We start from the raw sequence: 115343 nt of genomic DNA, 5'->3' as shown, positions 1-115343 counted from the left end.
CGCGCCACGAGCAGATAGAGCGGTACGACGCCGAGCTGCGGCGGGATCAGCATCGTCGCCCCCACCAGGAACAGCAGGGCGCCCCGGAAGCGGAAGCGCAGGTGCGCGAAGGCGAAGCCCGCCAGGGTCGAGAACAGCACCGTGCCGGCCGCCACGGCCCCGGCGACCACGGCCGTGTTGACGATCGCCTCACCGAGCCCGCCCTCGGTCCAGGCGATCCCCAGGTTCCGCAGCAGGTTCCGCCCGAACCACAGCGGCGGCGGCGCGGCGGCCAGCCGCGTGCTGGTCCGCGAAGCGGCCACCGCCGTCCACAGCAGCGGGAAGAGGGAGACGGCGGTGAGGACCCCGAGCAGCGCGTACGTCCCGGGCCCGGCCCGTTCCGGCCGGCTCACCGCGCCGCCTCCCGCCGCCGCCCGGCCCACCGGGCGGCCCCGAAGAGGACCACCAGGAGCAGCAGCATGGCCCAGGCGATGGCCGCCGCCCGCCCGAGGTGCAGGTTCACCCAGCCCTGCTCGTACAGATAGAGCCCCAGCGTCTGGTACTGCCGGTCGGCCCCGCCCGAGGCCCCGGCCCCGCTGTTGAACAGCAGCGGCTCGCCGAACAGCTGGGTCGCGCCGATCACCGACACGAGCACCGTGAAGAGGAGCGCGGGCCGCAGTCCCGGCAGGGTCACGTGCACGAACTGCCGCCACCGCGAGGCCCCGTCCAGCGCCGCCGCCTCGTACAGCTCGCGCGGGATCGTCCCCATCGCCGCCAGGTAGATGAGGGCGTTGTAGCCGGTCCACCGCCAGATCACGATCGACGCCACCGCGAACTTCGCGGCCCACGGCCCGTTCTGCCAGTCCACCGGTCCGGCACCGGCCAGGCCGAGGAGCCAGTTGACCATCCCCTGGTCCCGCCCGAAGAGGAGCGCGAAGACCAGGGTCGCCGCGGCCACCGAGGTGGCGTACGGGGCGAGCGCCACGACCCGGAAGAAGACCCGCCCGCGCATCCGGGCGTCGAGCAGGTGCGCCACGCCGAGCGCCAGGATCAGCTGGGGGACGGTGGCGAGGAGTCCGATGGCGGCGGTGTTGCCGAGGGCGTTCCAGAAGTACTCGTCCCCGAGGAGCCGGGTGTAGTTGTGCGCGCCCGCCCACCGGCCCTCGGCGGGCGCGGTCAGCTCGACCCGGTGCAGCGAGGTCCACCCGGTGGCGAGCAGGGGGAAGATCCCGAAGGCCCCGAAGAGGAGGAAGAAGGGCGCGACGAGGAGGTACGGCGCCCAGCCCGGGCGCGCGGTGGTCGCCCGGCGGCGCGCGGCCCGCACCCGGCCCGCCCGCCCGGCGCACGCCCGTACGGGCAGGGCCGGAGGGTCGGACTCCGGTACGGCTCGGGCCGCTCCCGTGCCCGCGGTCCCGTCCCCGGCCGGCGGCCCCGCCCACACCCCCGTCCCCGCCGTGGTCACCCCCGCCGGCGGGAGCGGCTTCACCTCGGTCACGGCCGCCTCACCGATCCAGGGCGTTGTCGATCGCCCGCAGCGCCGCGTCCCAGGCCGAGGCGGGGGACCGGCCGGTCTGGTCGACCTGGAGCATCCCGGTGTCGGCGAGGATCTGCGCGACCAGGGCGTCCTTCGGGCCGACGGGGGCGCGCGGCACCCCCCGGGCCGCCGCGGCGAAGATCGCGCCGACCGGAGCGTCCCCGAAGTACGGATGCCGGGCCCCGGCGACCTCCGGCAGGGCGTAGGCGGCCGAGGCGCTCGGGAAGCTGCCGCGCCGCGCGAAGAGACGGGCCTGCTGGGCGGGGGCGGTCAGCCAGGCCGCGAGCCGGGCGGCCTCCTTCCGGTGCTTCCCGGCGGAGGGGACGACGAGGAAGGAACCGCCCCAGCTGCCCGGCCGGGGCGCCGCCGCCACGTCCCAGCGGCCCCGCCCCGCCGGCCCCGCCTTGTCCTGGATGTAGCCGAGCATCCAGGCCGGGCAGGCGACCGTCGCGAACGCGCCCCGGGCGAAGGCCTGGTCCCAGTCGGGGGTGAACTGCTGGAGCCGGGCGGTCAGCCCCTCCCGGGCGAACACGGCCGCCAGGTCCCAGGCCTCGCGAACGGCCGGGTTGTCCGCCACCACCAGCCGGCCCCGCCCGTCGTAGAACCGCAGGGCCGCCCCGGCGGTGACCGCGGCCATCACCCCGGAGGCGGAGTCGGTGAACGCGACGCCCTCCGGGGCGCGGGCGGCGAAGCGGCGCCCGGCCGCCAGGTACTTGCCCCAGTCCCCGGCCCACATCCGCCCGACCTCGGCCCGCCCGGTGGGCAGTCCGGCCCGCGCGAAGTGGTCCTTGCGGTAGCACACGGCCTGCGGGCCGATGTCGGTGCCGAGGCCCAGCGTGCGGCCGTCGGGCCCGGTGGCCTGCGCCCACTTCCACGGCAGGAACGCGGCCCGGTCCACCCCCGGCGCCGTACCGAGCTCCTCCAGCCGCCCGCCCTGGGTGGCGACGACCTCGGCGATGTTGCCGACCTCGACGGCCTGGACGTCGGCGAGACCGGAACCGGCCGTGAGGTGGGTGAGCAGCTGCGGGTAGTAGACGTCGTTGCGGGCGAGGGAGGTCTGGCGGACGGCGACGTCCGGGTGGAGCCGCATGTACGTGTCGTAGAGCCCGGCCTCCTGGAGACCGAAGGTGCCGAACACCCCCACCGTGAGCGTGATCCGCCGCCCCTCCCCGGACACCGGCTGCCGCACCCCGGCCCTGGCCGGTCCTGGCGGGTCGGTGGCGCAGCCCGCCGCCAGGGCCGTGGCGACCAGCAGACCCACGGCCAGCCGGAACGTGCCGCTCCTCCTCCACATGAGGCCCGACCGTAACGGGCCGCGCGCCCGGGCCCGGGGAACCGGCCCGGGAGGGCCACCCGGCCGGTCGAATCCCGTCGAACGTCTTCGACGGCTCACGGACCTTGACCGTGTTCCGGCGCGCTGCCGATAGTGGGAGCGCTCCCACCGCTCCCACCCCCTTCCTCGACGGGATCCCCATGCGCAGAACACGACCCGGCCCCCGCCGGCTGCTCGCCGGCCTCGCCCTGGCCGCGGGCCTCCTCGCCGGCGCGCTCCCCGCGACCGCCGCACCCGAGGCCCCCGCCCGCGCCGCCGCCCCCGCACCCGTCACCACGGCGGCGACCCCGGCGTACACCTGGAAGAACGTCCGGATCGACGGCGGCGGCTTCGTCCCCGGCATCGTCTTCAACCGGGCCGAGAAGAACCTCGTCTACGCCCGCACCGACATCGGCGGCGCCTACCGCTGGAACCAGGCCGACTCCTCCTGGATCCCGCTCCTGGACCACGTCGGCTGGGACGACTGGGGCCACACCGGCGTCGTCGGTCTCGCCACCGACTCCGTCGACCCCGACCGCGTCTACGCCGCCGTCGGCACCTACACCAACGACTGGGACCCCGGGAACGGCGCCGTCCTGCGCTCCGCCGACCGCGGCGCCACCTGGCGGCGCGCCGACCTCCCCTTCAAGCTCGGCGGCAACATGCCCGGCCGCGGCATGGGCGAGCGCCTCGCGATCGACCCGCACCGCAACAGCGTCCTCTACCTCGGCGCGCCCAGCGGCCACGGTCTCTGGCGCTCCACCGACTCCGGCGCCACCTGGGCGAAGGTCACCTCCTTCACCAACCCCGGCGGCTTCCGGCAGGACCCCACCGACACCAGCGGCTACAACTCCGACCAGCAGGGCGTCGTCTGGATCACCTTCGACGAGTCCACCGGCACCCCCGGCACCGCCACGAGGACGATCTACGCGGGCGTCGGCGACAAGGACAACGCGGTCTACCGTTCCACCGACGCCGGCGCCACCTGGAGCCGGCTGCCCGGCCAGCCCACCGGACTCCTCGCCCACAAGGGCGTCCTCGACACCGCGACCGGCCACCTCTACCTCGCCTACAGCGACCGGGCCGGTCCGTACGACGGCGGCAAGGGCCAGGTCTGGCGGTACGCCACCGCCACCGGCACCTGGACCGACATCAGCCCCGTCGCCGAGGCCGACACCCACTACGGCTTCAGCGGCCTGACCGTCGACCGGAGCGACCCCGGCACCCTGATGACCGCCGCCTACAGCTCCTGGTGGCCCGACACCCAGATCTTCCGCTCCACCGACTCCGGCGCCACCTGGACCCGGGCCTGGGACTACAGCTCCTATCCCACCCGCGCCAACCGGTACACGATGGACGTGTCCTCCGTGCCCTGGCTCACCTGGGGCGCCGCCCCGGCCCCGCCCGAGCAGACGCCCAAGCTCGGCTGGATGACCGAGGCCCTGGAGATCGACCCCTTCGACCCCGACCGCATGATGTACGGCACCGGCGCCACGGTCTACGGCACCACCGAGCTCACGAAGTGGGACCGGAACACCCCCTTCACCATCCGGCCCATGGTCCGGGGCCTGGAGGAGACCGCCGTCCTCGACCTGATCGCGCCCGCGTCCGGTGCCCCCCTGATCAGCGCCCTCGGGGACGTCGGCGGCTTCCGCCACACCGACCTCGACCGGGTCCCGTCGATGATGTTCACCTCCCCCACCTTCACCTCCACCACGAGCCTCGACCACGCCGAGGCCGACCCGGACGTGGTCGTCCGCTCCGGCCACCTCGACGGCGGCCCCCGGATCGCCTTCTCCACCGACAACGGCGCGCACTGGGTCGCCGGACGCGAGCCCGCGGGCGTCACCGGCGGCGGCACGGTCGCCGCCTCCGCCGACGGCCGCCGCTTCGTCTGGAGCCCGGACGGCACCGCCGGTGTCCACACCACCACCGGCCAGGGCGCCTCCTGGACGGCGTCCACCGGCATCCCGGCCGGGGCCACCGTCGAATCGGACCGCGTGGACCCGAACACCTTCTACGGCTTCAAGGCCGGCACCTTCTACGTCTCCACCGACGGCGGCCTCACCTTCACCGCCCGCGCCACCGGCCTGCCCGCGAAGGGCGACGTCCGCTTCAAGGCCCTGCCGGGGAAGAAGGGCGACGTCTGGCTCGCCGGCGGCGCCCCCGACGCCGCGTACGGCCTCTGGCACTCCACCGACGGCGGCGCCACCTTCGCCAGGGTCGCCGGGGTCGGGCAGGCCGACGCGATCGGCTTCGGCAAGGCCGCCCCCGGGGCCTCCTACCCGGCCCTCTACACCAGCGCGGAGATCGGCGGGGTGCGCGGCATCTTCCGCTCCACCGACGCCGGCGCGCACTGGGTCCGGATCAACGACGACGCCCACCAGTGGGGCTGGACCGGCGCCACCATCACCGGTGACCCGCGCGTGTACGGCCGGGTGTACGTCGCCACCAACGGGCGCGGCATCATCCAGGGCGACACGAGCGGGACCCCTGGCCCCGGCCCCACGGACCCGCCCGCCCCGGCGGGCGCCTGCAAGGTCGCGTACACGGTGACGAACCAGTGGCAGGGCGGCTTCCAGGCCGACGTCACCCTGACCAACACCTCCACCACCCCCTGGACCGGCTGGACGCTCGGCTGGACCTTCGGCGCGGGCCAGACCGTCGGCCAGGCGTGGAACGCGACCGCCGCCCAGACCGGCACCGCCGTCACCGCGAGGAACGCCGGCTGGAACGGGACCGTCGCGGCCGGGGCCTCCGCCTCCTTCGGCTTCACCGGCTCCTGGACCGGCACCAACCCCGCGCCCACCGCCTTCACCCTGGGAGGCACGCGGTGCGCGACGGGCTGACCGCCCTTCACCTCCGCGGAGCGTGAACGCGGAAACGACCGAGGCCCCGGTTCTTCCGAACCGGGGCCTCGGCCCTGCAGGGTGAGTAACGGGACTCGAACCCGCGACATCCTGGACCACAACCAGGTGCTCTACCAGCTGAGCTATACCCACCACGACCGGCGGTTTTCCCGAAGGTTTCCCCGACCGGCCGAGAAGAAGTCTACAGGGTCCCGGAGGGTGCTCGCGCCCGCATTGACGACGGGCGCGAGCGAGGGGTCACGCGCCGGGTACGACGTGGCGGGCCGCGATCTCCTTCGCGGTCTCCGAGTCGGGTCCGGGCTGCGGCACGAAGACCGCCTCCCGGTAGTAGCGGAGCTCCGCGATGGACTCGCGGATGTCGGCGAGCGCGCGGTGGTTGCCGCTCTTCTCCGGACTGTTGAAGTACGCCCTCGGGTACCAGCGGCGGGCCAGCTCCTTGACCGAGGAGACATCGACGATCCGGTAGTGCAGATGGCTCTCCAGCGCCGGCATGTCCCGCGCGAGGAAGCCGCGGTCCGTGGAGACCGAGTTCCCGCAGAGCGGCGCCTTGCCGGGCTCCTTCACGTGCTCGCGGATGTACGCCAGCACCTGGGCCTCGGCGTCGGCGAGCGTGGTGCCGCCGGGCAGGGCGTCCAGCAGCCCCGAGGACGTGTGCATCCGGCGCACGATCTCGGGCATGGTCTCCAGGGCCGCGTCGGGCGGGCGGATCACGATGTCCACCCCTTCGCCGAGCACGTTCAGTTCCGAGTCGGTGACCAGCGCGGCCACCTCGATGAGTGCGTCGTCCGTCAGCGAGAGCCCGGTCATCTCGCAGTCGATCCACACCATGCGATCGTTCATGTGTCCCACCTTAGGGGGCGTGGCGTCTCACGGGGGGAGCAGGCCGACGGGCCCCCGGGGAGGTGTCCCCGGGGGCCCGTCGTTCCCTGCGGCGCGCGGCTTGTGGCCACGCCGGTCTCGGTGCCGCCGCCGCGGCGGTGTTACGGGGCGCTGCGCTGTCCCGGCAGGGCGGCCCGGCCGGGGGCGTAGACGTCCGACTGCGGCTTGCCCGGCTCCATCGGGCCGCCCGGGCGCCGGACGCCGGAGGCGACCTGCGCGGGCACCACCGGGTCGAGCACCGCCGTGGCGGGCTCACCCTGCGGACGCCTGGCCCGGTACGCGGCCCGGTAGGCGGCCGGCGAGGAGCCGAGCTGCCGCCGGAAGTGACCGCGCAGGGCCACCGGCGAACGGAAGCCGCACCGGCCCGCCACCTCGTCGACCGAGTAGTCGGAGGTCTCCAGGAGCCGCTGCGCCTGGAGCACCCGCTGGGTGATCAGCCACTGGAGCGGGGCGGACCCCGTCAGCGAGCGGAACCGGCGGTCGAAGGTCCGCCGGGACATGTACGCCCGCGCGGCGAGCGTCTCCACGTCGAACTGCTCGTGGAGGTGCTCCAGCGCCCAGGCGACGACCTCGGCCAGCGGGTCGGCGCCGATCTCCTCGGGTAAAGACCTGTCGAGGTAGCGCTCCTGCCCGCCGCTGCGCCGCGGCGGGACGACCAGCCGGCGCGCCAGGGCGCCCGCGGCCTCCGTGCCGTGGTCGGACCGCACGATGTGCAGACAGAGGTCGATCCCGGCCGCGGTCCCGGCGGAGGTGAGCACGTCACCGTCGTCGACGAAGAGCTCCCGCGGGTCCACGTGGACCGACGGATAGCGCTTGGCCAGCGTCGGCGCGTACATCCAGTGCGTGGTCGCCGGGCGGCCGTCGAGCAGACCGGCCGCGGCGAGCACGAACGCGCCGGTGCACAGGCCGACGATCCTGGCCCCTTCCTCATGGGCGCGGCGCAGCGCCTCCAGTGCCTCCGGCGGCGGCGGGGAGGTGATCGACCGCCAGGCCGGGACGACGACCGTCCCCGCCCGGGCGATGGCCTCCAGGCCGTACGGAGCGGTGAGTTCGAGCCCACCGGTGGTCCGCAGGGGGCCCTCCTCGCCGGCGCAGACGAGCAGCCGGTAGCGGGGGACTCCCGCGTCCTGTCGGTCGATGCCGAACACGGAGAGCGGGATGGAGCTCTCGAAGATGGGGCCGCCGCTGAACAGCAGCACCGCGACGACTTCGCGACGGCGGCGCCCGGACAGCTTCCGTGCGACCTCCGGTACGGCGGAGTCCTGGCTCATCAGGCTAAGCCCCCCTCGGTGTTGGCGTCTCCCTGGTCGTGTCGCACCTGCACGTTTCCCCTCGGTTTTGCGCGAGGCCCCAGTCTTCGGTACCCATGATCGAATCTACTGCGTCCCATGGCACCGCCGTGACAAGTTCTCCATCCGGCAGATTGTCGACAAGGCCACTTGGCGCGAAGCGATCGATGGCGAAGCGTTCCACCCGGCGGCCCCGGGCGGAAGGGCCGCGGCGGCGAACGCCCCGTACGCGGAGGGTGCGGGCCCCTGTGACGGGGCTTTCGGGCTCCTCGGGGCCCCCGGTGGAGGACCGTTCCGCCAAGGAATCGCCGAGAAGGGGAACTTGGCTGAAAACCGATGGGATCGGGTGTGCGAGCCTGTCAACTCGGTGGGTTCGTCCGTTTCCGCCGGCGGCTTCCGGCCCCCTCCGCGACCCCGTCACGGGCCCCCCGCCCGGCCCGCGGACCGCGCTCGGAGCGGCGCAGCAGCAGCCGGCAGACCGCGGTCACCGAGACGAGCCCCAGCGCCGCCCCGGCCGCCCCGCCGAGGGAGGTGCCGTAGACGACGAGGACCACCGGCACCAGGACACAGCAGAAGACGGCCCAGCGCACCAGCTCGTCGGCGGGACCGGCCGCCGCCGACCCCTCGGGAGCCCCGGCGGGCCCCTGCGCGCGGTCGGCGGGAGCGGGCCCGCGCGCCGCCCGGCGGCGCCCCCGGGGCGCGGCGGGACGGCCGGCCTCCGGCGTCCTGGCGGGGCTCGACGGTACGGGCACGGGCGGCACGGGCGGTCTCCCTGCGTCGGTGGGCTGGACCTGTGGCAACGAGGAGCGGAACGCTCCGGTCACTGTGAGCGACGTCCGTTTGGCCCCCGTACGGACGCTTGTAGAACCCACCCGGCATTGCCAGAAGCCGAACCGCTCGTGCATGCTCCCTGGAACGCCGTCCTCAAGCGGCGCGCAAGCCGGGCGTGCTACGGCGGGCCCTGTGCAGGAGAGGAGTGTCGCCGTACCCTTGGGGGTATGGGCTTGGGAAGATGATTCCCGGACACAGCTCCGCCGCCACCCGTTGTTCCTCCCCCCTTCACCGTCCCTTCCCACGAGGACCCTCTTCGCCGAGACATCGATGGCCGGTCACGAATTCTTCGAACCCGCGGACCGCAAGCGCGTCGCCGACTCCACGGTCGACCCCCTCGCGGTGGAACAGCCACGCCACTCCTGCGACCCGGCCTTCCGGCACGGGGTGGTCGTCGGCTTCGACGGCTCCACGTCCAGTGAGCGCGCTCTGGCCTACGCCATCGGCATGGCCCGGCGCTCCGGCTCCGGCCTGATCATCGTGCACGTGGCCAACCGGCTGCCGACCACGGTCTGGGCGGGCTGCGAGCCCCCCGTCTTCGTGGACGTCCCGGACCACCGCACCGAGGTGCTCGGTCTGGAGCTGGCCTGCGCCGACTATCTCTCCGAGGTCCCCTGGATCCTCGTCGAGCGCGGCGGGGACATCTGCCACGAGCTGGAGGAGGTCGGCCGCGAGTACTCGGCCGACGCGATCGTGGTCGGCTCGACGCACGGGATCGTCGGCCGGATCTTCGGCTCGGTGGCCGGCCGTCTGGCGCGGCGCGCGCAGCGGCCCGTGATCGTCATCCCGTAGCCCTCGCGCCTCTCCCAACTCCCTTGTTCAGGCCATTGTTTCGGCCTTCCTCAGGTGATTTGTGCCCTTGTGAAGGGTAGATAAAGGTCACGGGATCTCGGTGTCCCGAGCCCGACAACTGCACACCTGAAGGGAGCCCGCCGTGGACAACGACGTCGCCGCGGGGAACACCACCTCCACCCTCGGTCACCTCGCACTCGGTCTGACCCTCCTGGCCTTCGGCCTGGGCGGTACGGGTGTCATCGACAACGTCGCGGCAGCGGATGCCGCGGGCCTCGCCACCTGGGTCGGCGGGGTGGCTCTTTTCCTGGCCGGCCTACTCGCGCTGCGCGCGGGCGGCACCCGTGAGGGCACGGCCTTCGCGGCGCTGGGCGCCTTCTGGTTCACCTGGGGCACGGCCGTCGGCGGCGGTGTCCCGGCGGAGGCGGCGGGGGTCTTCATGCTGCTGTGGGCGCTGCTGGCCCTCTCGCTGACGGCGGCGGCCTCGGGCAGCGGCCCGTTCGGGCAGGGCGTGTACGGGCTGCTGTGCGTCTCGCTGCTGCTGTCGGGCGTGGCGGGCCTGGCGGGCAGCGGGGGTCTGGCGAAGGCGGGCGGCTGGGTGGCCGCGGTGGCGGGCCTGGCGGCCTGGTACGGCGCGACGGCGACCCTGGCCGGCTGGCCCACCACCCTCCGCCGCCCCTCCCGCGGCCCGGCCACGGCCTGACCCGTACGCCGTGAGCGGGCGCCCCGCCCCCGGGGCGCCCACCCCGGGGGGCGGTGCCTGCCACCCCCGGCACCTCGGCGAGTGAGCCGAAGGGGCGCGCGGCTGTCGAAAGGGAGAACGCGCGGAGGCCCGTGAGGTACGAGCGGGTCGAGCACGATCGACCGTCGACAGGCGCACGAAGCGCCCCGGAGGCGAACCGAGCCCAGAAAAGAAAGAGGAACCGGCCCTCGCGCTCCTGGGAAGCGCGGGGGCCGGTTCCGTGTCCGGTCGATCCGCCGGGGGACAGGCCCGGCGGGCGGGGCGGGGGGACAGGCCCCGCCCCGGCGACTACTCGACCGTGACGGACTTGGCGAGGTTCCGCGGCTTGTCGATGTCGCGGCCCATGGCGAGCGCCGTGTGGTAGGCGAACAGCTGGAGCGGGATGCCCATGAGGATGGGGTCGAGCTCGTCCTCGTTCTTGGGGACCACGATGGTGTGGTCGGCCTTCTCCTGGGGCTGGTGGGCCACGGCGAGGATGCGGCCGGAGCGGGCCTTGATCTCCTCGAGGGCGGCGCGGTTCTTCTCCAGCAGGTCGTCGTCGGGGACGATCGCGACGGTGGGCAGGGCGGGCTCGATGAGGGCGAGCGGGCCGTGCTTGAGCTCGGAGGCGGGGTAGGCCTCGGCGTGGATGTAGGAGATCTCCTTGAGCTTCAGGGAGGCCTCCAGGGCGACGGGGTAGCCCCGGACGCGGCCGATGAACATCATCGACTGGGCGCCGGCGTACTCCTTGGCGAGCTCCTTGATCTCGTCCTCGGTCTTGAGGATCTCCTCGATCTGGGCGGGGAGCTTGCGCAGGCCTTCGATGATCCGCTTGCCGTCGGTGACGGACAGGTCGCGGATGCGGCCGAGGTGGAGGGCGAGGAGCGCGAAGGCGACGACGGTGTTGGTGAAGCACTTGGTGGAGACGACGCAGACCTCGGGGCCGGCGTGGACGTAGACGCCGCCGTCGGCCTCGCGGGCGATGGCGGAGCCGACGACGTTGACGACGCCGAGGACGCGGGCGCCCTTGCGCTTGAGCTCCTGGACCGCGGCGAGCACGTCGTACGTCTCGCCGGACTGCGAGACGGCGATGTAGAGGGTGTCGGGGTCGACGACCGGGTTGCGGTAGCGGAACTCGGAGGCGGGCTCGGCGTCGGCGGGGATGCGGGCCATGCCTTCGATGAGGGAGGCGCCGATCATGCCGGCGTGGTACGAGGTGCCGCAGCCGAGGATCTTGATGCGGCGGATGGTGCGGGCCTCGCGCGGGTCGAGGTTGAGGCCGCCGAGGTGCACGGTGGAGAAGCGGTCGTCGATGCGGCCGCGCAGGACGCGGTCGACGGCGTCGGGCTGCTCGGAGATCTCCTTGTGCATGTACGTGTCGTGGCCGCCCATGTCGTAGGAGGCGGCTTCCCACTCGACGGTCTCGGGGGTGGCGGTGGTGGAGGCGCCGGCCACGGTGTAGGTGCGGAAGTCGTCGGCCTTGAGGGTGGCCATCTCGCCGTCGTCGAGGGTGACGACCTGGCGGGTGTGGGCGATGAGGGCGGCGACGTCGGAGGCGACGAGCATCTCCTTCTCGCCGATGCCGAGGATGACGGGGGAGCCGTTGCGGGCGACGACGATGCGGTCGTTGAAGTCGGCGTGCATGACGGCGATGCCGTAGGTGCCTTCGATGACCTTGAGCGCCTCGCGGACCTTCTCCTCGAGGGAGTCGGCCTGGGAGCGGGCGATGAGGTGGGTGATGACCTCGGTGTCGGTCTCGGAGGCGAAGACGACGCCGTCGGCCTCGAGCTTGGCGCGGAGTTCGGCGGCGTTGTCGACGATGCCGTTGTGGACGACGGCGACCTTGTTCTCGGGGTCGAGGTGGGGGTGCGAGTTGTGGTCGCTGGGGGCGCCGTGGGTGGCCCAGCGGGTGTGGGCGATGCCGGTGGTGCCGGTGAAGCGCTTGGGGACGCGGGCTTCGAGGTCCCGGACGCGGCCCTTGGCCTTGACCATCTTCAGGCCGTTGGACTTGGGGCTGGTGATGACGAGGCCCGCGGAGTCGTAGCCGCGGTACTCGAGGCGCTGGAGGCCTTCGAGCAGCAGCGGTGCCACGTCGCGCTTACCGATGTAACCGACAATTCCACACATAAAGGTGTAACCCCTCCGGTTGGTGATGGTGCTGTCCGCCCCGTGGACGACAGCCGGGTCCGGCCGGTCCGGCCGGTTCCGTTCGGCCGTCTCAGCCGTAGACGATCCGGCGCAGCTGCCGGAGCGAGAGCTCCGGTGGCGCCACGGCCCGGTGCGGCAGCTCCGCCGCGATCCGTTCGAAGATCTGGGCGTTCACGGCCCCGCCCGCCTGCAGTTCGCGGTGGCGGCGCCGGACGAACTCCTCGGTCGTCTCGTCGAAGTACGCCAGCACGTCGAGTACCACCCGGGTGGCCTCACCGCGCTGGAGCGCGGTGCTGCGCACCAGGTGGTCGATGAGGTCGTCATGCGACGGGCGGCGTTCGAGCACCTGGAAATACTGAGGGGTACCCCGGGGTCTCCGCAAGAATCCTGCCCGGAATCGGGCAGGACCCTCATGATCGGCGGTGAAAACGAGTGACTTGGTCCAGACCTTGACCGGGGGTGAGGGGAGCGGTACGCAAGGGTGGCAACCGGATATAGAGAACGACAGACGCGTTGATCACCTGAAGGGGAGCACGCCTGTGAGACAGCGCCGAAGGATTCCGCGCCTGATCGGTTCCCTGCTTCTGCTCGCCGTGGCCGCGGCCGCGGGCGGCGAGGCCTCCGCCGCCGGGAAACCCGCCCGGAAGGCCGCGCCCGCCCCGGGCCCGGCCGCGGGCGCCGCCGCCGAGCCCGAGGTCCGCCCGCTGGGCCGCATCATCCCCGTACCCGCCTCCGTCACCCCCGAGGGCGAGCCGTACACGCTCACCCGAACCACCCGCATCGGGGTGGACCAGAAGTCCCGGGAGGTCGGCCGCTACCTCGCCGGCCTCCTCCGCCCCTCCACCGGCTTCCCGCTGCCCGTCGTGGACGAGCGGGCCGCCCAGAGCGGCATCCGGCTCCGCGTCAGCCCCGGGGAGACCGCCCTGGGCGCGGAGGGTTACCGGCTCCGCTCCGAACCCGGCGGCATCACCCTGACCGCCCGCGAGCCCGCCGGGCTCTTCCGCGGGGTGCAGACGCTCCGCCAGCAGCTTCCGGCCGCCGTGGAGCGCCGGACCGTCCAGCCCGGCCCCTGGAAGATCGCGGGCGGCACCGTCACCGACACCCCGCGCTACGCCTACCGGGGAGCGATGCTCGACGTCTCCCGGCACTTCTTCACCGTGGACGAGGTGAAGCGGTACATCGACCAGCTCGCCCTCTACAAGGTCAACACGCTGCACCTGCACCTCACCGACGACCAGGGCTGGCGCATCGCCGTCGACTCCTGGCCCCGGCTCACCACGTACGGCGGCTCCACCGAGGTCGGCGGCGGACCCGGCGGCTACTACACCAAGGAGGAGTACCAGGAGATCGTCCGCTACGCGGCCTCCCGCCACCAGGAGGTGATCCCGGAGATCGACATGCCGGGCCACACCAACGCGGCCCTCGCCTCCTACGCGGAGCTCAACTGCGACGGCGTCGCCCCGCCCCTCTACACCGGCATCAAGGTCGGCTTCAGCTCCCTGTGCGTGCCCAAGCCCGTCACGTACGACTTCGTGGACGACGTGATCCGCGAGATCGCCGCGCTCACCCCGGGCCGCTATCTGCACATCGGCGGTGACGAGGCGCACTCCACCAGCCATGCCGACTACGTCGCCTTCATGGAGCGGGTCCAGCCCGTCGTCGCGAAGTACGGCAAGACGGTCGTGGGCTGGCACCAGCTGACCGGCGCCACGCCCGCCGAGGGCGCCCTCGTCCAGTACTGGGGCCTGGACCGCACCCCGGCCGCGGAGAAGGAGAGGGTCGCCGCCGCGGCGCGCAACGGCACCGGGCTGATCCTGTCGCCCGCCGACCGGGTGTACCTCGACATGAAGTACACGAAGGACACCCCGCTCGGCCTCGCCTGGGCCGGGTACGTGGAGGTCCGCCGCTCCTACGACTGGGATCCGGCGACGTATCTGCCGGGCGCCCCGGCCGGTGCCGTGCGCGGGGTCGAGGCCCCGCTGTGGACCGAGACGCTGGAGACCCCGGCCCACCTCGACGTCATGGCCTTCCCGCGCCTGCCGGGCGTGGCCGAGCTGGGCTGGTCGCCGGCCGCGAGCCACGACTGGGAGACGTACAAGGTGCGGCTCGCGGAGCAGGCCCCGCGCTTCGACGCGCTGGGCATCGGCTACCACCGCTCGCCGCAGGTGCCCTGGCCGACCGGCGGCTCCGGGGAGTGACACGGACGCGGGCCCCGGCGGAGGACCGTACTCCGCCGGGGCCCGCACCGGTTCGTCAGGCGTTTCCGAGCGCGCCGTCCTTGACGCCGCAGACGAAGGCCGAGAAGGCGTGGGGGGCGATGCTGAGGGCGGGGCCGGTCGGGCGCTTGGAGTCACGGACGGGAACGACGCCGTGCACATGGGCCAGGTTGGTCGCGACCTCGACGCAGTTGCCGCCGTTGTTGCTGTAGGAGGACGTGAACCAGCGGGGGGATTCGGTCGTCACAGGGTGCCCTTTCGTGCTTCGTGGATCACGGCCACGGATTCCGCCTGGGAGAGCGATTCGGCCTGGAGCTGATGGTAGGCCGTCAACATGGGCATGACCGTCTTCATTTCCCGGTCCAGGTGCCCCTGGGCCTGCGACTCCGCGTAGCAGACCACGGACCGGTCGGCGAGAGTGAGCAGATTGACCGGGAGGTCGAACGGGCGACGCTCTCCTATGGTGTACGGGGCGATCTGGAGCAGGCTGGTGGGGCGGTCCGCGAACTCGGCGAGATGTTCCAGTTGAGCGTTCATGATCTTGCTTCCTCCGACCGGCCGCCGAACGCAGCTCTCGTCCATCACCACGAAGATCATGGGCGGTTGCTCCCGCTCCAGCGCCGCCTGGCGCGCTGCCAGGAACGCGACGCGCTCGTCGGCCTGTCCGGGGGTGATGGCTCCCCGCTTCACGGCGCTGTTCGCCAGCACCCGCGCGTACTCGGGGGTCTGCAGCAGGCCGGGAACGATCCCGATCTCGAACAGCCGGATCTCCACCGCCCGCCCCTCGTACCCGACGTACTCCGGGAAGCCCTCCAGCAGGACGCCGTGCCGCATGTCCCGCCATTCGCGTTCGAGCGACTCGCTGCTCCCGGCGAGACCGAAGACCTGGTCGGCTTTCCGCGAGAACGGGAGGGTCGGCGGTTTGCGAGCAGTTTCCACCGCGGAGATGTGCTGACTGGTACAGCCCATGGGCCCGGCCAGGTCTTCCTGAGTCCAGCCCCGCTCCTCTCGCAGCCTGCGCAGATGAGCTCCGTAGGCGGCTTGCGGGCTGGACCCCGGGCGTAATTCCTTGCGGTTGACCACAACTCATCCTTCGAATCGGACTAGTTGAAGGGAAGTTGACTGTAGTCCACGCTGGGCACCCCTGGTAGTGATTCCGCTACGGAGAGGAGTGACCCGTGTCCACGCGCGCCGTCCCCCCGCCCCCGAACGAGCCCCCTCCCACCCCCGTCGGCGCGTTCGTCGCAGACGTCAGTCACGGCACGGCCCGGCTCGGCCGGGTGTCGCGCAGCCAGGCCGGGAAGGGCTACGTGCGTCCGCCCGGCGGCGGCGCCGAGTGGGTGGCGTCGCCCGAGAACCTGCGCGCGCCGACCGAGGGCGAGTGGTCCAGCATCCGTATCCTCACCACCCGCGTGCCCCCCGCGCTCGTCCTCTCCGCCGACCACGAGCTCCGCCCCCGGCCCGAGCCGGTTCCGGGCTGCACGCCCTGCTCGTACCTCGTCCGGTGGTTCGACCACTACATGCGCAGGGGCCCGCAGCACGACGAGTCCGCCGCCGTGGACTGTGTGGTGGAGATCCGGAACCACCCCCACGACCCGCCGAAGATGCGGATCACGAAGCCGTGACGGTGGCAGAGGCGGACGTCGCCGTCACGACCGGCTCGGTCCGCGCCCACTGCGACCCCCTGCCCTTACGGGGCATGGATGCGGGCCCCGGCGGAGGACCGTACTCCGCCGGGGCCCGCACCGGTTCGTCAGGCGAACCGCGCGATCGGGTTCACCAGGTCGCCGACGAGCTGGAGCGCCGCTGACGGGTCCGCCAGGTCCACCATCTGCTTGTTGTTGCGGAGCTGGAGGCGGTTGAGGGCCGAGAGGGCGAAGGTCTCGGCGAACATGTCGTACTGCGCGAAGCGGTCCGCCAGCTCCGGCTTCGACTCCTGGTAGCCCTTCACGCACTCGGCGACCGTCCGCCAGAAGCCGTCCTCGTCGAGGACGCCCTCCGCCGCGAGGGTCGCGCCGAGGAAGCGGAAGAAGCAGTCGAAGACGTCCGTGAAGACGGACAGCAGCTTCATGTCCTCCGGGACCTCGGCGCGGACCCGCTCCACCGCGGGCGGCAGCACCGCGTGCGGGTCCATGACGACGATCTCCTCGGCGATGTCCTTGAAGATCGCCCGCGCGACCGTGCCCCGCTCGTCCAGGACGAGGATGACGTTCTCGCCGTGCGGCATGTACGCCAGGTCGTAGGCGTAGAAGCTGTGCAGCACCGGCAGCAGGTAGGCGTCGAGGTAGCCGCGCAGCCAGGCCGTCGGCTCCAGGCCCGACTCCTTGATCAGCGCGCCCGCGAAGGAGGCGCCCGTGTGGTCGACGTGCAGCAGCGAGGCCATCGTCGCCAGGCGCTCGCCCTCGGCGAGGGACGGCACCGGCGACTCGCGCCAGAGTGCGGCGAGCATCTTGCGGTAGGGCGAGTAGCGGTCGGTGGCGGCCTCGTACTCCAGGTGCCGGTAGCCCACGGCCGCCCGCTCGCGGATGATCGAGAAGCGGGCCGCCTGGAGGACGGAGTCCGAGGCGATCAGGTTCGCCAGCCAGTCGTTGATGGCCGGGGTGGCCTCCATGTAGGCGGCCGACAGGCCCCGCATGAAGCCCATGTTGAGCACTGACAGGGCCGTCTTGACGTAGTGCTTGGCCGGGTCGGTGGTGTTGAAGAAGGTACGGATCGACTGCTGCGCCAGGTAGGCGTCGGAGCCCTCGCCCAGGTACACCAGGCGCTGCTGCGCGACCTCGGCGGCGAAGGTGACCGACAGCTTGTTCCACCACTGCCAGGGGTGGACCGGCATCAGGAGGTAGTCGGCCAGGTCGAGGCCCCGCTCGGCGAGGGTCGCGGCGAAGCCGTCCACGGTCGCGTCGCCGAGCTCGGCGCGGATGAACGCCTCGTACTCGATGCCCGCCCCGGCGGTGAAGGTGGTGCGGTCGCGGCGCGCGGCCAGCCAGATCAGGTGGATCGGGTTCGCGGCCTCGGGGGCGTAGGCCCGGTACTCGTCGACGCCGAAGCCGAGGCGGCCGTTGTTGGCGACGAAGCAGGGGTGGCCCTCGGTCATGCCGGTCTCGACGGCCTGGAAGCCGGCGTGGGCCAGCTCGGCGGAGGTCACCGGCGGTTTGGTCGACTTGAACGCCGTCCCGGCCAGGGTGGAGGAGATCTCCTCCAGGTAGACGGGGAGGATCTCGTCGCTCAGGCCGAGGGAGCCGCGCAGTTCGGTGACGAACTGCAGCGCGTCGAGCGGGAGCTGCTCGTCGCCCCGGTGGCGGCTGATCGACTCGGCGTAGACCTGCCAGTGGTCGAGGGCGAACCGGTCGGCGGTGAAGCGGTACTCGGTGGCGCCGTCGTCGCTGAGGACGCGGTAGCGGCCCTCGCCCAGCTCCTGCGGGTTCAGCAGGCGCTCGTGGGTGAACTCGGCGAGGCCCTTGCGGATCAGGGCCCGGTTGGCGTCGGCCCAGCGCTCGGGGGTGAGGTGGGCGACGGGGTTCGTGCGGTCGCGGTTCATACGGCGGCTCCCACGGCGGCCTCGAAGGCGGCCCGGGTGCAGAAGCTCAGCAGGGCCTTCTTCTCCGGCTTCTGGATCTCGCGGTCGGGCACGAAGCCGACGGCCTCGTTGAGGGCGTGCACGGCCTTGTTGCGCACGTCGGGCTCGACGACCACGCGGGCGGTCGCCGGGTCGGCGAACAGCTCGGCCATGACGGCGGTGATCACCCGGCGGGTGAAGCCGTGCACGGGCGTCTCGGTGGGGGCGACGAGGAAGTGCATGCCGACGTCACCGGGCTGCGGCTCGTAGAGCCCGACCAGCTCGGCCTTCGCGGGGTCGTAGCGCTCCATGAGGAAGGCGGGCTCCTCGTCCACGAGGCCGATGAAGGCGTCGTGGTGCGGGTTCGCGGCGATCGCCATGTAGTCGCGCTCGACGTCCTCCAGGCGGTGGTCCTGCATCATCCAGAACCCGGCCTTGGGGTGGGTGACCCACGGGTGGATCAGCTCCGCGTCCTTGAGCGGGTCGAGGGGGCGTATTCGGACGGTCATACCGCGAACTCCTGGAAGGCGATGGTCTTCTCGACGGGGTAGTACTCGGAGCCGAGCATGGCTCCGATGATGTACGCGTTGCGGTACGGCCCCATGCCGAGGTCGGGCGAGGTGATGGAGTGCGTGTGCACGCCGGCGTTCTGGAGGAAGACCCCGCGGCCCGTCGTGTCGATCGCGTAGTTGCGGGCCACGTCGAAGCGGCCCTGGGAGTCCCAGCGGAGCCGGTCCCGGATCGGCTCCAGGAAGGCGGGGACGGCGTACTTGTAGCCGGTGGCGAGGATGAGGCCCTCGGTCTCCAGGGTGAAGTCCTTCTCCTGCTCCTGCTGGCGGAAGCCGAGCGTGTACGTGCCCGAGGCCTCGTCGTACGCGGCCGTGTGCAGCGCCGAGTTGGTGAGGAGGCGGGTGGGGACCGGGCCGCCCAGGTTCTTCTGGTAGAGCAGGTCGAAGATGGCGTCGATGAGCTCGCCGTCGATGCCCTTGAAGAGGCCCTTCTGCTCCGTCTCCAGGCGGTAGCGGGTCCGCTCGGGGAGCGCGTGGAAGTAGTCCACGTACTCGGGCGAGGTCATCTCCAGGGTGAGCTTGGTGTACTCCAGCGGGAAGAAGCGCGGGGAGCGGGTCACCCAGTTCAGGCGGTAGCCGTGGACGTCGATCTCGGAGAGGAGGTCGTAGTAGATCTCGGCGGCGCTCTGGCCGCTGCCGATCAGGGTGATCGACTTCTTCTTCTGCAGTTCCGCCTTGTTCGGCAGGTAGCGGGAGTTGTGGATGAGGTCGCCGCCGAGGCCGTGGCAGGACTCGGGGATGTAGGGCGGGGTGCCGGTGCCGAGGACGAGCCGGCGGGCGCGGAACGTTTCTCCGGCCTCGGTGCGCACCACGTACTCCTCACCGGCCTCGTCGAAGGTGACGGTGGCGACGGTGGTGGAGAAGCGGATGGAGGAGAGCTTTCCGGCGGCCCAGCGGCAGTAGTCGTTGTACTCGGTCCGCAGCGGGTAGAAGTTCTCGCGGATGTAGAACGAGTAGAGCCGGCCCTTCTCCTTCAGGTAGTTGAGGAAGGAGTACGGCGAGGTCGGGTCGGCGAGGGTCACCAGGTCCGACATGAACGGGGTCTGGAGGTGCGCGCCCTCCAGGAACATGCCGGAGTGCCACTCGAAGTCGGGCTTGGACTCCAGGAAGAGACCGTTCAGCTCACCGATGGGCTCGGTCAGGCAGGCGAGGCCGAGGTTGAAGGGACCGAGCCCGATGCCGATGAAGTCGTACGTCTCGGGCGTCTCAGGCGTGGACAAGGTTCTCTCCCAGGTACTGCTCGGCGTGGCCGGCGATCAGATCGAGCACGGCGGCGATGTCGGCCGCGGTGGTCTCGGGGTTGAGCAAGGTGAACTTGAGGTACTGGCGGCCGTCGACCTTGGTGCCGGCGACCACGGCCTCGCCGGAGGCGAACAGGGCCTTGCGGGCGTAGAGGTTCGCCCGGTCGATCTCGGCGGGCGAGGTGACGTTCTCGGGGATGTAGCGGTAGACGAGGGTGGAGAGCTGGGGCTCGACCACGACGTCGTAGCGCGGGTCGGCGGCGAGCAGGGCGAAGCCCTCGCGGGCCAGGTCGCAGACCTCGTCGAAGAGTTCGCCGATGCCGTCGGCGCCCATCACGCGCAGGGTCATCCACAGCTTGAGCGCGTCGAAGCGGCGGGTGGTCTGGAGCGACTTGTCGACCTGGTTGGGGATCGCCTCCGCGACCGTACGGCGCGGGTTGAGGTAGTCCGCGTGGTAGGTCGCGTGCCGCAGGGTGGCGCCGTCGCGGACAAGGACGGCGGAGGAACTGACCGGCTGGAAGAAGGACTTGTGGTAGTCGACGGTGACCGAGTCGGCGCGCTCGATGCCGTCCAGGAGGTGGCGGCGCTTGCGGGAGGCGAGCAGTCCGCAGCCGTAGGCCGCGTCCACGTGCATCCAGGCGCCGTACTCCTCGGCCAGCGCGGCGATCTCGGGCAGCGGGTCGATGGAGCCGAAGTCGGTGGTGCCGGCGGTGGCGACGATCGCCATGGGGACGAGGCCCTCGGCGCGGCAGGTCTCCAGCTCGGCGGCGAGGACGACGGACTGCATGCGCTTGTTCCGGTCGACGGGGACGGAGACCACCGCGTCGGGGCCGAGGCCGAGGAGGGTGGCCGACTTCTGGACGCTGAAGTGGCTGCACTCGGAGGAGAAGATCCGGAGCTTGGACAGGTCCCGGGTGCCGGCCTCCTCGCGGGCAAGCAGCAGCGCCTGGAGGTTGGACTGGGTGCCGCCGCTGGTGAAGACGCCGTCGGCGAGCGGGCCGAGGCCGATGCGGCCGGCGGTCCAGTCGATGAGCTTGCGCTCGATGAGGGTGCCGCCCGCGCTCTGGTCCCAGGTGTCGAGGGAGGAGTTGACCGCCGACAGGATCGCTTCGCCGAGGACCGCGGGGATGACGACCGGGCAGTTGAGGTGGCCCAGGTAGCGCGGGTGGTGGAAGTACACCGCGTCGCGGAGGTAGACGTCCTCCAGCTCGTCCAGGGCGGCGGAGGCGTCGCCGAGCGGCCGGTCGAGGTCGACGGCGTCGATGACGGGCGCGAGCTCGGCGGGGGTGACTCCGGTGAACGGGCCGCGGGTCGTGGCGAGTTTGTTCGCCACCCGCTCGACTCCTTCGGTGACGGAGCGCCGGTAGCTCTCCGCCGTGGCGTCGTTGAGCAGGTGCGAGCGCATGTGGGGGGCCTCCGGGACAGCAGAGAGGGGCGAGGGGGGCGATGCCTAAGTAAGGTTAGCCTAACCTAACTTTGACCCGCAACGACCCCTCGCCCCTCTCGGAACACGACAGTTGACGGGGTGAAACGCCAGGTACGGGACGTTACGACTCGTCCAGGGTCTCGTCCGGAACCTCGCGCAGCGCGTCCTCGGACAGACCCTTGCGCCAGTAGCCCACGAACGTGACCCGGCGGCGGTCCAGGCCCCGGTCGCGCACGAAGTGCCGCCGCAGCGCCTTGACCGAGCCGGACTCGCCCGCGATCCAGACGTACGGGGCCTCGCCGGGCAGCGCGGTGCCCTCGATCGCCGCCACGGCGGAGGGCGCCCCCTCCTCCCGGACGAGCCAGGTCACGGTGGCGTCCGCCTCCGTGGCCAGTTCCGTACGGTCACCGGAGTACGGGACCTCCAGGAAGACCTGGGCCCGGGTCTCGGCCGGCAGCCACTCCAGGATGGCCGAGGCGGCCGGCAGCGCCGTCTCGTCCGCCCAGATGACCACCGAGTCGGCGTCGTCCGGCAGCCGGAAACGGACACCGGTGTTGTCGGCGACCGCCGGGCCGAGCACGACCACCGGGTCTCCCGGCTTCGCGTGCTGCGCCCAGGTGCAGGCCGGACCGCCGTCCGTGTGGACGGCGAAGTCGATGTCGACCTCGGGCGCCGGCGCGGTGCGCTGCGCGCGCACCGTGTACGAGCGCATCACGGCCCGCTCGCCGGCGGGCATCGCCCGGTAGGCGCCGAGGATCGCGTACATGTCCGGGTTGTCCAGCGGCGGCAGGAGCGGAGCCTCCTGGCCGGGGTGCGGCAGGAAGAGGGAGAGCGACTGGTCGCGGCCCCCGGAGGCGAAGTCCTTCAGGTCCTCACCGGTGAAGGTGACCCGGATCAGCGACGGGCCGAGCCGCTTCGTCCGGTCGACGCGCAGGGAGAAGAACTGGAACGGGGCGGTCTCGGCGGTCGTCACGGTCAGGCCACCTTCTTCGCGTTCTCCAGGGCCTTGGCCAGGTCCTCCAGGAGCGGGGCGCACTTGGCGTAGGAGTAGATCGGCTCGGTGACGCGCGGGTACACCTGGCCGGCCTTGACGGCGGGCAGGGCGTTCCAGGTCGGCTTGGCCTTCAGCTGCTCCGGCTGCAGGGTGCCGGTGCGGTTGTCGAGCAGGATGACGTCCGCCTTGTACTTGTCGACCTGCTCCCAGCTCAGGCCCTCGAACCAGCCGCCCTCGTCCAGCTTGTCCGGGACGACGAGGGTGACGCCGAGCTCCTTGAAGTAGAGCGTGTCGGTCGGGCGGACCGGGGTGGAGACGTAGAAGAGGTCGGGGGAGCCGGAGCCGATCAGGACCTTGATGTCCTTCTTGCCCTGGGCGGCCTTGCGGACGCGCTCGGCGGCCGCCTCGAAACGGGCCTTGTCCGCCTTCACCTTGGCGCTCTGCACGTCGGCGCCGAGCGAGGCGGCCAGGTCGGCGTGGCGCTGGAGCACGGCGGGCATCGACCGGCCGGCGGCCCACAGGGCGACGCTCGGCGCGATGGAGAGGATCTTGTCCTTCTGCTCCGCCGGGACGTACCAGAGGTCGTTCTTCTCCCACATGTCCGTGATGAGGAGCTCCGGAGCGAGCTTCAGGTACTCCTCGATCTTGAACTCGCCCCAGACGTTGCCGATGACCTTGACCTTGGTGATGTCGAGGTCGCCCGCCTGGACGTCCGGCTTCTTCGCCTTGGTCTTCGGGTCCTCGACGTAGGTCGGGCCGAAGACGCCGGTGACCTCGACGCCGAAGTCCTTCAGGGCGGCGGCGGCACCGGTGAAGGCGACGATGTTCTTCGGGGTGGACTTCGCCTTGGCGACCTGGCCGCGGTCGTCCTTGAACTCCCAGGCGCCGGACTTGGCGGAGGCGGAGGCCGAGGCCCCGCCCTCCGTCTTCTTGTCCCCGCCGCCGCAGGCGGCGAGCGCGGCGCCGAGCCCGAGGGCGCCGCCGGCCGTGAGCAGGCCGCGACGGGTGAGATGGGTGGCTCGGGCGTTGCTGGGCATGGCGGTGTCGCTTTCGGTACGTGCCGGGATCGGCCTGGGCAAGTCGAGGGTAGGTTAGCCTAACCTCACGTCGGCCCGACAGGGTGGTCCACCCGGGGGAACGTGTGAGGCGCGCTACTCCTGACGAGGCGACGGGCGCGGCCCTCGCGGCGCGCCGCCCGGCGGCTCCCCCACGGCCCGCGCAGGGTTGACGGGGTGACCACCTCCGAAGCGACCGCGACACCCCGGGCCCCCGGCACCGCCGCCGCGCGCCCCGGCGGCCCCCGGTTCCGGTGGCCGGCCGTGTCGCCCGCCGTGCCCGCCGCCGTCTTCGTCCTCGTCCAACTCGCCCTGGTCGTCCCCGGATCCGGTCTCGGCTGGGACGAGGCGGTGTACGTCAGCCAGGTCGGCGGCAACGCCCCGCCCGCGTACTTCAGCGCGCCCCGCGCCCGTGGCATCAGCTACCTCGTCGCGCCGGTGGCGGCCGTCACCGCCTCCACGACCGCGATCCGCGTCTACCTCGCCGTGCTGTCCGGGGCCGCGCTCTGGGCGGCGCTGCGGGTGTGGCGCGGCATCCTGCCCGTGCCGGTCCTCACCACGGCGGGCGCCCTGTTCGCCGGGCTGTGGGTCACCCTCTTCTACGGACCCCGCGTGATGCCCAACCTCTGGTGCGCGTTCGGGGCGCTGGCCGCCGTCGGCTGTTTCCTGCGCGCGACGGGCGGGGTGGTGGCCCCGGGAACGGCCGCCGCCGGTGCGGCGCCCCCGGGTACCGCGCGCTCCGGAGACCGTGCGGCGGTCGGGGGCCGTGCGGCCCTGTGGGGGCTGGGGGCGGCCGTCGCCGCCGTCACCCTGCTGCGTCCCGCCGACGGTTTCTGGCTCGCCGTGCCGCTCCTCGCGGTGGCCCTGGCCGCGCCCGCCGTCCGGCGACGGCACCGGGCGGTGGTGGCCGCCGTCGTCGTCGCTCCGCTGCTCGGCGCGCTTCCCTGGATCGCCGAGGCCTACGCCCGCTACGGCGGCCTCGCCGCCCGGCTGCGGCGCGCCGGCGAGATCCAGGGCTCGCTGGGCTGGCACCTGGCCGTGGACGACCACGTCCGGGCCCTGGCCGGGCGCACCCTCTGCCGTCCCTGCGACGTGCCCTGGGAGCACCCCGTCACGGCGGTGTGGTGGTTCCTGCTGCCCCTGGCCGTCCTCGGCGGCGTCGTCGCGGCGCTGCGGGCCGACCCGGCCGGGCGGGGCGTCGCCGCCGTGCTGGCGACCGTGACGGCGGCCTCGCTGGCGGCGCCGTACCTCTTCACCCTCGGCTACGCCGCCCCCCGCTTCCTGCTGCCGGCCTACGCCCTGCTCGCGCTGCCCGCCGCCGAATGCGCCCTGTTCCTGCTCACCGCGTGGCGGCCGGCGGCCACGGCCCTGCTGGCCGCCGCCCTCCTCGCCCACTTCGCCGTCCAGTACGCCGTGCTCGGCCGTGCCGTCACCAACAGCCGTTCGGTCCGCGCCCAGTTCACCACCGTCGCGACCGCCCTGCACGGGCTCGGCGTCCGCCCGCCCTGTCTGGTCAGCGGGCGCGAGTACGTCCTGATCGGCTACTACGCGGGCTGTGCCTCCCGCCAGCCGGCCGGCCACGACGCGGCGATCACCCCGGCCGGCCTCACCGCCGCCGCCCGCCGCGTCCCGGTCGCCGTCGTCGTCCGCGCCGGCTCCCCGCCACCGCCCTACGCCCGCGCCTGGCGGCACGCGCCGCTGCCGTCCGCCCGGGGCTGGGAGCGCTACGACGCCTATGTCTCGCCCGCCACCGGACGCGACGGCGCCCGCCGCCCCTGAGGGAGGGGTCGGCGGGCGCGGTCACGCGACGGGCGGAACGGTCAGGCGGGCAGGCCCAGTTCGCGGGCGATCAGCATGCGCTGGACCTCGCTGGTGCCCTCGCCGATCTCCAGGATCTTCGAGTCGCGCCACATGCGGGCCACCGGGTACTCGTTCATGAAGCCGTAGCCGCCGTGGATCTGCGTCGCCTCACGGGCGTTGTCCACCGCCACCGTGGAGGAGTACAGCTTCGCGAGCGCCGCCTCCTTCTTGAACGGCTCGCCGAGCACCAGCCGCGAGGCCGCGTCCCGCCAGCCGACCCGCGCCATGTGCGCGCGCATCTCCATGTCGGCGATCTTGAACTGGATGGCCTGGTTCTCCGCGATGGGACGGCCGAAGGCCTGACGCTCCTTCGCGTACTTCACCGACTCGTCCACACAGCCCTGGGCGAGGCCCGTGGCGAGCGCCGCGATCGCGATCCGGCCCTCGTCCAGGATGCGGAGGAACTGCGCGTACCCGCGGCCCTCCTCGCCCAGCAGGTTCCCCACCGGGACCCGCACGTCGTCGAAGGAGAGCTCCCGGGTGTCCGAGGCGTTCCAGCCGACCTTCGAGTACGGCGCCGCGACCGTGAAGCCCGGCGTGCCCGCCGGGACGATGATCGAGGAGATCAGCGGGCGGCCGTCGGGCTTCCGGCCGGTGACCGCCGTGACCGTCACCAGGCCCGTGATGTCCGTACCGGAGTTGGTGATGAAGCACTTCGAACCGTTGATGACCCAGTGGTCACCGTCCCGGACGGCGGTGGTGCGGGTGCCGCCCGCGTCCGAACCGGCCCCCGGCTCGGTCAGGCCGAACGCGCCGAGCACCTCACCGGAGCACAGCTTCGGCAGCCACTCCCGCTTCTGCTCCTCCGTGCCGAAGCGGTAGACCGGCATCGCGCCGAGCGAGACGCCCGCCTCCAGGGTGATGGCCACGGAGGAGTCGACCCGGGCGAGCTCCTCCAGGGCGATCCCCAGCGCCAGGTAGTCGCCGCCCATGCCGCCGTACTCCTCGGGGAACGGCAGCCCGAACAGGCCCATGCGGCCCATCTCGCGGACGATCTCGTACGGGAAGGCGTGCCGCTCGTAGTAGTCGCCGATCTTGGGGGCGACGACGTCGTGGGCGAACTCCTCCACGGTGCGGCGGAGTTCCTCGTGCTCAGCGGAGAGCCGGTGGTCGAGGGACATGTCAGGACTCCTTGTGGGAGAGCGCGCGAACGGTACGGGACGGGCTCGGGCGGCCCAGTTGTTCGGCCATCCACCCGCTTGTGGCGGTGAGGGCGGCCAGGTCGACCCCGGTCTCGACGCCGAGGCCGTCGAGCATCCACACGAGGTCCTCGGTGGCGAGGTTGCCGGTGGCGGACTTCGCGTACGGGCAGCCGCCGAGACCGCCCGCCGACGCGTCGACGGTGGTCACCCCGTGCCGCAGCGCGGCCAGGGTGTTGGACAGGGCCTGCCCGTAGGTGTCGTGGAAGTGCACGGCGATGCGGGAGGTGGGCACCCCGGCCGCGTTCAGTGCCGTGAGCAGCGCCGCGACGTGACCGGGCGTGGCGACGCCGATGGTGTCGCCGAGGCTCAGCTCGTCGCAGCCCATGTCGGCGAGGGCCTTGGTGACGCGGACGACCTGCTCGATCGGGACGGCGCCCTCCCACGGGTCGCCGAAGCACATCGACAGATAGCCGCGGACCTTCAGTCCCGCCTCTATGGCGCGGGTGACGGTCGGCGCGAACATGGCCAGGGCCTCGTCGACGGTCCGGTTGAGGTTGGCCTTGGCGAAGGACTCGGTGGCCGAGGCGAAGACGGCGACCTCCCGTGCCCCGAGCGCGAGGGCCCGGTCGAGCCCCCGCTCGTTCGGCACGAGGACCGGCAGCCGTACGGGGAGGTCCCGCACCCGCGGGAAAAGCTCCTCCGCGTCCGCCAGCTGGGGGACCCACTTGGGGTGCACGAAGCTGGTCGCCTCCACCGTGGACAGCCCGGCGGCGGCGAGCCGGCTGATGAACTCGGCCTTCACGGCGGTCGGGACGGCCGTCTTCTCGTTCTGCAGGCCGTCGCGCGGCCCCACCTCGTGGATGCGGACCCGGGCCGGGAGCGCCGGATCGGACACGGTCATGGGCAGACCCGGGGTCATGCGTCCTCCTCGTCGCGGGGCGTCACCACGGCCAGGATCTGGTCCATGGCGACGGTGCTGCCGGGCGTCACGTCCAGTTCGGAGACCGTGCCGGCGTGCGGGGCGGAGATGACGTGCTCCATCTTCATCGCCTCGACGACGAGCAGGCTCTGCCCGGCCTCCACCTCGTCCCCGACCGCCACCTTGACGACGGTGACCGTGCCGGGCATGGGCGCGGCGAGCGTGTCCGCCCCGCCGTGCCGGGCGCCGGAGAGCGCGGCCGCCACCGGGTCGTGGTCCAGGACGTGCCAGGAGTCGCCGTCCCGGCCCAGCCACAGCCCCTCCGGGGAGGCCGCGACCGCGAACCGGTGGCCGGCGCCGTCGAGGTGCAGCGCGAACTCCCCGGGCGCGGCGGGCGCGAGCGCCGCCGTGACGGCCGGGCCCTCCCCGTCGAGCAGCAGCTCGGCGGACCGGGCCGTGCCGCGCACCCGTACGGGCACGGGCTCGTGCCCCGGCACCCGGAAGGGGCGGGCCGTCCAGGCGGGCGTGCCGCCGAGCCGCCAGCCCGTGCGCGCGTCGAACGGGTCGGTCCAGCCGGCCGGCTCCCCGGGGGACGGCGGGAACTGCCGCAGCAGCGCCGCCGCCGCGTACACCTCCTCCGGCACGCCGGACGGCACGAGGCTCTCCGCGTCCCGCTCCACCAGGCCGGTGTCCAGGTCGCCGGAGACGACGTCGGGGTGGGCGAGGAGACGGCGCAGGAAGCCCGCGTTGGTGGGCACGCCGAGCGTGACGAGCTCGCCGAGGGCCGCGCGGAGCTTGCGCAGGGCGGTGGGCCGGTCGGGCGCATGGACGATGACCTTCGACAGCATCGGGTCGTAGAGGCTGGAGACCTCCGTGCCCTCGCTGAGCCCGGAGTCCGTCCGCACCCCCGCCCCGGCCGGCTCGCGCAGCGCGAGGACCGTGCCGCCGGACGGCAGGAACCCGCGCGCCGGGTCCTCCGCGCAGATGCGGGCCTCGATCGCCCAGCCGTCGAGCCGGACGTCGTCCTGCGAAAAGGGCAGCGGCTCGCCGGCGGCCACCCGCAGCTGCCACTCCACCAGGTCCACGCCGGTGATCAGCTCGGTCACCGGGTGCTCGACCTGGAGGCGGGTGTTCATCTCCATGAAGTAGTACTGGGACGGGTCGCCGCCCGGGACGATGAACTCGACCGTGCCCGCGCCGACATAGCCGCAGGACCGGGCCGCCTCCACCGCCGCCGCGCCCATCGCGGCCCGGGTCTCCGGGTCGAGCAGGACGCTCGGCGCCTCCTCGATGATCTTCTGGTGGCGGCGCTGGAGCGAGCACTCGCGCTCACCGAGGTGGATCACGTTGCCGTGGGTGTCGGCCAGGACCTGGATCTCGATGTGCCGGGGGCGGTCGATCCACCGCTCCACGAGCAGCGTGTCGTCACCGAAGGAGGACCGGGCCTCGCGCCGGGCCGCCGCGATCTCCTCGTCCAGGACCGCCAGGTCCCGCACGAGCCGCATGCCCTTGCCGCCGCCGCCCGCGCTCGGCTTGAGCAGCACCGGCGGGCCCATCTCCCGGGCGGTCTCGGCCAGGTCGGGGTCGGCGGCACCGGGCACCACCGGCACCCCGGCCGCCCGCACGGTCTCCTTGGCGCGGATCTTGTCGCCCATGAGGGCGATGGCCTCGGCGGACGGGCCGATGAAGACCAGGCCGGCCTCGGCGCAGGCCCGCGCGAAGGCCGCGTTCTCCGCGAGGAAGCCGTAGCCGGGGTGGACGGCCTGCGCGCCGGTGCGCCGGGCCGCGTCGAGCAGGGCGGGCACGGACAGGTACGACTCGGCGGCCGGCGGCGGCCCGAGCCGTACCGCCGTGTCCGCCTCCCGCACGTGCCGGGCGTCGGCGTCCGCGTCGCTGTAGACGGCCACCGAGCGCACGCCGAGCGCCCGCAGGGTGCGGATGACGCGGACGGCGATCTCGCCCCGGTTGGCCACAAGGACGGTGTCGAACATCGTGTGGGGTCCCCTCACATCCGGAAGACGCCGAACTGGGGGTCACCCAGGGGCGCGTTGGCACAGGCGGTCAGGGCGAGGCCGAGGACCTGCCGGGTCTCCGTCGGGTCGATGATCCCGTCGTCCCACAGCCGGGCGGTCGCGTAGTAGGCGCTGCCCTGTGTCTCGTACTGCTCCCGGATCGGGGCCTTGAAGGCCTCTTCCTCCTCCGCGCTCCACTCGTCGCCGAGCTGGTCGCGCTTGACCGTCGCCAGCACGGACGCGGCCTGCTCGCCGCCCATGACCGAGATCTTGGCGTTGGGCCACATCCACAGGAAGCGGGGGGAGTAGGCCCGGCCGCACATCGAGTAGTTGCCCGCGCCGTAGGAGCCGCCGATGACGACGGTCAGTTTCGGCACCCGCGTGGTGGCCACGGCCGTCACCATCTTGGCGCCGTGCTTGGCGATGCCGCCGTGCTCGTACGCCTTGCCGACCATGAAGCCCGTGATGTTCTGGAGGAAGACGAGCGGGATGCCGCGCTGGTCGCACAGCTCGATGAAGTGCGCGCCCTTCTGGGCCGACTCGGCGAACAGGATGCCGTTGTTGGCGACGATGCCGACCGGGTGCCCGTGGATCCGGGCGAAGCCGGTGACGAGCGTCTGCCCGTACTCGGCCTTGAACTCCTGGAAACGGGAGCCGTCCACCACCCGGGCGATGACCTCGCGCACGTCGTAGGGGGTGCGGGAGTCCACCGGGACCGCCCCGTACAGCCCGTACGGGTCGACCTTCGGCTCCTCGGACGGCTCGACCGACCAGGGCAGCGGGCCGCGCCCGGGCAGGGTCGCCACGATGTTCCGCACGATCCTGAGGGCGTGGGCGTCGTCCTCGGCGAGGTGGTCGGTGACGCCGGAGGTGCGGGAGTGGACCTCGCCGCCGCCCAGCTCCTCCGCCGTCACGACCTCGCCGGTCGCCGCCTTCACCAGCGGCGGCCCGCCCAGGAAGATCGTGCCCTGGTTCCGGACGATCACGGCCTCGTCGCTCATCGCGGGCACGTACGCGCCGCCAGCCGTGCAGGAGCCCATCACCGCCGCGATCTGCGGGATGCCGGCGCCGGACATGCGGGCCTGGTTGTAGAAGATGCGGCCGAAGTGCTCCCGGTCGGGGAAGACCTCGTCCTGCATGGGGAGGAACGCGCCGCCGGAGTCCACCAGGTAGAGGCAGGGGAGACGATTCTCCAGGGCCACCTCCTGGGCGCGGAGGTGCTTCTTCACCGTCATCGGGTAATAGGTGCCGCCCTTGACCGTGGCGTCGTTGGCGACGATCACGCACTCGCGCCCGCTGACCCGGCCGATGCCCGCGATCACGCCGGCCGCCGGGGCCTGGTCGCCGTACATGCCGTTCGCCGCGAGGGGGGCCAGCTCCAGGAAGGGCGAGCCCGGGTCGAGCAGGGTGTCCACCCGCTCGCGCGGCAGCAGCTTCCCGCGTGCGGTGTGCCGGGCGCGGGCCTTCTCACCGCCGCCGAGGGCCGCCCCGGCGAGCTTGGCGCGCAGGGTCGCCGCCAGCTCGTGATGGGCCGCCTCATTGGCCTGCCAGGCCGCGGACGCGGGATCCGCCGCGCTCGTCAGCACAGGTGCCTGCTGCATCGACCGATCTCCCTTGTGTTCGGTTAATGAGCGTTAACGTATGACGCTCAGGTTAACGACCGCTAACCGGGTTGTCTAGAATCGAATCCATGACCACGAGCCCGGCCCGCACCGACGCCCCCACGCGACGCGAGCAGATCCTCAAGGAGGCCGCCCGCCTCTTCGCCGCGCGCGGCTTCCACGGCGTCGGCGTGGACGAGATAGGAGCCGCCGTCGGCATCAGCGGCCCCGGGCTCTACCGCCACTTCCCCGGCAAGGACGCGATGCTCGCCGAGCTGCTCGTCGGCATCAGCGAACGGCTCCTCGACGGCGGGCGCCTGCGGGTGCGCGGGGCGGAGGGCGACCCCGAGGCCGTCCTCGCCTCCCTCATCGACGGCCACATCGACTTCGCCCTCGACGACCGGCCGCTCATCACCCTCCACGACCGGGAGCTCGACCGGCTCAAGGACGCCGACCGCAAGCGGGTCCGGCAGCTCCAGCGGCAGTACGTCGAGCTCTGGGTGGCGGTCGTGCGGGAGCTGCACCCGGGCGTCCCCGAGAGCGAGGCGCGCACGGCCGTCCACGCGGTCTTCGGCCTGCTGAACTCGACCCCGCACCTCGCGGCCCTCGGGCGCGCGGACATGGAGGGCCTCCTGCGCCGTCTGGCCCACGGCGCCTTCGCCGCCCTGGCGCCCTGACCCGCGCCGCCCCCCTGAGGCCCCCACCCGGTCCGCCAGGTGGGACGCATGCCCCCGACGGCCCCGAGCGGCAGACCCGCGGGGCCGGCGCCCGGCAGAATGGCCGGCATGCCGATACTCAGCCGCCCCGCCCTCGTCGAGCACCTCGTCCGCACCCGCATCGCGGGTGACGTCGCCACGCCCCGCGACAACAACCTCTCCCACTACCGCAAGCTCGCCAACGGCGACCGGCACTACTGGCTCGGCCTGGAGCTCGGCGACCGGTGGGCGGACGAGCAGGACGTCCTCGCCGTGATGGCCGAGCGCTGCGGCGTCGTCGACGACCCCGCCCACCGCACCGGCCAGGACACCATCGACCCCGAACTCACCGTCGACGCCCTCGACCGCATGGCCGCCCGGCTCCGCAAGGCCGCCGCCGGCCGCGAGCGGGTCCTCTTCGCCACCGGCCACCCCGGCGCCCTGATCGACGCGCACAGCCGGGTCGCCGCCGCGCTCCGTGCCCAGGGCTGCGACATCGTGCGCATCCCCGGCGGCCTGATCGCCGACGAGGGGTACGTCGTGCAGTTCGCCGACGTCGCCGTCTTCGAGCGCGGCGCGAGCCTCTGGCACACCCACTCGCCCGAGCCGATGAACGCGATCCTGGACGGCCTGGAGGCCCTCGGCGAGCCCGCGCCCGACCTGGTCGTGGCCGACCACGGCTGGGCCGGCCGGGCCGGCCAGCGCGGCATCGACTCCGTCGGCTACGCCGACTGCAACGACCCGGCCCTGTTCATCGGCGAGGCCGAGGGGACCATGCAGGTCACGGTGCCGCTGGACGACCACGTGGTCGACCCCCGGTACTACGAGCCCCTGACCGCCTACCTGCTGCACGCGGCGGGCCTGCTCGACTGACGCCGGGCGGGCGCCCGGGCCGCCTCACCCCTGGTTCCGGCCGGGATCACGCGTCGGCGGCCGGTGTCGGGTCCAGGTAGACGCGGCGGATCGCGGGGAACCGCTCCCGCAGCCGCCGCTCCGCCGTCTCGCACGCCCGCTCCACCTCGGCCGCCGACACCACGTCCCGGAAGTCGACCTTCGCCGCGACCATCACCTCGCCCGGCCCCTGGATCAGCGTGATCAGGTCCAGGACACCCACCACGTGCGGCACGGAGAGCAGCTCCGCGCGGACCTCCGCGCGCATCGGACGGGGCAGCGGCCGGCCGATGAGGAGCTGCGCGTTGGAGCGGCCCAGCACCCAGGCCACGTACACGAGCAGGATCCCGATGAGGACCGAGGCGATCCCGTCCCAGACGCCGGACCCGGTGAGCTGCCCCCCGAGGAGGCCGCCGGCCGCCAGCATCAGCCCGGACAGGGCGGCGGAGTCCTCCAGGACGACCGCCTTGACGGTGGTGTCGGGGGTGAGCCGCAGATAGGTGGCGAAGGGCGTGTCCCGGCGGTCCGCCTCGGCCCGTACCTGCCGGATACCGGTCCGGAGCGAGAACGCCTCCAGGACGAAGGCGACGGCGAGGACGAGGTACGACAGCAGCGGGTCGCCCGGCTCCTCGCCGTGCAGGAGGGTGTGGATCCCGTCGTAGACGGAGAAGACGGCGCCGCCGACGAAGGTGGCGACGGCCGCCAGCATCGCCCACACGTACCGCTCGCCCGCGTGGCCGACGGGATGGTCCTCGTCGGCGGGCTTCGCGCTCCGCTTCAGCGCGGTCAGGAGCATGACCTCGGTGACGGTGTCGGCGAAGGAGTGCGCCGCCTCCGACAGCATCGCGCTCGACCCGCTGACGACGCCCGCGACGGCCTTCGCGGCGGCGATGCCGAGGTTGGCCGCCGCCGCCACGAGCACCGTGACGGTGCTCTCGCCGTTGCCCGTGTCCTTCCGTGCCCGCGTCTTCATGACATCGGACCGTATGTCCGGTCAGTCGCGCGGGACGCGAACGACACCCTCCTGGATGACCGAGATCGCCAGCCGGCCGTCCCGCGTGAAGATCCTGGCCTGGCCGAGACCGCGCCCGGCGGAGGAGGACGGCGACTCCTGGTCGTACAGCAGCCATTCGTCCGCGCGGAAGGGCCGGTGGAACCACATGGCGTGGTCCAGGGAGGCCCCGACCACGTCGCCGACGGCCCAGCCGCCGCGCCCGTGGGCGAGCAGGACGGAGTCGAGCAGCGTCATGTCGGAGACGTACGTGGCGAGCACGACGTGCAGCAGGGGGTCGTCGGACAGCTTGCCGTGGGTGCGGAACCACACCTGGGAGCGCGGCTCGCGCGGCTGCCCGACCGAGCCCCAGGGCGGGGTGTCGGCGTAGCGCAGGTCGACGGCGGCCCGGGCCTCGATCAGCCGGTCCGCGATCTCGGCCGGCAGGTGCCGGGGGAGCGTCTCGGCGGCCGTCGGCAGCGAGTCGGGGTCCGGCGCGGCCGGCATCTCCGCCTGGTGGTCGAGCCCCTCCTCGTACGCCTGGAAGGAGGCGGAGAGGTGGAAGACCGGCTGGCCGTGCTGGACGGCGACCACCCGGCGGGTGGTGAAGGAGCGGCCGTCACGGATGCGGTCGACGTTGTAGACGATCGGCGCGCCCGGGTCGCCGGGGCGGAGGAAGTACGCGTGGAGCGAGTGGGCGAGCCGGTCCTCCGGGACCGTCCGTCCGGCCGCCACCAGCGCCTGGGCGGCCACCTGGCCGCCGAAGACGCGGGGGACGAGGGCGGAGCGGGACTCGCCCCGGAAGATGTCCCGCTCGATCCGCTCCAGGTCGAGCAGATCGAGCAGGGCATCCAGTGCGTCGTGCGCCTCGGGCACTTACAGGCCCATCGACTTCGCGATGATCGTCTTCATGATCTCGCTGGTGCCGCCGTAGATGCGGTTGACGCGGTTGTCGGCGTACAGGCGGGCGATCGGGTACTCGTTCATGTAGCCGTAGCCGCCGTGCAGCTGGAGGCAGCGGTCGATCACGCGGTGGGCGACCTCGGTGCAGAACAGCTTGGCGGAGGCGGCCTCGGCGGGCGTCAGCTCGCCGGCGTCCAGGGCCTCCAGGGCGCGGTCAGCGACGGCCTCGGCCGCGTCCACCTCGGCCTGGCAGGCGGCCAGCTCGAACTTGGTGTTCTGGAAGGAGGCGACCGGCTTGCCGAAGACGGTGCGGTCGGTGACGTACTGCTGGGCGAACCGGATCGCGGCCTTGGCCTGGGCGTAGGCGCCGAAGGCGATGCCCCAGCGCTCGGAGGCCAGGTTGTGGCCGAGGTAGGAGAAGCCCTTGCCCTCCTCGCCGAGGAGGTCCTCGACCGGCACCTTCACGTCGACGAAGGCCAGCTCGGCGGTGTCGGAGGTGCGCAGGCCCAGCTTGTCCAGCTTGCGGCCGATGGAGTAGCCCTCGGACTTGGTGTCGACGGCGAAGAGGGAGATGCCGAAGCGGCGGTCCTCGGCGCTCGGGGCGGAGGTGCGGGCGCAGACGATCACGCGGTCGGCGTGGACGCCGCCGGTGATGAAGGTCTTGGCGCCGTTGAGGACGTAGTGGGTGCCGTCCTCGGAGAGCTTGGCGGTGGTCTTCATGCCCGCGACGTCGGAGCCGGTGCCCGGCTCGGTCATCGCGAGGGCCCACATCTCCTCGCCGCTGACGAACTTCGGCAGGTAGCGCTTCTTCTGGTCCTCGGTGGCCAGCATCTTCAGGTACGGCAGCGCGAGGAGGACGTGCACGCCGGAGCCGCCGAACTGGACGCCCGCGCGGGCGGTCTCCTCGTAGAGGACCGCCTCGAACTTGTGGGTGTCGAGGCCGGCGCCGCCGAACTCCTCCGGCACGTTGATGCCGAAGACGCCCAGCTCGCCCAGCTTGTAGTAGAAGTCGCGCGGTGCCTGGCCGGCCGCGAACCACTCGTCGTAGACGGGCACGACCTCGGCCTCGATGAAGGCGCGGATGGTCTCCCGGAACGCCTCGTGGTCCTCGTTGAATACGGTACGGCGCACGAGCCGCCTCCTTCGTCGCTGCCGATTTTCTAAGCGCTTGCTCAGCCTGTCTCGATCCGAAGTTACCCAGCGGTCACCCGCTCTGTCCAGACCGGCGGCGTCAGGAGCCCTCACCGGCGGTCCACCGGCGGCCCACGGAGTCGTACGTGTACGCGGACCGGCCCCCGGCCGCGCTCGTACGGAAGGGCTCCCCGCCCCGGTCGCCGATCCGCGCCGTGCCCGAGCGGCCCTGGGAACTCCACTCCAGCTCCAGGTACCAGCGGCAGTCGCAGCCCTCCGTCCGGGCGGTGATCAGCAGCTCCTCCGGGTCGGCGGCGCCGACCGTGTACGGGAGGGAGACGGCCGGGATCGTCCGGGGCTCGGCACCGGTGGCGTCGAGCCCCGCCACCGACCGGGCGAGCGGGCGGGGCGCGTCCAGGTCGACGGCGAAGTGGCGCGGGGCGGCACCGCCGCCGCAGCCCTCGTCCATCCGGTACGCCCGCCACGGCAGCGGCGCCGCCCGGCCGACCACCCGCACGTGCACGGCCTGCACGACGACGGCGGCGGAGCTCCGCCCCTGCAGGGAGACCCGCACCAGCGTCTCCCCGCCGTGCACGGCGCCGTGCGCACCCGCCCAGGCGGCCGCGTCCTGCGCGGGCGGCGGCGGGGCGACCCGCCCGGGAGCGCGGTCCGCCAGATACGTGTGGCCGCAGCCGTCCCGCCACACGTGCGAGGCGGCGGCCCACGTGAACGGCGCCGGCTCCACGGCCGCCGGCTCCACGGCCGCCGGTTCCTGCCTCCAGAGCAGGAGTACGGCTCCGAGGGCGAGCGCGACGCCCCCGGCCACCGACATTCCGACCCGCGCCACCCCCCGCGCCCACCTCCCGCGGGCCCGGGGGACGGCGGGGTCCGGCTGCGGGCGGGCCTCCGGAGGGGCCGCGACGGCCCGCGGCTGTTGGCGAGCCGCCGGGGTCTCGGGCACGCGCTCGGGCGGGGGCGGGGCCGGCGTCCCCGCCCGCTGCTGCGGCCGCCGGGTGCGGGCGGCCCGCCGCCAGGACTCCTCCAGGGCCCGCCGCTCCTCCTCGTCCGCCCCGCACAGCACGGCGAGGCGGTCGACCACGGCGAACTCCTCCGGGACGGTCGTCCCCGAGCAGTAGCGGTGGAGGGTGGAGGCGCTGACGCTCAGGCGCCGCCCCAGCGCCTCGTAACTCCTCCCGTCCCGCGCCTTCAGCGCGCGCACGAGCGCCGCGAACTCCTCCACGACGGCGTCCTTCGGCATTCCATCCCCTTCGGCCCTGCGTCCCACCCTCTACGTCCCTGCACGTCAGCGGGGGTGGAATGGTTCCGGGACGGACGGTGGGCGCGTCACCGTTGCGGGCGGCGGGCGGCGGCCCCGACGCTGGTCGAGCACTTGACCGAACCACCCGACGGGGGATCCACCAGCATGAACAGGCTCCGTGCCGCACTCGCCACCACCGCCACCGCCGCCCTGGGCCTCGCGGCCCTCGCCACGGCCCCGGCGCAGGCCGCCGCCCAGCCCGCCTTCCTCACCGCCTCCCAGATGCCGGCGTCGTCGACGCCGTGGACCGCCTCCAAGGTCTTCGCCGGCGTCCCGGAGAACGGTGGCACCCTCTGCGCCCCGTACAAGATCCCGGCGCAGAACAGCAGCTACCGCGATTTCAGCAACGATCTCGACGCCTACGGCGTCCAGATCACCAATGTCGCCCGCACCGAGGCCGACGCCGTGAAGCTGGTCGACACCCTGCGCAAGGCCCTCGCCGGCTGCGGCACCCAGCTGAAGCAGCAGAACCCGGGAATGCAGGCGCTCAGCGGCTACCACGGCAAGCTCGCCGTGGAGGAGGGCGCCTGGGTCTACAGCCTGGACACCGCCGACCCGCGAGTCGGCAACACCGACATCCACCTCTTCTCCGTCGGCCGCGACGGCCGCACCGTCACCCTCGTCCGCTGGGGCCAGATGGGCGACCTGAAGGACGCCCCGCTGACCGCCTTCCGCACCACGACGAAGACGGCCGTCAACAAGCTCTGGCCCTGACGGTCGCTACGCGGCGGGGCCGCCGCCGACCTTGAACGCGAGCCACAGCTCCATCCGCACGTCCGGGTCGTCCAGGTCCCGGTCCAGGAGCGCCGCGCAGCGGGCGACGCGCTGGCGGACGGTGTTGCGGTGGACGCCCAGGGCGACGGCGGTCCGGTCCCAGTTGCCGTGCAGGGACAGCCAGCCGCGCAGGGTCTCCCTGAGCGGTTCGTTCAGGGGGGCGAGGAGGGTCCGGGCGTGGGCGGCGGCCTCGCCCTGATCCATCAGCGCCGCGAACCCGCCCGGCCGGTGCCGCGCCACGGCCACCCGGGTGGCCTCGGCCCGGCGCAGCGCCCGCGCCGCCTGCGCGTCGGCGGCGGAGAGTCCGCCGGCCCCCGCCGGGGCGCTCACGCCGAGCGTCCACCCGGGCTGCGCGGTGACGGGCGCGGAGGCGGGCAGGAGAAGCCGTACGGACCCGGCGGGGGTGACCCCCGCCGGGTCCGCCGCGCCTTCCGGGTCCGCCGGCCGGGCTCCCGCGTCCACCAGGGGGGTCCCCAGCGCCGCCGCCAGGCTCGCCGCCGCGAAGGGCGTGCCGTCGCCGCCGTGGGCGTGGACCACGACCCAGGGGCCCGGGCCGAGCGCGGCCGCCGCCTCCGCCGGGGGCGCGCCGAGGAGGAGGCGGACCAGGGCGCCGTCCCGCACCGAGGCGTCCGCGCCCCGGTGGGGGGCCGTGAGGAGGGAGAGCAGGACCACAGCGACGCCCGCGATCGTGTGGTCGCCGGGGCCGAGCCGCTGCGTCGCGACGCCGAGCGTCAGGCCGTCGCCGCCGCCGAGCGCGTACGCGGCCAGCCGCAGCCCGCCGCCGTCGCCGCTCGCCGAGGCGGGGCCGCCCGGCCGGGGGCCCACCACACCGGCCAGCTCCGCCAGCGCCCGCGCCGCCTCCGCGGGGACCGGCCGCCCCGCCGCGACCGACTCGGTGCCGTCCCGTCCGAAGAGGACCGCCCGGCCGCCGAGCCGGGAGGCCAGCGCGCCGAGCACGGCGGGGACCGGGGCCGGGCGGGCGGCGGCCGCCGCGAGGGACTGCTGGGCCTCCGTCACCCGGCGCAGCTCGTGCAGCCGGGCCTCCGCCATCAGCCGCCACAGCGCCCGCGCCACCGCCGTGAACGGCGTCTCGGGCGGCACCTCGACCAGCGGCAGCCCGTACCGGGCGCAGGCCGCGACCAGCTCCGCCGGCACCGTGTCGTACACCGGCGTGACCCCGAAGCCGAGCGCCGCCGCGCCCGCTTCGACCACCCGTTCCACGAACCGCGCCGGATCCCGGAGCTGCACGCCCGCCGTCATGAGCAGCTCGCCGCCGAGCAGGTACGGGTAGGGGTCGGCCATCTCCGAGGTGTGCACCCAGTGCAGCGACACGCTCCCGGGCCCGGCCTCCGGGCCGGTCAGCAGCCGCAGGCCCAGCTCCTTGCGGGCGAGCAGCGCGGCCAACGACACCGGCGGCGCCGGGGGAGTGGAGGTGGTCTCCGCTGCGGACATGGCATGGACCCTTCGTACATTCCCCGCCCCGGTTGGTGGAGGAAACGTACACTTCTTCGCCGCTCTCCGGCCACCTACTGTCGTGACATCCGGAGGTCGCGGGTACGGGCGGAAGTCCCCGCGACCCGCCTCCGGTCGCATCCCCCGGACCGACCCCACCCCCCAGGAGGACCCCGACCATGAGCAGCAGCGACCAGAACACCCCGCGCGGCCCGATCGACTCGTCCCGCATCCCGCGGTACGCGGGCCCCGCGACGTTCGCCCGGCTGCCGCGGCTCGACGAGGTCGGCACCGCCGACGTCGCGGTGGTCGGCATCCCCTTCGACAGCGGCGTCTCCTACCGCCCCGGCGCCCGTTTCGGCGGCAACGCCATCCGCGAGGCCTCCCGCCTGCTGCGCCCCTACAACCCGGCGCAGGACGCCTCCCCGTTCGCCCTCGCCCAGGTCGCGGACGCCGGTGACATCGCCGCCAACCCGTTCAACATCAACGAGGCCGTCGAGACCATCGAGGCCGCCGCCGACGACCTGCTCGCCACCGGCGCCCGCATGATGACCCTCGGCGGCGACCACACCGTCGCGCTGCCGCTGCTCCGCTCGGTCGCCAAGAAGCACGGCCCGGTCGCCCTGCTCCACTTCGACGCCCACCTCGACACCTGGGACACCTACTTCGGCGCCGAGTACACCCACGGCACCCCGTTCCGCCGGGCCGTCGAGGAAGGCATCCTCGACACCTCCGCCCTCTCGCACGTCGGCACCCGCGGCCCGCTCTACGGCAAGCAGGACCTCACCGACGACGAGAAGATGGGCTTCGGCATCGTCACCTCCGCCGACATCTACCGGCGCGGCGCCGACGAGGTCGCCGACCAGCTCCGCCAGCGCATCGGCGACCGCCCGCTCTACATCTCCATCGACATCGACTGCCTCGACCCGGCCCACGCCCCCGGCACCGGCACCCCCGAGGCGGGCGGCATGACCTCCCGCGAGCTCCTGGAGATCCTGCGCGGCCTGTCCTCCTGCAACCTGGTCGGCGCCGACGTCGTCGAGGTCGCCCCCGCGTACGACCACGCCGAGATCACCGCGGTCGCCGCCTCGCACACCGCGTACGAGCTGACGACGATCATGTCCCGTCAGATCGCGGCGGCGCGCGAGGCGAAGTAACCGCGCGCGGGGCGTGCTCGCCGGGCTCCGCCCCGGCCCCGCACGCCCCGGCAGCGTGTCCGCCGGGCCCGCACACAGGCCCCCCGCGCCGCCCCCCGACCCGCGCCCGTGGCCACGCCGGCCCTCCCCGGCGGCCACGGGCGCGTCCCGAGGGCCCGCGTCCTCCGAGCGCCCGCGCGCCCGGGGGCGCGGGCCCGACCCGTACCCTCGACCGTCGGCCTCCGGCCGCACCCCGTCCACCCGCCGACCCGCAACCCGCCCGGAGGGGCCCGATGACCCACGACCACGACCTGGTCCTGCGACCGACGGCCGCGCAGCGCGAGGCCGCGCTCAACCCGCCGCCGGGACGCAACGGCGGCGACCTCGTCGTCGAGACCCTCGCCGGGCTCGGCGCCTCCACCGTGTTCGGACTGCCGGGACAGCACGCCCTCGGCATGTTCGACGCGCTGCGGCGCTCCTCCCTCCGATACGTCGGGCTGCGCGTCGAGAACAACGCGGGCTTCGCCGCCGACGCGTACGGCCGCATCACCGGCGAGGCCGCCCCGCTGCTGCTCTCCACCGGGCCCGGCGCGCTCATGTCCCTCGCCGCGCTCCAGGAGGCCGCCGCCGCCTCCGCGCCGGTCCTCGCCATCGGCAGCCAGGTCCCCGTGGCCGGGCTCGGCGGCGGGCGCCACGGCTACCTGCACGAGCTGCGCGACCAGCAGGCCTCCTTCCGGGACGTCGTGAAGTCCGTCCACACCGTCCGTACGCAGTCCCAGATCCCGTCCGCGATCGCGGCGGCCTGGGAGTCGGCGCTCACCGCCCCGCACGGGCCGGTGTGGGTCGAGATCCCGCAGGACGTCCTCCTCGCCCCCACCACCCTGCCCGTGGTCACCGCGATGGACGCCACGCCCGAGGAGGTCGTGCCCCGCCCCGAGCTGACGGCCGTCGCCGCCGACCTGCTGTCCCGGGCCGCCCGCCCCGCGATCATCGCGGGCGGCGGTGTCGTCCGCGCCGACGCCTCCGGCAAGCTCCTCGCCCTCGCCGAACGCCTCGACGCGCCCGTGGTCACCACCTTCGGCGGCAAGGGCGCCTTCCCCTGGCGGCACCCGCTCTCCCTCCAGTCCTGGCTGGAGGACCGGCACACCACCGACTTCCTGGAGGACGCCGACGTCCTCCTCGTCGTCGGCTCCGGCCTGGGCGAGCTGTCCTCGAACTACCACACCTTCGCCCCGCGCGGCCGGGTCGTGCAGATCGAGGCCGACGCCGGGAAGCTGGAGTCCAACCACCCGGCCCTCGGCATCCACGCCGACGCCCGGCTCGCCCTCCAGGCCCTCCTGGAGACCGTCGAGCCCCGCGAGGACGCCACCGCGCCCGAGCGGGTCCGTACGGTCCTGGCGAAGGTCGCGGACCGGATCGCCGCCCAGGACCTCGGCCTGGAACAGGGCGTCGTCGCCGCCGTGCGCGAAGCCCTGCCGGACCGCGCCCCGAGCTTCTGGGACATGACGATCCTCGCCTACTGGGCCTGGTCCGCCTTCGACGCCCGGCACCCCAACACCATGCACTCCGCCCAGGGCGCCGGCGGCCTCGGCTACGCCTTCCCCGCCGCCCTCGGCGCGGCGGTGGCCGAGCCCGGCCGGCCGGTCCTCGCGGTGTCCGGCGACGGCGGCGCGATGTACTCGCTCGCGGAGCTGGCGACGGCCCGGCAGTACGGCCTCGACGTGACCTGGCTGATCGTGGACGACGGCGGCTACGGCATCCTGCGCGAGTACATGACGGACGCCTTCGGCGAGGCCACCGGCACCGAACTCACCCGCCCGGACTTCGTGGCCCTCGCGGAGTCCTTCGGCGTCCCCGGCGTCCGCACGACTCCGGACACCCTCGCCGCCGACCTGGCGAAGGCGCTCGCCCAGCCGGGTCCCTCGGTGGTCGTCCTCCCGGCCCTCCTCCGCATGTTCGAGCCGACGCACCTCTGAGCGGGCGGCGTTCGTCGGGCCGCCCGCCACCGGGCCCGCCCGGCGCTCCACCCCCGGTGAACCCCGAGGGTCAGTCCACCAGTTCCGCCCAGCTCTCGCGGTAGGCCGCGAGCCTCGCCTCGTACCCCTGCCGGAAGTGCTGCGCCGCCGGCCCGCCGAGCCCGTCCCTGGGCTCGCGGCGCGCCGGGACCAGCCGGGCCACGTCCGCCATGACCACGACGGCCGCCTCGGCGACCGCCCCGCCCTTTTCACGGGCCGTGAACAGCCGGTGCCCCACGTCCCGCAGCAGCCGCACACTGTCGTTGTACGGGTTGTGCGTCGCCGCCCGCACCTCGCTCGGGGGCGCGGGGACGATCCGGCCGCCCTCCGCGAGCCCCCGCATCGCCACCAGCGCCGCGTACAGCTGACCCCACCGGTACCCCCGCCCGTCCTCGACCCGCACCACGCGCACCCCTCACCTTCGTCCCGGTTCCTCCGAGCCGGCGGCTCCGCCCATCCCTACCCATCCACCCCCGGCCGAAGGCCGCGCGGCCTTCTCCGCCGCCGGTGCGGAAGGGCCGCGACTGCCTCCGGGCCCCCCGGCATGGCCCCGCCGGTCCTAGGACCTTCGTCCCGTCTTCGGGAGCCGTTCGTGTCCGGGGGATGAAATCGCAGGCCGGGCATGTTGGAGCCTTCCGGTACACCAGGACGAACGGGAGGCGCCACGTGGCGGCGGTGGGGCAGAAACAGGCGGAGGAACGACACACGGAGGACCGGCCCGGGGAGCCGGGCGGCGGCTGGGCGCGGCGGCTGTGGGGGTACGCCTGGCGGTTCCGGACGGACGTCGTCCTCGCGCTCGGGTCCTCCCTCGCCGGCATGGCGGTCCTCGCCCTCGTCCCCCTGATCACCAAGGTGATCATCGACGACGTCATCGGCACCCGCACCCGCTCCCTCGCCGTCTGGACCGGCCTCCTCATCGGCGCCGCCGTCCTCGTCTACGCCTTCACCTACGTCCGCCGCTACTACGGCGGACGCCTCGCGCTCGACGTCCAGCGCGACCTGCGCACCGACATGTACGGCACGCTCACCCGGCTCGACGGACGGCGGCAGGACGAGCTGTCCACCGGCCAGGTCGTCGGCCGGGCCACCAGCGACCTCCAGCTCATCCAGGGCCTTCTCTTCATGCTCCCGATGACGATCGGGAACATCCTGCTGTTCGTCATCTCCCTGGCCGTCATGGCCTGGCTCTCCGTCCCCCTCACCCTCGTCGCGCTCGCCGTCGCCCCCGCCCTCTGGTTCATCGCCCAGCGCAGCCGCACCCGCCTCCACCCCGCCACCTGGGCGGCGCAGCAGGAGGCCGGGGCCGTCGCGGGCGTGGTCGACGGGGCCGTGACCGGCGTCCGGGTCGTCAAGGGCTTCGGACAGGAGGAGCAGGAGACCGGCAAGATCCGGGAGGCCGGCCGCCGCCTCTTCGCCACCCGGCTGCGCACCGTCCGCCTCAACTCGCTCTACACCCCCGCCCTCCAGGCCGTCCCCGCCCTCGGCCAGGTCGCCGTCCTCGCCCTCGGTGGCTGGCTCGCCTACCGGGGTCAGATCACCCTGGGCACCTTCGTCGCCTTCTCCGCCTACCTGGCGTCCCTCGTCGGCCCGGTCCGCATGCTCGCCATGGTCCTCACCGTCGGCCAGCAGGCCCGCGCGGGCGTCGAACGCGTCATCGACCTGATTGACACCGAGCCGGTGATCAAGGACGGCACGAAGGAACTGCCGGCCGACGCCCCCGCCACCGTCGAGTTCGACGCCGTGTCCTTCGCGTACGAGGACGGCCGCCCGGTCCTGGACGGCTTCTCGCTGGAGATCCGCCCCGGCGAGACCGTCGCCGTCGTCGGCGCCTCCGGCTCCGGCAAGTCCACCGTCTCCCTCCTCCTGCCGCGCTTCTACGACGCCGACCACGGCGCCGTCCTCGTCGGCGGCCACGACGTCCGCGAACTCACCCTCGACTCGCTGCGCGCGGCGATCGGCCTGGTCCCCGAGGACTCCTTCCTCTTCTCCGACACCGTCCGCGCCAACATCGCCTACGGCTTCCCCGACGCCACCCAGGAGCAGATCGAGGCCGCCGCGCGCGCCGCGCAGGCCGACCGCTTCATCGCCGAGCTGCCCGAGGGGTACGACACGAAGGTCGGCGAGCACGGCCTGACCCTCTCCGGCGGCCAGCGCCAGCGCATCGCCCTCGCCCGCGCCATCCTCACCGACCCCCGGCTGCTGCTCCTGGACGACGCCACCTCCGCCGTCGACGCCCGGGTCGAGCACGAGATCCACGAGGCCCTCCGGTCGGTGATGGCGGGCCGCACCACCCTGCTCATCGCCCACCGCCGCTCCACCCTCGGTCTCGCCGACCGCATCGCCGTCCTCGACGCGGGCCGGCTCTCCGACATCGGCACCCACGAGGAGCTCCAGGAGCGGTCCGCGCTCTACCGCAGGCTCCTCACCGACCCGGACGAGCTCGGCGCCGTCTCGCCCGGCCACGTCACCCCGGCCGAGGTGCCGGAGGACCGCACGCTGCGCGCCGAGCTGGACGCCGAGTTCGACGCCGAGCGCGGGATCACCCCGGCCCTGTGGGTGCGGGAGGAGTCCGCGGCGCCCGACGACGGCACGACCCGCATGACGAACAAGGCCGGCGCCACCCCCGAGCTGCTCGCCGCCGTCGAGGCCCTGCCGCCAGCCTCCGACATCCCCGACGTGGACGAGACCCGTGCCGTCTCGCCCGAGGACAGCTACGGCCTGCGCCGCCTCCTGCGCGGCTTCGGCCTGCCGCTGCTCGTCAGCCTCGGCCTGGTCGCCGCCGACGCGGGCGCCGGCCTGCTGCTGCCGGTGCTCATCCGGCACGGCATCGACGAGGGCGTCAACCGGCTCGCCCTCGGGGCCGTCTGGGCGGCCTCGGCGCTCGCGCTGCTCACCGTGCTTGTGCAGTGGGCCGCGCAGACGGCCGAGATCCGGATGACCGGCCGCACCGGCGAACGGGTCCTCTACGCGCTGCGCCTGAAGATCTTCGCCCAGCTCCAGCGGCTCGGCCTGGACTACTACGAGCGCGAGCTCACCGGCCGGATCATGACCCGGATGACCACGGACGTGGACGCCCTGTCCACGTTCCTCCAGACGGGCCTGGTCACCGCGTTCGTCTCCGTCGTCACCTTCTTCGGGATCATGGTCGCGCTGCTGGTGCTCGACCTCCAGCTCGCCCTGGTCGTCTTCGCGACCCTGCCGGTCCTCGCCGTCGCCACGTACTTCTTCCGCCGCTCCAGCGTGAAGGCGTACGAGCTGGCGCGCGAGCGGATCAGCGTCGTCAACGCCGACCTCCAGGAGTCCGTCGCCGGTCTCCGCATCGTTCAGGCCTTCCGCCGCGAGCGGTCGGGCGCCGCGCGCTTCCGCGCGCACAGCGACGAGTACCGCGACGCCCGCGTGCGCGGCCAGTGGCTGATCTCGGTCTACTTCCCGTTCGTGACGCTGCTGTCCTCGGTCGCCGCCGCGGCCGTGATGATCGTCGGCGCGCACCGGATCCAGGCCGGCACCCTCACCACCGGCGCGCTCGTCGCCTACCTGCTCTACATCGACCTCTTCTTCGCCCCGGTCCAGCAGCTCTCCCAGGTCTTCGACGGCTACCAGCAGGCGGCCGTCTCCCTGAAGCGGATGCAGGAGCTGCTCCAGGAGCCGGCCTCCACGGCCCCCGCCGCCTCCCCGCTCCCGGTGCCGAAGCTGCGGGGCGAGATCGCCTTCGAGAACGTGTCCTTCGCGTACGGGGCGGGCGACGGTGCCGGGGCGGGCGCGGGCCAGGACACCGCGCTCAGCGGGATCGACCTGCGCATCCCGGCCGGACAGACCGTCGCCTTCGTCGGTGAGACCGGCGCGGGCAAGTCGACGCTGGTCAAACTGGTCGCCCGGTTCTACGACCCCACGGCGGGCCGCGTCACCGCCGACGGCACCGACCTGCGGGACCTGGACCTCACCGCGTACCGGCACCGGCTGGGCGTCGTGCCCCAGGAGGCGTACCTCTTCCCCGGCACCGTCCGGGACGCCATCGCCTACGGGCGGCCGGACGCCACCGACGCCGAGGTGGAGGCGGCGGCGCGGGCGGTCGGCGCCCACGACATGATCGCCACACTGGAGGGCGGCTACCTGCACGAGGTCGCCGAGCGCGGCCGGAACCTGTCGGCCGGCCAGCGGCAGCTCATCGCCCTGGCCCGCGCCGAACTGGTCGACCCGGACGTGCTGCTCCTCGACGAGGCCACGGCCGCCCTGGACCTGGCCACCGAGGCCCAGGTCAACCAGGCCACCGACCGGCTCGCCGGCCGCCGTACGACCCTGGTGGTCGCCCACCGCCTCACCACGGCGGCCCGCGCGGACCGCGTGGTCGTCATGGACCACGGCCGGATCGCGGAGGACGGCACCCACGACGACCTCCTCGCCCGCGGCGGCCGCTACGCGCAGCTGTGGCGGACCTTCATCGGTGAGGAGACCGAGCAGCTCGGCGAGCGCGTCTGACACCGGGGATCCCGGGGCGGGGACCCGCCCCGGCCCCACGGTCCCCGCTCCGTGCCCGGCCTCCCCGGCCGGGTCCGCTTCCGCCCACCGGCCGGGCCTTCCTGCCGTCGGCCCGTGGCCGGGCGCTCCGGCCCTCGGCCCCGGGGCCGGCGCCCTCCGCCGACTCGGGGCCGTCCTTCCCGCCGCCCGCCGAGAGCCACGCTCACGCCCACCGGCCCGGGTCCGGCCTCGCGCCCACCGGCCCGGGTCCGGCCTCGCGCCCACCGGCCCGGGTCCGGCCTCGCGCCCACCGGCCCGGTCCGCCCACTCCGGCCTTCCGGCCATGAGGCCGGTCCGTCGCCGTCCGGTTTCCCGGCCCGGCCGCAGGCCCGGGTTCGCCCCCGGCCGCCCGCCCCGGCCCCTCCCTCCGGCCGCCGGTCCGGGCCCGCCGCCCGCCGGATCGCCCCAGGGAGGCGAGCCGGCGGCAAGCTCTGTGACAGGTGTGAGGCGGCTCACTCCCGGCGGCGCCGAGGGCCGGGGGAGTGGGCGGAGGCAACCATTCCGGGAGCTCGCGCGTCGTACGGCCGTACGAGGAGACTCCCGGGAGGGGAACGCATGATCACGGACCCGACCGCCCGGTGCGGCCGAACACGCCCGCCGCGCGCCCGCACGGCCTCCGAGGACGGCGCCGCCGGCGGGCCCGGCCGCATCGGGGCGCGTACGGGGCCGGGTGACCGGCCCGGCAGCCGCGGCCCCGCCCGTACCCCCGCTCCCTCCCGTACCGGAATCCGGGTCCTCGGTCGGGTTCTGGTCGCCGTCCTCGCCGCCGTCGCGCTGCTCGTGCTCCCGGGGCCCGGGACCGGCGGCGCCACCGCCGAGGCGCTGTCCGTGTGCCAGGGGCGTCCGACCAAGACCGTCTCCTTCGCCACCGGCGAGCTCCGCCTCTACCGGACCCGTCACTACGTCTGCGCCGTCACCGTCGCCAAACGCCCCGGCACCCGCCGCCCGATGAGCGTCTCGCTCCAGCCGCGCGGCGGCCGGCCCGCCGTCCGCGCGGGCCGGTTCGACCGGCAGGCCGGCCCCGTCACCGTCCACGCCCTCAACCGCTGCGTCCGCGCGAGCGGCTGGGTCGCCGGCCGGGGCGTGAACACCGGCTGGACCCTCTGCTGACCCCGCCCCGGCGGCGGAAAGTCCCGGAGATCGGCGAGTAAGGAGCAACTGGGTCTGGCGGTCCGCACGTTCGCCCCGCTAGGTTCGCGACACCGTTGTGAACCAAGGGGAGGGTGAATGCGCAAGTCGCTCGGATGGGCGCTGTCGCTTTCGGTGCTCATAGGCACCGTGGGTACGGCCGGCGTGGCTACCGCCGCGGACTCGGACACCGGCAGCAGGGCCGTCGCCGACTCGCAGAGCACGGACATCAAGGACCGCATCCTGGCCATTCCCGGGATGAGCCTGATCGAGGAGAAGCCGTACGCCGGCTACCGCTTCTTCGTCCTGGAGTACGTCCAGCCGGTCGACCACCGCCGCCCGTGGGCCGGCACCTTCAAGCAGCGGCTCTCCGTCCTGCACAAGGACACGGAGCGCCCGACCGTCTTCCGCACCAGCGGCTACGGACTGAGCACCACTCCCGGCCGGGCCGAGCCCACGCGGATCGTCGACGGCAACCAGGTCTCCATGGAGTACCGTTTCTTCACGCCGTCCCGCCCGCAGCCGGCCGACTGGTCCAAGCTCGACATCTGGCAGGCCGCCAGCGACCAGCACCGCATCTTCACCGCCCTGAAGAAGATCTACGGCAAGAACTGGATCTCCACCGGCGGCTCCAAGGGCGGCATGACGGCCACCTACTACGAGCGCTTCTACCCGCGCGACATGGACGGCGTCGTCGCCTACGTGGCCCCCAACGACGTGGTCAACAAGGAGGACTCGGCCTACGACCGGTTCTTCGAGAACGTCGGCACCAAGGAGTGCCGCGACCGGCTCAACTCCCTCCAGCGCGAAGCCCTGATCCGCCGCGCGCCGCTCCAGAAGAAGTACAAGGAGTGGGCCGAGACCGAGGGCGCCACCTTCAACACGGTCGGCTCGCTGGACAAGGCGTACGAGGCCGTCGTCCTCGACTTCGTGTGGGGCTTCTGGCAGTACCACGGCCTGGACGACTGCGACAGCGTCCCGGACGCGAAGACCGCGAGCGACGACGCCGTCTACGAGACCGTCGACACCTACTCGGGCTGGTCCGCCTACACCGACCAGGGCCTGGAGTACTACACGCCGTACTACTACCAGGCGGCCACCGAGCTCGGTTCGCCCACCATCCAGCAGCCCCACCTGGACGGCCTGAGCCGCTACGGCTACCAGCCGGCGAGCAGCTTCGTGCCGCGCGAGATCCCGATGCGGTTCAAGCCGTGGGTCATGCGGGACATCGACGACTGGGTCCGCAAGAACGCGAACCGGATGATGTTCGTCAACGGCCAGAACGACCCGTGGAGCGCCGAACCGTTCCGCCTCGGCAAGGGCACGCGGGACAGCTACGTGTTCACGGCGCCGGGCGCCAACCACGGCGCGAACGTCGCCGGCCTCACCGACGCCGAGCGCGAGCGGGCCACCGCCCGCATCCTCGCCTGGGCCGGCGTGCCCGCCCCCGCGGTCGAGGCCGCGCGGCCGCTGGCGCGCTTCGACGCCCGCCTCGACAAGGTGGTCGACGAGGACCAGACGCGCGAGCACGGCCTGCGCCCGTAACCCGCGGAGCCGAAGGACGGGGTGCGCCCGGCGGCCGTGACCGCCGGGCGCACCCCGTCGCCGTACCCGGGCCCTCCCCCGGAGGGGTGGCCCGGTTCGGGCTCAGCGGGTGTACGACAGGCCGTACCCGACCGGGTGGAGCACCTCCGCCGGGTTCCGCGCGCTCTGCACCGGCACGGGCAGCCGGCCCCGCGGCCGGGCGCGCCCCGCCATCACCCGTACGGCGGCGCGCAGTTCGACGTCGGTCCAGGAGTACGCGGCGAGGGTGGCCCGCTGTCCGGAGATCCGCGCGATGTCGTACGGGTTGCGGATCGCGATCGTCACCACGGGCACCCCGGTCGCGACCAGCCGGTCCACGAGGGTGCGCTGGGGGCTGCTCGCCGAGACGTTGTACGTCCCCACGACGACCACGTCCTTGCCCGCGGCCGCCGCCACCGCCTCCTCGATCCGTGCCGCCGTCGGGGTGATCCCGGTGGAGAGCGCGGTCGCGGCGAAGCCCAGCTCGCGCAGGGCCGCCGCCAGGACGGTGGTCGGCGGGCCCGTCGTACCGGAGGGGGAGGCCGGGTCGGCGCCGACGACCAGGACCGAACCGTGGGTGTCCGGGCTCAGCGGCAGGAATCCGCCCTCGTTGAGGAGCAGGGTGGTGGTCGCCTCCGCGATCCGGTCGGCGTGCGCGCGGTGCGCGGCCGTGCCGACCACCCGCTCGACGCCGGCCGGCGTGGCGTACGGCTGCCGGAACAGGCCCAGCTTCGCCTTCAACCGCAGGATCCGCAGGATCGATTCGTCCAGCCGGTCCTCCGTCAGCTCGCCGTCCCGCACGGCCCGCAGGACCGCGTTCCAGGCCACGTCCAGCTTCGGCGGGTTGAGCAGCTGGTCCACCCCCGCCTTCAGGGCGAGCACCGGCACCCGGTCGTCCCCGTACTTGGTGCGCACCCCCTCCATGCCCAGGGAGTCGGTCACCACCACGCCGTCGTAGCCGAGCCGTTCGCGCAGGATGCCGGTGAGGATCGGCCGGGAGAGGGTGGCCGGGTCCTCGCTCGGGTCGAGCGCGGGCACGACGATGTGCGCCGTCATGATCGAGTCGATGCCGGCGGCGATCGCCGCCTCGAAGGGCGGGGCGTCCAGCTCGGCCCACTGCGCCGGGGTGTGGGTGATGGTCGGCAGTCCGTAGTGGCTGTCGACGGCGGTGTCCCCGTGCCCGGGGAAGTGCTTGGAGGTCGCCGCGACCCCGGCGCGCTGGTAGCCCTTGACCTGGGCGGCGACCAGTCCGGCGACCGCCCGCGGGTCGGAGCCGAAGGAACGGACGCCGATGACCGGGTTGGCCGGGTTGACGTTGACGTCCGCGACCGGGGCGTAGTTCTGCCGGATGCCGACGGCGGCCAGTTCGGCCCCCGCGATCTGCGCGGCTTTACGGGCGTCCGCGAGCGAGCCGCCGGCCCCCAGGGCCATCGCCCCGGGCAGCAGGGTGGCGGGCTCCCCGACCCGGCAGACGATGCCGTGCTCCTGGTCGGTGGAGATGAGCACCGGCACCGGCGTGGGCCCGGCGAGCGCCGCTCGCTGGATGCCGTTGGACAGCTCGGCGATCTGCTGCGGGTCCCGGGTGTTGTGGGCCCAGCTGAAGTAGATGACGCCCCCGACGTGGTAGCGCTCGATCAGCTCGGCGGCGGTGCGGACGCCGATCTCCTTGAGGTTGGCGTCGATGTCGGCCTGGTCCGGGGCGGTCGCCGAGTGGCCGTACACGCGCATGACGAACAGCTGGCCGACCTTCTCCTCCAGGGACATGCGGGCGATGATCCGGCGCAGCCGGTCGTCGGTCCCGGCGTGGGCCACGGGGGCGGTGGCGCCGGTGACGGCGGCGGCCGCGGCGGCGGCCGTGACGGTCAGGAGGGTGCGCCGCGAGGGCGCGGCGGAGGGGGAGGAAGCGGCGGTGGGGGAGGGGGAGGCGGAAGTCGAGGGGGTGGGGGCGGGGGCGCGGTGGTGCACTGATGCTCCTTCCGGCCGTGCGAGATTGAAGGAAACTTCCAGGGTGTCACGGATAGCCCGAAAGTAACTGCCAGGTCAAGGATCCGCGCACGAATCGCCGTCGGGCGTCCCGGCGCGCCGCACTCCTCGCCGCCGCCTCCCCGGGCCCGCGTCCAGCCCGCGCCCGGCCGCCTCAGACCGGTGAGGCGACCGAGGGCCAGAGGTCCTGGAGGGTCCGCACCGTCTCCCGGATCGCGGGGCGCCGTGCCGCGCCCGTCCGCCACAGGGCACGCAGCCGGCGCCTCGGCATCGGGTCGAGTCCGACCGGCACCACCTCCGGCGGCAGCGCCCCGCGCCCCAGCCGTGGCACGAGCGCGATCCCGAGCCCGGCCGCCACCAGCGCCACCTGCGTGTGGTTCTCCTCCGCCTGGTGCGCGATCAGGGGCTCGTAGCCGGTGGCCCGCAGGGTGCGGATCAGCCAGCCGTGGCAGACGGTCCCCGGCGGCTGCGAGATCCACCGCTCGGCCGCCAGCTCCTCCCGCCGCACCGAGTCCCGCGCGGCCAGTGGATGGTCACGGTGCACCAGGATGTCGCACAGGTCGTCCCCGATGACGGCCTGTTCCACCCCCGGAGGGGCGGGCAGCGGCGCGATGTCCCAGTCGTGCGCCACGGCCAGGTCGATCACGCCCCGCGCCACCAGGTCGACCGAGAGATGCGGGTCCACCTCGGACAGGCGCGCGTCGAGATCCGGGTGGAGCCGGGCCAGTTCCGCCAGCGCCCGGGGCATCAGTCCCCGGGCCGCGCTCGCGAAGCAGCCGATCGCGAGACGCCCGGCGGGCCGACCGCGCCGCTCCTCCAGGCGTACCTCCGCCTCTTCGACGAGCGACAGCAACTCTCCTGCTGTGGACGCCAGTTGGTGGGCGTCGTCGGTGAGTCGCACGCCCCGCCCGCTGCGTTCCAGCAGGGTCGTACGGGTCTCGCGCTCCAGCTTGGCGATCTGCTGGGAGACGGCCGAGGGGGTGTAGCCGAGGGCGGCGGCAGCGGCGCCGACGCTGCCGTGGACGGCGACGGCGTGCAGGGCGCGCAGCCGGCCGAGATCGAGCACGGTGACTCCCGTCCGGGACCGGGGACATGGATGAAGTGCTGCTTCATCCAACCATGAAGAAACCCGCGCTGGTGCTACACGTTCCGGCCCACCATGCTCGATCGCATGCGCCCCGCCCACCTCGCCCTCGCCGCCCTGGTCACCGCCCTCTGGGGAGTCAATTTCGTCATCATCGACCTCGGCCTCGACCACTTCCCGCCGCTGCTCTTCTCCGCGCTCCGCTTCCTCGTGGCCGCCCTGCCCGCCGTCTTCTTCGTCGGCCGCCCCAAGGTCGCCTGGAAGTGGATCGTGGGAGTCGGACTGGCCCTCGGCGTCGCCAAGTTCGGTCTGCTCTTCACCGGCATGAGCATGGGCGCGCCGGCCGGTCTCTCCTCCCTGATCCTCCAGGTCCAGGCCGTCTTCACGGCCGTGTTCGCCTTCCTCGCGCTCGGCGAACGGCCCGGCCGCGTCAAGCTGACCGGCATGGCGGTCGCCCTCGCCGGCATCGGGGTCGCGGCGATCGACGAGGGGGCGTCGAGCTCGCTGACCGGCTTCCTGCTGGTGATCGCGGCCGCCGTCGCCTGGGGCGTGTCCAACGTCCTCACCCGCAAGGCGGCCCCGCCCGACGCGCTCAACTTCATGGTCTGGGTGAGCACCGTGCCCGTCCTGCCGCTGCTCGCGCTCTCCCTGCTCGTCGAGGGCCCCGAACGCGACCTGGCCGCGCTGCGGGACCTCGACCCGGTGGGCGTCGGCGTCATCGTCTTCATCGCCTGGGTCGCCACCGTCTTCGGCTTCGGCGCCTGGGGCTGGCTGCTCCGCCGCTACCCGGCCTCCTCCGTCGCCCCCTTCTCCCTCCTCGTCCCCGTCTTCGGGATGTCCTCGGCGGCCCTCTTCCTCGGCGAGGGCGTGAGCCCCCTCGGGTGGTGCGCGGCGGCCCTGCTGGTCGGCGGAGTGGCGCTGACCTCCCTCACCCCGAAGCGCGCCACCACGCCGGAGAAACCGCTGGCGCCGGAACCGGTCGCGCCGTAGCGTTCCCGGTCGTCCCGATGGTGTGGGTCGCCGGGCCCGTCACCCAGGCCCGTCCGTCAGGGCCCGCACCACCGGGCCCGTCCGGGAAGGGACCGTATGACCTTCGAGCACCTCACCGTCGACGCCGCCGAGCCCGCGCCCGGGGCCGTCCTCCTCGCCGGGATCCCCGGCAGCGGCAAGTCGACCGTCGCGGCCGCCCTCGCGGCCCGTTTCCCGCGCGCCGCGCACATCGAGGTGGACCACCTCCAGGAGCTGATCGTCAGCGGCGGGCACTGGCCGACCCCGGACGGCGACCCGGAGGCCGACCGGCAGATCCTGCTGCGCGCCCGCCACGCGTGCCTGCTCGCGGGCAGCTTCGCGGCGGCCGGCTTCCTGCCGGTCGTCGACGACGTGGTGGTACGCCGCTCCCACCTGGACTTCTACCGCGCCCACGCCGGGAAGCTCCGGCTCCACCCGGTGATCCTCGCCCCGGGACCCGGGACGGCCTGGGAGCGCAACAACGCCCGCCACAAGCGCCTCACCGCCAACTGGGCCTTCCTGGACGAGGCGATGCGCGCCGAACTGTCCGGCCAGGGCGTGTGGATCGACAACGCGGACCAGACCGTCGAGGAGACGGTCGACGCGGTCCTGGCGGCCACCGGCCTGGCGCCGTCCGGCAGGCGAGACGGCCGCGCCGCCACGGGGCCGCCGTGTGAGAATCCCCGGCATGCAGCGGCGGCTCATTATCGGCGCCCGCGTGCCGGCACCGGGGTGACCTGGGGGTGATCCCTCCCAGGCGGTCCACCGCCCGCACGCAGACCTCTCGCGTTCCGCGAGGGGTCTTTTCGTTTCCCCGGCCCTGACTCCGGGCCCCGGCACCCCTGACCCCCTGGCCCACCCGGCCGCACGACAAGGACAGGAAACCCCCATGGCAGACGACACCCTCACCGTCCCCGGCGCGACCCTCTCCGGGGACGTGTGCACGATGGTCGTGACCCTCAGGGACACGCCCGGCGCCCTGGCCCGTATCGCCGCGACGCTCGTCGGCACACCGGTGCTGGCCCTGGAGTACGCGGTCACGGGCGCGGCCCGCGCCGTCGCCGAGGTCACCCTGCCCCGCCCCCACGCCACGCGTGCCCGCCACCGGCTGAGCCGCATGGTGGACACCCTGACCGTCGCCGAACCCCCCGCGAGGGTCCGCCGTTAGCCCCGCGGCGCCCCCGTCGACCCCCGCAGCACCAGGTCGACGGGGACCGTCGCCAGGCCGCCCGGCGGGGGCTCCTCCGCGCCCGTGGCCAGCCGGCCCGCGCGGGCGCCCGCCGCGTGGAGGGGCAGGCGCACGGTGGTGAGGGCCGGGACCGCGTCCACCGAGAACGGCAGGTCGTCGAAGCCGGCCACCGACACGTCGCCCGGGACGGACAGGCCCCGTTCCCGCAGGGCCGCGCAGACGCCGAGGGCCACCGTGTCGTTGGCGGCCACCACCGCCGTGAGGTCCGGGTCGCGGGCCAGCAGCCCGGCCGTCGCCTCGTGGCCGGAGCGCCGGTCGTACGGCCCGTGCACCGTCGGCCCCTCGGGGACGCCCGCCGCGGCGAGGGCCTCGCGGTGCCCCTCCAGCCGGTGCCGGGTCGTCGTGCGGTCGGCCGGCCCCGCCACGTAACCGATCCGCCGGTGACCGAGCGCCAGCAGATGTTCCGTCAGGAGGCGGGCGCCGGACCGGTTGTCGAAGACGAGCGCCGCCGCCCCCGTGTCGCCGGGCACCGGCGGGCGCCCGCACAGCACCACCCGGGTCCCGGCCTCGGTGAGGCGGGCCAGTTTCCCGGCCGTGGCCGCCAAGTGCTCCGGGTCCTCCAGGGAGCCGCCCATGAGGATGACGGCGGCGGCCCGCTGGCGCTGGAGCAGGGTGAGGTAGGTGAGCTCCCGTTCGGGGGAGCCGCCCGTGTTGCAGACGACGGCCAGCTTCTCGGCGCCGCCCCGGCCCCCCGCGCCCTCGCCGATCGCGCTCTGCGCCGCGCTCGCCATGATCCCGAAGAACGGGTCGGCGATGTCGTTGACGAGGACCCCGACGAGGTCGGAGGTGGCGGCGGCGAGGGAGCTCGCGGGTCCGTTGGGCACGTAGTCGAGTTCCCGCACCGCCAGGAGGACCCGCTCGCGGGTCGAGGCGGCGACGGGGTAGTTGCCGTTGAGGACGCGGGAGACGGTGGCGGGGGAGACCCGGGCGCGGGCGGCCACGTCCGCCAGGGTGACGGTCATCGTGCACGTACCTCCAGGGCCCTTGTCCGGCGTGATGTCGGCAGGCTAGCGTCATCCGTGACAGAAAGCGCTTTCTATCGCAGCGCGGACCGCTCCGGAACCCGCACGCGAGCGCCGCACGCCGGGGGAGCGATCCCCGGGGAGAGGAATCCTTCGTGACACGCAGGACAGTCCGCATCGCCATGAACGGCGTCACCGGACGCATGGGATACCGCCAGCACCTCGTCCGCTCCGTCCTCGCCCTGCGCGAGCAGGGCGGACTCGACCTCGGCAACGGCGACGTCCTGTGGCCCGAGCCGGTCCTCGTGGGCCGTCGCGAGCCCGCCCTGCGCGCCCTCGCCGAGCGCCACGGCCTCGACCACTGGTCCACCGACCTCGACGCCGTCCTCGCCGACGACACCGTCGACATCTACTTCGACGCCCAGGTCACCTCCGCCCGCGCCGAGGCCCTGACGAAGGCCATCGCGGCGGGCAAGCACGTCTACACCGAGAAGCCCACCGCCGCCGACCTCGCCGGCGCCCTCCGGCTCGCCCGCCTCGCCGAGGCCGCCGGCATCCGCCACGGCGTCGTCCAGGACAAGCTGTTCCTGCCGGGCCTGCTCAAGCTGAAGCGGCTCATCGACGGCGGCTTCTTCGGCGAGATCCTCTCCGTGCGCGGCGAGTTCGGCTACTGGGTCTTCGAGGGCGACTGGCAGGACGCCCAGCGCCCCAGCTGGAACTACCGCGCCGAGGACGGCGGCGGCATCGTGGTCGACATGTTCCCGCACTGGGAGTACGTGCTCCACGAGCTGTTCGGCCGCGTCACCTCCGTCAGCGCCCACGTCGCCACCCACATCCCCCGCCGCTGGGACGAGCGGGGCAAGCCCTACGAGGCCACCGCCGACGACGCCGCCTATGGCGTCTTCGAGCTGGAGGGCGGCGCCGTCGCCCAGATCAACTCCTCCTGGGCGGTCCGCGTTCACCGCGACGAACTCGTGGAGTTCCAGGTGGACGGCACGCACGGCTCCGCCGTCGCCGGCCTACGAGGCTGCCGCGTCCAGCACCGCTCCGCCACCCCCAAGCCGGTCTGGAACCCGGACGTCCCGGCCACCGAGTCCTTCCGCGAGCAGTGGCAGGAGGTCCCCGACAACGCCGACTTCGACAACGGCTTCAAGGCCCAGTGGGAGCTGTTCCTGCGCCACGTCGTCCTCGGCGAGCCCTACCACTGGGACCTCCTCGCCGGTGCCCGCGGCGTCCAGCTCGCCGAGCTCGGCCTGAGGTCCGCCGCCGAGGGCCGCCGCCTGGCCGTGCCGGAGGTGTCGCTGTGACCCTCCGCCTCCCCGTGACCGGCGGCGGCGTACGGGAGTACGAGCCCCGCGCCGAACCGCTCGCGCTCCCCCCGGCCGGCCCGCTCACCTCCCGTACCGTCTTCTCCGCCGCCCACGTCGTCGCCGACCCGTACGCCGACACCACCCCCGACGGGCCCGCCGCGATCGACTGGGACGCCACCCTCGCCTTCCGCCGCCACCTGTGGGCGCACGGGCTCGGAGTCGCCGAGGCCATGGACACCGCGCAGCGCGGCATGGGCCTGGACTGGGCCGGGGCCGCCGAACTCATCCGCCGCTCCGCCGCCGAGGCGAAGGCCGCCGGCGGCCGGATCGCCTGCGGGGTCGGCACCGACCAGCTCACCGCCGGCGGCACCCTGCCGGAGATCCGCGCCGCCTACGAGGAACAGCTCGCCGTCGTCGAGGAGTCCGGCGCCCAGGCCGTCCTCATGGCCTCCCGCGCCCTCGCCGCCACGGCCGGCGGCGCCGACGACTACCTCGGCCTCTACGGCCACCTCCTGCGCCAGGCGAGCGAGCCGGTGATCCTCCACTGGCTCGGCCCGATGTTCGACCCGGCGCTCGACGGCTACTGGGGCTCCGCCGACCTCGACACCGCCACCGACACCTTCCTGGACGTCATCGCCGCCCACCCCGACAAGGTCGACGGCGTCAAGATCTCCCTCCTCGACGCGCGCCGCGAGGTGGAACTCCGCCGCCGCCTGCCGGAGGGCGTCCGCTGCTACACCGGCGACGACTTCCACTACCCCGAGCTGATCGCCGGCGAGGAGCCGCCGGCGGGCAACCGCTTCAGCCACGCCCTGCTCGGCGTCTTCGACCCGCTGGCCCCGCTCGCCGCCGAGGCCGTACGGCTCCTCGACACCGGCGACACCGAAGGGTTCCGCAAGGTCCTGGACCCGACCGTCGCCCTCTCCCGGCACCTCTTCGAGGCCCCGACCCGCTTCTACAAGACGGGCGTCGTCCTCCTCGCCTGGCTCGCCGGCCACCAGGAGCACTTCACCATGGTCGGCGGCCTGCAGTCCGCCCGCTCCCTGCCGCACCTCGCCCGGGCCTACGAACTCGCCGACGGGCTCGGCCTCTTCCCCGACCCGGCGCGGGCCGAGGCGCGGATGCGGTCCCTGCTCACCGTGTACGGAGTGCCGCAGTGAACCCCGACCGCTTCAGCATCAACCAGATGACGGTCAAGCAGCTGGCCCTGCCCGAGCTGGTCGCCGCCTGCGTCCGGCTCGGCGTCCCCGGCGTCGGCCTGTGGCGCGAACCCGTGCGGGAGTACGGGGTCGAGGCGGCGGCCGCGCTCGTGCGGGACGCGGGGCTCGCCGTCACCACCCTCTGCCGGGGCGGCTTCTTCACCACCGACGGCTGGGAAGAGGAGAACCGGGCGGCGATCGACGAGGCCGTGACCCTCGGCACCGACACCCTCGTCCTGGTCTCCGGCGGCCTCACCACGGCCTGCCCCGACCTGCCCTCGGCCCGCGCCCGGATCGCCGAGGCCATCGGCGCGCTCGCCCCGTACGCGGGGGAGCGCGGCGTCCGCCTCGCCATCGAACCGCTCCACCCGATGTACGCCGCCGACCGCTGCGCCGTCTCCACCCTGGACCAGGCCCTGGAGATCGCCGAACGGTTCCCGGCCGGGCAGGTGGGCGTCACGGTCGACACGTACCACCTGTGGTGGGACGACCGGGCCCCGGCGGCGGTGGCACGCGCGGGCGCGGCCGGCCGCATCCACTCCTACCAGCTCGCCGACTGGACCACCCCGCTCCCGGCCGGCGTCCTCACCGGCCGGGGCCAGCTCGGCACCGGCGCGATCGACCTGCGCGCCTGGTCGGACCTGGTGGAGAAGGCCGGCTACACGGGGCCGGTCGAGGTCGAACTCTTCAACGACGACCTGTGGGCGAGGGACGGCGAGCAGGTCCTGGAGGAGACGCTCACGGCGTTCCTGGCGGTGTGACGGCCCCGGGACCCCGCGGGGCCGGGCGGCTTTCCCGTCCGCCCCGCTCCGGCCCCGGAGAAGTCGTGCCTCGCCGGGGGTCGCGGACCTGCCCGGGGTTACTTGCCCCTGGCCTTCCGGGCGGCGGCCTTTCTGGTGATCACCGCCAGGGCCGCGGGGAGCGCGACCTGCAGCGCCCGGCTCACGGCGGGGGCGGGAAGGCCCGTCCTTCTCGCGATCGCCCGGGCCGCCGGCCCGGCGACCCGGTTGAGGACGACGCCGCCCATCAGCCCGCGGATCATCGCGCCTCCCCCCGCGTCCCCGTCCACGACGGGGCCCCGCCGTCCGCGCCCACCGGGCGCCGTCCGTGCGCGTTCCGCTCCCACGTTTCCTCAGCCATGCCTCCCACGCTAGGCGCCCGCCCCCGCCCCGGCACCTCGGGACCGCCCGCCGGGGCGCCCCAGCCGGCCCTCACCGGACCGCCGTCGGCGTGCCGGGGACCTGACGGGATCCCCTCCCGCTGTCCGACCCCTTCGCTACGGTCGGAGCATGGTCAATCCGGCGGTCATCGAAGGGGTCCTGGAACGGATCACCTACGCCAACGAGGAGAACGGGTACACGGTCGCCCGGGTCGACACCGGGCGCGGGTCGGGGGAGCTGCTGACCGTGGTGGGGGCGCTGCTCGGCGCGCAGCCGGGGGAGTCGCTGCGGATGGAGGGGCGGTGGGGGTCGCATCCCCAGTACGGCCGGCAGTTCACCGTCGACAACTACACGACGGTCCTGCCCGCGACCGTCCAGGGCATCCGCCGCTATCTGGGCTCCGGTCTCATCAAGGGCATCGGCCCCCGGATCGCCGAGCGGATCGTGGACCACTTCGGCACGGACACGCTCGACGTGATCGAGAACGAGCCGAAGCGGCTCATCGAGGTCCCGGGGCTCGGGCCCAAGCGGACCCGGCTGATCGGGGCCGCCTGGGAGGAGCAGAAGGCGATCAAGGAGGTCATGGTCTTCCTCCAGGGGGTCGGCGTGTCGACGTCCATCGCCGTGCGGATCTACAAGCAGTACGGCGACGCCTCGATCTCGGTGGTGCGCGGCCGGCCGTACCGGCTCGCCGCCGACGTGTGGGGCATCGGCTTCCTCACCGCCGACCGGATCGCCCGGGCCGTCGGCATCCCGCACGACAGCCCCGACCGCGTGAAGGCCGGCCTCCAGTACGCGCTGTCGCAGTCCACCGACCAGGGCCACTGCTTCCTGCCCGAGGAGCGGCTCATCACCGAGGCCGTGAAGCTCCTCCAGGTGGACACCGGCCTCGTCATCGAGTGCCTGGCCGAGCTCGCCGAGGACCCGGAGGGAGTCGTCCGGGAGACCGTGCCCGGCCCCGAGGGCGCCCCCGTGACCGCCGTCTACCTGATCCCCTTCCACCGGGCGGAGCTGTCGCTCGCCGGGCAGCTGCGGCGGCTGCTGCGGGCGGAGGAGGACCGGCTGCCGGCCTTCCGGGACGTGGCCTGGGACAAGGCCCTGGCGTGGCTGGCCGACCGCACCGGGGCGAGCCTGGCGGCGGAGCAGGAGCAGGCCGTACGGCTCGCCCTGACCGAGAAGGTCGCGGTCCTGACCGGCGGGCCTGGCTGCGGCAAGTCCTTCACCGTCCGGTCGATCGTGGAGCTGGCCCGGGCCAAGCGGGCCAAGGTCGTGCTCGCCGCTCCGACCGGCCGCGCGGCCAAGCGGCTCGCGGAGCTGACCGGCGCGGAGGCGTCCACCGTCCACCGCCTGCTGGAGCTCAAGCCGGGCGGGGACGCGGCCTACGACCGGGACCGGCCGCTCGACGCCGATCTGGTCGTCGTCGACGAGGCCTCCATGCTGGACCTCCTCCTCGCGAACAAGCTGGTCAAGGCGGTGGCACCGGGTGCCCACCTGCTCCTCGTGGGGGACGTGGACCAGTTGCCGTCGGTCGGTGCGGGCGAGGTCCTCGGCGACCTCCTCGCCCCGGACAGCCCCGTGCCCGCCGTCCGGCTGACCCGGATCTTCCGCCAGGCCCAGCAGTCCGGGGTGGTGACCAACGCGCACCGGATCAACTCCGGGGTCCCGCCGGTCACCGACGGCCTGCCGGACTTCTTCCTCTTCGTGGAGGAGGAGACGGAGGACGCCGCCCGGGTCGCCGTGGAGGTCGCCGCCCGCCGGATTCCGGCCAAGTTCGGCCTCGACCCGCGCCGTGACGTCCAGGTCCTGGCCCCCATGCACCGCGGCCCGGCGGGCGCCGGAGCCCTCAACGGTCTCCTCCAGCAGGCCATCACCCCGGGCCGGCCGGAGCTGCCGGAGAAGAGGGTCGGCGGGCGGGTCTTCCGCGTAGGTGACAAAGTCACACAGATCAGAAACAACTATGACAAGGGAGCCAACGGGGTCTTCAACGGCACGGTCGGCGTGGTGACCTCCCTGGACCCCGTCGAGCAGCGGCTCACCGTGCGGACGGACGAGGACGAGGAGGTGCCGTACGACTTCGACGAGCTGGACGAGCTCGCCCACGCGTACGCGGTCACCATCCACCGTTCGCAGGGCAGCGAGTATCCGGCCGTGGTGATCCCGGTCACCATGAGTGCCTGGATGATGCTCCAGCGGAACCTGCTCTACACCGCCGTGACCCGGGCCCGGAAGCTGGTCGTCCTGGTCGGGTCCCGCCGGGCTGTCGCCCAGGCGGTCCGCACGGTCTCGGCGGGCCGGCGCTTTACCGCACTCGCCCACCGGCTCACAGGGGGCACCCTCGTGTGAAAGATCACGGGGGACTTCCGGAACCGGGGCGAAGGGGGCAGGATGAGCAGGTTGGCGGCACTGAGTGCCGCCAATTGGCCCAATGGTCGACCCCGAGTGCACTCTCCTGAGCCAAATGGGGGATGGTAGAGACAGTCAGGGCACCTCGAAGAAGAGGCACTACGTCGGTGAGGGATGACGTGAGCGACAACTCTGTAGTACTGCGGTACGCGGACGGTGAATACACCTACCCGGTGGTCGAGAGCACCGTCGGCGACAAGGGCTTCGACATCGGCAAACTCCGAGCCCAGACCGGTCTGGTCACCCTGGACAGCGGATACGGCAACACCGCCGCCTATAAATCCGCGATCACCTACCTCGACGGTGAGCAGGGCATTCTGCGGTACCGCGGCTACCCCATCGAGCAGCTGGCCGAGCGCTCCACCTTCCTTGAGGTGGCGTACCTGCTGATCAACGGTGAGCTGCCGAAGGTCGACGAGCTCGCGACCTTCAAGAACGAGATCACCCAGCACACGCTGGTCCACGAGGACGTCAAGAACTTCTTCCGCGGCTTCCCGCGCGACGCCCACCCGATGGCGATGCTGTCCTCGGTGGTCTCGGCGCTGTCCACCTTCTACCAGGACAGCCACAACCCGTTCGACGAGAAGCAGCGTCACCTCTCCACGATCCGGCTGCTCGCCAAGCTGCCGACCATCGCGGCGTACGCGTACAAGAAGTCGATCGGTCACCCGTTCGTCTACCCGCGCAACGACCTCGGCTACGTCGAGAACTTCCTGCGCATGACCTTCTCCGTCCCGGCGCAGGAGTACGAGCTCGACCCGGTCGTCGTGTCGGCCCTCGACAAGCTCCTCATCCTGCACGCGGACCACGAGCAGAACTGTTCGACCTCCACCGTGCGCCTGGTCGGCTCCTCGCAGGCGAACATGTTCGCCTCGATCTCCGCCGGCATCTCCGCCCTCTGGGGTCCGCTGCACGGCGGCGCCAACCAGTCGGTCCTGGAGATGCTGGAGGGCATCCAGGCCAACGGCGGCGACGTCGACTCCTTCATCAACAAGGTGAAGAACAAGGAGGACGGCGTCCGCCTGATGGGCTTCGGCCACCGGGTGTACAAGTCCTTCGACCCGCGCGCCAAGATCATCAAGGCGGCGGCGCACGACGTCCTCTCGGCCCTCGGCAAGTCCGACGAACTGCTGGACATCGCGCTGAAGCTGGAGGAGCACGCGCTCTCCGACGACTACTTCGTCTCGCGCAACCTCTACCCGAACGTGGACTTCTACACGGGTCTGATCTACCGCGCGATGGGCTTCCCGACCGAGATGTTCACGGTCCTCTTCGCCCTCGGCCGCCTCCCGGGCTGGATCGCCCAGTGGCACGAGATGATCAAGGAGCCGGGTTCCCGCATCGGCCGCCCGCGCCAGATCTACACCGGCGAGGTCCTGCGCGACTTCGTTCCGGTCGAGGCCCGCTGACCTTCGCGTCGCGCCTGCGGCGAGTGAGCCGAAGGGGCGCGACGGTGTCGAGGAGGCGAACGCGCGGAGGCCCGACGAAGGAGGGCCGAGCACGATCGTCGCCTCGACACCGGCTCGAGCGCCCCGGAGGCGAACCGAGCCCCGAAAACAAGGAAAAGCGCCCCGCCGCCGATCCCCCCACGGGTCGGCGAGCGGGGCGCTTCCCATATCCCCGGTGCGGATTCCCCCCACGGGATCCGGGCCGGGCGTCTGCCGGGTTCAGCAGAGGCTACGGGGCCGCGCGGTATGCCGGGGTACGTACGGGAGGGCCGCTCAAAGCTCCCCGTGCACGTGCCCCGGCCAACGCTTGCCCGGGACGTCCCCCAAGACATCCCGTGAACGTCCCCCAAGACGTTCTTGGCATCGCCCACTTAGACCCGCGAGGGGCCCGGATGGTTACCCCCAAATATCTGTGATCTAGGTCTCCTTGTGAAGGTCCTGTGCGTCACGTGGAGGTCAATTCACGTGAAGCGCCGCAGCCGGAGACTGTGCGTGACGACGAACACGGACGAAAAGGCCATCGCCAGGCCGGCGATCATCGGGTTCAGCAGCCCGGCCGCCGCGAGCGGCAGCGCCGCCACGTTGTAGCCGAAGGCCCAGGCCAGATTCCCCTTGATCGTCGCCAGGGTCCGGCGGGAGAGCCGGATCGCGTCTGCCGCCACCCGCAGATCGCCCCGGACCAGGGTCAGGTCGCTCGCCTCGATGGCCGCGTCCGTCCCCGTCCCCATCGCGAGGCCCAGATCGGCGGTGGCCAGCGCGGCGGCGTCGTTCACCCCGTCGCCGACCATGGCGACCGTCCGGCCCTCGTCCCGGAGCCGCCGGATCACCCCGGCCTTCTCCTCCGGCAGCACCTCCGCGATCACCTCGTCGATGCCCACCTCGGCCGCCACGGCCTCCGCGGCCGCCCGGTGGTCCCCGGTGAGCAGCACCGGCCGCAGCCCGAGCGCGCGCAGCCGGGCGACCGCCTCCGCACTGGTCTCCTTGACCGTGTCCGCGACGGTCAGGGTGCCGCGCGCCCGTCCGTCCCAGGCCACGTGCACCACCCCGGGCCCGGCCGTCTCCGGCACCTCGATCTCCTCGGCGGCGAGCAGGGCCGCCCGCCCGACGACCACGAGATGTCCGTCGACCGAGCCGCGCACCCCGAGCCCGGGCACGTTCTCGAAGGTCTTCGGTACGGGCAGCTCGCCGAGCCGCGCGACGGCGCCGGCCGCGACGGCGCGGGCCACCGGGTGCTCGGAGGCGTGCTCCAGGGCGCCCGCGAGCCGCAGCAGCTCGGCCTCGTCCGTGCCGTCGGTGCCGTACCGGCCCCCGTACACGCGCACCCCGGTCAGTTCCATGCGCCCGGTGGTGACCGTGCCGGTCTTGTCCAGGACGACCGTGTCGACGCGGCGCGTGGACTCCAGCACCTCGGGGCCCTTGATGAGGATGCCGAGCTGCGCGCCGCGCCCGGTGCCGACGAGGAGCGCGGTGGGGGTGGCGAGGCCGAGCGCGCACGGGCAGGCGATGATCAGGACGGCGACGGCGGCGGTGAAGGCGGCCGCCGCGCCCTCGCCGGTGCCCAGCCAGAAGCCCAGGGTGCCGAGCGCGACGAGCAGCACCGCCGGCACGAAGACGGCGGAGATCCGGTCGGCGAGCCGCTGCACCCGCGCCTTGCCGCTCTGCGCCTCCTCCACCATGCGGGCCATCCGGGCGAGCCGGGTCCCGTCGCCGACCCCGGTGGCCTCGACCACCAGGCGGCCGGAGACGTTCACGCAGCCGCCGGTCACCGGGTCCCCGGCGGTCACGTCCACGGGCAGCGACTCGCCGGTGAGCAGGGAGGCGTCGACGGCGGAGGCACCCTCGGTGACGGTGCCGTCGGTGGCGACCTTCTCCCCGGGCCGTACGACGAAGAGGTCACCGGTCCGCAGGGCGGCGACCGGTACGCGGACCTCCGTGCCGTCCCGCAGGACGGCCACGTCCTTGGCGCCGAGGTCCATCAGGGCCCGCAGCGCGGCACCCGCCTTCCGCTTGGCGCGGGCCTCCAGCCAGCGGCCGAGGAGGAGGAAGGTGACGACTCCCGCCGCGACCTCCAGATAGATCGCGGAGGCCGCGTCCGCCCGGTCCGCCGTCAGGTCGAAGCCGTGCCGCATGCCGGTCGTGCCCGCGTCGCCCAGGAAGAGGGCCCACAGTGACCAGCCGAACGCGGCGAGCGTGCCGAGCGAGACGAGGGTGTCCATGGTGGCGGCGCCGTGCCGGAGGTTGGTCCAGGTGGCCCGGTGGAAGGGCAGCCCGCCCCACACGACCACCGGCGCGGCGAGCGTGAGCGAGAGCCACTGCCAGTGGTCGAACTGGAGGGCGGGGACCATCGCGAGGAGGACCACCGGGGCCGAGAGGACGGCGGAGACGGCCAGCCGCTGCCGCAGCGAGGCGAGCTCCGGGTCGGCCCCGCCGTCCGGGGCCTCCGCGTCCTGGCCGGGAGCGGGTTCGGGCTCCGGAGGCGGAGGCTCCTCGGCGGTGTAGCCGGTCTTCACGACGGTGGCGATCAGCGCGTCGACCCCCACCTCCGGCGCGTGTTCGACGCGCGCCTTCTCCGTGGCGTAGTTGACGGTGGCGGTCACGCCGTCCATCCGGTTGAGCTTCTTCTCGACGCGGGCCGCGCAGGACGCGCAGGTCATCCCGCCGATCCTCAGCTCGGTGACGGTGGTGCTGGGCATGTGCGGTTCCAAAAGGGGAGCAGGGCCGTACCAGGCAACGGTACGGCCCTGCGGTGCGCGGGGTGGCGTCAGACCAGCTCGTAGCCGGCCTCGTCCACGGCGGCGGCCACCGCCTCGCGGTCGAGCGGCGCGGCGGAGACGACGGTGACCTCGCCGGTCTTGGCGACGGCCGTGACGGAGGAGACGCCCGGCAGCGCGGAGATTTCACCGGCGACGGCCCCCTCGCAGTGGCCGCAGGTCATGCCCTTGACCTGGTAGACGGTGGTGAGTTCGGTCTTCGTCTCTGCGGACATGGGGCTCTCCTCCTGAGGCTCACGTTCGTACGGATCACAGATTATACCCCTAGGGGGTATCGCGCCACCTGGTACGGGCCCGCGCCGCGCCGACGGACGTGCCCCGGCGGGCGGAGGCGCCCGTCCAGTGTCACGCGCGCGCCGGCGGGACGGGCCGACGCCGGGCCCCGGAGTGTTCCGGGACCCGGCGTCGGGTCGGGGAGGGCGGCGGCCGGCCGCCGCGGGATCAGTCGCGCCGGGCCCGGTTGCCGGGCCGGCTGGCCACCCAGGCGCGGATGGTGTCCGCGTACCAGTAGGGCTTGCCCGACTCCACCTGATCGGGCGGCGGCAGCAGTCCGTGCTTCCGGTACGAGCGGACCGTGTCCGTCTGCACCCGGATGTGGGCCGCGATGTCCTTGTACGACCAGAGCCTTCTGTCCGTCATGCCTGGCACCTCCCTGCTCGCCGCGCAGCGTGGCGGGGGTGCCGTTCGGGGGCGCTGCGGGCGGGCGTAGACGATCACTGAGCCTGTGCCCGTTGAACGACCCCTCCCGACAGGAGGAGAGCGGCTGTCGAACTCCTGTGACGTACATCCCGCGTAACCGGGACATGTGTGACGCCGGGGCGACGCGTGTGACACGAGTGACGCACGCGCCCCACGGCGTGTCCCCGTGCGCCGCCGCCCGCCGGGCGGCTCAGTACCCGCGGGAGGTGCGGGACGGACGGCTCAGTACCCGCAGGAGCGCAGGAAACGGCGGGTGCGCAGGGCGATCGGGTACGGGGTGTCCGGCTCGCACGGGTACATGTCCTGCTCCACGATCGCGAACAGCTCCGCGTCGAGCCTCCGGGCCGCCGCCAGCACCGGCTCCAGGGCCGGCACCCCCGCCGGCGGCTCGCACATCACGCCCCGCGCCACCGCGGGCCCGAACGGCAGCCCCTCCGCCACCACCCCGGCCAGCACCTCCGGGTCCACCTGCTTCAGGTGCAGATAGCCGATCCGCTCCCCGTACGTCTCGATCAGCTTCACGCTGTCCCCGCCCGCGTAGGCGTAGTGCCCCGTGTCCAGGCACAGCGCCACCGCCTCCGGATCGGTGGCGTCGAGGAAGCGGGTCACGCTCTCCTCCCCGTCCAGGTGCGTGTCGGCGTGGGGATGGACCACGATCCGCAGCCCGTACCGCTCGCGCACCTCCCGCCCCAGCCGCTCCGTCAGCCCCGTCAGGTTCCGCCACTGCTCGGCGGTGAGCGTCGGGTCCTCCAGGACCTCGCCCGTCCGGTCGTCCCGCCAGAAGGACGGGATGACCACCAGGTGACCGGCGCCCATGGCCTGCGCCAGCGCGGCGTTCTCGGCGACGTGCGCCCAGGTCCGCTCCCACACGCCGGGACCGTGGTGCAGCCCGGTGAAGACCGTCCCGGCCGACACCCGCAGCCCGCGCCGCCCGGTCTCCTCCGCGAGCACCGCCGGATCGGTGGGCAGATAGCCGTACGGGCCGAGCTCGATCCACTCGTACCCGGCACCGGCCACCTCGTCCAGGAACCGCTGCCACGGCACCTGCCGGGGATCGTCGGGGAACCACACCCCCCAGGAGTCCGGCGCGGAACCGACGCGGATACGGGACGGCGACGGCGGGGGCGGCGACGGCTTCGTCATGCCTGCCACCTTGACCGGGGCCCGAGAGCACCGTCAAGACGGTCGTCCGAATGTCCGGACATATCGTTGACACGCCTCCCGACGGACCGTTAGACCTGGGGACGGGTCCGGAGGCGAGAGGTGGCACGGGTGGAGACGGAGCCGTACGACCTGATCGCCCTGGGGCGGGTCGGCGTGGACCTGTACCCCCTGCGGACCGGCGTCGGGCTCGACCGGGTGGAGACCTTCGGCAGGTTCCTCGGCGGCTCCCCGGCCAACGTGGCCGTCGCCGCCGCCCGGCTCGGCCGCCGCACCGCGCTCGTCAGCCGCACCGGGGCCGACCCGTTCGGGGCGTACCTGCGCCGGGAGCTCGCCGCGTTCGGGGTGGACGCCCGCTGGGTGACCGAGGTCGGCGGACTCCCCACCCCGATCACGTTCTGCGAGATCTTCCCGCCCGACGACTTCCCGCTCCACTTCTACCGGCTCCCCAAGGCACCCGACCTGGAGATCCACCCGCACGAGCTGGACCTCGCCGCGATCCGCGCCGCCCGCGTCCTGTGGACCACCGGCACCGGCCTGTGCGAGGAACCCAGCCGCAGCGCCACCCTGGAGGCGCTCGCCGCCCGCTCCGGCCGCGAGGTGACCGTCCTCGACCTGGACTGGCGGCCCGCCTTCTGGCCGGACCCGGCCGCCGCCCGCCCGTACTACGCCGAGGCCCTGCGCCACGCCACCGTCGCCGTCGGCAACCTCGACGAGTGCGAGGTCGCCACCGGTGAGCGGGACCCCCGCGCCGCCGCCCGGGCGCTGCTCGCCTCCGGCGGCGGGGACGGTGCCGGCGTCCGGCTCGCGGTGGTCAAACAGGGCCCCCGGGGCGTCCTCGCCGTCGCCGCCGACGGCACCTCCGTGGAGGTGGAGCCGCTCCCGGTGGAGGTGGTCAACGGGCTCGGCGCGGGCGACGCCTTCGGCGGCGCGCTCGTCCACGGGCTCCTCGCCGGCTGGGACCTGGAACGGATCCTGCGCCACGCGAACGCGGCCGGCGCCATCGTCGCGGGCCGCCTCGCCTGCTCCCCGGCCATGCCGTACCCGGAGGAGATCGCGCAGGCCCTCGCGAAGGGCACCGGCACGATCCCGGAACGGGACCCGGGTCCGCCGGCCGCCGGGGGCCCGTCCCGTACCTCAGGAACCTCACCGGGGACTTCCCGAACCGCAGTGGGGGATTCCGGTGCGGGGACTTCCCGAACCTCGCCCGGCGCGATCCCGGAGCGGGGGTAGGGATCCGTCATGCGATCCGATCGAACCGGCACCACCGCCCGCACGCTCCACCTGCCCGCCGGGACCGCCGCACGCGGCCCGTACGCCGTGCGCGTGGACCCCGAGGACGCCGGATGGGAGCACGCCGCCCTCCGGATCCTCGACCTCCCGCCCGGCGGAACGCACGACTTCGGCAGCGGGGACGCCGAATGGGCCGTGCTTCCCCTCTCCGGTGCCTGTACCGTGCGCGTCGACGGCGAGATCTTCGAACTCCTGGGCCGCGACAGCGTGTTCGACGGCGTCACGGACTTCGCCTACGTACCCCGCGACGCCCACGCCCAGATCGCCTCCGGTGCGGGAGGCCGCTTCGCTTTGGCAGGAGCGAAGTGCGAGCGACGACTCCCCGCCCGCTATGGCCCCGCGCCGGAGGTTCCCGTCGAGACCCGCGGCACCGGCAACCGCACCCGCCGGGTACGGAACTTCGCCTCGGCCGACGCCTTCGCCTGCGACCGGCTCATCGCCGTCGAGGTCGTCACCCCCGGCGGCAACTGGTCCTCCTACCCGCCCCACAAGCACGACGAGCACCACCCCGGTACCGAGTCGGTCCTGGAGGAGATCTACCACTACGAGATCCAGGGCCCAGGCGGCTACGCCTACCAGCGGATCTCCCCCTCCCGCCCCGACGGCGCCGACCTCCTCGCCGAGGTCCGCGGCGGCGACACCGTCCTCGTCCCCGACGGCTGGCACGGCCCCTCGATCGCCCAGCCCGGCCACGACCTCTACTACCTCAACGTCATGGCGGGCCCCGGCCCCGAACGGGAGTGGCGGATCCGCTTCCACCCCGACCACACGGAGGGATACCGGTGACCCGCCACCCCGCCCCCACGGAGGCTCCCCGGTGACCCGCCACACCGTCGCCCAGGCGCTCGTCCGCTTCCTCGCCGCCCAGTACACCGAACGCGACGGCGTCCGGCACCGGCTCATCGCCGCCACCTGGGGCATCTTCGGCCACGGCAACGTCGCCGGCATCGGCCAGGCGCTCGTCGAACACCGCGACCGCATGCCCTTCCACCAGGGCCGCAACGAACAGGCCATGGTCCACGCGGCCGTCGGGTACGCCCGCCAGAGCGACCGCCTCTCCGCGCACGCCGTCACCACCTCCATCGGCCCCGGCGCCACCAACCTCGTCACCGGCGCCGCCCTCGCGACCGTCAACCACCTGCCCGTCCTGCTCCTGCCCGGCGACACCTTCGCCACCCGCCCCGCCGACCCCGTCCTCCAGCAGCTCCAGCTCCCCACCGCCGGCGAGGTGTCCGTCAACGACTGCCTCCGCCCGGTCTCCCGCTACTTCGACCGCGTCGACCGGCCCGAGGCGCTGATCCCGGCCGCCCTCGCCGCCGTCCGCGTCCTCGCCGACCCCGCCGAGACCGGCGCCGTCACCCTCGCCCTCCCGCAGGACGTCCAGGCCGAGGCGTACGACTGGCCGGAGGAGTTCTTCGCCGAGCGGGTCTGGCGCGTCCGCCGGCCCCGGCCCGACACCGCCGAACTCGACGCGGCCGTCCGGGCGGTACGGGAGGCCGAGCGGCCCCTCGTCGTCGCCGGCGGCGGCGTCCGCTACAGCGGCGCCGAGGACGCCCTGCGGACCTTCGCCGAACGGGCCGGCCTGCCCGTCGCCACCACCCAGGCCGGCAAGGGCGCCCTCCCGTACGACCACCCCTGCGAGGTCGGCGGCATCGGCCACACCGGCAGCGCCACCGCCGACGACCTCGCCCGGAGCAGCGACCTCGTCATCGGCGTCGGCACCCGCTACACCGACTTCACCACCGCCTCCGGCACCCTCTTCGGGCCGGGCACCCGCTTCCTCAACCTCAACATCACCGGCTTCGACGCCCACAAGCAGGCCGCGCTGCCGCTCGTCGCCGACGCCCGCGAGGGGCTCACCGCGCTCACCGAGGCGCTCGGCGGCCCCCGCCCGCCCGCCCCCGCCGGCCCGTACCCCTGGACCGCCGCCAAGGACGACTGGCAGCGGCGGATCGACGCCGCCTACGCCGCCCCCGACCCCTCCGCCCGGCCCACCCAGGCCCAGGTCCTCGGCGTCCTCGACACCCTGGCCGACGCCACCGACATCCTGATCAACGCCGCGGGCTCGCTCCCCGGCGACCTCCACAAGCTGTGGCGCACCCGCTCCCGCGACCAGTACCACGTCGAGTACGGCTACTCCTGCATGGGTTACGAGATCCCCGCCGCCCTCGGCGTCCTGCTCGCCGCTCCCGGCCGCCCCGTCTGGGCCCTCGTCGGCGACGGCACGTACCTGATGAACCCCACCGAGATCGTCACCGCCGTCCAGGAACGCCTGCCGCTGAGGCTGATCGTGCTCCAGAACCACGGGTACGCCTCGATCGGCGGCCTCTCCCAGGCCGTCGGCGCCGAGCGGTACGGCACCGACTACCGCTTCCGGGACCCGGACGGCGGCTTCACCGGACCGCCGCTCCCCGTCGACCTCGGCGCCAACGCGGCCTCCCTCGGCATGCGCGTGCTGCGCCCCCGTACCGTGCGTGACCTGCGGGAAGCCCTCGCGGACGCGCGGGAGGCGACGGTTCCCACATGTGTCTACGTGGAGACCGAAACGGCAGACACAGTGTCGGGCGCGCCCCCCGCCCAGGCGTGGTGGGATGTGCCCGTGGCCGCGACCTCGACCCGCCCGTCGGCGGTCGGGGCCCGCGAGGAGTACGACCGGCACGTCACCGCCCGACGCCGCCATCTGTGAAGGAGCACGCAATGACGAAGACCGTCCACCACTGGATCGGTGGCAAGACCGTCGAGGGCACGTCGGGCAACTGGGGTCCCGTCACCGACCCCGCCACCGGCGCCGTCACCACCCGCGTCGCGCTCGCCTCCGCCGAGGAGGTCGACGCGGCCGTCGCCGCCGCCAAGGACGCCTTCGCGACCTGGGGCACCTCGTCCCTCGCCCAGCGCACCACCATCCTCTTCGCCTTCCGCGCGCTGCTCGACGCCAACCGCGACGCCATCGCCGAGCTGATCGTCGCCGAGCACGGCAAGGTCCACTCCGACGCACTCGGAGAGGTGGCGCGCGGCCTGGAGATCGTCGACCTGGCCTGCGGCATCACGACCCAGCTCAAGGGCGAGCTGTCCACCCAGGTCTCGAACCGGGTCGACGTGGCCGCCATCCGCCAGCCGGTCGGCGTCGTCGCCGGCATCACGCCCTTCAACTTCCCGGCCATGGTGCCGATGTGGATGTTCCCGATCGCCATCGCGACCGGCAACACCTTCGTCCTCAAGCCGAGCGAGAAGGACCCCTCGCCCTCCCTGAAGATCGCGGAACTGCTCGCGGAGGCGGGCCTCCCGGACGGCGTCTTCAACGTGCTCCACGGTGACAAGGTGGCCGTCGACCGGCTCCTGGAGCACCCGGACGTGGCCGCGGTCTCCTTCGTCGGCTCGACGCCCATCGCCCGGCACATCCACGCCACCGCCTCCGCCCGCGGCAAGCGGGTGCAGGCGCTCGGCGGTGCCAAGAACCACATGCTGGTCCTGCCGGACGCCGACCTGGACGCGGCGGCGGACGCGGCCGTCTCGGCGGCGTACGGCTCCGCGGGTGAGCGCTGCATGGCCATCTCCGCCGTCGTGGCCGTCGGCTCGATCGGCGACGAGCTGGTGGAGAAGATCCGCGAGCGCGCCGAGAAGATCACGATCGGCCCCGGCACCGACCCCGGCTCCGAGATGGGTCCGCTCATCACGGCCGAGCACCGCGACAAGGTCGCCTCGTACGTGCGCGGCGCGGCGGACGAGGGCTGCCAGGTCGTCCTCGACGGCACCGGCCACACCGTCGAGGGCTACGAGAACGGCCACTGGATCGGCCTCTCGCTCCTGGACCACGTGCCGACCACGGCAGCGGCCTACCGGGACGAGATCTTCGGCCCGGTCCTGTGCGTGCTGCGCGCCGAGACGTACGAGGAGGGCCTCGCGCTCATCAACGCCTCGCCGTTCGGCAACGGCACCGCGATCTTCACCCGCGACGGCGGCGCCGCCCGCCGCTTCCAGCTGGAGGTCCAGGCCGGCATGGTCGGCGTGAACGTGCCGATCCCGGTCCCGGTCGGCTACCACTCCTTCGGCGGCTGGAAGGACTCCCTCTTCGGCGACCACCACATCTACGGCAACGACGGCGTGCACTTCTACACCCGCGGCAAGGTGATCACCACCCGCTGGCCGGACCCGTCCGACGCCCCGGCGGGCGTCGACCTGGGCTTCCCGCGCAACCACTGACGCGCGCGCGGACGGCGACGGCCCCCGGGGACTCTCCCCGGGGGCCGTCGCCGTGTCCGGTTACCAGCGGGAGTACAGCAGCCGGTTCGGGGAGCCGGTCCGCGGGTCCTGGACCTTGCCGGCCGTCGCGTTGGCCGCGAGGGCGGAGCTCACCTGGGCGGGGGTGGCCGTGGGGTGGGCCGCCAGGTAGAGGGCGGCGACGCCCGCCGTGTGCGGGGCCGCCATGGAGGTGCCGGAGATGGTGCTGGTGGCGGTGTCGTTGTCCTTCCACGCGGAGGTGACCGAGACGCCCGGCGCGAAGAGGTCGACGCAGGTGCCGTAGTTGGAGAAGGAGGCCCGCTTGTCGGCGGAGTCCGTGGCGCCGACGGTGATCGCCTCGGGGACGCGGGCGGGGGAGTAGTTGCAGGCGTTCGCGGGCCAGCCGAGGATGTTGCCGTTGCCGGCGGCCACCGCGTAGGTGACACCGGAGGCGATGGACCGCTTCACGGCGTCGTCGAGGGAGGCGTTCGCCCCGCCGCCGAGGCTCATGTTGGCGACGGCGGGCTTGACCGCGTGGGCCGTCACCCAGTCGACGCCCGCGATGACGCCGGCCGTCGTGCCCGAGCCGCTGCAGTTGAGGACCCGTACCGCCACCAGCTTCGCGCCCTTGGCCACGCCGTACTTCGCGCCGCCCACCGTGCCGGCGACGTGGGTGCCGTGGCCCTGGCAGTCCTGGCCGTTCTGTCCGTCGCCGACGGTGTCGGTGCCGACCGTGGCCCGGCCGCCGAACTCGCCGTGGGAGGTGCGGATGCCGGTGTCGATGACGTACGCCGTGACGTTGGACGCCGTGGTGTCGTACGTGTACGTGGTCGACAGCGGCAGGTCGCGCTGGTCGATCCGGTCCAGGCCCCAGGTGGCGCCGTTCTGGGTGTCGGCGATCCGCACCGTCGTGTTCTGCTCCACGTACGCGACCCGGGGATCGGCGGCGAGCTGGGCGGCCCGGGCCTTGGACAGGGTGGCGGAGAAGCCCTTGAGCGCGGTGCGGTACTCGTGCTTCGGGGTGACACCGAGGTCGGCGGCGCGGGTGGAACCGTCCTTCAGGACGACGATCCAGCTGTTCTCGACGGCGGTGGCGGCGGGGGCGAGCCGCAGGTCACCGAGGGCGGGGGCGCTGCGGGCGGTGGGGGAGACCGCGAGCTGGAGGCCGGCGGCGAGCGCGAGGGCGGGGACGAGGGCCGTGAGGCGGCGGGGGATCCGATTCATGTGGGGGGCACCTGAACCTTTCGTCGGCCGGAGGTGTCCCACAGAGTGACGTGTTGTCATGAGCAACACAAGGGTGCGGTCCGGTCGTCCTCCACCTCCGCCACCTTCCACACGGAACATCCCCCACCCGCCCTCCGAACCACCGCGAGGAGGCACTTGACGGGGCCGGGCGAGGGGCGCGGGCGTCCGGCGTCCGGGTGTGGGACCCGCCGGGCCGCCGCCCCCCCGTACCGCACCCGTGGTACGCGGGGGCGCCCCCGTCCACCTCGAGGAGGCCTCCGAACTCCGCCCCCGGACAGCCGCGCCGCCCCCGCGTGGCGCCTAGGCTCGTCCCATGCGACTCCGAATTCCCCGGTGGGGCCCCTCCCGGTGGGCCGCCGTCACGGCCGTCCTCGCCGTCCTCGCCGGTGCCGGCACCTGGACCGCCGTGGCCACGGACGAAGCGCCGCCCGTGCACCGTGCCGACCGGGCGCTCGACATGGCCGGGGTGCGCATCGACACCTCGTACTTCACCGGGGGAGGCACCGGCCGGCGCCCCGCCGTGCTCCTCGGCCACGGCTTCGGCGGCTCCAAGGACGACGTCCGGGCCCAGGCGGAACGGCTGGCCCGCGACGGATACGCCGTGCTCACCTGGTCGGCCCGCGGCTTCGGCGCCTCCACCGGCCGGATCGGGCTCAACGACCCCGACCACGAGGTCCGGGACGTCCGGAAACTGATCGACTGGCTCGCCGCCCGGCCCGAGGTCCTCCTCGACGCCCCCGGCGACCCGCGCGTCGGCGTCACCGGCGCGTCCTACGGCGGCGCGATCTCCCTGCTCGCCGCCGGCCACGACCCGCGCGTCGACGCCATCGCGCCGCAGATCACCTACTGGAACCTGGCCGACGCCCTCCTGCCGAACGGCGTCTACAAGAAGCTCTGGGCCGGGATCTTCTTCTCGGCGGGCACCGCCCCCGCCGGGCCGCCCGCCGTCCCCGCGCGCCCGGCCGACCCGGCCGCGCCGCCCGCCGGGCAGGCGGAGCCAGGAGCCGCCCCGGGCGGCACGGCGGCCCCCACGGCCGCCGGCACCCCGGCCGCCACGGCGGGGGCCGACGCCTGCGGCCGGTTCACCGCCGAACTGTGCGCCCTCCAGCGGCGCGTCGCCGTCTCCGGCACCCCGGACGCCGCCGCCCGCGCCCTCCTCGAAGCCCGCAGCCCCTCCGCCGTCGGCTCCCGCATCAAGGCGCCCGCGCTGATCGTCCAGGGACAGAGCGACTCCCTCTTCACCCTGGACCAGGCCGACGCCATGGCCCGCACCCTCGCCGCCAACGGCGCCCCCGTCGCCGTCGACTGGATCGCGGGCGGCCACGACGGCGGAGACCGCGAGACCGACCGTGTCGAACGGCGCGTCACCACCTGGTTCGACCGCTGGCTGAAGCGCGACACCTCCGTCGACACCGGCCCCGCCTTCCGGGTCAGCCGCACCGGCGGCGTCGACTCCACCGACGGGCAGGCCACCCTGCGCGCCGCCACCGCCGACCGCTACCCGGGCCTCGCCGCCGGCGTCCGCGCCGTCCCGCTCACCGGGGCGCCCCGGCCCTTCGCCAACCCGGCGGGCGCCGCCCCGCCGGCCGTCTCCGCCGTCCCCGGCCTCGGCGGCGGGTTCTCGGGCCTCTCCTCCCTCGGCGTCGGCGTCGCCCTCGACTTCCCCGGCCAGCACGCCCGCTTCGACGCCGCGCCGCAAAGCGAACCGCTCCGCGTCACCGGCGCCCCGACCGTCCGCGTCAAGGTCACCTCCACCGCTCCCGACGGCTCCGCCGTCCTCTTCGCCAAGGTGTACGACGTCGGGCCCGACGGGCGGCAGCAGATCCTGCCCGCCCAGCTCGTCACCCCCGTCCGGGTCGAGGACGCCGCGCGGGGCCGCAGCCTCACCCTCACCCTCCCGGCGATCGACCACGAGGTGGAGGCCGGCCACCGGCTGCGGCTGGTCCTCGCCGCCACCGACCTCGGCTACGCCTCGCCGGTCGTCCCCGCCACGTACACCGTCGCCGTCGAGGGCCCCCTCGCCGTCCCGACCGCGCCCGGTGTCGACACCCAGGCGGCCCCGCTGCCCCGGTGGGTGTGGGGCCTGCCGCTCCTCGGTCTGGCCGTCGCCGCGGCGCTGCTGCTCACCGCCCGCCGCAGGACCGCCGCCCCGGCCCCCGACCCGGACCTCGCCGCCGTACCCCTGCGGATCACCGGCCTGTCGAAGAAGTACGCGGGCGGTGACCGGTACAGCGTCCGCGACCTCTCCTTCGGCGTCGAACAGGGCCAGGTCCTCGGCCTCCTCGGGCCGAACGGCGCGGGGAAGACCACCACCCTGCGGATGCTCATGGGCCTGATCACCCCCGACGAGGGCGAGATCAGGATCTTCGGCCAGGCGGTCCGGCCCGGCGCCCCCGTCCTCTCCCGGGTCGGCGCCTTCGTCGAGGGCGCCGGCTTCCTGCCCCACCTGTCGGGGCGGGAGAACCTGGAGCTGTACTGGAAGGCCACCGGCCGTCCCGCCGGGGACGCCCACGTGGACGAGGCCCTGCGCATCGCCGACCTGGGCGGCGCGCTCGAACGGGCCGTGCGCACCTACTCGCAGGGCATGCGCCAGCGCCTCGCCATCGCCCAGGCGATGCTCGGCCTGCCGGACCTGCTGATCCTGGACGAGCCGACCAACGGACTCGACCCGCCGCAGATCCGCGAAATGCGGGAGGTGATGATCCGTTACGCGGCCGGTGGCCGCACGGTCATCGTCTCCAGCCACCTCCTCGCCGAGGTGGAGCAGACCTGCACCCACCTCGTCGTCATGGACCGCGGCCGGCTCGTCCAGGCCGGACCCGTCGCCGAGATCACCGGCTCCGGATCCACCCTGCTGGTCACCCTCGGCGAGGACGTCTCCGACGTGCTGGTCGAGAAGGTCGCCGCCCTCCCCGGCGTCGGCTCGGCCACCCGCGCCGACGGCGGTCTCCTCGTCCGTCTCGACGGCGCCGACGCGACCGCGCTCATCGGCGAACTCGTCCGCCTGGACGTGCCGGTGACCGGTGTCGGACCCCACCGGCGCCTCGAAGACGCCTTCCTGGCCCTCATCGAAGGAGGAGCCGCATGAGCAGCGGCCCCGGCACCCTCACGGACCCGGCGGACCCGGGGCACCCCGCCGGTCCCCACCGCGCGGGCCTCGGCACCGGTCCCGCCGAGGCCGCGCCCGGATACCGGGCCGGCCGCACCCTGCCCCTGCGCGTCGAGGCCCTGCGCCAGTGGAAACGCCGCCGCACCCTCGTCATGGGCGGAGTGCTCGCCGCCCTCCCCTTCGTCCTCATCGTCGCCTTCGCCATCGGCCGCCCGGACGGCGAGGGGCCGGACACCCGCATCACCCTGATGGACACGGCGACCGCCTCGGGCGCCAACTTCGCCGCGACCTGCCTCTTCGTCTCGGCCGGCTTCCTCCTCGTCATCCCGGTCGCCCTCTTCTGCGGCGACACGGTCGCCTCCGAGGCCGGCTGGTCCTCGCTGCGCTACCTCCTGGCCGCACCCGTCCCCCGGTCCCGGCTGCTCGCCTCCAAACTGGCCGTCGCCCTCCTCTACAGCGCGGCCTCGATGCTCCTCCTGCCACTCGTCGCCCTCGCCGCCGGCACGGTCGCCTACGGCTGGGGCCCGCTCCGGCTGCCGACCGGCGGCTCCCTGCCCGCCACCGACGCCCTGGTGCGGCTCGCCCTCGCGGTGGCCTTCGTCTTCGTCTCCCAACTGGTCACGGCCGGGCTCGCGTTCTGGCTCTCCACCCGCACCGACGCACCGCTCGGAGCGGTCGGCGGAGCCGTCGGTCTCACCATCGTCGGCAACGTCCTCGACGCCGTCACCGCGCTCGGCGACTGGCGCGACTTCCTGCCCGCGCACTGGCAGTTCGCCTGGATCGACGCCCTCCAGCCGCAGTTGGAGTGGGGCGGCATGATCAAGGGAGCCGCGATCTCGGTGACCTTCGCCCTGGTCCTCTTCGCCCTCGCCTTCCGCGGCTTCGCCCGCAAGGACATCGTGTCCTGAGCACACCCCGGCCCCCCGGGGCCGGCCCCGGACAGGGCCCGTCGCCCGCCCTCCCCGGCACGGCGCCCACCCCCGCGCCGGGCGGGGGCACGGCGCCCCCGCTCCCGTGCTCACAGCCACCCTCTCCGAGCCGCTTCCGCGCCCGCGCGGAAGCGGCTCGTCGTCCCCAGAGCCGCCATCAACTCGCCCACCCTGCGGCTGTAGGTGCGCGCCGACATACCGAGCCGGGCCGCCGCCGTCTCGTCCGTCACACCCGAGACGAGCGCTTCCAGGACCGGCCGCAGCTGCGGGGGCGGCTCCCGCGACGGGGACGGACGCGGCCGTACGTACGCCGGGTCCTCGGCCGCCGCCCAGCTGAGGTGATGCGTCCGGACCAAGGCGTGCACCACCACCGGGTCCCGGATGAGCAACAGCCCGTTGTACAACAGCTCCAGGTCGAGCGGGACCGCCGCCACCGCCCGGTCGACCAGGATCATCTTGAACGGGATCGCCTCGGCCAGCCGCGCCCGGCCCGGGACCGGAGGCCCGTCCTCCAGCCGGGGCAGCGCGTGCCGGGGCACGATCCGCCGCACCTCACCGGCCCGCTCCGCCGCCGCCCGCATGCACGCCACCGCCAGCTCCAGGAACGGCTCGGGGATCGCGCAGTCCGCGGAGGCGACCGGGTCGTCGAAGGTCAGCAGCTCGTGCCGGGTGGAGGCGGCCAGCCCGGCGAGCACGGCACTGATCCGCCGCGCGCCCCGGACCGGGCGCCCCGGGGGCCGCTGTCCCTCGGTCGCGGCCCGGTTCATCGCCGACCGGGCGAGCATCACGGAGCCCGCACTCTCTGCCACCGCTGACCACCCCCGACCGATCGATGTCCACTCCATGTACGCATGTGACTGCACACGGTGACAACCCCTGTTGAAAACTATGGCGAATCCATGCCACCCCGGCCCGTTCCCACCGCCGTTGCCACATCGAGATCCATCCGCAACTCCTCCGACGGCTCCGCCCCGGCCTCCCGTTCGTCACAGTCACACGAGCCCACAGAAGTCAGGGGGAGACCACATGGACCGAACCGATCGGACAGCGGGGACAGCGGTGACGAGGGGGACGCCAGGGGTGAAGGGGACGACGGAGACGCCAGGGGTGAGGGAGGCGACGGGGACGCCGGCGGTGACCGGGGAGCGGGGAAGTCCCCGGCCCGCCCCCCGCCGTACCCGCCGTACCCGCCGCGCCGCCACCCTGCTCGCGGCGCTGCTCGCCGCCGGCCTGGCCCTGTCCGGCTGCGCCGCGGACGGCACCGCGCCCACGACGAGCGACGGCCACCACGCCCCGCTCGTGCCGGACGGCGGCAAGGGACCCGCCGGCACGGCCGCCCCCGACGGCGCCTCCCCGCACCCGGAGGGCGAACAGCGCGCGCCGAGCCACGCGCCCGACTACCTGTCCACCTTCGCCCTGGACGTCGACACCGCCTCGTACGGCTACGCCCGCCGCGCCCTCGCCGAGGGGCGGCTGCCCGACCCGGCGACCGTGCGCCCCGAGGAGTTCGTCAACAGCTTCCGCCCCGACTACCCGCGCCCGGCCGACGACGGCTTCAGTGTGACCCTCGACGGGGCGCGCGCCGGCGCCGACGGCTGGTCCCTGGTCCGGGTCGGGCTGGCCACGCGCGGCACGGACCGGCGGGCCCCGCGCCCGCCCGCCGCCCTGACCTTCGTCGTCGACGTCTCGGGATCGATGCGCGAGCCGGGCCGCCTCGACCTCGTCAAGCGGTCCCTGCGGCTGCTCGTCGGCGAACTCCGCGACGACGACGCCGTCGCGCTGGTCACCTTCAGCGCCGAGGCCGAGACCCGGCTGCCCATGACCCGCGTCGGGGAGGCCCGCGACCGCGTCGGCGAACTGGTGGACTCCCTGGAGATCGGCGCCTCGACCAACGTCGAGGCGGGCGTCCGCACCGGATACGACGTCGCCGTCGAGGGCCGCCGCGAGGGCGCCACCAACCGGGTCGTCCTGCTCTCCGACGCCCTCGCCAACACCGGCGAGACCGGGGCCGAGGCGATCCTCGCCCGGATCGACGAGGAGCGCAGGACGCACGGCATCACCCTCTTCGGTGTCGGCGTCGGCAGCGACTACGGCGACGATCTGATGGAACGCCTCGCCGACAAGGGCGACGGTCACACCACGTACGTCTCCACCGATGAGCAGGCCCGCAAGGTCTTCGTCGACCAGCTGCCCGCGCAGGTCGAGCTGCGCGCCCGCGACGCCAAGGCACAGGTCGCCTTCGAGCGGGCGACCGTGGAGAAGTTCCGGCTGATCGGCTACGAGAACCGGGAGGTCGCCGACGAGGACTTCCGCGACGACCGGGTGGACGGCGGCGAGATCGGCGCCGGCCACACCGTCACCGCCCTCTACGCGGTCAAGACCCGGCCCGGCGCGTCCGGACGGGTCGCCACCGCCACCGTCCGCTGGCTAGACCCCGAGAGCCGGCGGCCGCACGAGCGCTCCGGCACCGTGGAGACCGGGGCGCTCGCCGCCGACATTTGGGGCCCCGGCCACGACAGCCTCCAACTGACCGCCCTCGCCGCGTACTTCGCGGACACCCTGCGCGGCGGCGACCTGCCGGGCGCGCCGGGGCTCGCCACGCTCGCGGAGCGGGCCGAAGCCCTCGCCGCGCGCTCCGGCTCGGCGGTCGTGCGCGAGCTGGCCGAGGCCGTACGGCAGGCGTCCCGGCTGCGTACCCCTGAGCCGACCGGTGAAGGCGGGAGCGGCGAGGGGGAGTTGGGGTCGGGTGACCCGTACGCCTGACCCGCTCGCTGGTTCGTACAGGTATCCGGTGCGTCCGGCGGCCGAGGCGGCATCATGAGGCCATGCCCTCCCTGCTGCTCGCCCTCGCCGTCGGCTGCGCCGGTCTCTACGCCGGGTTCATGGTCATCTTCGCGACCGGCATCATGCCCGCGCTGGCCCGGCTGGCCGACGCGGAGTTCGTCACGGCGATGCGCCGGATCAACGCGTACGTGCCGAGGGCCCTGTTCCTCACCGTCTTCCTCGGCACGGTCGCGTTCCCGCTCGCCGCGTTCCTCGTCCCGGTGGAGGGCCGCACCGACACCCAGAAGTGGCTGGTCCTCGCGGGGCTCGTCTGCGCGGCCCTGAACCACGCCGTGACCATCGGCGGAAACATCCCGCTCAACACCGCGCTGGCCGCGTCGGAGGCCACAGGCGGGGACCCGGCCGCCGTCCGCGCCGGCTTCGAGCGCCGCTGGAACGCCTTCCACCGTGTCCGTACCGGGCTGATCACCCTCGGCTTCGGGTTCCTCACGGCGGCGGCCGTGCTCTAGAGGGGCGCACCGGCCGGACGGCGGGGCCGGTCGGGGCCCGTCGGCCGAGGACCGTACCCGGCCGTCTGTTTATGGCGTGATCTCGTGGGTCGCCGCCCCGCGAGCCTCCGCAAGGACCCTGCGAAAGCGTACTCCTGAGTCCGAAAGCTGCTGTTCACCTCCGTCGGGTCCACGCCACTGACGATTTACTGACGGTTTTATATCGGAACAAAGGGGGTGAATCACCCTGATATCCCACCCGGGGATTCCATACCTTCCGGTTTCTTATTGACATGCCTACGGGGGTCTTTTCTAATCAACGAGGGTCATCCCGCGTTGAGGCACTGAGGGGGCATGGTGGACGTCCGGATCCTGGGGGGACTGTCGGTCCGTGAGAACGGAGTGTCGATCACTCCCACGGCGGCGGCACCACGCCAGCTGCTCGCCCTGCTCACGGCCAACGCCGACCAGGTCGTGCCGGTGACCGTCCTCACCGAGGAGCTGTGGCCGTCGGGCGCCCCGCGTGCCGCCCGCGCCGAACTCCAGGGGTACATAGCCGAGCTGCGCGTGCTCATCGCACGCGCCCTGCGCGGCACCGCTCCGGCGGAACCCGCGCCCGGCTGGGCGGAGCGTCGCTCCGCGGACGCCATTCTCGTCTCCCAGCCCGGCGGCTACCGGCTCGACACCGGCGGCGGCCTGCACGACGTCTGGCAGTTCGAGCGCGCGGCCGGTGCCGGTTACCGCGCGATGGAGGCCGGTGACCTCCCGCGCGCCGCCCTCCGGCTCGGCGAGGCCCTCGCCCTCTGGCGCGGCGAGCCCTACGCGGGCGTGGCCGCGGGCCCCCGGCTCCGCCTGGAGATCGAGCGCCTCGAAACCTCCCGGCTCAGCGTGCTCGACCAGTGGGTGGAGGCCCAGCTCGGCCTCGGCCGGCACGCCGAACTCCTCTCCGAACTCCCCGGGCTCGTCGCCCGCTACCGCACCAACGAGCCCCTGCACGCCCACCTCATGGTGGCGCTGCTGCGCTGCGGCCGGCACGACGAGGCCCTCGCCGTGTACGAGGGGCTCCGCGCGACGCTGCACCGGGAAGGCGGCATGGAGCCCTCGGCACGGCTGCGCCGGCTGCACCGTTCCGTCCTCGCCCTGCGGAACACCGCGGGCCGCACCGCCTACGCGCTGGTCACCGGCAGCGGCACCGCCCTCCAGCCGCACGGCCCGCACGTCTCACCGGGCGCGCAGACGCCGTACGTACCCACGCAGTACAGCCCCGCGCGCCACCGGCTCGTCCCCGCGGGCTCGCCCGTCTGACGGCCCCTCCGGTGCGGCGTCCGGACCCCGCTGACGGCACCTCACGCCCGGCTTCCGCAGGCCCTTTCCCGGGGCCCCGCGGCGGTCCGGCGGGAAGGACGTGCCGCAGGTCACCGTTGACCGGCTTCCCGAGCCGAATTAGTTTCGGCGAGGAGTACGGGTTTCCTCCCTGGTGCCCGATTTCGCTGGACTACGGGGGTTGGACTGATGAACGCGTACGGCGCTGACGGTGACGGCGGTGCCGACGACGCGCTGCTCACGGTCCTCGAACTCCTCGCGGGCCACGCCCCGCGCGTCGCCCCGGCCGCGCCCGGATCCGCCGGCCCGCCCCGCTCTCCGGACTCGCCCGGCTCCCGTGTCCCCCATGGATCCTCCGCCCCCCACGGACCCTCCGCCCCGCACGGCCCGGCCGACGAGACCGCGCTCGACGACCTCCTCGACGGACTGGTCGCACGGGCCCGTCGTCGCGGCGCCCCCACCGCCGAACTCGACCGCCTGGAAAGGGCCGTCCGCCTCGCCGGGCACATCCGTGCCGAACGCGCCGAGGCCGCCCGGCGCGAGGCGGCGCTCACCACCCTCACCGACACCGCCCGTGACCTCACCTTCTCGTACGACCTGGACAGCCAGCTGCGCCTGATCACCCGCCGCGCCCGGAGCCTGCTCGGCCTCGACATGGCGTACGTGACCCTGCGCGGCCCCCACGGCGCCTGCTACATCCGCACCACCGAGGGCTCCCGCACCGGCGCGGACACCGGGCCCGGCCTCGGACTCGTCGCCGGACTGCGACTCGCCGAGGGCAACTGCCTCGGCAGCGTCGTCCAGCGCGAGGGGGAACCCGTCTGGACCCCCGACTACCCGGCCGACGAGCGCTTCTCCCCCGCCGACACCGCCATCGGCGCGGACGCCGCCGACCCCGGCGACGCGGCCGTACGGGCCGAGGGCCTGCGCGCCATCATGGCCGTTCCGCTGCGCAGCGGTGACGCGGTGATCGGCGCTCTGTACGGGGCGGACCGGCGCGTCCGGGAACACACCCCGCAGGAGATCGCGCTCCTCTCCGCCCTCGCCGACCTCGCCGCCCTCGCGGTCGAGAAGGCCGGGCTGCTCGACCGCACCCGTGCCGAGGTGTCCGAACTGGAGCGGGACAGCTCCCGCGTCCGCACCAGCCTCACCCGCATGCGGCACGTCAGCGAGGCCCACAGCCGGATCATGAACCTGGTCCTCGCGGGCGGCGACCTGTGCAACGTGGCCAAGGCCGCCGGCGACGCCCTCGACGCGACCGTGATGATCCGCGACCCCGGCGGCCGCTGCCTGGCCACCACCGGCGGGGCCGGCATACCCGACCTGGACGAGGAGGCCGTCGCCAAGGCTTCGCTCGACGCGCACGCCCGCCGCCGGCCCGTCCTCGCCGGAGAGGACACCTGGGTCGCCCCCGTCATCGCCGGCTCCGAGGACCTCGGCGGCCTCGTCATCCGCGCCGCCAGCGGACTGACCGGCGAGGACGAGCGCCTCGTCGAACTGGCCGCCCAGTCCGTCGCGTTCCTCCTCCTCATGCGGCGCTCCACGGCGGTCGCCGAGGGCCCCGTCCGCGACGAACTCCTCGACGACCTCATCGCCGACCCGCCGCACGCCCCGCAGCAGATCGCCCAGCGCGCCCGCCGCCTCGGCGTCGACCTGCGCAAACCGCACGTCCTCGTGGTCGCCAGGCCGGAGGGCGGCGAGCAGGGCCGGGCGGTGGTGTGGGCCTCCTCGTACGCCTACCGGCTCTCCGGCCTCAAGACCGTGCAGGGCGGCTGCATCGTGCTGCTGCTCCCCGGACTCGACCCCTCGGCCGCGGCCAAGGCCGTCTCCGAGGAGCTCTCGCCGCTCCTCGGCCACCCCGTCTCGGTCGCCGCCGCCGGGCCGGGGCACAGTCCCGACGGGGTCGGTGCCCTGTACGCGGAGGCCGGGCGCTGCCTCGACGCCATGAGCGCCCTCGGCGGCACCGGCTCCGCGGCGGCCGTGCAGGACCTCGGCTTCCTCGGGATGCTGCTCTCCGACGACCACGACGTGGACGGCTTCGTGGAGAACGCGATCGGGCCCGTCCTGGACTACGACGCCGAGCGGTTCACCGACCTGACCCGCACCCTGGAGGCGTACTTCGCCTCCGGAGGCAGTCCCACCAACGCGGCCGAGGCGCTGCACGTCCACCCCAACACCGTCTCCCGCCGTCTGGAGCGGATCGGTGAACTCCTCGGCCCCGAATGGCAGAAGCCCGGCCAGGTCCTGGAGGTGCAGCTGGCCCTGCGGCTCCAGCGCACCCGCGAGGTCCTCGCCCGCCGCCGCGCGGCCACCCACCCCGCCCGCCCCTCGGGCCACCCGCAGGCCCCACCGGCTTCCGCCGGACCCACGGACTGACCCAGGGCCGAGGGAGGACCGGCCGAAGCACGCCGGGGGAGAGGCGGAAGCGGGCGTACGGTACGCGCTGCCGCGGCCCGCCGCACCCGTACCGCCGAAGCCGGTCCTGTCCCGCCGCGCACCCGACCCTGACAGGGGGCCCGGGTTCCCCCCGCCACCGCGCCCGGATGCGTACCGACCCCGCGCCGATCCGCTAGCCCGCCGCCAGCCCGGAGGCGAACCCCGGCACCCTGCCCGGACCCGTGACCGTCCCGTACACCGCCGCGTCGCCCTCCGGAGCCAGCAGCTTCGCCGCGTGGGCCGCCGACGCCAGCGTGATGTGCCGGTGCCAGCCGCGGAACGAACGGCCCACGAAGTCCCGCAGTCCCGCCCCCTCGCCGACCGCCGCGAAGTCCCGCTCCACACGCCGCGCCAGCTTGGTCAGCCGCACCAGCGATCCCACCGGCGAACTCGTCAGATCGCTGAGCCACACCCGGGCCGGACCGCGCCGCGGGTCGTCCCACTCGCCGAGCAGCGTCAGCGGCCGCATCCGCTCGCCGGCCGGCATCGGCAGCGCCACCCGGACCGCCGTCGCCAGCGAGGTGCGCGAGGTCGGCGTACCGGCCACCGTGTCCACCCAGCTCACCGGCCTGCGCAGCCCCCGCAGCGACTCCAGGATCTGCTGGGCGGGCAGCGGGCCCGCGCCGAAGCCGGGCAGCGACCGGTCCGCGATGGCGAGCCGGGACCCGGCGCCGATCCGCGCCACCACCGGCACCCCGGCCGCCGCCAGCCGGCTCAGCGCGGGCCGGCCCGCACCGCCCCGGATGTCGAGGAGGACCGGCTTGCGGGTGACGTCGCTCCAGCGGGCGGTGTCGAGCGCCGCGGCGACCGCGCACTCCTCCAGGGTCTCCTCGCCCGCCTCGCGCGGAACCTCCGCCCGGTCGCGGCGCGTCGGGTCGTTGACCCACGGATCGGGCAGGAAGAGACGCCAGTTGACGGGCGCGCTCAGCTCGTCGCTCGCGAACCACACGCCGAAGGCCTGCTGGCCGTGGAAGACCTGACCGCGCTCCGGGTCGAAGCGCCGGTCCACGCCGACGGAGTGCTCCCCGGCCTTCGGAATCGGCATGGGCCGCACCACCCAGGCCTGCGGGCAGCCGCTCCGCTCCAGGAAGCGGGCCAGCGAGGCCCGCATGGGCTGCCAGTCCCAGGTGGAGCTGGAGATGAAGTGATGGAGGCTCTGCTCGGCCGCCGGCCCGCCTATCTGGGCGGCGATGTTCCGGATGGACTTGCGGCCCTGCGCGGTGAGCAGCCCGTGGAGGTACTGCTCGGCCTTCAGGCGCTGGTCGCGCCGCGCGAAGCCGGAGAACAGCGTGCTGCACAGCTCGGCGTAGACGTCCTCGTCGGTACGGCCGCCCGAGCGGGCGGCGCCGACGGTACGCGGCCGGGAGCCGGTGGCCGAACGGGCTCCGGCACCGGTGCGGCCGCCCGCGACGGCACGGGCAGGGGCTCCGGTACGGACGCCCGGCCCGGGAACGGTCAGGGGAACGGCCCCGGAGGCGCCCCTGCGCTTGGTTGCGACGGATGTACTCACGACACTCCTGCCCGAAGGTTTCGCAGCTCCCTCCCGCTGCTCCTCCACGGTCACCCGGGGACCCCCCTCCCGACGAGGTGGACCCGGCACCCGAATCGGGCCCCCGATGGTGGCCGGACCACCGCCCCCCGCAGCCCCCGGTAACGGGCCGCACAGCCCGCACCGGGATCTGACAGACTCACCCGGCCCCCTTTGACCCGTCGCGCTCCGTGGCCGGACCATCGCAGAGCGAGGCCGCACGGGCCGGCCGCCGGTTAATGCCCCAGGCCGGCGACCGCGCCCGTGCGGCCTCGCGTCGGCGGCCCGCCGCCACCCCCGTAACCTGGGATCATGCAGCCGCGCGATCAGTTTCCGGTCGTCGGGGCGGTCGCGGCCGGCGGCGCCCTCGGAGCCGCCGCCCGCTACGGAGCGGCCCTCGCCTGGCCCACGCCGGCCGGCGCCTTCCCCTGGACGACGTTTCTCGTCAACGCCTCCGGATGCGCCGCTCTCGGCGTTCTGATGGTCGTGGTCACCGAGGTCATGGAGTCGCCGCATCCGCTTCTCCGGCCGTTCCTCGGCACCGGATTCTGCGGTGGCTTCACCACCTTCTCCACGTACGCGCTCGACACGCAGCGGCTGCTGGCCGCCGGTGATCCCGCGCGCGGCCTGCTCTATCTGGGGGGAACCCTGCTGACGGCCCTCGTCGCGGTCGCGGCGGGCGTCGCGGCGGCCCGTGCGGTCCGGCGCGGCGGTCCCGGCCGGGGGAGGGCGCGGTGAACTGGCTGGCCGTCCTCCTCGGCGCCGCCGTCGGCGCGCCGCTGCGGTACCTCACCGACCGCGCGCTCCGCGCCCGCTGCGGATCGGATTTTCCCTGGGGCACCTTCGCGGTCAACGTCGCCGGCTCGTTCGTCCTCGGCCTGGTCGCCGGGACCACCACGGCCCGCGCCCACCTGCTGCTCGGCACCGGCCTGTGCGGCGCCCTCACCACGTACTCGACCTTCTCGTACGAGACGCTGAAACTGTACGAGGACGGGGCGAAGCGCCTCGCCGTCCTGAACGTGGCGGGCAGCCTGGCCGCCGGCCTCGGAGCCGTATGGCTGGGAGTCGAGGCGGCGGCCGGGCTGCGCTGACGTGACGACCTCCCGGCACGCCGTGTGCGTCACGTGTGGCATGTGCTCGGCGTGCGCCGGGGGTGCGGGGGGTGCCGGGCGGGTCGGCCGCGTCAGGCGGTGATCCAGTCGCTGGTCGCGATCACCGGCTGGACGCCGTCGCGGTGGACGGTGCCTTCGATGAGGCCGTACATCCGGTCGGCGGCGAAGTAGACCTCGTTGTCGTTCTTCAGGCCGAACGGCTCCAGGTCCACCAGGAAGTGGTGCTTGTTCGGCAGGTTGAGCCGCACCTCGTTGACCGTCGCCACATGGTCCAGGACCCGGTCGGCCATCGCGTGCAGGGTCTGCTGGAGCGAGTAGCTGTACGTCTCCGCGAACGCCTCCAGCATGTGCCGGCGCACCTTCTCGTACGAACGGTCCCAGTCGTGCCCGGCGTCCGCCGCCGCCGAGGCCGAGTTGGCCCAGCGGGCTGTGACCTTCGTGGCGAGGATGCGGTCGTACGCCTCCTGGAGCGTCGTGTACTTGTCCTTGATGAAGCCGTGGAACTCGGAGTTGGTCGAGTTCATCACCGTCAGATCCTTGAGGCCGGAGATGACCTGGAGCCGGCCGGTGTTCTGCGAGTAGGTGATCTGCGCGGTGCGGACCTCCTGGCCCTTGCGCACGAAGGAGTGCTGCTCCTTGCGCGTCGCCACCGGGATCCGCTCCCAGGTGAACTCCTCGACGCGGATCTGCGCCTCGTGGATGACGGCCTGGGAGCTCACGAAGTGCTTGGCGAGGAGGATGCCGAAGGCCTCGGGGGAGTCCACCCCGTGCTCCTTGGCGAAGGCGTAGACGGTGTTCTTGGTGGTGTCGGTCGGCAGACAGTTGGCGTTGTCACCGGTCAGGTGGACGTCGCGGTACTCACCGCGCAGCGCCACCGACACGTTCAGGTCACGGATCTCGTGCCAGGCACCGCCCTCACCCTTGCGGGTGATCTTCACGATGCGGTTCTCGGCCTTGCCGTACTGGTTCTGCGCCAGGACGTGCTTGCTCATGTGCTGCTCAGCTCCTGCGGGTACGCGGATACGGATATCCCGTACGCCCGGCGTCCAGCGCCCTTCGTCCTCTGTCGTACCGAGGGTGCGCTCCCCGCCGTCCGGCCCGTGGATCGGGGCCGCCCCGGGACTGACGAGCATCCCGGTCCGTAGGTGTGGGCTCGAAGATATGTGCGTTCCGGTCGACTGGCAATGGTCGTACGGGAGTCGAGAGGGTGCCGTACGGGAGTCGAGAGCGGGCCGTGCGGCCGGCCGGGAGCCGGGAGCCGTGCGGCCGGGTGCCGTGCGGGAGCGCCCTGGGGTCACCCGTGGGGGAGCAGGCGGGTCTCCACGACCGGGAGGCCCTTGCCCCACCAGTGGTCGTAGCGCCGGTAGAGCGCGGGGTCGCGTCCGGCGAGCAGCGCGCGGAGCCCCGCCGCCTCGGCGGCGAGCCCCTCCCAGGCCGTCTCCGGCAGGGGGTGGAACGCCGACGCCTCGATGCCGTCGTCCACCGGCCGCCACACCCCGGCCACGTACCCGTCGACGAGCAGAGTGGGCAGCACGTCGCCGTTCACGCGTATGACGTGCTTGCGGTACGCGGGCGGGATCACCCGGCCGCGGTCGGCGTACGCCAGGAGAACGCTGTCCCACATGGCCATCAGGCGGGGCGGCGCCGGCGTGCCCGGGTCCGGCCGGGGCGCGCCGGGGAGGTCGTACAGCACGGTCCCCCCGGGCCCGGCGACCTCCTCCACGCGCGTGCCGAGGTCCCGTACGGCGTCCCGTGCCCGGCCGCGCTGCACCAGCGCGAACTGGCAGATGTCCGCGACGGAGGCCGGGCCGAAGCCCTCCAGGTAGCGCAGGACGAGGGCCGCGAGGCCCCCGGCCGCCGCGCCGGGATCGGCCAGGACCGGCCGGTCGGCCGCCGCCACGAAGGACGGGGCGGCGCCGAAGGACCACGGCGGGCCGGTGGGGGCGTGCCACAGCGGGGCGTACTGCCGCAGCATCCGCCAGGCCACGGGCGCGAGGGGGCCCGTGCCCACGGCCTCCTCCATCCGGGCGCGCAACGCGGCTCCGGTGCGCGGCCGTTCCGCGTACGCGAGGAGGCCGGGCAGCAGGGCGTCGGCGTCGGCGGCCGTCAGGCCGGTCGCGGTGAACCGCGCGTCCCCGAGCCGTGCCCCGCGCAGCGTCGGCTCCACCGCCTCCCGGAAGACCCGGTAGTCCGCCGCGTGCACCAGGTGGAGGGTGACCCGCATCAGCGTCGAGCGCACCACCCGGAAACCGGCGAGGTCCGCGTCGAACTCGGCCGGATCGAAGCCGGCCACCCGGTTCCAGAGCGCGACGTACGGGGACCCCGGCTGCTGCGCCTGCAGTGCCACCACGCGCCGCACCGCCTCGGTGGACCCGACCGGTGCGCGGGAGAGGAGCAACTGCCGGGCCAGCGTGGCGCGGTTGAGCCCGCGTTCGGAGATCGCCATGGGCCGATTGTGCCCGTGGGGCGGGCGAGGCGGTGGGGTGGTGGGTGCGGGTCGGTGCCGGGATCCTCGTCAGACGGGCTGGACGCGGCTGCGCAGGAGGCAGAAGACGTTGCCCTCGGGGTCGGCCAGGACGTGCCAGCTCTCGGTGCCGGTCTGGCCCACGTCGGCGGGCCGGGCGCCGAGCGCGAGCAGCCGTTCCAGCTCGGCGTCCTGATCGCGGTCGGTGGGGCTGACGTCGATGTGCAGGGGGAGCTTCGCGGCCTTCGGGTCGCCGCTGGGGCTGAGGACGAGGGTGGGGCGACCGTCGGAAGGGCCCGCGCCGGGCGGCCCGATCTCGATGGCTCCGTCCTCGTCCCGGTCGAGTTCCACGTAACCGAGGACCTCGCTCCAGAAGGCGGCGAGCCGCTCGGGATCGGCGCAGTCGAGGACCAGTTCACTGATGCGGCATGCCATGCGGGGCAGTGTACGGAGCGGGGCCCGGGGGGCGGCCCCTTGGCGGGCGGGCAGGGCAGGCCGGTCCCGGGACGCGTGGTCCGGCGTGGCGCGCGGCACGACGGGCCGGGGGGTGAAGCGGCGCGGCGGCGCCGTGATCGACAGGCCGCAGGTGGCACCACGTGGCGCCCTTGCGGTGCCGCATGGCACCAGGTGGTGCCATCGGGGGTTGCGGTGGCGCCATTCTGGTGCCATCATAAAGCCATGGACCTGAATCCCTACGTCGCTCATCTCCGCCAGGAACTCGCCGTGGCCGCGAGTGCCGGCGGGGAAGAGGCGCGCGAGCTGGCCGAGCGGCTGACCACTCCCCTGGAGTCGGCGGTCCGCCTGACCTTGCTGAACGCCCTCTCCGCCGCCTCGGACGAAATCACCCGTGAACTGGCGCCGGGGTCGGTCGACGTACGGCTGCGCGGACTCGATCCCGAGTTCGTGGTGACGGTCCCGCTCGCCCCGGAGGTCCCCGGTGCGGGGCCGGACGAGCGGATGGTGCCGGTGGCGCCATCGATGGCGCCACCGGCGCCACCGGCGCCACCGGCGGGGGAGGGAGAGGAAGGCGGTGCCACCGCCCGGATCAACTTCCGGCTCCCCGCCCACCTGAAGGCCCGGGCCGAGGAGGCCGCCGGTCAGGAAGGGCTCTCGGTGAACGCCTGGCTCGTACGGGCCGTCTCCGCGGCCCTGGACCAGGGCGCAAGCCCCGTCAGACCCCCCGCCCGGGCCCCCCGCGTCGGCGGCGACAGTTACCGGGGCTGGGCCCACTAGCCACCCCGACCCCTTCCCCCGGCCCGCGGGCCGCCCGCACACCGCGCACACCACCAGAGCCACGAGGACGGGACAGCCATGCCTTCTTACGACACGCCCGGAGCCATCACCGCGGACCTCGACTTCGAGGTCGGCTCCGTACGGATCACCGCCACCGAGCGCGCGGACACGGTCGTGCGGGTGCTCCCGAGCGACGGCGACGACGAGAACGACGTCCGGGTCGCGGAGCAGACCAAGGTCACCTACGCCAACGGCACCCTGACCGTGAAGGGGCCGAGAAAGCGCTCCCTCTTCGGCAAGCACGGTTCGATCGACGTGACCGTCGACCTGCCCGCGGGCTCCCGGCTCCGCGCCGCCTCCCCGATCGGGCACTACACCGCCGAGGGCGCCCTCGGGGAATGCCGCGTCAGAACCTCCCTCGGCGACCTCTCCTTCGCCCAGACGGGCCCCGCGAACCTCCGCACCGGCCACGGCTCCGTCCGCGTCGAACGCGTGGCGGGAGACGCGGAGATCCACGGCTCCGGTCCGATCGACCTCGGAGAGGTCACCGGCACGGCCACCGTCAAGAACGGCAACGGGGACACCGCTGTCGACGAGATCACCGGTGACCTCAAGGTCAGCGCCGCCAACGGCCGCATCACCATCGGCGTCGCCCACGCCTCCGTCGAGGCCAGATCCGCCAACGGCGCCATCCGCGTCCACGACGTGGCCCGGGGCGTGGTCCGGCTCCAGACGGCCGCCGACGACGTGGAGGTCGGCGTACGGAAGTCCACCGCGGCCTGGCTGGACGTCACCACCCGGCTCGGCACCGTCCGCAACACCCTCGGCGCGGCCGAAGGCCCCGGCGCCTCCGACGAGACGGTCGAGATCCACGCCCGCACCGGCGTCGGCGACATCGTGATCCGCCGCGCCTGAGCCACCCGGGGGCCATCACCCCCGGGCCCGCCACCACCGGCGCCCCGGCGCCGGACCGCTCCCGCCCACCCCTGACGAACCGACACCCCCGGAGAGCCGACCTCGATGCGAGAGACCGCACGTTCCACGACACCCCCGCGAGGGCGCGCGCCACCCCGGCGTACCTGCGGAGGTCCCTCGTGCGGTCCCCCGTGCCCGCGTCGCCTCCGGGCCCACACCCCAGGAGACGTGACCGCATGCCCGCCACACCCACACCCGCACCCGCGCCCGGGGCCACCGCCACGCTCGACGCACCACCGGCGATCTCCGCCCTCGGCCTGCGCAAGTCGTACGGCGACAAGGTCGTCCTCGACGGCATCGACCTGCGGATCGCCGAAGGATCGGTCTTCGCCCTCCTCGGGCCCAACGGCGCCGGCAAGACGACCACCGTCGAGATCCTCTCCACCCTCATCCGGCCCGACGGCGGCACGGCACACGTCGCCGGCCACGACCTGGAGCGCGACCCCGCCGGGGTGCGCGCAGCGATCGGCGTCACCGGCCAGTTCGCGGCGGTCGACCAGCTCCTCAACGCCGAGGAGAACCTGCTCCTCATGGCGGACCTCCAGCACCTCCCGCGCCGCGAGGGCCGCCGCCGCGCCGCCGGCCTCCTGGAGCGCTTCGAACTCGGCGCCGCCGCGCGGAAGCCGGTCTCCACCCTCTCCGGTGGCATGCGCCGCAAGCTCGACCTCGCCATGACCCTGGTCGGCGACCCGCGCGTCATCTTCCTCGACGAACCGACCACCGGCCTCGACCCGCGCAGCCGCCGCACCATGTGGGAGATCATCCGCGGCCTCGTCACCGAACAGCGCGTCACCGTCTTCCTCACCACCCAGTACCTGGAGGAGGCGGACCAACTCGCCGACCGCATCGCCGTCCTGGACCGGGGACGCCTCGTCGCCGAAGGCACCGCCGACGAACTCAAGCGGCTCGTCCCCGGCGGCCACATCCGCCTCCGCTTCTCCCACCCCGAGCAACTCGACGCCGCGGCGCACCACTTCGGGGTCTCCACCCGGGACGAGGACGAACTGGCCCTGCGCGTCCCCGGCGACGGCGGAGTCGAGACCCTGCGCGCCGTGCTCGACGTCCTGGACGGCGCCGGCCTCCGGGCCGAGTCGCTGACCGTCCACACCCCCGACCTCGACGACGTGTTCCTCACCCTGACCGGCGCCGGACACACCCCCGGCACGGCCGGCACCCAGAAGGAGACCACCCGATGAGCAGCCTCGCCCACGCCGCGGCCGACTCGATGACCATGCTCCGGCGCAACCTCACCCACGCCCTGCGCTACCCGGCCATGACGGTCTCGGTCGTCGCCATGCCCGTGATGATGCTGCTGCTGTTCACCTACGCCTTCGGCGGCGCCCTCGGCGCCGGCATCGGGGCGGCACCGGGCGGGGACGGCGCCTACATCGACTACCTCGCGCCCGGCATCATCCTCATGACCGCCACCGCCGGGGCGGTGGCCACGGCGGTGGGCGTCTGCGTCGACATGACCGAGGGCATCGTCAACCGTTTCCGCACCATGTCGATCTCCCGCGCCGCCTTCCTCACCGGGCACGTCGCAGGCAGCGTCGTCCAGACGCTGATCGCCCTCGCCCTGGTCACCGGCGTCGCCCTCGCCATCGGCTTCCGTCCCGACGCCACCGCCGTCGAATGGCTCGCGGCCTTCGGCCTCCTCGCCTTCCTCACCCTGGGCCTCACCTGGCTGTCGGCCGGCATAGGCCTCGTCGCCAGGACCCCCGAGTCCGCCAGCAACACGCCCCTGCCGCTGACCTTCCTGCCCTTCCTCGGCAGCGCCGTCGTACCGACCGACTCGATGCCGACCGCGCTCCGCTGGTTCGCCGAGTACCAGCCCTTCACCCCCGCCATCGAAACGCTGCGCGGCCTGCTCATGGGCACGCCCATCGGCAACAGCGGCTACCTGGCGCTCGCCTGGTGCGCCGGCCTGACCCTGGTCGGCTACCTCTGGTCGCGCTCCGCCTTCGGCCGCTCCGCGAAGCGCTGACACCCCCACCCCGTCCCGCAGTTCCCCGCACGTCACTCTCCACGGAGGACCCCATGCAGAACGAAGCGACGCCGCAGACCACCCCCGCGACCGCCCCGGCCACCGAGCCCGTGGCGGAACTGCCCACCCGGCGCGCCCCCGGCTGCCCCTTCGACCCGCCCGCCGGCCTCGCGCCGGTCCGTGAACGGAGCCCGCTGGCCCGGATGACGTACCCCGACGGACACGTCGGCTGGCTCGCCACCGGTCACTCCGCGGTCCGCGCGGTCCTCGGCGACCCCCGGTTCAGCTCCCGGTACGAACTGCTGCACCACCCCCTGCCCGGCGCCCCGGAGGGCCCGCTCGACCCCGCCCCGGTCGGCGACATGACCGGCATGGACGCCCCCGAGCACACCCGTTACCGCCGGCTCCTGGCCGGGAAGTTCACCGTGCGGCGGATGCGGCAGCTGGAAAACCGGGTCCGGGAGATCGTCGCCGAGCACCTGGACGCCCTGGAGCGCCGGGGCCCGGGCACCGACCTGGTCGACGTGTACGCCAAGCCCATACCGGCCCTCGTGATCTGTGAGCTGCTGGGCGTGCCGTACGCGGACCGCGAGCGCTTCCAGGACCACGCCCACACGATCATGTCCGCGGAGGAGTCACCGGAGAACCGGTACGCGGCCATGGTGGGGCTCCAGCGGTACATGGGCGAACTCGTCGCCGCCCAGCGGGCCGAGCCCACCGACGACCTGCTCGGCGACCTCGCCCGGGACTCCGACCTCAGCGACGAGGAACTGGTCGGCATCGGCGCCTTCCTGCTCGCGGCAGGACTCGACACCACCGCCAACATGATCGCGCACGGCACGTTCGCCCTGCTCTCCCACCCCGCGCAGGCCGACGCCCTGCGCGCCGACCCGGACCTCGCCCCACAGGCCGTCGAGGAGCTGCTCCGCTATCTGACCGTCGCCGCCACCGGCGTGCGGTCCGCCCGGGAGGACGTCGAGCTGGAGGGCCACCTGATCAGGGCGGGGGAGACGGTCACCCTCTCCCTGGACGCGGCGAACCGGGACCCGCTGCGGTTCCCCGACCCCGACGTGCTCGACCTCCGCCGGAAGGCCACCGGGCACCTCGCCTTCGGCCACGGCATCCACCAGTGCCTCGGCCAGCAGCTCGCCCGCGTCGAGCTGACGATCGCCCTCCCCGCGCTGCTCACCCGCTTCCCGGACCTGCGCCTGGCCGTGCCGGCCGACGAGATCCCCCTGCGCACGGACATGAACATCTACGGGGTGCACCGCCTCCCGGTCACCTGGAACGAGGCCTGACCCCCATGGACACCCCCGCCCCCGTCCGGGTCGACCGCGAGCGCTGCGTCGGTTCCGGGATGTGCGCCCTGACCGCCCCGACCGTCTTCGACCAGGACGACGACGAGGGCCTGGTCCTCCTCCTGACCCCCCCACCCCACGCCGGAACAGTCCCCGGCCGCCCGCCTCGCCGCCGGCCTCTGCCCCGCCTCGGCCATCACCTTCACGCCGCCCGGCGCCCCACCCCGGCAATCGACCGACTGACCCCCGACCGCCTCCGACCCGGAAATCCCACCCCCATTCCTCGCCGGCCCGAACTCCCCGGGCCGGCAAAAAAAGACCCTCCCGAAGGAGGGTCTTCGATCTTGCGCCCCCGGCAGGACTCGAACCTGCGGCCAAGTGCTTAGAAGGCACCTGCTCTATCCGCTGAGCTACGGGGGCCGGTGGTGGCCCGTGGGGCCCGGAGGCCCTGGTGGGTGGGGTGGGGCCCGCCGGGACAAGGATAGGGCTCCGATCCCCTTGGCCCGGGTGCTTCACCTGCGTGGCACGATGTGGAGGTTCGGTGAAGCGGAACGATAATCGCAGGCAGGTGCGATTCGCGCAGCGCTTTTCGCGTCACTCGGGGCGGGTGTTGTGCACTCGTTATGCCCGGGCCGCCCGTCACCGCCCCTCTCTTCGGCGCGCAGGGCTGGAATACGCTTCAAAAACACTCATAAATTGGGCATTCTTCGCATGTGGTGACCTTGGACGAACGGCCTCAGCTGATCGACGCACTCTCCGCCCTGCGCGACCGAGTCGCCGCCGTGCGTCTCCCGCTCCCCCTCCCCGGCGCGCCACGCGCCCGGCAGACCCGGGCCGAGCTGCTCGCGCAGCTCGACGACTATCTGGTCCCCCGCCTCAAAGATCCCGACGCCCCGCTGCTGGCCGTCGTCGGCGGCTCGACCGGGGCCGGGAAGTCCACGCTCGTCAACTCCCTTGTGGGCAGGCGGGTCAGCGAGGCGGGGGTGCTCAGGCCCACCACCCGGACGCCCGTGCTCGTCTGCCACCCCGAGGACCACCACTGGTTCGCCGGGATGCGGGTCCTGCCGCAGCTCACCCGCGTCTGGCTGCCCCAGGCCGACGAGGACCACCCCCCGGAGGAGCCGCCCGACGAGAACGCGCTGCGCGTGGAGACCGCCTCCTCGCTGCCGCGCGGGCTGGCCCTGCTCGACGCGCCCGACATCGACTCGCTCGTCGTCGAGAACCGGCTGCTCGCCGCCGAGTTGATGTGCGCCGCCGACATCTGGGTGATGGTCACGACCGCCTCGCGGTACGCGGACGCCGTGCCCTGGCACCTGCTCCGTACCGCCAAGGAGTACGACGCCACCCTCGTCACCGTCCTCGACCGCGTCCCCCACCAGGTGATCGGCGAGGTCTCCCGGCAGTACGAGGCCCTGCTGGACAAGGCGGGCCTCGGGGACGTGCCCCGCTTCACCATCCCCGAACTGCCCGAGTCCACCGGCGGCGGCAGAGGGCTGCTGCCCGAGAGCGCCGTGGCCCCCCTGCGCGCCTGGCTCGCCCACCGGGCCGAGGACCCCGCCGCCCGGCAGCAGGCCGTGACCAGGACCGCCACCGGCGTGATCGACTCCCTCGACACTCGGCTGCCCGAGCTGGCCGGGGCCGTCGCGGCCCAGTACGCGGCGGCGGTACGGCTCGGCGGAGCCGTCGAGGCCGCCTACCGCGAACAGGGCGAGCGGGTCCGCCGCGAGCTCGCCCGCGGCGCCGTCCTCGCCGGGGACGCCCGCACCCGCTGGCGGGCCTACCCGCGCGACAGCACCGCCGAGGAACTCCTCGACGCCCTCACCGAATCCCTCGCCGCCCTGCTGCACTGCGCCGTGTCCGCCGCCGACGAGCGCGTCCGGGAGGCCCACCGCCGCGAGCCGGCCGCCGCCCAGCTCCCCTCGGAGGCCCCCGGCGGAGGCCGGGAGGCCGTGGAACGGATCGGGCTCGAAGCCCGCCGCTGGCGGCGGATCCTGGAGGAACTGGCCGAGGACGAGGTACGGGAGGTGGACCGGCCCACCGGTTCGCGCGGCCCCCGCCCCGTCCGGGCCTCCCGCGCCGCCCTTCCCGACGCCGAGACCGTCGCCGCGCTCCTCGCCGCCTCCCTCCTCGGGGGGCGGCGCGCCCGGCCCGCGGGAGAGCGGCTCGCCGAGCTGCTCGGCGCCCGTACCGCCCTGAGTCTCCGCGACAAGGGCGGCGATCTGGTCGTCTCGTGCGTCGACCGCGTCCTGCACGCCGAGCGCGACCTGCGGCTCGCCCCCCTCGACGCGCTCGACGTGACCCCCGAGCCGCAGGCGGAGCTGATCGCCGCGCTCTCCGTGCTGCAGAAGGAGAAGTGACGTGAGTGACGTGGTGGACGAGGACAGGGCCCGCCGGCGCGACCGCGAGCGGGAACCCGACCGCACCCGCGACGGTGCCCCGAAGGGGGACCGCGAAGGGGGAAGTGACTCCGGAAGCGGCCGGTGGGACGACGGGCTGATCGCCCGGCGCGTGAACCGGCGGCCCGCGCCGACGCCCCCGCCCGGCGCGGACGGGCCCGCGCCCGAGGGGGAGGAGGACACGCTGCCGCCGCTCGGCGGACAGTACGGCGGCGCCCTCCGCAGGCGGCTCGACGCCCTCCACGAGCTCGTGGGCCTCTCCCGTACCCGCGTCGAGGCCGAGGCGCTCGCCGAGGCCGGGCGCGTCCTGGACGAGGCCGCCGCCCGCCAGCGGCTCTCCTCCCGGCACACCGTGATCGCCATCGCCGGGCCCAGCGGCAGCGGCAAGTCCACCCTCTTCAACGCGCTCGCCGGCGTGCCCGTCTCGGAGACGGGCCTGCGCAGGCCCACCACCTCGGCGCCGATCGCGCTCAGCTGGTCGGAGGGCGCCGCCGGTCTCCTCGACCGGCTGGCCGTCCCGGGCCGGCTCCGCCGGCGGCCGCTCGCGGGCGGCGCGGCCGACACCGAACTCCAGCCGCTCGTCCTCGTCGACCTCCCGGACCACGACTCGGCGGTCACCGCCCACCGCGACCAGGTCGACCGGGTCCTCGCCCTCGTGGACGCCGTCATCTGGGTCGTGGATCCGGAGAAGTACGCGGACGCCGCGCTCCACGAGCGCTATCTGCGCCCGCTCGCCGGGCACGCCGAGGTCACCTTCGTCGTCCTCAACCAGATCGACCGGCTCGGCACCGAGGCCACCGACCTCGTCCTGGACGACCTGCGGCGGCTCCTCGACGAGGACGGCGTGGCCCTGGGAGAGCACGGTGAGCCCGGTGCCACCGTCCTCGCCCTCTCCGCGCTCACCGGTGAGGGCGTGGGCGAACTGCGCGACGTCCTCGCCCGGTTCGTCCAGGAGCGCACCGCCGCCGAGCGCCGGCTCGCCGCCGACATCGACGCGGCCGCGGCGCGGCTGCGCCCCACGTACGTGGCGGAGGGGCGGGCCGGCCTCGGGGAGCGGGCCCGGGAGGACTTCGCGGACCGGCTCGCGGTCGCCGTCGGCGCCCAGGCGGCGGGGGAGGCGGCCGAACGGGTCTGGCGCCGCGGCGCCATCCGCGCCTGCGGGACGCCCTGGCTGCGTCTCTACCGCTGGTACGAGCGGCTGCGCGCGCACGGGAACAGCGCCGATCAGGCGGCGGAGCCGCCGCTGGAGGCGGAGCTGACGGCGCGCCAGCGGGTCGAGCAGGCGGTACGGATCGTCGCGGACGAGGCCTCGCACGGGCTCCCCGCCCCCTGGGCGCAGGCCGTGCGCGAGGCGGCGGCGCGGGGGGCCGACGGTCTGCCGGAGGCCCTGGACGAACTCACCGCCACCCTGGGTGACCCGGCCGCCCGGCCGCCGCGGCCCGCGTGGTGGCCGGCCGCCGTCCTGGTCCAGGCGATGATGACGCTCCTGCAGATCTTCGGCGCACTGTGGCTGATGGGCCAGATCGTGGGTGTCGTGGAACCGGGGCTGCTGCCGCCCGTCCTCGTGATGGTGGCGGGCATCGTGGGCGGTCCGCTCGTCGAGTGGGCCTGCGAGGGCGCGGTCAAGGGACCCGCCCGCCGGTACGGGCAGGAGGCCGAGCGCCGGTTGCGCGAGGCGGCCGCCGCCTGCGGCAGGGCCCGGGTGCTCGACCCGATCGCGGCCGAGCTGATGCGCTACCGGGAGGTCCGTGAGCAGTACGCGGCGGTGGCGGGCCCCGGTGTGGCGGCCCGGGTGGTGGGCGGCGGGCGTCCGGCCGCCGGCCGTCTCGGCGCCACGCGGGCGGGCGCGCGGAGCAGGTAGCGAGGGTGCGGGCGGACGGCGGGCAGCCTCCCACCGCCTCCGTATCACTCGAACGAGTGAGGGAGTTGTCCCCAGCGCTTCGGCCGTCCACAGGCTTCGGCGCGGATTCTCCGGCCGACGCAGCATGAAGGCGAACGGACGGACGCGCAGAACGAAGTGGGGGACAGGACCATGAACGAGACGACCGTGACGCTGGTGGGCAACGTGGCGACGGCGGTGGAGTACCGGGAGACGCCGACGGGAGGGGTGGCGCGGTTCCGGTTCGCGGTGACGGCCCGCCGCTGGGACCGTGAGCGGGGCACCTGGTCGGACGGGAACACCAGCTTCTACACGGTGTCCGCGTGGCGGTCGCTCGGCGCCAATCTCGCGGCCTCGGTGTCGGTCGGCGAACCGCTGCTGGTGCACGGCAGGTTGCGGGTGCGGGAGGACGAGCGGGACGGACAGCGCAAGACCTTCGTGGACATCGACGCGCTCGCGGTCGGGCACGACCTGGCGCGGGGCACGACGGCCTTCCGCCGTGCGGCGCGGGCGGAACCCCGGCGTGAGAGCGGCGCGGGACATGAAGCGGAGTCATATGCTCCGTTTGGTGCGGGGGTCGAACCTCCCGGCCCCGGTGCCGCCGCTCCGGAAAGCGCACCCCCGCGCGGCGCCGGAAAAGCCGCCGGGGACGACCCCTGGACGACCGAACCGAACCAGCTGGTAACCGTGCCCTGACCTTGCGTTGTGGGGATTTGTCGACCAACTCGCCGGATGGATAACGATTCCGAGACGGAATGGTTATCTGATCGGATGACAGGGCACCGGGGGCTTCCGCATCCCTAGGATTCCCGAGTACTCATGTGGCACGTGAGCCCATCGAGTCTGTGAGTCTGCTGGCGGGCGCTCCCCCCACGTGAAACGACCAAGTTCGCGGAGCGGCTCGCCCGGAGGGGAATCCAATGTTTTCAGTTCGTGGGCGGGGCGCTGCCCGTCTCGCCGCCGCGACGCTGGTCGCGGGCCTCGCCGTGGCCGGCACGATGGTGACGGCCGGCCCGGCCCTCGCCGATGACGGTGCCGCGGCTTCCGGTGGCGCCACGGCGAAGCTCGGCGGTCTGTCGGAGGAAGAATCCGGCGACATCAAGATCGTCGACAAGAACGGCAAGGAGTGGCCGGACGCGGTCTCCGGCGGCCTCTTCACCATGGAGGTCGAGGGTGGGGGAACTCTCTCGACCTACTGCATCGACTTCCGCACCCCGGCCAAGCACGACTACCGGTACAAGGAGGTCGGCTGGGACGCGTCCTCGCTGCACAGCAACGAGAACGCGGGCAAGATCCTCTGGATCCTGGAGAACTCCTACCCGAAGATCTCGGCGCAGGACCTCGGCGAGAAGGTCGGTGCCGACCTCTCCAAGGGTGAGGCCGCCGCCGCCACGCAGGCCGCCATCTGGAAGCTCTCCGACGACGTCACGGCGACGCCGACGAGCCCCGACGCGCAGAAGCTGACCGAGTCCCTCCTCAAGGACGCGGTCAAGCTGGCGGAGCCCAAGGCGTCCCTGACCCTCTCCCCGTCCTCGGTGGCGGGCAAGGCCGGTCAGAAGCTCGGCCCCGTCACGGTCTCCACGAACTCCCAGACCGCGAAGGTCGCGACCGCCCCCGGCGTGGCCGCGGGCGTCACCGTCGTCGGCAAGGACGGCAAGCCCGTCACCGAGGCCAAGAACGGCGACGAGATCTTCTTCGACGTCCCCGCCGGCACCCCCGACGGCTCCGCCGAGCTGATCGTCGAGGCCTCCACCAAGGTCCCGCTGGGCCGCGCCTTCGTCTCCATCGACGGCCCCTCGCAGACCCTGATCCTGGCCGGCTCCAGCGAGTCCACCGTCTCCGCCAAGGCCTCCGCGACCTGGGCGAAGACGGGTCCGGTCCCGTCCGTGACGGTCGCCAAGGACTGCGCCAAGGGCGGCCTGGAGGTCATCGCGACCAACAAGGGCGACGAGCCCTGGACCTTCGACCTGAAGGGCGTCTCCCTCTCCATCGCCCCGGGCGAGACGAAGACCGTGCCGGTCCCGCTCGCCGAGGACGAGGCCTACAAGTTCACGATCAAGGGCCCGAACGGCTTCGAGGAGACCTTCGAGGGCGTCCTCGACTGCGAGACGGCCACCCCCGGCCCGGTCCCTTCCGAATCGCCGTCGCAGACCCCCACCACCGAGCCCTCCCCGACCACCCCGGGCGGCTCCACCGGTTCGACCGGCACCACCGGCTCGACGGGTTCCACCGGTTCCACCGGCTCGACCGGCACCACCGGTGCCACGGGCACGACCGGCTCCACCACCACCGGTGGCGGTGACCTGGCCGAGACCGGCAGCTCCAACGCCACCCCGATGATCGCCGGCATCGCCGTCGCGCTCGTCCTGGCCGGCGGCGGCGCGGTGTTCTTCCTCCGCAAGAAGAAGACCGCCGGCCACTGAGCCACCACCCGGGGGCCGGCCGGCGCCGGCCCCCGGGTCCCGCGGAGTGATCCGCGTCACGCCTCCGGGCCGTGACGTCCCTCGCCCGTGAGACCCCGTACGGCCCCGGCCCGCATCCGCGCGCCGGGGCCGTCGCGCGTCCCGGCCGCCGGCAGCCCCGTACGGGGGGGCGCCGCCGGTCGTGCACCAGGCGCAGCGTTCCGGCCCCGGGCGCGCCGCGCCCTCCGCCCCGCGGGCCCGCCCCGGTTCTTTCCGGTTTCCGTCTCACCCCGGGCGGCTGGCAAGATGGGTGTATCTGCCCACTCACTCTTTGCCGGACGGTTTCTCTTGGCTGAGTACATCTACACCATGCGCAAGACGCGCAAGGCGCACGGCGACAAGGTCATCCTCGATGACGTGACGCTGAGCTTCCTGCCCGGTGCGAAGATCGGTGTGGTCGGCCCGAACGGTGCCGGTAAGTCCACGGTGCTGAAGATCATGGCCGGCCTGGAGCAGCCCTCCAACGGCGACGCGTTCCTCACCCCCGGGTACTCCGTCGGCATCCTCATGCAGGAGCCGAAGCTCGACGAGTCGAAGACCGTCCTGGAGAACGTCGAGGACGGCGTCGCCGGGATCAAGGGCAAGCTCGACCGGTTCAACGCCATCGCCGAGGAGATGGCGACGAACTACACCGACGAGCTCATGGAGGAGATGGGCAAGCTCCAGGACGACCTGGACCACGCCAACGCGTGGGACCTCGACGCCCAGCTGGAGCAGGCCATGGACGCGCTGGGCTGCCCGCCCGGCGACTGGCAGGTCACCAACCTCTCCGGTGGTGAGAAGCGCCGCGTGGCCCTCTGCAAGCTCCTCCTGGAGGCCCCCGACCTGCTGCTCCTCGACGAGCCCACCAACCACCTCGACGCCGAGTCGGTGAACTGGCTGGAGCAGCACCTCGCCCAGTACAAGGGCACCGTCGTGGCCATCACCCACGACCGGTACTTCCTCGACAACGTCGCCGAGTGGATCCTCGAGCTCGACCGCGGCCGCGCCCACCCGTACGAGGGCAACTACTCGACCTACCTCCAGAAGAAGGCCGAGCGCCTCAAGGTCGAGGGCAAGAAGGACGAGAAGCGCCAGAAGCGCCTCAAGGAAGAGCTGGAGTGGGTCCGCTCCAACGCCAAGGGCCGCCAGGCCAAGTCCAAGGCCCGCCTCGCCCGCTACGAGGAGATGGCCGCCGAGGCCGACAAGATGCGGAAGCTGGACTTCGAGGAGATCCAGATCCCGCCGGGCCCGCGCCTGGGCTCCGTCGTCGTCGAGGTCAACAACCTCTCCAAGGCCTTCGGCGACAAGGTCCTCATCGATGACCTGTCCTTCACCCTCCCGCGCAACGGCATCGTCGGCGTGATCGGCCCGAACGGCGCCGGCAAGACCACGCTGTTCAAGATGATCCAAGGCCTGGAGACCCCCGACTCCGGTGACATCCGGGTCGGCGAGACCGTCAAGATCTCGTACGTCGACCAGACCCGCGCCAACATCGACCCGAAGAAGACGCTGTGGGCCGTCGTCTCGGACGAGCTGGACTACATCAACGTCGGCCAGGTCGAGATGCCGTCCCGCGCCTACGTCTCCGCGTTCGGCTTCAAGGGCCCGGACCAGCAGAAGCCGGCCGGCGTGCTCTCCGGCGGTGAGCGCAACCGCCTGAACCTGGCGCTCACCCTCAAGCAGGGCGGCAACCTGCTGCTCCTCGACGAGCCGACCAACGACCTCGACGTCGAGACCCTCTCCTCGCTGGAGAACGCGCTCCTGGAGTTCCCGGGCGCGGCCGTGGTCATCTCCCACGACCGCTGGTTCCTCGACCGGGTCGCCACGCACATCCTGGCGTACGAGGGCGACTCCAAGTGGTTCTGGTTCGAGGGCAACTTCGAGTCGTACGAGAAGAACAAGGTCGAGCGGCTCGGCCCGGACGCGACCCGTCCGCACCGCGCCACCTACAAGAAGCTGACCCGGGGCTGACGGCTCCCATGGCGAGGCACATCTACAGCTGTCCCCTGCGCTGGTCGGACATGGACGCCTTCGGGCACGTCAACAACGTCGTCTTCCTGCGGTACCTGGAAGAGGCGCGGATCGACTTCATGTTCCGGCTGGCGCCCGGGGACGGCTCCCCGTCGTTCTCCGGCGGGTCCGTCGTGGCCCGGCACGAGATCGACTACGTGCGGCCCCTGGTCCACCGGCACGAGCCGGTGACCATCGAGTCCTGGGTCACGAAGATCGGCGCGGCGTCCCTGACGATCGCGTACGAGATCAAGGACCCGGACGTGACCTACGTACGGGCCTCCACGGTCGTCGTGCCCTTCGACCTGGAGGCGCAGCGGCCCCGGCGGATCACCGCCGAGGAGCGCGGCTTCCTGGAGGAGTACGTCGACGACGGGATGACCTCCGCCGCATGAGCGTGCTCGCGCCCCTCCACTTCGCCGACGCCCGGGAGGCGGCGGCCCTCGCCGCCTTCCTGGGCCGGCTCGTGCACTACGACCGGGCCGCCGCCGTCCGCCTCCGGTGCGACGGCGGGGCGCTGGCCGTCTTCGGCCGGCCGCCGTCGTTCGAGGTCCTCGCGATCCGCACGGCCCGGCTGGTCGACGCGGCCGACTTCGACGTCACCGTCTCGGCCGGTGAACTCCTCGACGGCATCGAGGAGTCGGCCGGCAAGGCCGTCGTCCCCGGCGCCGTCACCGGACCGCCGTGGACGGGCGTGCTCCCGCCCCGCGGCGGCTGGGAACCGGTCGCCGGACTGCCCGACGCCGACGGGATGAGGGGCGCGGTCGCCGCGGCCGTCGCAGAGTTCCGCGCCCGGGACGAGGCCCTGCCCGAGGAGCGGCGCACCCGGTCCGAGCGGGACCGCATCGGCCGCGAGATCTGGACCCGCACGCTCGGCGCGACCGGGCTGCCGCTGCGGGCCGTGCACGCCGCCCAGTCGCTGGGCTTCCTGCCGCCCGCGTCCGTCGCCGGGGACGTGCCGCTCGCGCTGTTCGCCTCGGGGCCGTGGCTGCGGCTGCGTACCCCCTACGGCTCCGTCGCGCTGCGGACCGTGCCGATGGCGCTGCAGGTCGCCCCGGTCGCCGCCTCCCACGCCTGACCGCGCCCGTCACGCGGGGGCGGCCGGTGCCTCAGTCCCGCCGTTCCTCCGCCCTGCCCTCCGCCGCGAGGGCGACGACCGTGAGGGCCGTGGACAGCACGAGCAGGGCCGCCGGGAGGACGGGTGAGCCGTGCGCCGTGTTCAGGCGTTCCAGGACCGGGTCCATCCGGCCCGCCGGGTCGTAGGCGATCCGCACCGTCCCGCCCGGCTCCGCGATCCGTTCCTCCGCCGAGAACTCCCGGGGGTGACCGCCGGCGCAGTCCAGCGTGTGGTGGTACAGGGTCTTCGGGGGCGGCGCGCCCTCCCCGAACGTCGGATGGTGGGTCACCCGGATCTCGCCGACCACCACGCAGTCGGTGACCGCCCCGCGTACCGCCGAGTCCCGCGCCTCCACCCATGCCGCCGCCAGACCGGCCAGCAGGAGCACGAGCGCGGCCATGCCGCCCTCCTTCCGGAACAGCGCGTTCTGCGCGACCAGGGCGACGAGTGCCAGCACCAGGCCGCCGGCCACCGCGAGCACCGTGGGGAAGCCGTCCGGACCGCGCAGACCCCGCGCCGCCCACAGCCACATGCCCGTGCCCGCGGCGGCCGGTACGGCGGCGGCGCCCGCGTACGGCAGGGACCTGCGGATCAGCGTTGCCCTGTCCATGAGCACTCCCCGGCGACGGCGACACCCACCGGTGGGGACGCCCTGCGACCGGACTCCGGTTGCGGGGGAGCCGCAGCGGCCGGCAGGAGTCCGGCGGTACGGGGCCGGTGGCCGTTCCGGCCTCAGCGCCCGGCGTCGTCGGGCCAGACCCCGATGTGGTCCCGCTCCAGCTGGAGCGCCACCCGGTGCTCCATGCCCAGCGCCGCCAGGTGCTCGGCCGGGAGCTGGAGCCGGCCCGCGCGGTCGAGCATCGCGTACTCCCGCGCGACCAGCGACTCCCGTCCGTCCTCGTCGACCTCCGTGCGGCGCAGCACCTCCGAGGACGTGCGGCCGTCGCGGATCGCCACCGTGCGGCGGACCTCGGAGGCGACCGCCTGGTCATGGGTGACGATCACGATGGTCGTGCCCAGCTCCTCGTTGGCGCGCCGGAACGCGCCGAAGACCTGCTCGGCCGTCGCCGAATCCAACTCGCCCGTCGGCTCGTCGGCGAGGAGCACCGCCGGATCGTTGGCCAGCGCCACGGCGATCGCGACCCGCTGCTGCTGACCGCCCGAGAGCTGGTACGGGCGCCGGTCGCGGGCCTCCGCCACACCCAGCATCGCGAGCAGCTCCTCCGCCCGCCGTGCCCGCCGCGCCTTCCGCTCCCGCCGGCCGCCCAACTGCATCGGCAGGGCGACGTTCTGGACGGCCGTCAGATACGGCAGGAGGTTGCGGGCGGTCTGCTGCCACACGAAGCCGACCACCTCACGCCGGTACCGCAGCCGGGCCTTGCCGTCCATCGCGAGCAGGTCCCGCCCCGCGACCCGCGCCGCGCCGGCTGTCGGCACGTCGAGGCCCGCCAGGATGTTCATGAGCGTCGACTTGCCGGAGCCGGAGGCGCCGACCAGCGCCATCAACTCGCCCTCCCTCACGAGGAGGTCGAGCCCCTGCAGCGCCTGCACCTCCACGCCGTCCGTGGTGAAGATCCGCACCAGCCGGTCGCAGGCGATGAGCGCGTCGTGCCCGTACGAGGGCCGGTCCCGATCCGCGCCGGCGCGCCGTTCCAGCTCCTGAAGCGTCGCCGTACCGGAAGCCCCGGTGGCCGCGTACGCCCCGGAAGCCCCGGGTCCGCGGGCCTCGCCGTCCTTCGTCATCGTGCGTCTCCCGCCCTGAGTTCCTTCACCGAGTTCGTCCGCCCCGCCCACCGGGCCTGCCCGGCCGCCGTCGCCGCCGTCAGCAGGACGACCCCGAGCGCCGGCAGCAGCAGCGACCACGGGTCCACGCGGAGCGGGGCGCCGTCCAGCGGCGCGAACCCCGGTTCCGCCGCCAGAGCCAGCCGGAACAGATCGATCCCGGGCGCGAGCAGCGGCACCGACGCCCAGCCGGCGAGCACGCCTCCGGCCGCCGCGAGGGCCGCCTGCGGCAGCGCCTCCAGACCGATCAGCCACCGCCCCTGGCGTCGCGTCAGGCCCATGGTCCGCAGCCGCGCGAGCAGGACGGTCCGTTCCCGCGCGCTCTGAGCGAGGGAGAGCAGTACGGCCACCATGGCGAACCCGGCCCCCGCGCCGATCGCCGTCCGGCAGATCCGCTCGGCGCCCGCCTGGAGCGGAGAGTCCACGTAGTCGGCCCGCTCCTCCGTGCGCAGGGACACCAGGAGCGCGCCGGATCCGGCCCGTACGGTGGCACGCAGCGGCGCCGCCTCGACCGGTCCCGTGACGAGCAGCGTGGTGGGCTCGGGGCGGGTCAGGTCGGCGGTGTTGACCAGCAGGAAGTCCGCCTCGGACAGCGCCGGGGTGGCCGTACGGACCGCGACCACCTTCACCCGGAACACCCCGGCCGCCGACACGACGGGCAGCGCCTCGCCGCCGAACCGTTCCGCGACCGCCGGAGAGGCGACCGCGGGCAGCTCCCGCGAGGTGTCCGCCGCCGCCTCCGGGCCACCCGTCCCGGTCGGCGCGAGCAGCCCCGCGGGGAACGGTCCGAAGCCCGTCCGCTCCGCGAGCCCGCTGTACGAAGCGGGCTCGACGCCGACCAGCGGGGCGCTCATCGGCGGGGCCGAGACGCCCTGGAAGGACGGGAGTTCCACCCCGTACTCGATCTGCACCGGTGCCACCTCCCGCACCCCGGCCGTGCGCCGCACCGCCTCGGTGAGGCCGTCCGGCAGCGGCGTCCACGCGGCAGCGGCGTCGACCCGGGCGTCCGCGCCCGTCGCGCGGAGCGCGGCCCGGTCCCGCGCGTCGGCCACCCCGGCGAGGACCGAACCGCCGAAGGCCGCGGTCGTCAGCGCGAGCACCAGGGCCAGCAACGGCAGCACGCCCGTGGTGGAGGAACGCCCGGCGCGGGCCAGGGCCAGCGGCCCGACCACCCCGCGCAGCCGGCGTGCCGGCCGCGCCGCCCACCGCAGCGGCAGCGGATAGGCACGGACGAGGACCAGCGCGGCGATCAGGCCGACGAGGACGGGGGCGGCGCTCGTCAGAAGGTCCCCCGAGCCGTCCGCGCCGCGCAGCCGCAGCGAGGTCACCGCCGCCGCGGCGAGGACGAGCACGGTGAGTTCGGCGGTCGTACGGCGCCGGGAGGGCCGGGCGGAAACCAGGTCCGCCCGCCCGCCGTGCAGCCGCGGGCGCCGGTGCGCGGCGAGCGCGCGTACGGGCAGGGCGAGGCTCGTGAGCAGGGCGACGGCGGTCGCGGCGAGGACCGGGGGCGCGAGGGGGAGGGCACCGGCCGGATCCGGGCCGTCCACCGTCAGCACGGCGAGGACCAGGCCCACGGCGGCGGCCGGGACGGCCACCGCGGCCGTCTCCCCGAGGAGCCGCAGACCGAGACCGGTCAGGGAGGCGCCCCGGGAACGCAGCAGGGCGAGTTCGGCGTCCCGCCGGGCCGCGAGGAGGCCGCCGGTCATGGCGAGAACGACCGCCGCGACCGTCCCCGTGCCGAGGACGGCGACGGTCACGACGGCGGAGATCGCGGACCGCGTCGCGGCCGAGGAGTCCACGACCGTGTCCAGGCGCGTGGCGAGGGTGCCGTTCTCGCCCATCACCTCCCGCAGCTTCAGCAGGGCGGGGCCGGCGACCGCCGAATCGAGGGCGTCCGCCAGCCGCTCCGCGTCCCGGCCGGTGAGGTGGTCCACGGCCGGCGGGAACCGCCAGTAGACCTCCGGCTCACCGGTGCCCTGGAGCAGCGCGGGCGCCGACGCGGGGGAGAGCAGCAGGCCGGCCTGCCAGTACCGCTTCACCTCCATGGTGCCCTTGGTCGCCAGCGCGGGGGTGTGCAGCAGCGGTTCCACGGCCCAGTACGGCTTCTCCGGGTCCCGCGGCTCCACGATGCCGGTGATCCGGACGGCGATCGGGGTGACGTCGGCCCGCCGGGGGACGCCGACCACGGCACCCGGCACGATGCCGAGGGCACGGGCGGTGCGCGCGGTGACCACCGCCTCGGGGCGGGCGGCCGAACCGGCGGGCAGCCGGCCCTTCCGCAGCGTCGCGTGGGCGGCCAGGCCGGACGGCGAGGCGAGCACCAGCTCGGGGGAGAGACCGTCGGGCCGGGGCAGCCACCGGTCCAGGCCCTCGACCCGCTTCACCGTGCGGACGCCGTGGACGCTCTGCCCCGGGTCGGTGCGCAGCGGCGCGGGCAGCAGCGCACGCAGCCGGTCCCGCTTCCGCGTCAGGCTCGCGGCGGCCGCCTCCTCCCGGTCGGCGGCCCGGCCGAGCGGCACGGTGAGATCGAGCACGGTGGTACGGGGCGCGGCCGTCCGCAGGTCGTGCCGCAGCCCCTCGGTGGCGTACGCGCCGGCGGCCCGGGGCAGCGCGGCGGCGAGCCAGGCGGTGACGAGCACGAGCAGCGCCAGCGCGCCCGAGGCGACGGGCGCGGTCCGCAGCCGGGTCCGCACCCACGGCGCCACCCCACGAACGCGCTTGTCGGACCGGAACCGGGGCACGGCGGTGACCTTCCTGGGGGCGGAGGGGGAGGAGGAGTGGTCGGCGGGCGGCGCCGCGCCCTTGCCCACGGTGCCCGCGCCCACCGGACCGGCTTCTGCTCCGTCCCCGGTCATCCGTGGTCCCCCTGGCGGCGCAGGGACGCGACCGGGTCGGTGCGGCGCAGGGCGATCACCGTCACGACGGCCAGCGGCAGCGCGGCGACGCCGGCGAGGAGCAGGGCCACGGGGGCGGGGGGCAGCGCGATGAGGACCGGGGGGACGGGGCGGGTCGCCTGGGTGGTCAGGACCACCAGGGGGACGACGGCGCGGGCCACGACGGTGCCGAGCGCGACACCCACCAGCAGGCCGAGGGCGACGAGGACGCTCTGTTCGGCGGCGATGAGCCGGGCGAGGCGGCGGCGCGGGGCGCCGAGGGCCCGCAGCAGACCGAACTCGGCGGAACGTTCCCGCAGGGCCCCGGCCGAGCCGACCGCGAAGCCGACGGCCGCGAGGGCCGCCGCCGCGGCCGCCACCGCCATCAGGGCCGCGTTGGGGCCCGCCCCGAGCGGATCGCCCAGGAGGGACGCGGCGATCTCGTCGCGGACGACGATCTGCGCGGCGTCCGTATCGGCGCGGGAGCGCAGGACGTGGGCGACCTCGGCGGCCCGGCCCGGCTCGGGAGTGAGCCACCACTCGGTCGGCAGGACGGCCGCCGTCGGATCACCGGCGAGCCGGCGGTTGGCCGCCGCGAGGTCCACGAGGACGGCCCCGCCGTCCTCCGGGGCGGCCGAGGTCGCGGAGGCCACGGGGGCCTGGCCGCCGGTCGTGGGCAGCTCCCGGACCACGTGGCGGACGGTGACGTCGACCGGCCGGCCGGCGAGGGAGACCTGGAGGCGCTCGCCGGGCCGGGCGCCGGCCGCCGCCATGAACGCCTCGGTGGCGACGGCGGGCAGTGACGCGGGCGCCGGCTTCGCGGGGGCGGCCAGCCGCACGGCGTACGTCTCGGGCTGGTCCTGCCCGAAGACGTCCACCCCGGTGCCGGCCCGGACCGGGTAGGCGAGGGAGTACGGGGCCGGGCGCCCGCCCGCGCCGGGGGCGCCGGCCCGCCCGGTGAGCACGGCGGGAGCCTGCTCGGCGCCGTCGAGGGTCTGCGCGACGGCGGCGGTCCAGCCGGCGAGGACACGCCCCGGGGCGTGGGTCCTCTCGGCGCCGTCCGGCCCGGTGGTGGAGAGGCGCTCGACGCGCAGCGTCTGGGTGCGGCCGGTGCCGTCGGTGACCTCGCCGTCGAGGTCGAGGCCCGTGAGGGTGAGGGCCGCGCCGGACCCCGTCAGCGGGCCGAGGTCGAGACGCAGCTCGTGCGTGCGGCCGTCCGCCGGCAGCGTGCCCACGGCCTGGCGGTACGGGACGCCGTGCGGATCCTCCAGGACGGCGGTGAGCCGCGCGTCCGGCGTCCCTGCGGGCGCCACCGTCCGCAGGTCGAAACCCAGGGCCCGGCTGCCGGCCGGCACGGCGAGGCCCTGCCGGGTGCCGCCCGCAGGGGCGAGCGGTCCGAGGAGGGCGGCCGGGGAGGCGCCGCCGGCCAGGTCGGGGCGCAGGAGCAGACCGCCCGCCGCGTTGCGGGTGTCCGCGGCCAGGACGGTCGCGCTGCGGCCGGCGAGGTCCATGGAGGTGCGGTGGACCGGGGCGACCGCCCGGACCCCCGGCACGGCGGCGAGGCCCGCCGTGCGCGCCGGGTCACCGGGGCCCGCGCCGAGCACCCGTACCGCCGTACCCGCCCGGAAGTCGGCCTGGTCACGCTGCGACCGCTCCCAGGAGTGGTTCTGGCCGATCGCCAGCACGCCCATCGCGACCGCGAGCGCCAACAGCAGGACCGGGCCCGCGCCCCGCATCGGACGGCGGCTGAACTGCCAGCCGGCCAGCGCGGCGGACAGGCCGCGCCCCCGGGTGGCGTACCGCTCGGCCAGCCGGGCGGCCGGCGGCAGCAGGCGCAGGGTCAGCACGGTCCCGGCGAGCAGGGCGAGCGCGGGCGCGGCGACGAGGACCGGGTCGACCGCGCCCGTGGCGGAGCCCGCCCCGGTCCGCCCGCGCAGCTGCGCGTACGCCACGCCGGCGATCACGAGCAGGCCGAGGTCGGCGCCGGCGCGGAGCCAGGCGGGAAGCCCGGCCGCGCGGCCCTCGCGCAGCGGGACCACCGCGTCGTCGCCGGCGGCCAGGGAAGGCGCCACGACGGCCGCCGCGCAGCACAGCGCCACCAGGGCGGAGACCAGCCACACCGGCGCGGTGGCCGCCGTGTCGAGCCGTACCCCGAGGGAGGAGAGCGCGGACCACTCGGTGAGGAGCCGGGTCAGCGGACCCGCCAGGAGCGGGGCGGCGAGGGCGGCGGGCAGGGCCGGCAGCAGCGCCTCGGTGGCGGCGAGCCCGGCGATCCGCCGCCGCGAGGCGCCCCGGGCCCGGAGCAGCGCCGTCTCCCCGGCGCGTTCCGTGCCGAGCAGCCGGGCGACGAGCAGCAGCGCGTACCCGGCGAGCAGCACCAGCTGCACGGCCACGATCGCGAGGGTGGAGCGGGACGCACCGAGGGCCCGCCCGGTCTGTTCCAGGACGGCCGGGAGCGCCGTCCGCGCGGCCACCGCCGTACCGAACCGGCTCGTGTCGGCGGCCATCGTCCCCGGGCCCGCGGTCGCCGCCGCGCGCAGGGCGTCCATCCGGTCGGTGGTCAGGCCGGTGAAGTCGGCGACGCCGGCCCAGGAGGTGTCACCGGGGCTCAGGGCGCCCGAGGCGAGGACGGCCGGGTCGGTGTGGAGCGGTCCGTAGGTGGTGAAGGAGACGGTCCGGACGCCGCGCCCGCCGGCCGGGTCGAGCCGCCAGTACGGGTCGAGCGTGTCGACAGGCCGGTAGACGCCGGTGATCCGGACCCTGACGTGCCGTTCGCCGATCCGGTCGGTGAGGTCGAGGACGGTCCCGGGGCCGATCCGCAGCCGCGCCGCCGCCTCCTGCGGGACGGCCGCCCCGATCACGCCGCCGGGCCGGGCCGCGGCCGGCCAGGCCCCGCGCACGAGGGCGAGCCGGGAGCGGTCGAGGGCCGCGAGGTGGGTGAGGTCCGGTTCGCCCGCGCGGGCCGCAGGAGGCTGGAGGCTCCGCGGCAGGGCGTAGGGTCCGGAGCGCTCCAGCCGCCGTACCGTCACCGGCAGTCCGTCGAAGCTCCGTCGCATCCCGTCCCGCACCGCGGTCTCGGCGCTCCCGCGCCGTTCCGCGGGGACCTGCCCGGTCACGAACAGCGCGGCGGACGGGGCCGACCGGCCGCGCAGCCCGGCCTGGAGCGCGGCGTCGCCGACGGAGCCGGAGAAGGCGGCGAGGGTCGCCAGCACGGAGGTGGTGAGGAGCACGGAGAGCAGCGCCGCGACGAGCAGCAGCCGGTGCGCCCTCGCCCGCAGAAGTACGAACCCCGTCACCCGTCGTCCCCCCGGACACCTGGACGCGTCCGCCCGTGCCGGGGCCGCTCGAACGTCCTTCGAACTGTCTTCGGATGCTGCCAGAGGGCACCGGCCGCTGGAAACCGCTTCCGGCCCGGCTTGACGGGATCGTGATCGTCATGAGGGGCCACGCCGCCGGAATGTTTCCGTCCGGCCCCCGGGCCGGGGGAAGGGGGCCCGCGTGCGGGTCAGCCCGCGCTGTTCACCATCGACGCGGCGGCGTACGTCAGGTAGCGCCACAGCTCCCGCTCGTGTTCGGGGGCGAGGTCCAGTTCGTCGAGGGCGGCGCGCATGTGGCGCAGCCAGGCGTCGTGCGCCGCCCGGTCCACGGTGAAGGGGGCGTGGCGCATCCGGAGGCGCGGGTGGCCGCGGTGGTCGCTGTAGGTGCGGGGGCCGCCCCAGTACTGCATGAGGAAGAGGGCGAGACGTTCCTCCGCCGGGCCGAGGTCCTCCTCGGGGTACATGGGCCGCAGCAGCGGGTCCTCCGCGACGCCCTCGTAGAAGCGGCGGACCAGGCGGCGGAAGGTCTCCTCGCCGCCGACCTGCTCGTAGAAGGTCTGCTCCTGCACGGTGTCCCCGGGATTCTCGTTCACCGTTCCATCGTCTCAGACGCCCCGTCCTAGGACCGGAGTCCCAGGACTTTCCGGCCCCTCGCCACGGCTCGCTCGCGCCGCCTCCCAGGAGACCGCCGGGGCCGTTCGCCGGGACCGTTCGCCGGGCGGCCCCGGTGGGGCGAGAGTGGAGCCATGAGCGAGGTAGCGGACGCGTTCGCGGACGCCGCGGCGCGGGAGCGGCGGGCGCTCGTGCGCGAGATCGAGGCGTACGGGGAGCTCACCGACCCCGCCTGGCGGGGTGCCTTCGCCGAGGTGCCGCGCCACCTCTTCGTCCCCTACTACTACGTCGCGGGGCCCGCCGGCTACGAGCGGCTCTGGTCCGGCGACCCGGACCCGGAGCGGCGGGACCGCTGGCTGCGCGGCGCCTACCGGGACACCGCGCTGGCCACCCGCGTACGGGACGGGGAACTGGTCTCCTCGGCCAGCCAGCCCTCCCTGATGGCGCTCATGCTGGAGGCCCTGGACGTACGGGACGGGCACGACGTCCTGGAGATCGGCGCCGGCACCGGCTACCACGCCGCCCTGCTCTGCCACCGGCTCGGCGACCGGCACGTCACCACCGTCGACCTGGACGAGGAGATCGCCGAGTCCGCCCGG

92 protein-coding genes, 2 tRNA genes and 1 pseudogene (2 of these 95 running past the window's edge) are annotated in these 115343 nt (G+C 74.0%); 48 read left to right on the top strand and 47 right to left on the bottom strand.

The features are described 5' to 3' along the window. From ABTY40_RS02345 to ABTY40_RS02335, 3 genes are all read right to left on the bottom strand, one after another. Positions 1–422: the 5' end (the start) of a carbohydrate ABC transporter permease gene (locus ABTY40_RS02345; RefSeq protein WP_502990462.1), read on the bottom strand. Its footprint begins 436 nt before the window's first position; only the first 422 of its 858 coding nucleotides appear in the window; its start codon is at positions 420–422; the stop codon falls past the left edge of the window. Next, on the bottom strand, positions 389–1420 hold the full coding sequence (locus tag ABTY40_RS02340) for a carbohydrate ABC transporter permease (RefSeq protein WP_502990470.1): 1032 nt from the start codon (positions 1418–1420) through the stop codon (positions 389–391). Before ABTY40_RS02340 ends, ABTY40_RS02345 begins: the two co-directional genes overlap by 34 nt. Positions 1421–1481: 61 nt before the next feature. Continuing rightward, positions 1482–2807 carry an ABC transporter substrate-binding protein gene (locus ABTY40_RS02335; protein ID WP_352057761.1) on the bottom strand — a complete coding sequence of 442 codons (1326 nt, stop codon included), beginning with the start codon at positions 2805–2807 and terminating at the stop codon, positions 1482–1484. A 179-nt stretch (positions 2808–2986) separates the two neighbouring features. Between ABTY40_RS02335 and ABTY40_RS02330 the strand changes: the two genes are divergently transcribed. Next, positions 2987–5674, top strand: a complete 2688-nt coding sequence (locus tag ABTY40_RS02330; RefSeq protein WP_352057760.1) for a cellulose binding domain-containing protein — start codon at positions 2987–2989, stop codon at positions 5672–5674. An 80-nt stretch (positions 5675–5754) separates the two neighbouring features. Here the strand turns inward: ABTY40_RS02330 and ABTY40_RS02325 are convergent. From ABTY40_RS02325 to ABTY40_RS02310, 4 genes are all read right to left on the bottom strand, one after another. Beyond that, a tRNA-His gene (locus tag ABTY40_RS02325) sits at positions 5755–5827 on the bottom strand. A gap of 105 nt (positions 5828–5932) precedes the next feature. After that, complete coding sequence (gene orn, locus ABTY40_RS02320; protein WP_352057759.1) at positions 5933–6535, bottom strand: oligoribonuclease; 603 nt, start codon at positions 6533–6535, stop codon at positions 5933–5935. Between the two features lie 140 nt (positions 6536–6675). After that, positions 6676–7845: a helix-turn-helix domain-containing protein gene (locus ABTY40_RS02315; protein WP_345281635.1), complete on the bottom strand. Its 1170-nt coding sequence runs from the start codon at positions 7843–7845 to the stop codon at positions 6676–6678. 377 nt (positions 7846–8222) lie between these two features. Further along, complete coding sequence (locus ABTY40_RS02310; RefSeq protein ID WP_352057758.1) at positions 8223–8624, bottom strand: hypothetical protein; 402 nt, start codon at positions 8622–8624, stop codon at positions 8223–8225. Positions 8625–8964: 340 nt separating this feature from the next. On the opposite strand from ABTY40_RS02310, the gene ABTY40_RS02305 reads away from it, so the two are divergent. Together ABTY40_RS02305 and ABTY40_RS02300 are read left to right on the top strand one after the other, a co-directional pair. Next, on the top strand, positions 8965–9486 hold the full coding sequence (locus ABTY40_RS02305; protein WP_345281631.1) for a universal stress protein: 522 nt from the start codon (positions 8965–8967) through the stop codon (positions 9484–9486). A gap of 142 nt (positions 9487–9628) precedes the next feature. Continuing rightward, complete coding sequence (locus ABTY40_RS02300; protein ID WP_352057757.1) at positions 9629–10189, top strand: GPR1/FUN34/YaaH family transporter; 561 nt, start codon at positions 9629–9631, stop codon at positions 10187–10189. Between the two features lie 327 nt (positions 10190–10516). Here the strand turns inward: ABTY40_RS02300 and glmS are convergent, their stop codons facing one another. Together glmS and ABTY40_RS02290 are read right to left on the bottom strand one after the other, a co-directional pair. Then, positions 10517–12334, bottom strand: a complete 1818-nt coding sequence (gene glmS / locus ABTY40_RS02295) for a glutamine--fructose-6-phosphate transaminase (isomerizing) (protein ID WP_309050210.1) — start codon at positions 12332–12334, stop codon at positions 10517–10519. A 91-nt stretch (positions 12335–12425) separates the two neighbouring features. Next, the gene (locus ABTY40_RS02290; RefSeq protein ID WP_309050211.1) at positions 12426–12701 is read right to left on the bottom strand and encodes a hypothetical protein; all 276 of its coding nucleotides are present in this window, start codon (positions 12699–12701) and stop codon (positions 12426–12428) included. A 193-nt stretch (positions 12702–12894) separates the two neighbouring features. Here ABTY40_RS02290 and ABTY40_RS02285 point away from each other — a divergent pair, with 193 nt between their 5' ends. Continuing rightward, positions 12895–14553: a beta-N-acetylhexosaminidase gene (locus tag ABTY40_RS02285; RefSeq protein ID WP_352057756.1), complete on the top strand. Its 1659-nt coding sequence runs from the start codon at positions 12895–12897 to the stop codon at positions 14551–14553. Positions 14554–14608: 55 nt separating this feature from the next. On the opposite strand, the gene ABTY40_RS02280 is transcribed toward ABTY40_RS02285, so the two are convergent. Together ABTY40_RS02280 and ABTY40_RS02275 are read right to left on the bottom strand one after the other, a co-directional pair. After that, positions 14609–14818, bottom strand: coding sequence for a DUF397 domain-containing protein (locus ABTY40_RS02280; RefSeq protein WP_352057755.1), 210 nt, complete (start codon positions 14816–14818; stop codon positions 14609–14611). Continuing rightward, on the bottom strand, positions 14815–15654 hold the full coding sequence (locus ABTY40_RS02275) for a helix-turn-helix domain-containing protein (RefSeq protein WP_352057754.1): 840 nt from the start codon (positions 15652–15654) through the stop codon (positions 14815–14817). Before ABTY40_RS02275 ends, ABTY40_RS02280 begins: the two co-directional genes overlap by 4 nt. A 95-nt stretch (positions 15655–15749) precedes the next feature. Between ABTY40_RS02275 and ABTY40_RS02270 the strand changes: the two genes are divergently transcribed. Then, positions 15750–16196 carry a hypothetical protein gene (locus tag ABTY40_RS02270; protein WP_352057753.1) on the top strand — a complete coding sequence of 149 codons (447 nt, stop codon included), beginning with the start codon at positions 15750–15752 and terminating at the stop codon, positions 16194–16196. 128 nt (positions 16197–16324) lie between these two features. Here the strand turns inward: ABTY40_RS02270 and ABTY40_RS02265 are convergent, their stop codons facing one another. The 6 genes from ABTY40_RS02265 to ABTY40_RS02240 all read right to left on the bottom strand — a co-directional run bounded on the left by ABTY40_RS02265 (position 16325) and on the right by ABTY40_RS02240 (position 23394). Beyond that, positions 16325–18109, bottom strand: a complete 1785-nt coding sequence (locus ABTY40_RS02265) for an IucA/IucC family protein (protein WP_352057752.1) — start codon at positions 18107–18109, stop codon at positions 16325–16327. Continuing rightward, entirely contained in the window at positions 18106–18636 is a 531-nt protein-coding gene (locus ABTY40_RS02260) for a GNAT family N-acetyltransferase (RefSeq protein WP_352057751.1), read from the bottom strand. Before ABTY40_RS02260 ends, ABTY40_RS02265 begins: the two co-directional genes overlap by 4 nt. Next, the gene (locus tag ABTY40_RS02255; protein WP_352057750.1) at positions 18633–19916 is read right to left on the bottom strand and encodes a lysine N(6)-hydroxylase/L-ornithine N(5)-oxygenase family protein; all 1284 of its coding nucleotides are present in this window, start codon (positions 19914–19916) and stop codon (positions 18633–18635) included. The genes ABTY40_RS02260 and ABTY40_RS02255 overlap by 4 nt, the downstream gene beginning before the upstream one ends. Continuing rightward, complete coding sequence (locus ABTY40_RS02250; protein ID WP_352057749.1) at positions 19903–21342, bottom strand: pyridoxal phosphate-dependent decarboxylase family protein; 1440 nt, start codon at positions 21340–21342, stop codon at positions 19903–19905. The genes ABTY40_RS02255 and ABTY40_RS02250 overlap by 14 nt, the downstream gene beginning before the upstream one ends. A 142-nt stretch (positions 21343–21484) precedes the next feature. Next, positions 21485–22336: a siderophore-interacting protein gene (locus ABTY40_RS02245; RefSeq protein ID WP_352057748.1), complete on the bottom strand. Its 852-nt coding sequence runs from the start codon at positions 22334–22336 to the stop codon at positions 21485–21487. 2 nt (positions 22337–22338) lie between these two features. Beyond that, positions 22339–23394 carry an ABC transporter substrate-binding protein gene (locus tag ABTY40_RS02240; protein ID WP_345281606.1) on the bottom strand — a complete coding sequence of 352 codons (1056 nt, stop codon included), beginning with the start codon at positions 23392–23394 and terminating at the stop codon, positions 22339–22341. Between the two features lie 195 nt (positions 23395–23589). Between ABTY40_RS02240 and ABTY40_RS02235 the strand changes: the two genes are divergently transcribed. Next, positions 23590–25191, top strand: coding sequence for a hypothetical protein (locus ABTY40_RS02235; RefSeq protein WP_502990461.1), 1602 nt, complete (start codon positions 23590–23592; stop codon positions 25189–25191). Positions 25192–25232: 41 nt separating this feature from the next. Here ABTY40_RS02235 and ABTY40_RS02230 read toward each other — a convergent pair whose 3' ends face one another. Genes ABTY40_RS02230 through ABTY40_RS02215 form a run of 4 tightly spaced genes read right to left on the bottom strand, consistent with a single transcriptional unit; the run spans position 25233 to position 30946 of the window. Then, on the bottom strand, positions 25233–26393 hold the full coding sequence (locus ABTY40_RS02230; RefSeq protein WP_345281604.1) for an acyl-CoA dehydrogenase family protein: 1161 nt from the start codon (positions 26391–26393) through the stop codon (positions 25233–25235). 1 nt (position 26394) lies between these two features. Then, the gene (locus tag ABTY40_RS02225) at positions 26395–27333 is read right to left on the bottom strand and encodes a hydroxymethylglutaryl-CoA lyase (protein WP_352057747.1); all 939 of its coding nucleotides are present in this window, start codon (positions 27331–27333) and stop codon (positions 26395–26397) included. Continuing rightward, positions 27330–29324, bottom strand: coding sequence for an acetyl/propionyl/methylcrotonyl-CoA carboxylase subunit alpha (locus ABTY40_RS02220; RefSeq protein WP_352057746.1), 1995 nt, complete (start codon positions 29322–29324; stop codon positions 27330–27332). The genes ABTY40_RS02225 and ABTY40_RS02220 overlap by 4 nt, the downstream gene beginning before the upstream one ends. Before the next feature lie 14 nt (positions 29325–29338). After that, a complete protein-coding gene (locus ABTY40_RS02215) occupies positions 29339–30946 on the bottom strand; it encodes a carboxyl transferase domain-containing protein (protein ID WP_352057745.1) in 1608 nt (535 codons plus the stop codon). A gap of 89 nt (positions 30947–31035) precedes the next feature. On the opposite strand from ABTY40_RS02215, the gene ABTY40_RS02210 reads away from it, so the two are divergent. After that, positions 31036–31623, top strand: coding sequence for an SACE_7040 family transcriptional regulator (locus tag ABTY40_RS02210; RefSeq protein WP_352057744.1), 588 nt, complete (start codon positions 31036–31038; stop codon positions 31621–31623). 108 nt (positions 31624–31731) lie between these two features. Next, positions 31732–32514 carry a phosphatase gene (locus ABTY40_RS02205; RefSeq protein WP_345281594.1) on the top strand — a complete coding sequence of 261 codons (783 nt, stop codon included), beginning with the start codon at positions 31732–31734 and terminating at the stop codon, positions 32512–32514. Between the two features lie 46 nt (positions 32515–32560). Here ABTY40_RS02205 and ABTY40_RS02200 read toward each other — a convergent pair whose 3' ends face one another. The 4 genes from ABTY40_RS02200 to ABTY40_RS02185 all read right to left on the bottom strand — a co-directional run bounded on the left by ABTY40_RS02200 (position 32561) and on the right by ABTY40_RS02185 (position 36815). Continuing rightward, positions 32561–33505 (bottom strand): cation diffusion facilitator family transporter, encoded by a 945-nt coding sequence (locus tag ABTY40_RS02200; RefSeq protein ID WP_352057743.1) that lies wholly within the window; start codon positions 33503–33505, stop codon positions 32561–32563. Between the two features lie 21 nt (positions 33506–33526). Further along, positions 33527–34399: an acyl-CoA thioesterase gene (locus tag ABTY40_RS02195; RefSeq protein WP_352057742.1), complete on the bottom strand. Its 873-nt coding sequence runs from the start codon at positions 34397–34399 to the stop codon at positions 33527–33529. After that, complete coding sequence (locus tag ABTY40_RS02190) at positions 34400–35557, bottom strand: acyl-CoA dehydrogenase family protein (protein ID WP_309052499.1); 1158 nt, start codon at positions 35555–35557, stop codon at positions 34400–34402. Between the two features lie 100 nt (positions 35558–35657). Then, entirely contained in the window at positions 35658–36815 is a 1158-nt protein-coding gene (locus ABTY40_RS02185; RefSeq protein WP_352057741.1) for a helix-turn-helix domain-containing protein, read from the bottom strand. A gap of 165 nt (positions 36816–36980) precedes the next feature. Between ABTY40_RS02185 and ABTY40_RS02180 the strand changes: the two genes are divergently transcribed. After that, entirely contained in the window at positions 36981–37589 is a 609-nt protein-coding gene (locus tag ABTY40_RS02180) for a hypothetical protein (RefSeq protein ID WP_352057740.1), read from the top strand. Positions 37590–37595: 6 nt separating this feature from the next. On the opposite strand, the gene ABTY40_RS02175 is transcribed toward ABTY40_RS02180, so the two are convergent. Next, positions 37596–39101 carry a PucR family transcriptional regulator gene (locus ABTY40_RS02175; protein WP_352057739.1) on the bottom strand — a complete coding sequence of 502 codons (1506 nt, stop codon included), beginning with the start codon at positions 39099–39101 and terminating at the stop codon, positions 37596–37598. A 179-nt stretch (positions 39102–39280) separates the two neighbouring features. Between ABTY40_RS02175 and speB the strand changes: the two genes are divergently transcribed. Beyond that, positions 39281–40258 carry an agmatinase gene (gene speB / locus ABTY40_RS02170; RefSeq protein WP_309053322.1) on the top strand — a complete coding sequence of 326 codons (978 nt, stop codon included), beginning with the start codon at positions 39281–39283 and terminating at the stop codon, positions 40256–40258. A 272-nt stretch (positions 40259–40530) separates the two neighbouring features. Next, positions 40531–42213 carry a thiamine pyrophosphate-binding protein gene (locus ABTY40_RS02165; RefSeq protein ID WP_352057738.1) on the top strand — a complete coding sequence of 561 codons (1683 nt, stop codon included), beginning with the start codon at positions 40531–40533 and terminating at the stop codon, positions 42211–42213. A 70-nt stretch (positions 42214–42283) separates the two neighbouring features. Here ABTY40_RS02165 and ABTY40_RS02160 read toward each other — a convergent pair whose 3' ends face one another. Then, entirely contained in the window at positions 42284–42658 is a 375-nt protein-coding gene (locus ABTY40_RS02160; RefSeq protein WP_352057737.1) for a hypothetical protein, read from the bottom strand. Positions 42659–42927: 269 nt separating this feature from the next. Here ABTY40_RS02160 and ABTY40_RS30850 point away from each other — a divergent pair, with 269 nt between their 5' ends. From ABTY40_RS30850 to ABTY40_RS02135, 3 genes are all read left to right on the top strand, one after another. Further along, positions 42928–46728: an ABC transporter ATP-binding protein gene (locus tag ABTY40_RS30850; protein ID WP_502990460.1), complete on the top strand. Its 3801-nt coding sequence runs from the start codon at positions 42928–42930 to the stop codon at positions 46726–46728. A gap of 765 nt (positions 46729–47493) precedes the next feature. Further along, the gene (locus ABTY40_RS02140) at positions 47494–47877 is read left to right on the top strand and encodes a hypothetical protein (RefSeq protein ID WP_502990469.1); all 384 of its coding nucleotides are present in this window, start codon (positions 47494–47496) and stop codon (positions 47875–47877) included. A gap of 117 nt (positions 47878–47994) precedes the next feature. Beyond that, on the top strand, positions 47995–49440 hold the full coding sequence (locus tag ABTY40_RS02135; protein WP_352057736.1) for a S28 family serine protease: 1446 nt from the start codon (positions 47995–47997) through the stop codon (positions 49438–49440). 102 nt (positions 49441–49542) lie between these two features. Here ABTY40_RS02135 and ABTY40_RS02130 read toward each other — a convergent pair whose 3' ends face one another. Continuing rightward, entirely contained in the window at positions 49543–51324 is a 1782-nt protein-coding gene (locus ABTY40_RS02130) for a glycoside hydrolase family 3 protein (protein ID WP_352057849.1), read from the bottom strand. A 271-nt stretch (positions 51325–51595) separates the two neighbouring features. After that, complete coding sequence (locus ABTY40_RS02125; RefSeq protein WP_352057735.1) at positions 51596–52507, bottom strand: LysR family transcriptional regulator; 912 nt, start codon at positions 52505–52507, stop codon at positions 51596–51598. A gap of 105 nt (positions 52508–52612) precedes the next feature. Between ABTY40_RS02125 and ABTY40_RS02120 the strand changes: the two genes are divergently transcribed. From ABTY40_RS02120 to ABTY40_RS02110, 3 genes and pseudogenes are all read left to right on the top strand, one after another. Next, complete coding sequence (locus ABTY40_RS02120) at positions 52613–53515, top strand: EamA family transporter (protein ID WP_352057734.1); 903 nt, start codon at positions 52613–52615, stop codon at positions 53513–53515. A 96-nt stretch (positions 53516–53611) separates the two neighbouring features. Continuing rightward, a pseudogene (locus tag ABTY40_RS02115) lies at positions 53612–54166 on the top strand (AAA family ATPase); the annotation flags it as partial. A 256-nt stretch (positions 54167–54422) separates the two neighbouring features. Beyond that, positions 54423–54701, top strand: coding sequence for a hypothetical protein (locus tag ABTY40_RS02110; RefSeq protein ID WP_352057733.1), 279 nt, complete (start codon positions 54423–54425; stop codon positions 54699–54701). Here the strand turns inward: ABTY40_RS02110 and ABTY40_RS02105 are convergent. Further along, positions 54698–55744: a LacI family DNA-binding transcriptional regulator gene (locus tag ABTY40_RS02105; protein WP_352057732.1), complete on the bottom strand. Its 1047-nt coding sequence runs from the start codon at positions 55742–55744 to the stop codon at positions 54698–54700. The two genes, ABTY40_RS02110 and ABTY40_RS02105, sit on opposite strands and share 4 nt — an antisense overlap. A 155-nt stretch (positions 55745–55899) precedes the next feature. On the opposite strand from ABTY40_RS02105, the gene ABTY40_RS02100 reads away from it, so the two are divergent. The 3 genes from ABTY40_RS02100 to ABTY40_RS02090 are packed head-to-tail and all read left to right on the top strand — an operon-like array spanning position 55900 to position 59014. Further along, positions 55900–57051, top strand: a complete 1152-nt coding sequence (locus ABTY40_RS02100; RefSeq protein ID WP_352057731.1) for a Gfo/Idh/MocA family protein — start codon at positions 55900–55902, stop codon at positions 57049–57051. Beyond that, complete coding sequence (locus ABTY40_RS02095) at positions 57048–58214, top strand: dihydrodipicolinate synthase family protein (protein WP_352057730.1); 1167 nt, start codon at positions 57048–57050, stop codon at positions 58212–58214. Before ABTY40_RS02100 ends, ABTY40_RS02095 begins: the two co-directional genes overlap by 4 nt. A gap of 26 nt (positions 58215–58240) precedes the next feature. Continuing rightward, positions 58241–59014 carry a sugar phosphate isomerase/epimerase family protein gene (locus ABTY40_RS02090; protein ID WP_352057848.1) on the top strand — a complete coding sequence of 258 codons (774 nt, stop codon included), beginning with the start codon at positions 58241–58243 and terminating at the stop codon, positions 59012–59014. Between the two features lie 98 nt (positions 59015–59112). On the opposite strand, the gene ABTY40_RS02085 is transcribed toward ABTY40_RS02090, so the two are convergent. Further along, positions 59113–59295, bottom strand: a complete 183-nt coding sequence (locus ABTY40_RS02085; protein ID WP_352057729.1) for a hypothetical protein — start codon at positions 59293–59295, stop codon at positions 59113–59115. Positions 59296–59542: 247 nt separating this feature from the next. Between ABTY40_RS02085 and recD2 the strand changes: the two genes are divergently transcribed. Both recD2 and ABTY40_RS02075 read left to right on the top strand, forming a co-directional pair. After that, positions 59543–61756, top strand: coding sequence for an SF1B family DNA helicase RecD2 (gene recD2, locus ABTY40_RS02080; protein ID WP_352057728.1), 2214 nt, complete (start codon positions 59543–59545; stop codon positions 61754–61756). A gap of 179 nt (positions 61757–61935) precedes the next feature. Then, positions 61936–63225 (top strand): citrate synthase, encoded by a 1290-nt coding sequence (locus tag ABTY40_RS02075; protein WP_309050782.1) that lies wholly within the window; start codon positions 61936–61938, stop codon positions 63223–63225. Positions 63226–63725: 500 nt separating this feature from the next. Here the strand turns inward: ABTY40_RS02075 and ABTY40_RS02070 are convergent, their stop codons facing one another. The 4 genes from ABTY40_RS02070 to ABTY40_RS02055 all read right to left on the bottom strand — a co-directional run bounded on the left by ABTY40_RS02070 (position 63726) and on the right by ABTY40_RS02055 (position 67877). Further along, positions 63726–65957 (bottom strand): heavy metal translocating P-type ATPase, encoded by a 2232-nt coding sequence (locus tag ABTY40_RS02070; protein WP_352057727.1) that lies wholly within the window; start codon positions 65955–65957, stop codon positions 63726–63728. Between the two features lie 68 nt (positions 65958–66025). Further along, positions 66026–66250, bottom strand: coding sequence for a heavy-metal-associated domain-containing protein (locus ABTY40_RS02065; RefSeq protein WP_345281547.1), 225 nt, complete (start codon positions 66248–66250; stop codon positions 66026–66028). A gap of 226 nt (positions 66251–66476) precedes the next feature. Further along, positions 66477–66674, bottom strand: coding sequence for a helix-turn-helix transcriptional regulator (locus ABTY40_RS02060; protein WP_345281545.1), 198 nt, complete (start codon positions 66672–66674; stop codon positions 66477–66479). A gap of 282 nt (positions 66675–66956) precedes the next feature. Continuing rightward, entirely contained in the window at positions 66957–67877 is a 921-nt protein-coding gene (locus ABTY40_RS02055; protein WP_352057726.1) for a sugar phosphate isomerase/epimerase family protein, read from the bottom strand. Between the two features lie 129 nt (positions 67878–68006). Between ABTY40_RS02055 and iolC the strand changes: the two genes are divergently transcribed. The 4 genes from iolC to mmsA are packed head-to-tail and all read left to right on the top strand — an operon-like array spanning position 68007 to position 73388. After that, positions 68007–69128: a 5-dehydro-2-deoxygluconokinase gene (gene iolC, locus ABTY40_RS02050; protein WP_352057725.1), complete on the top strand. Its 1122-nt coding sequence runs from the start codon at positions 68007–68009 to the stop codon at positions 69126–69128. Between the two features lie 9 nt (positions 69129–69137). Beyond that, positions 69138–69974: a 5-deoxy-glucuronate isomerase gene (gene iolB, locus ABTY40_RS02045; RefSeq protein ID WP_352057724.1), complete on the top strand. Its 837-nt coding sequence runs from the start codon at positions 69138–69140 to the stop codon at positions 69972–69974. A gap of 31 nt (positions 69975–70005) precedes the next feature. Continuing rightward, on the top strand, positions 70006–71874 hold the full coding sequence (gene iolD / locus ABTY40_RS02040) for a 3D-(3,5/4)-trihydroxycyclohexane-1,2-dione acylhydrolase (decyclizing) (protein ID WP_352057723.1): 1869 nt from the start codon (positions 70006–70008) through the stop codon (positions 71872–71874). Between the two features lie 11 nt (positions 71875–71885). Next, positions 71886–73388 carry a CoA-acylating methylmalonate-semialdehyde dehydrogenase gene (gene mmsA, locus ABTY40_RS02035; RefSeq protein ID WP_352057722.1) on the top strand — a complete coding sequence of 501 codons (1503 nt, stop codon included), beginning with the start codon at positions 71886–71888 and terminating at the stop codon, positions 73386–73388. Between the two features lie 60 nt (positions 73389–73448). Here mmsA and ABTY40_RS02030 read toward each other — a convergent pair whose 3' ends face one another. Beyond that, the gene (locus ABTY40_RS02030; protein ID WP_352057721.1) at positions 73449–74630 is read right to left on the bottom strand and encodes a S8 family peptidase; all 1182 of its coding nucleotides are present in this window, start codon (positions 74628–74630) and stop codon (positions 73449–73451) included. Positions 74631–74964: 334 nt separating this feature from the next. Between ABTY40_RS02030 and ABTY40_RS02025 the strand changes: the two genes are divergently transcribed. Then, positions 74965–77739 (top strand): alpha/beta fold hydrolase, encoded by a 2775-nt coding sequence (locus ABTY40_RS02025; protein WP_352057720.1) that lies wholly within the window; start codon positions 74965–74967, stop codon positions 77737–77739. Further along, positions 77736–78668: an ABC transporter permease gene (locus ABTY40_RS02020; protein WP_352057719.1), complete on the top strand. Its 933-nt coding sequence runs from the start codon at positions 77736–77738 to the stop codon at positions 78666–78668. Before ABTY40_RS02025 ends, ABTY40_RS02020 begins: the two co-directional genes overlap by 4 nt. A gap of 110 nt (positions 78669–78778) precedes the next feature. Here ABTY40_RS02020 and ABTY40_RS02015 read toward each other — a convergent pair whose 3' ends face one another. Continuing rightward, positions 78779–79498, bottom strand: coding sequence for a helix-turn-helix domain-containing protein (locus ABTY40_RS02015; RefSeq protein WP_352057718.1), 720 nt, complete (start codon positions 79496–79498; stop codon positions 78779–78781). Between the two features lie 394 nt (positions 79499–79892). Between ABTY40_RS02015 and ABTY40_RS02010 the strand changes: the two genes are divergently transcribed. The 4 genes from ABTY40_RS02010 (at position 79893) to ABTY40_RS01995 (ending at position 85660) form a co-directional block, all read left to right on the top strand. Further along, entirely contained in the window at positions 79893–81452 is a 1560-nt protein-coding gene (locus ABTY40_RS02010; RefSeq protein ID WP_352057847.1) for a vWA domain-containing protein, read from the top strand. 62 nt (positions 81453–81514) lie between these two features. Beyond that, positions 81515–81982 (top strand): anthrone oxygenase family protein, encoded by a 468-nt coding sequence (locus ABTY40_RS02005; RefSeq protein ID WP_352057717.1) that lies wholly within the window; start codon positions 81515–81517, stop codon positions 81980–81982. Between the two features lie 336 nt (positions 81983–82318). Beyond that, a complete protein-coding gene (locus tag ABTY40_RS02000; protein WP_502990468.1) occupies positions 82319–83266 on the top strand; it encodes an AfsR/SARP family transcriptional regulator in 948 nt (315 codons plus the stop codon). 207 nt (positions 83267–83473) lie between these two features. Continuing rightward, a complete protein-coding gene (locus tag ABTY40_RS01995) occupies positions 83474–85660 on the top strand; it encodes a helix-turn-helix domain-containing protein (protein ID WP_352057715.1) in 2187 nt (728 codons plus the stop codon). 193 nt (positions 85661–85853) lie between these two features. On the opposite strand, the gene ABTY40_RS01990 is transcribed toward ABTY40_RS01995, so the two are convergent. Then, a complete protein-coding gene (locus ABTY40_RS01990) occupies positions 85854–87020 on the bottom strand; it encodes an IS701 family transposase (protein WP_425578569.1) in 1167 nt (388 codons plus the stop codon). Positions 87021–87560: 540 nt separating this feature from the next. On the opposite strand from ABTY40_RS01990, the gene crcB (ABTY40_RS01985) reads away from it, so the two are divergent. After that, a complete protein-coding gene (gene crcB, locus ABTY40_RS01985; RefSeq protein ID WP_352057713.1) occupies positions 87561–87986 on the top strand; it encodes a fluoride efflux transporter CrcB in 426 nt (141 codons plus the stop codon). After that, complete coding sequence (crcB, locus tag ABTY40_RS01980; protein ID WP_352057712.1) at positions 87983–88339, top strand: fluoride efflux transporter CrcB; 357 nt, start codon at positions 87983–87985, stop codon at positions 88337–88339. Before crcB (ABTY40_RS01985) ends, crcB (ABTY40_RS01980) begins: the two co-directional genes overlap by 4 nt. Positions 88340–88431: 92 nt before the next feature. Here the strand turns inward: crcB (ABTY40_RS01980) and pucL are convergent, their stop codons facing one another. The 3 genes from pucL to ABTY40_RS01965 form a co-directional block, all read right to left on the bottom strand. After that, complete coding sequence (gene pucL, locus ABTY40_RS01975) at positions 88432–89352, bottom strand: factor-independent urate hydroxylase (protein ID WP_352057711.1); 921 nt, start codon at positions 89350–89352, stop codon at positions 88432–88434. Positions 89353–89654: 302 nt separating this feature from the next. Continuing rightward, complete coding sequence (locus ABTY40_RS01970; protein ID WP_352057710.1) at positions 89655–90806, bottom strand: winged helix DNA-binding domain-containing protein; 1152 nt, start codon at positions 90804–90806, stop codon at positions 89655–89657. A 69-nt stretch (positions 90807–90875) separates the two neighbouring features. Next, positions 90876–91259 (bottom strand): VOC family protein, encoded by a 384-nt coding sequence (locus ABTY40_RS01965; RefSeq protein WP_352057709.1) that lies wholly within the window; start codon positions 91257–91259, stop codon positions 90876–90878. Positions 91260–91502: 243 nt separating this feature from the next. Here ABTY40_RS01965 and ABTY40_RS01960 point away from each other — a divergent pair, with 243 nt between their 5' ends. From ABTY40_RS01960 to ABTY40_RS01935, 6 genes are all read left to right on the top strand, one after another. Then, entirely contained in the window at positions 91503–92057 is a 555-nt protein-coding gene (locus tag ABTY40_RS01960; RefSeq protein ID WP_352057708.1) for a hypothetical protein, read from the top strand. A 78-nt stretch (positions 92058–92135) separates the two neighbouring features. Continuing rightward, positions 92136–92972, top strand: a complete 837-nt coding sequence (locus ABTY40_RS01955; protein WP_352057707.1) for a DUF4097 family beta strand repeat-containing protein — start codon at positions 92136–92138, stop codon at positions 92970–92972. A 236-nt stretch (positions 92973–93208) separates the two neighbouring features. Next, positions 93209–94228 carry an ATP-binding cassette domain-containing protein gene (locus tag ABTY40_RS01950; RefSeq protein WP_352057706.1) on the top strand — a complete coding sequence of 340 codons (1020 nt, stop codon included), beginning with the start codon at positions 93209–93211 and terminating at the stop codon, positions 94226–94228. Further along, positions 94225–95016 (top strand): ABC transporter permease, encoded by a 792-nt coding sequence (locus ABTY40_RS01945; protein ID WP_352057705.1) that lies wholly within the window; start codon positions 94225–94227, stop codon positions 95014–95016. Before ABTY40_RS01950 ends, ABTY40_RS01945 begins: the two co-directional genes overlap by 4 nt. 53 nt (positions 95017–95069) lie before the next feature. Continuing rightward, a complete protein-coding gene (locus ABTY40_RS01940) occupies positions 95070–96314 on the top strand; it encodes a cytochrome P450 (protein WP_352057704.1) in 1245 nt (414 codons plus the stop codon). Positions 96315–96319: 5 nt separating this feature from the next. Beyond that, positions 96320–96700, top strand: coding sequence for a ferredoxin (locus ABTY40_RS01935; protein WP_352057846.1), 381 nt, complete (start codon positions 96320–96322; stop codon positions 96698–96700). Here ABTY40_RS01935 and ABTY40_RS01930 read toward each other — a convergent pair. After that, a tRNA-Arg gene (locus ABTY40_RS01930) sits at positions 96662–96734 on the bottom strand. The genes ABTY40_RS01935 and ABTY40_RS01930 overlap by 39 nt on opposite strands. Before the next feature lie 302 nt (positions 96735–97036). Between ABTY40_RS01930 and ABTY40_RS01925 the strand changes: the two genes are divergently transcribed. The 7 genes from ABTY40_RS01925 (at position 97037) to ABTY40_RS01895 (ending at position 106121) form a co-directional block, all read left to right on the top strand. After that, the gene (locus ABTY40_RS01925; protein ID WP_352057703.1) at positions 97037–98671 is read left to right on the top strand and encodes a dynamin family protein; all 1635 of its coding nucleotides are present in this window, start codon (positions 97037–97039) and stop codon (positions 98669–98671) included. A gap of 1 nt (position 98672) precedes the next feature. Further along, a complete protein-coding gene (locus ABTY40_RS01920; protein WP_502990459.1) occupies positions 98673–100571 on the top strand; it encodes a GTPase in 1899 nt (632 codons plus the stop codon). A gap of 171 nt (positions 100572–100742) precedes the next feature. Further along, complete coding sequence (locus tag ABTY40_RS01915; RefSeq protein ID WP_352057702.1) at positions 100743–101285, top strand: single-stranded DNA-binding protein; 543 nt, start codon at positions 100743–100745, stop codon at positions 101283–101285. 224 nt (positions 101286–101509) lie between these two features. Further along, positions 101510–103012, top strand: a complete 1503-nt coding sequence (locus ABTY40_RS01910; RefSeq protein ID WP_352057701.1) for an LAETG motif-containing sortase-dependent surface protein — start codon at positions 101510–101512, stop codon at positions 103010–103012. A 327-nt stretch (positions 103013–103339) separates the two neighbouring features. Further along, entirely contained in the window at positions 103340–105004 is a 1665-nt protein-coding gene (gene ettA / locus ABTY40_RS01905) for an energy-dependent translational throttle protein EttA (RefSeq protein ID WP_352057700.1), read from the top strand. Between the two features lie 8 nt (positions 105005–105012). Continuing rightward, positions 105013–105438 (top strand): acyl-CoA thioesterase, encoded by a 426-nt coding sequence (locus ABTY40_RS01900; RefSeq protein ID WP_352057699.1) that lies wholly within the window; start codon positions 105013–105015, stop codon positions 105436–105438. Next, positions 105435–106121: a DUF8010 domain-containing protein gene (locus tag ABTY40_RS01895; protein ID WP_352057698.1), complete on the top strand. Its 687-nt coding sequence runs from the start codon at positions 105435–105437 to the stop codon at positions 106119–106121. The genes ABTY40_RS01900 and ABTY40_RS01895 overlap by 4 nt, the downstream gene beginning before the upstream one ends. Positions 106122–106152: 31 nt before the next feature. Here ABTY40_RS01895 and ABTY40_RS01890 read toward each other — a convergent pair whose 3' ends face one another. From ABTY40_RS01890 to ABTY40_RS01870, 5 genes are all read right to left on the bottom strand, one after another. Continuing rightward, complete coding sequence (locus ABTY40_RS01890) at positions 106153–106770, bottom strand: hypothetical protein (RefSeq protein WP_352057697.1); 618 nt, start codon at positions 106768–106770, stop codon at positions 106153–106155. 122 nt (positions 106771–106892) lie between these two features. Further along, positions 106893–107903, bottom strand: coding sequence for an ABC transporter ATP-binding protein (locus ABTY40_RS01885; protein WP_352057696.1), 1011 nt, complete (start codon positions 107901–107903; stop codon positions 106893–106895). Continuing rightward, complete coding sequence (locus ABTY40_RS01880; RefSeq protein ID WP_352057695.1) at positions 107900–110797, bottom strand: FtsX-like permease family protein; 2898 nt, start codon at positions 110795–110797, stop codon at positions 107900–107902. Before ABTY40_RS01880 ends, ABTY40_RS01885 begins: the two co-directional genes overlap by 4 nt. Next, on the bottom strand, positions 110794–114111 hold the full coding sequence (locus ABTY40_RS01875; protein ID WP_352057694.1) for an FtsX-like permease family protein: 3318 nt from the start codon (positions 114109–114111) through the stop codon (positions 110794–110796). The genes ABTY40_RS01880 and ABTY40_RS01875 overlap by 4 nt, the downstream gene beginning before the upstream one ends. A 209-nt stretch (positions 114112–114320) precedes the next feature. Continuing rightward, positions 114321–114725 carry a globin gene (locus tag ABTY40_RS01870; RefSeq protein WP_309053106.1) on the bottom strand — a complete coding sequence of 135 codons (405 nt, stop codon included), beginning with the start codon at positions 114723–114725 and terminating at the stop codon, positions 114321–114323. A 153-nt stretch (positions 114726–114878) separates the two neighbouring features. Between ABTY40_RS01870 and ABTY40_RS01865 the strand changes: the two genes are divergently transcribed. Beyond that, positions 114879–115343, top strand: partial view of a methyltransferase domain-containing protein gene (locus ABTY40_RS01865; RefSeq protein ID WP_352057693.1) — the 5' end (the start) only. It continues 489 nt past the right edge of the window; the window shows 465 of its 954 coding nt (coding positions 1–465); its start codon is at positions 114879–114881; the stop codon falls past the right edge of the window.

This window comes from Streptomyces sp. NPDC126503 (assembly GCF_040302405.1).
Taxonomy (GTDB): Bacteria; Actinomycetota; Actinomycetes; order Streptomycetales; family Streptomycetaceae; genus Streptomyces; species Streptomyces gulbargensis.
The sequence above is the reverse complement of the archived record's forward strand: the minus strand, read 5'-3'. Positions and strand labels throughout refer to the sequence as shown.

Bases quoted from the DNA above. Each gene is read 5' to 3' on its own strand.
- ABTY40_RS02335 (WP_352057761.1), bottom strand. From the start codon at position 2,807: ATGTGGAGGAGGAGCGGCACGTTCCGGCTGGCCGTGGGTCTGCTGGTC.
- ABTY40_RS02330 (WP_352057760.1), top strand. From the start codon at position 2,987: ATGCGCAGAACACGACCCGGCCCCCGCCGGCTGCTCGCCGGCCTCGCC.
- orn (WP_352057759.1), bottom strand. From the start codon at position 6,535: ATGAACGATCGCATGGTGTGGATCGACTGCGAGATGACCGGGCTCTCG.
- ABTY40_RS02315 (WP_345281635.1), bottom strand. From the start codon at position 7,845: ATGAGCCAGGACTCCGCCGTACCGGAGGTCGCACGGAAGCTGTCCGGG.
- ABTY40_RS02305 (WP_345281631.1), top strand. From the start codon at position 8,965: ATGGCCGGTCACGAATTCTTCGAACCCGCGGACCGCAAGCGCGTCGCC.
- glmS (WP_309050210.1), bottom strand. From the start codon at position 12,334: ATGTGTGGAATTGTCGGTTACATCGGTAAGCGCGACGTGGCACCGCTG.
- ABTY40_RS02265 (WP_352057752.1), bottom strand. From the start codon at position 18,109: ATGAACCGCGACCGCACGAACCCCGTCGCCCACCTCACCCCCGAGCGC.
- ABTY40_RS02260 (WP_352057751.1), bottom strand. From the start codon at position 18,636: ATGACCGTCCGAATACGCCCCCTCGACCCGCTCAAGGACGCGGAGCTG.
- ABTY40_RS02250 (WP_352057749.1), bottom strand. From the start codon at position 21,342: ATGCGCTCGCACCTGCTCAACGACGCCACGGCGGAGAGCTACCGGCGC.
- ABTY40_RS02240 (WP_345281606.1), bottom strand. From the start codon at position 23,394: ATGCCCAGCAACGCCCGAGCCACCCATCTCACCCGTCGCGGCCTGCTC.
- ABTY40_RS02230 (WP_345281604.1), bottom strand. From the start codon at position 26,393: ATGTCCCTCGACCACCGGCTCTCCGCTGAGCACGAGGAACTCCGCCGC.
- ABTY40_RS02225 (WP_352057747.1), bottom strand. From the start codon at position 27,333: ATGACCCCGGGTCTGCCCATGACCGTGTCCGATCCGGCGCTCCCGGCC.
- ABTY40_RS02220 (WP_352057746.1), bottom strand. From the start codon at position 29,324: ATGTTCGACACCGTCCTTGTGGCCAACCGGGGCGAGATCGCCGTCCGC.
- ABTY40_RS02215 (WP_352057745.1), bottom strand. From the start codon at position 30,946: ATGCAGCAGGCACCTGTGCTGACGAGCGCGGCGGATCCCGCGTCCGCG.
- ABTY40_RS02210 (WP_352057744.1), top strand. From the start codon at position 31,036: ATGACCACGAGCCCGGCCCGCACCGACGCCCCCACGCGACGCGAGCAG.
- ABTY40_RS02205 (WP_345281594.1), top strand. From the start codon at position 31,732: ATGCCGATACTCAGCCGCCCCGCCCTCGTCGAGCACCTCGTCCGCACC.
- ABTY40_RS02200 (WP_352057743.1), bottom strand. From the start codon at position 33,505: ATGAAGACGCGGGCACGGAAGGACACGGGCAACGGCGAGAGCACCGTC.
- ABTY40_RS02185 (WP_352057741.1), bottom strand. From the start codon at position 36,815: ATGCCGAAGGACGCCGTCGTGGAGGAGTTCGCGGCGCTCGTGCGCGCG.
- ABTY40_RS02180 (WP_352057740.1), top strand. From the start codon at position 36,981: ATGAACAGGCTCCGTGCCGCACTCGCCACCACCGCCACCGCCGCCCTG.
- ABTY40_RS02175 (WP_352057739.1), bottom strand. From the start codon at position 39,101: ATGTCCGCAGCGGAGACCACCTCCACTCCCCCGGCGCCGCCGGTGTCG.
- speB (WP_309053322.1), top strand. From the start codon at position 39,281: ATGAGCAGCAGCGACCAGAACACCCCGCGCGGCCCGATCGACTCGTCC.
- ABTY40_RS02165 (WP_352057738.1), top strand. From the start codon at position 40,531: ATGACCCACGACCACGACCTGGTCCTGCGACCGACGGCCGCGCAGCGC.
- ABTY40_RS02135 (WP_352057736.1), top strand. From the start codon at position 47,995: ATGCGCAAGTCGCTCGGATGGGCGCTGTCGCTTTCGGTGCTCATAGGC.
- ABTY40_RS02120 (WP_352057734.1), top strand. From the start codon at position 52,613: ATGCGCCCCGCCCACCTCGCCCTCGCCGCCCTGGTCACCGCCCTCTGG.
- ABTY40_RS02110 (WP_352057733.1), top strand. From the start codon at position 54,423: ATGGCAGACGACACCCTCACCGTCCCCGGCGCGACCCTCTCCGGGGAC.
- ABTY40_RS02105 (WP_352057732.1), bottom strand. From the start codon at position 55,744: ATGACCGTCACCCTGGCGGACGTGGCCGCCCGCGCCCGGGTCTCCCCC.
- ABTY40_RS02090 (WP_352057848.1), top strand. From the start codon at position 58,241: ATGACGGTCAAGCAGCTGGCCCTGCCCGAGCTGGTCGCCGCCTGCGTC.
- ABTY40_RS02085 (WP_352057729.1), bottom strand. From the start codon at position 59,295: ATGATCCGCGGGCTGATGGGCGGCGTCGTCCTCAACCGGGTCGCCGGG.
- recD2 (WP_352057728.1), top strand. From the start codon at position 59,543: ATGGTCAATCCGGCGGTCATCGAAGGGGTCCTGGAACGGATCACCTAC.
- ABTY40_RS02070 (WP_352057727.1), bottom strand. From the start codon at position 65,957: ATGCCCAGCACCACCGTCACCGAGCTGAGGATCGGCGGGATGACCTGC.
- ABTY40_RS02065 (WP_345281547.1), bottom strand. From the start codon at position 66,250: ATGTCCGCAGAGACGAAGACCGAACTCACCACCGTCTACCAGGTCAAG.
- ABTY40_RS02060 (WP_345281545.1), bottom strand. From the start codon at position 66,674: ATGACGGACAGAAGGCTCTGGTCGTACAAGGACATCGCGGCCCACATC.
- ABTY40_RS02055 (WP_352057726.1), bottom strand. From the start codon at position 67,877: ATGACGAAGCCGTCGCCGCCCCCGCCGTCGCCGTCCCGTATCCGCGTC.
- iolB (WP_352057724.1), top strand. From the start codon at position 69,138: ATGCGATCCGATCGAACCGGCACCACCGCCCGCACGCTCCACCTGCCC.
- mmsA (WP_352057722.1), top strand. From the start codon at position 71,886: ATGACGAAGACCGTCCACCACTGGATCGGTGGCAAGACCGTCGAGGGC.
- ABTY40_RS02030 (WP_352057721.1), bottom strand. From the start codon at position 74,630: ATGAATCGGATCCCCCGCCGCCTCACGGCCCTCGTCCCCGCCCTCGCG.
- ABTY40_RS02025 (WP_352057720.1), top strand. From the start codon at position 74,965: ATGCGACTCCGAATTCCCCGGTGGGGCCCCTCCCGGTGGGCCGCCGTC.
- ABTY40_RS02020 (WP_352057719.1), top strand. From the start codon at position 77,736: ATGAGCAGCGGCCCCGGCACCCTCACGGACCCGGCGGACCCGGGGCAC.
- ABTY40_RS02005 (WP_352057717.1), top strand. From the start codon at position 81,515: ATGCCCTCCCTGCTGCTCGCCCTCGCCGTCGGCTGCGCCGGTCTCTAC.
- ABTY40_RS01995 (WP_352057715.1), top strand. From the start codon at position 83,474: ATGAACGCGTACGGCGCTGACGGTGACGGCGGTGCCGACGACGCGCTG.
- crcB (WP_352057713.1), top strand. From the start codon at position 87,561: ATGCAGCCGCGCGATCAGTTTCCGGTCGTCGGGGCGGTCGCGGCCGGC.
- pucL (WP_352057711.1), bottom strand. From the start codon at position 89,352: ATGAGCAAGCACGTCCTGGCGCAGAACCAGTACGGCAAGGCCGAGAAC.
- ABTY40_RS01970 (WP_352057710.1), bottom strand. From the start codon at position 90,806: ATGGCGATCTCCGAACGCGGGCTCAACCGCGCCACGCTGGCCCGGCAG.
- ABTY40_RS01965 (WP_352057709.1), bottom strand. From the start codon at position 91,259: ATGGCATGCCGCATCAGTGAACTGGTCCTCGACTGCGCCGATCCCGAG.
- ABTY40_RS01960 (WP_352057708.1), top strand. From the start codon at position 91,503: ATGGACCTGAATCCCTACGTCGCTCATCTCCGCCAGGAACTCGCCGTG.
- ABTY40_RS01955 (WP_352057707.1), top strand. From the start codon at position 92,136: ATGCCTTCTTACGACACGCCCGGAGCCATCACCGCGGACCTCGACTTC.
- ABTY40_RS01950 (WP_352057706.1), top strand. From the start codon at position 93,209: ATGCCCGCCACACCCACACCCGCACCCGCGCCCGGGGCCACCGCCACG.
- ABTY40_RS01945 (WP_352057705.1), top strand. From the start codon at position 94,225: ATGAGCAGCCTCGCCCACGCCGCGGCCGACTCGATGACCATGCTCCGG.
- ABTY40_RS01940 (WP_352057704.1), top strand. From the start codon at position 95,070: ATGCAGAACGAAGCGACGCCGCAGACCACCCCCGCGACCGCCCCGGCC.
- ABTY40_RS01935 (WP_352057846.1), top strand. From the start codon at position 96,320: ATGGACACCCCCGCCCCCGTCCGGGTCGACCGCGAGCGCTGCGTCGGT.
- ABTY40_RS01915 (WP_352057702.1), top strand. From the start codon at position 100,743: ATGAACGAGACGACCGTGACGCTGGTGGGCAACGTGGCGACGGCGGTG.
- ABTY40_RS01910 (WP_352057701.1), top strand. From the start codon at position 101,510: ATGTTTTCAGTTCGTGGGCGGGGCGCTGCCCGTCTCGCCGCCGCGACG.
- ABTY40_RS01900 (WP_352057699.1), top strand. From the start codon at position 105,013: ATGGCGAGGCACATCTACAGCTGTCCCCTGCGCTGGTCGGACATGGAC.
- ABTY40_RS01895 (WP_352057698.1), top strand. From the start codon at position 105,435: ATGAGCGTGCTCGCGCCCCTCCACTTCGCCGACGCCCGGGAGGCGGCG.
- ABTY40_RS01890 (WP_352057697.1), bottom strand. From the start codon at position 106,770: ATGGACAGGGCAACGCTGATCCGCAGGTCCCTGCCGTACGCGGGCGCC.
- ABTY40_RS01885 (WP_352057696.1), bottom strand. From the start codon at position 107,903: ATGACGAAGGACGGCGAGGCCCGCGGACCCGGGGCTTCCGGGGCGTAC.
- ABTY40_RS01880 (WP_352057695.1), bottom strand. From the start codon at position 110,797: ATGACCGGGGACGGAGCAGAAGCCGGTCCGGTGGGCGCGGGCACCGTG.